The organism is Pseudogulbenkiania subflava DSM 22618, from assembly GCF_900177275.1.
GTDB lineage: Bacteria > Pseudomonadota > Gammaproteobacteria > Burkholderiales > Chromobacteriaceae > Pseudogulbenkiania > Pseudogulbenkiania subflava.
This window is the reverse complement of sequence record NZ_FXAG01000004.1, coordinates 1-114,519: the sequence shown is the minus strand read 5'-3', so window position 1 is coordinate 114,519 and position 114,519 is coordinate 1. Positions and strand designations below refer to the sequence as shown.

The 114,519-nt window shown below is 65.3% G+C and carries 95 protein-coding genes (1 of these 95 only partly in view); 51 read left to right on the top strand and 44 right to left on the bottom strand.

What is annotated here, in order from left to right; genetic code table 11:
* Nucleotides 1-514: the 3' portion of a recombination mediator RecR gene (gene recR / locus B9N72_RS05170; RefSeq protein ID WP_085275361.1), read on the top strand. Its footprint begins 86 nt before the window's first position; the window shows 514 of its 600 coding nt (coding positions 87-600); the start codon falls outside the window, past its left edge; the stop codon is at nt 512-514.
* Nucleotides 515-612: 98 nt separating this feature from the next.
* Here the strand turns inward: recR and B9N72_RS05165 are convergent, their stop codons facing one another.
* The 5 genes from B9N72_RS05165 to B9N72_RS05145 all read right to left on the bottom strand — a co-directional run bounded on the left by B9N72_RS05165 (nt 613) and on the right by B9N72_RS05145 (nt 5,827).
* Nucleotides 613-1,245 (bottom strand): MarC family protein, encoded by a 633-nt coding sequence (locus B9N72_RS05165; protein WP_085275360.1) that lies wholly within the window; start codon nt 1,243-1,245, stop codon nt 613-615.
* A gap of 156 nt (nt 1,246-1,401) precedes the next feature.
* Entirely contained in the window at nt 1,402-2,529 is a 1,128-nt protein-coding gene (dapE, locus tag B9N72_RS05160; RefSeq protein WP_085275359.1) for a succinyl-diaminopimelate desuccinylase, read from the bottom strand.
* Entirely contained in the window at nt 2,526-2,879 is a 354-nt protein-coding gene (locus tag B9N72_RS05155; protein WP_085275358.1) for an ArsC family reductase, read from the bottom strand. The genes dapE and B9N72_RS05155 overlap by 4 nt, the downstream gene beginning before the upstream one ends.
* 11 nt (nt 2,880-2,890) lie before the next feature.
* Complete coding sequence (locus B9N72_RS05150; RefSeq protein WP_085275357.1) at nt 2,891-4,045, bottom strand: PilT/PilU family type 4a pilus ATPase; 1,155 nt, start codon at nt 4,043-4,045, stop codon at nt 2,891-2,893.
* Between the two features lie 102 nt (nt 4,046-4,147).
* Nucleotides 4,148-5,827 (bottom strand): long-chain-fatty-acid--CoA ligase, encoded by a 1,680-nt coding sequence (locus B9N72_RS05145; RefSeq protein WP_085275356.1) that lies wholly within the window; start codon nt 5,825-5,827, stop codon nt 4,148-4,150.
* 284 nt (nt 5,828-6,111) lie between these two features.
* Here B9N72_RS05145 and rimP point away from each other — a divergent pair, with 284 nt between their 5' ends.
* The 7 genes from rimP (at nt 6,112) to pnp (ending at nt 15,039) form a co-directional block, all read left to right on the top strand.
* Nucleotides 6,112-6,537, top strand: coding sequence for a ribosome maturation factor RimP (gene rimP, locus B9N72_RS05140; RefSeq protein ID WP_085275355.1), 426 nt, complete (start codon nt 6,112-6,114; stop codon nt 6,535-6,537).
* 48 nt (nt 6,538-6,585) lie between these two features.
* Nucleotides 6,586-8,067 (top strand): transcription termination factor NusA, encoded by a 1,482-nt coding sequence (gene nusA / locus B9N72_RS05135; protein ID WP_085275354.1) that lies wholly within the window; start codon nt 6,586-6,588, stop codon nt 8,065-8,067.
* A 37-nt stretch (nt 8,068-8,104) separates the two neighbouring features.
* Entirely contained in the window at nt 8,105-10,969 is a 2,865-nt protein-coding gene (gene infB, locus B9N72_RS05130; RefSeq protein ID WP_085275353.1) for a translation initiation factor IF-2, read from the top strand.
* Between the two features lie 82 nt (nt 10,970-11,051).
* Nucleotides 11,052-11,450: a 30S ribosome-binding factor RbfA gene (gene rbfA / locus B9N72_RS05125; RefSeq protein ID WP_085275352.1), complete on the top strand. Its 399-nt coding sequence runs from the start codon at nt 11,052-11,054 to the stop codon at nt 11,448-11,450.
* On the top strand, nt 11,447-12,370 hold the full coding sequence (gene truB, locus B9N72_RS05120) for a tRNA pseudouridine(55) synthase TruB (protein WP_085275351.1): 924 nt from the start codon (nt 11,447-11,449) through the stop codon (nt 12,368-12,370). Before rbfA ends, truB begins: the two co-directional genes overlap by 4 nt.
* A 73-nt stretch (nt 12,371-12,443) precedes the next feature.
* Nucleotides 12,444-12,713, top strand: a complete 270-nt coding sequence (rpsO, locus tag B9N72_RS05115) for a 30S ribosomal protein S15 (RefSeq protein WP_008954494.1) — start codon at nt 12,444-12,446, stop codon at nt 12,711-12,713.
* Nucleotides 12,714-12,891: 178 nt separating this feature from the next.
* Nucleotides 12,892-15,039: a polyribonucleotide nucleotidyltransferase gene (pnp, locus tag B9N72_RS05110; RefSeq protein WP_085275350.1), complete on the top strand. Its 2,148-nt coding sequence runs from the start codon at nt 12,892-12,894 to the stop codon at nt 15,037-15,039.
* 81 nt (nt 15,040-15,120) lie between these two features.
* Here pnp and B9N72_RS05105 read toward each other — a convergent pair whose 3' ends face one another.
* Nucleotides 15,121-15,345, bottom strand: a complete 225-nt coding sequence (locus tag B9N72_RS05105; RefSeq protein ID WP_085275349.1) for a DUF2249 domain-containing protein — start codon at nt 15,343-15,345, stop codon at nt 15,121-15,123.
* A gap of 50 nt (nt 15,346-15,395) precedes the next feature.
* Nucleotides 15,396-16,649 carry an NnrS family protein gene (locus B9N72_RS05100; protein WP_085275532.1) on the bottom strand — a complete coding sequence of 418 codons (1,254 nt, stop codon included), beginning with the start codon at nt 16,647-16,649 and terminating at the stop codon, nt 15,396-15,398.
* Between the two features lie 90 nt (nt 16,650-16,739).
* Between B9N72_RS05100 and B9N72_RS05095 the strand changes: the two genes are divergently transcribed.
* From B9N72_RS05095 to B9N72_RS05035, 13 genes are all read left to right on the top strand, one after another.
* Entirely contained in the window at nt 16,740-17,420 is a 681-nt protein-coding gene (locus B9N72_RS05095; RefSeq protein ID WP_085275348.1) for a Crp/Fnr family transcriptional regulator, read from the top strand.
* Nucleotides 17,421-17,565: 145 nt separating this feature from the next.
* Complete coding sequence (locus tag B9N72_RS05090) at nt 17,566-18,780, top strand: aspartate aminotransferase family protein (RefSeq protein ID WP_200810876.1); 1,215 nt, start codon at nt 17,566-17,568, stop codon at nt 18,778-18,780.
* Nucleotides 18,781-18,907: 127 nt separating this feature from the next.
* Nucleotides 18,908-19,942, top strand: a complete 1,035-nt coding sequence (gene aruF / locus B9N72_RS05085; RefSeq protein WP_085275347.1) for an arginine/ornithine succinyltransferase subunit alpha — start codon at nt 18,908-18,910, stop codon at nt 19,940-19,942.
* A complete protein-coding gene (gene astA / locus B9N72_RS05080; protein WP_085275346.1) occupies nt 19,939-20,973 on the top strand; it encodes an arginine N-succinyltransferase in 1,035 nt (344 codons plus the stop codon). Before aruF ends, astA begins: the two co-directional genes overlap by 4 nt.
* Nucleotides 20,974-22,434 (top strand): succinylglutamate-semialdehyde dehydrogenase, encoded by a 1,461-nt coding sequence (astD, locus tag B9N72_RS05075; protein WP_085275345.1) that lies wholly within the window; start codon nt 20,974-20,976, stop codon nt 22,432-22,434.
* Nucleotides 22,431-23,780 carry an N-succinylarginine dihydrolase gene (astB, locus tag B9N72_RS05070; RefSeq protein WP_085275344.1) on the top strand — a complete coding sequence of 450 codons (1,350 nt, stop codon included), beginning with the start codon at nt 22,431-22,433 and terminating at the stop codon, nt 23,778-23,780. The genes astD and astB overlap by 4 nt, the downstream gene beginning before the upstream one ends.
* 491 nt (nt 23,781-24,271) lie before the next feature.
* Nucleotides 24,272-25,201, top strand: coding sequence for a branched-chain amino acid ABC transporter permease (locus tag B9N72_RS05065; RefSeq protein WP_085275343.1), 930 nt, complete (start codon nt 24,272-24,274; stop codon nt 25,199-25,201).
* A gap of 19 nt (nt 25,202-25,220) precedes the next feature.
* Nucleotides 25,221-26,306: an ABC transporter permease subunit gene (locus tag B9N72_RS05060; RefSeq protein ID WP_085275342.1), complete on the top strand. Its 1,086-nt coding sequence runs from the start codon at nt 25,221-25,223 to the stop codon at nt 26,304-26,306.
* 3 nt (nt 26,307-26,309) lie between these two features.
* Entirely contained in the window at nt 26,310-27,080 is a 771-nt protein-coding gene (locus B9N72_RS05055; RefSeq protein ID WP_085275341.1) for an ABC transporter ATP-binding protein, read from the top strand.
* Nucleotides 27,077-27,787 (top strand): ABC transporter ATP-binding protein, encoded by a 711-nt coding sequence (locus B9N72_RS05050; protein ID WP_085275340.1) that lies wholly within the window; start codon nt 27,077-27,079, stop codon nt 27,785-27,787. Before B9N72_RS05055 ends, B9N72_RS05050 begins: the two co-directional genes overlap by 4 nt.
* Before the next feature lie 12 nt (nt 27,788-27,799).
* Nucleotides 27,800-28,603 carry a YdcF family protein gene (locus tag B9N72_RS05045; protein WP_085275339.1) on the top strand — a complete coding sequence of 268 codons (804 nt, stop codon included), beginning with the start codon at nt 27,800-27,802 and terminating at the stop codon, nt 28,601-28,603.
* Nucleotides 28,604-28,727: 124 nt separating this feature from the next.
* Nucleotides 28,728-29,480 carry a competence/damage-inducible protein A gene (locus B9N72_RS05040; RefSeq protein ID WP_085275338.1) on the top strand — a complete coding sequence of 251 codons (753 nt, stop codon included), beginning with the start codon at nt 28,728-28,730 and terminating at the stop codon, nt 29,478-29,480.
* A 128-nt stretch (nt 29,481-29,608) separates the two neighbouring features.
* On the top strand, nt 29,609-30,394 hold the full coding sequence (locus B9N72_RS05035; protein WP_085275337.1) for an endonuclease: 786 nt from the start codon (nt 29,609-29,611) through the stop codon (nt 30,392-30,394).
* Between the two features lie 128 nt (nt 30,395-30,522).
* Here B9N72_RS05035 and mmsB read toward each other — a convergent pair whose 3' ends face one another.
* The 7 genes from mmsB to B9N72_RS05000 form a co-directional block, all read right to left on the bottom strand.
* On the bottom strand, nt 30,523-31,410 hold the full coding sequence (gene mmsB / locus B9N72_RS05030; RefSeq protein WP_085275336.1) for a 3-hydroxyisobutyrate dehydrogenase: 888 nt from the start codon (nt 31,408-31,410) through the stop codon (nt 30,523-30,525).
* Between the two features lie 244 nt (nt 31,411-31,654).
* The gene (locus tag B9N72_RS05025) at nt 31,655-32,779 is read right to left on the bottom strand and encodes an enoyl-CoA hydratase/isomerase family protein (RefSeq protein WP_085275335.1); all 1,125 of its coding nucleotides are present in this window, start codon (nt 32,777-32,779) and stop codon (nt 31,655-31,657) included.
* Nucleotides 32,780-32,934: 155 nt separating this feature from the next.
* A complete protein-coding gene (locus tag B9N72_RS05020) occupies nt 32,935-33,717 on the bottom strand; it encodes an enoyl-CoA hydratase (RefSeq protein ID WP_085275334.1) in 783 nt (260 codons plus the stop codon).
* A gap of 127 nt (nt 33,718-33,844) precedes the next feature.
* Nucleotides 33,845-35,005, bottom strand: coding sequence for an acyl-CoA dehydrogenase family protein (locus tag B9N72_RS05015; RefSeq protein WP_085275333.1), 1,161 nt, complete (start codon nt 35,003-35,005; stop codon nt 33,845-33,847).
* Nucleotides 35,006-35,101: 96 nt separating this feature from the next.
* Nucleotides 35,102-36,601 (bottom strand): CoA-acylating methylmalonate-semialdehyde dehydrogenase, encoded by a 1,500-nt coding sequence (locus B9N72_RS05010; RefSeq protein WP_085275332.1) that lies wholly within the window; start codon nt 36,599-36,601, stop codon nt 35,102-35,104.
* Nucleotides 36,602-36,963: 362 nt separating this feature from the next.
* The gene (locus B9N72_RS05005; RefSeq protein WP_085275331.1) at nt 36,964-37,812 is read right to left on the bottom strand and encodes a 3-hydroxybutyryl-CoA dehydrogenase; all 849 of its coding nucleotides are present in this window, start codon (nt 37,810-37,812) and stop codon (nt 36,964-36,966) included.
* 196 nt (nt 37,813-38,008) lie between these two features.
* On the bottom strand, nt 38,009-40,252 hold the full coding sequence (locus B9N72_RS05000; protein ID WP_085275330.1) for an HDOD domain-containing protein: 2,244 nt from the start codon (nt 40,250-40,252) through the stop codon (nt 38,009-38,011).
* 260 nt (nt 40,253-40,512) lie between these two features.
* Between B9N72_RS05000 and cysD the strand changes: the two genes are divergently transcribed.
* From cysD to pgaB, 3 genes are all read left to right on the top strand, one after another.
* Nucleotides 40,513-41,427 carry a sulfate adenylyltransferase subunit CysD gene (gene cysD / locus B9N72_RS04995; protein WP_008954518.1) on the top strand — a complete coding sequence of 305 codons (915 nt, stop codon included), beginning with the start codon at nt 40,513-40,515 and terminating at the stop codon, nt 41,425-41,427.
* Between the two features lie 236 nt (nt 41,428-41,663).
* The gene (cysN, locus tag B9N72_RS04990; protein ID WP_085275329.1) at nt 41,664-43,100 is read left to right on the top strand and encodes a sulfate adenylyltransferase subunit CysN; all 1,437 of its coding nucleotides are present in this window, start codon (nt 41,664-41,666) and stop codon (nt 43,098-43,100) included.
* A gap of 390 nt (nt 43,101-43,490) precedes the next feature.
* On the top strand, nt 43,491-45,344 hold the full coding sequence (pgaB, locus tag B9N72_RS04985; protein WP_234985882.1) for a poly-beta-1,6-N-acetyl-D-glucosamine N-deacetylase PgaB: 1,854 nt from the start codon (nt 43,491-43,493) through the stop codon (nt 45,342-45,344).
* A 215-nt stretch (nt 45,345-45,559) separates the two neighbouring features.
* On the opposite strand, the gene B9N72_RS04980 is transcribed toward pgaB, so the two are convergent.
* Both B9N72_RS04980 and B9N72_RS04975 read right to left on the bottom strand, forming a co-directional pair.
* The gene (locus B9N72_RS04980; RefSeq protein WP_085275327.1) at nt 45,560-46,405 is read right to left on the bottom strand and encodes a 23S rRNA (adenine(2030)-N(6))-methyltransferase RlmJ; all 846 of its coding nucleotides are present in this window, start codon (nt 46,403-46,405) and stop codon (nt 45,560-45,562) included.
* Nucleotides 46,406-46,559: 154 nt separating this feature from the next.
* The gene (locus B9N72_RS04975; protein ID WP_085275326.1) at nt 46,560-47,354 is read right to left on the bottom strand and encodes a tRNA pseudouridine(65) synthase TruC; all 795 of its coding nucleotides are present in this window, start codon (nt 47,352-47,354) and stop codon (nt 46,560-46,562) included.
* Between the two features lie 138 nt (nt 47,355-47,492).
* On the opposite strand from B9N72_RS04975, the gene B9N72_RS04970 reads away from it, so the two are divergent.
* The 5 genes from B9N72_RS04970 to B9N72_RS04950 all read left to right on the top strand — a co-directional run bounded on the left by B9N72_RS04970 (nt 47,493) and on the right by B9N72_RS04950 (nt 52,797).
* Nucleotides 47,493-48,698, top strand: coding sequence for a cation:proton antiporter (locus B9N72_RS04970; RefSeq protein WP_085275325.1), 1,206 nt, complete (start codon nt 47,493-47,495; stop codon nt 48,696-48,698).
* Nucleotides 48,695-49,810, top strand: a complete 1,116-nt coding sequence (locus B9N72_RS04965) for a YbdK family carboxylate-amine ligase (protein ID WP_085275324.1) — start codon at nt 48,695-48,697, stop codon at nt 49,808-49,810. The genes B9N72_RS04970 and B9N72_RS04965 overlap by 4 nt, the downstream gene beginning before the upstream one ends.
* 11 nt (nt 49,811-49,821) lie before the next feature.
* Nucleotides 49,822-50,610, top strand: coding sequence for a gamma-glutamyl-gamma-aminobutyrate hydrolase family protein (locus B9N72_RS04960; RefSeq protein ID WP_085275323.1), 789 nt, complete (start codon nt 49,822-49,824; stop codon nt 50,608-50,610).
* Between the two features lie 406 nt (nt 50,611-51,016).
* Complete coding sequence (locus tag B9N72_RS04955; protein WP_085275322.1) at nt 51,017-51,745, top strand: pseudouridine synthase; 729 nt, start codon at nt 51,017-51,019, stop codon at nt 51,743-51,745.
* A gap of 41 nt (nt 51,746-51,786) precedes the next feature.
* Complete coding sequence (locus B9N72_RS04950) at nt 51,787-52,797, top strand: hypothetical protein (RefSeq protein WP_085275321.1); 1,011 nt, start codon at nt 51,787-51,789, stop codon at nt 52,795-52,797.
* Nucleotides 52,798-52,808: 11 nt separating this feature from the next.
* Here B9N72_RS04950 and B9N72_RS04945 read toward each other — a convergent pair whose 3' ends face one another.
* Both B9N72_RS04945 and B9N72_RS04940 read right to left on the bottom strand, forming a co-directional pair.
* Nucleotides 52,809-53,207, bottom strand: a complete 399-nt coding sequence (locus B9N72_RS04945; protein ID WP_085275320.1) for a putative zinc-binding protein — start codon at nt 53,205-53,207, stop codon at nt 52,809-52,811.
* 76 nt (nt 53,208-53,283) lie between these two features.
* Entirely contained in the window at nt 53,284-54,708 is a 1,425-nt protein-coding gene (locus B9N72_RS04940) for an aminotransferase-like domain-containing protein (RefSeq protein ID WP_085275319.1), read from the bottom strand.
* 295 nt (nt 54,709-55,003) lie between these two features.
* Here B9N72_RS04940 and B9N72_RS04935 point away from each other — a divergent pair, with 295 nt between their 5' ends.
* The 5 genes from B9N72_RS04935 to B9N72_RS04915 are packed head-to-tail and all read left to right on the top strand — an operon-like array spanning nt 55,004 to nt 59,786.
* Nucleotides 55,004-56,668, top strand: a complete 1,665-nt coding sequence (locus B9N72_RS04935; protein ID WP_085275318.1) for a nitrite/sulfite reductase — start codon at nt 55,004-55,006, stop codon at nt 56,666-56,668.
* 1 nt (nt 56,669) lies between these two features.
* A complete protein-coding gene (locus B9N72_RS04930; RefSeq protein ID WP_085275317.1) occupies nt 56,670-57,230 on the top strand; it encodes a DUF934 domain-containing protein in 561 nt (186 codons plus the stop codon).
* Nucleotides 57,231-58,673 carry a cytochrome ubiquinol oxidase subunit I gene (locus tag B9N72_RS04925; RefSeq protein WP_085275316.1) on the top strand — a complete coding sequence of 481 codons (1,443 nt, stop codon included), beginning with the start codon at nt 57,231-57,233 and terminating at the stop codon, nt 58,671-58,673.
* Entirely contained in the window at nt 58,666-59,670 is a 1,005-nt protein-coding gene (gene cydB / locus B9N72_RS04920; RefSeq protein WP_085275315.1) for a cytochrome d ubiquinol oxidase subunit II, read from the top strand. Before B9N72_RS04925 ends, cydB begins: the two co-directional genes overlap by 8 nt.
* Nucleotides 59,670-59,786, top strand: a complete 117-nt coding sequence (locus tag B9N72_RS04915) for a DUF2474 family protein (RefSeq protein ID WP_085275314.1) — start codon at nt 59,670-59,672, stop codon at nt 59,784-59,786. The genes cydB and B9N72_RS04915 overlap by 1 nt, the downstream gene beginning before the upstream one ends.
* A 9-nt stretch (nt 59,787-59,795) precedes the next feature.
* Here the strand turns inward: B9N72_RS04915 and B9N72_RS04910 are convergent, their stop codons facing one another.
* On the bottom strand, nt 59,796-60,977 hold the full coding sequence (locus B9N72_RS04910) for an alkaline phosphatase family protein (protein WP_085275313.1): 1,182 nt from the start codon (nt 60,975-60,977) through the stop codon (nt 59,796-59,798).
* A gap of 360 nt (nt 60,978-61,337) precedes the next feature.
* Here B9N72_RS04910 and B9N72_RS04905 point away from each other — a divergent pair, with 360 nt between their 5' ends.
* Complete coding sequence (locus B9N72_RS04905; RefSeq protein WP_085275312.1) at nt 61,338-61,685, top strand: YkgJ family cysteine cluster protein; 348 nt, start codon at nt 61,338-61,340, stop codon at nt 61,683-61,685.
* 79 nt (nt 61,686-61,764) lie between these two features.
* A complete protein-coding gene (locus tag B9N72_RS04900) occupies nt 61,765-62,949 on the top strand; it encodes an acetyl-CoA C-acyltransferase (protein ID WP_085275311.1) in 1,185 nt (394 codons plus the stop codon).
* Between the two features lie 42 nt (nt 62,950-62,991).
* On the opposite strand, the gene B9N72_RS04895 is transcribed toward B9N72_RS04900, so the two are convergent.
* Together B9N72_RS04895 and dsbD are read right to left on the bottom strand one after the other, a co-directional pair.
* Nucleotides 62,992-64,074 carry an AI-2E family transporter gene (locus B9N72_RS04895; RefSeq protein WP_085275310.1) on the bottom strand — a complete coding sequence of 361 codons (1,083 nt, stop codon included), beginning with the start codon at nt 64,072-64,074 and terminating at the stop codon, nt 62,992-62,994.
* 338 nt (nt 64,075-64,412) lie between these two features.
* Nucleotides 64,413-66,203 (bottom strand): protein-disulfide reductase DsbD, encoded by a 1,791-nt coding sequence (gene dsbD, locus B9N72_RS04890; RefSeq protein WP_085275309.1) that lies wholly within the window; start codon nt 66,201-66,203, stop codon nt 64,413-64,415.
* Between the two features lie 157 nt (nt 66,204-66,360).
* Between dsbD and B9N72_RS04885 the strand changes: the two genes are divergently transcribed.
* Nucleotides 66,361-67,170: an alpha/beta fold hydrolase gene (locus B9N72_RS04885; RefSeq protein WP_085275308.1), complete on the top strand. Its 810-nt coding sequence runs from the start codon at nt 66,361-66,363 to the stop codon at nt 67,168-67,170.
* Between the two features lie 74 nt (nt 67,171-67,244).
* On the opposite strand, the gene folE2 is transcribed toward B9N72_RS04885, so the two are convergent.
* The 13 genes from folE2 to B9N72_RS04820 form a co-directional block, all read right to left on the bottom strand.
* On the bottom strand, nt 67,245-68,039 hold the full coding sequence (folE2, locus tag B9N72_RS04880; RefSeq protein ID WP_085275307.1) for a GTP cyclohydrolase FolE2: 795 nt from the start codon (nt 68,037-68,039) through the stop codon (nt 67,245-67,247).
* A gap of 88 nt (nt 68,040-68,127) precedes the next feature.
* On the bottom strand, nt 68,128-69,423 hold the full coding sequence (locus B9N72_RS04875) for an MgtC/SapB family protein (RefSeq protein WP_085275306.1): 1,296 nt from the start codon (nt 69,421-69,423) through the stop codon (nt 68,128-68,130).
* Nucleotides 69,424-69,441: 18 nt separating this feature from the next.
* On the bottom strand, nt 69,442-71,298 hold the full coding sequence (dxs, locus tag B9N72_RS04870) for a 1-deoxy-D-xylulose-5-phosphate synthase (RefSeq protein ID WP_085275305.1): 1,857 nt from the start codon (nt 71,296-71,298) through the stop codon (nt 69,442-69,444).
* Nucleotides 71,299-71,318: 20 nt separating this feature from the next.
* Entirely contained in the window at nt 71,319-72,215 is an 897-nt protein-coding gene (locus tag B9N72_RS04865) for a polyprenyl synthetase family protein (RefSeq protein WP_085275304.1), read from the bottom strand.
* Entirely contained in the window at nt 72,205-72,438 is a 234-nt protein-coding gene (locus tag B9N72_RS04860; RefSeq protein WP_014087782.1) for an exodeoxyribonuclease VII small subunit, read from the bottom strand. The genes B9N72_RS04865 and B9N72_RS04860 overlap by 11 nt, the downstream gene beginning before the upstream one ends.
* 125 nt (nt 72,439-72,563) lie before the next feature.
* Nucleotides 72,564-73,244 (bottom strand): TIGR02466 family protein, encoded by a 681-nt coding sequence (locus B9N72_RS04855; RefSeq protein WP_159453017.1) that lies wholly within the window; start codon nt 73,242-73,244, stop codon nt 72,564-72,566.
* A gap of 269 nt (nt 73,245-73,513) precedes the next feature.
* On the bottom strand, nt 73,514-75,991 hold the full coding sequence (locus B9N72_RS04850; RefSeq protein WP_085275302.1) for an efflux RND transporter periplasmic adaptor subunit: 2,478 nt from the start codon (nt 75,989-75,991) through the stop codon (nt 73,514-73,516).
* 220 nt (nt 75,992-76,211) lie between these two features.
* Nucleotides 76,212-76,394 (bottom strand): hypothetical protein, encoded by a 183-nt coding sequence (locus tag B9N72_RS04845; protein WP_085275301.1) that lies wholly within the window; start codon nt 76,392-76,394, stop codon nt 76,212-76,214.
* A 24-nt stretch (nt 76,395-76,418) separates the two neighbouring features.
* A complete protein-coding gene (locus B9N72_RS04840) occupies nt 76,419-76,601 on the bottom strand; it encodes a hypothetical protein (RefSeq protein WP_085275300.1) in 183 nt (60 codons plus the stop codon).
* A gap of 541 nt (nt 76,602-77,142) precedes the next feature.
* Entirely contained in the window at nt 77,143-77,793 is a 651-nt protein-coding gene (locus tag B9N72_RS04835) for a response regulator transcription factor (protein WP_159453016.1), read from the bottom strand.
* Nucleotides 77,794-78,346: 553 nt separating this feature from the next.
* Nucleotides 78,347-79,456 carry a WD40/YVTN/BNR-like repeat-containing protein gene (locus B9N72_RS04830; protein ID WP_085275298.1) on the bottom strand — a complete coding sequence of 370 codons (1,110 nt, stop codon included), beginning with the start codon at nt 79,454-79,456 and terminating at the stop codon, nt 78,347-78,349.
* Between the two features lie 15 nt (nt 79,457-79,471).
* Nucleotides 79,472-79,741 carry a MoaD/ThiS family protein gene (locus tag B9N72_RS04825; protein WP_085275297.1) on the bottom strand — a complete coding sequence of 90 codons (270 nt, stop codon included), beginning with the start codon at nt 79,739-79,741 and terminating at the stop codon, nt 79,472-79,474.
* An 85-nt stretch (nt 79,742-79,826) separates the two neighbouring features.
* Nucleotides 79,827-80,720, bottom strand: a complete 894-nt coding sequence (locus tag B9N72_RS04820) for a DMT family transporter (protein WP_085275296.1) — start codon at nt 80,718-80,720, stop codon at nt 79,827-79,829.
* A gap of 95 nt (nt 80,721-80,815) precedes the next feature.
* On the opposite strand from B9N72_RS04820, the gene B9N72_RS04815 reads away from it, so the two are divergent.
* The 3 genes from B9N72_RS04815 (at nt 80,816) to B9N72_RS04805 (ending at nt 86,857) form a co-directional block, all read left to right on the top strand.
* The gene (locus B9N72_RS04815) at nt 80,816-81,604 is read left to right on the top strand and encodes an AraC family transcriptional regulator (RefSeq protein WP_085275295.1); all 789 of its coding nucleotides are present in this window, start codon (nt 80,816-80,818) and stop codon (nt 81,602-81,604) included.
* A 192-nt stretch (nt 81,605-81,796) separates the two neighbouring features.
* Nucleotides 81,797-86,146 (top strand): DEAD/DEAH box helicase, encoded by a 4,350-nt coding sequence (locus B9N72_RS04810; protein WP_085275294.1) that lies wholly within the window; start codon nt 81,797-81,799, stop codon nt 86,144-86,146.
* 291 nt (nt 86,147-86,437) lie between these two features.
* On the top strand, nt 86,438-86,857 hold the full coding sequence (locus B9N72_RS04805; RefSeq protein WP_200810875.1) for an Hsp20/alpha crystallin family protein: 420 nt from the start codon (nt 86,438-86,440) through the stop codon (nt 86,855-86,857).
* Nucleotides 86,858-87,072: 215 nt separating this feature from the next.
* On the opposite strand, the gene B9N72_RS04800 is transcribed toward B9N72_RS04805, so the two are convergent.
* On the bottom strand, nt 87,073-87,774 hold the full coding sequence (locus B9N72_RS04800; protein ID WP_085275293.1) for a pirin family protein: 702 nt from the start codon (nt 87,772-87,774) through the stop codon (nt 87,073-87,075).
* A gap of 379 nt (nt 87,775-88,153) precedes the next feature.
* Between B9N72_RS04800 and B9N72_RS04795 the strand changes: the two genes are divergently transcribed.
* Together B9N72_RS04795 and B9N72_RS04790 are read left to right on the top strand one after the other, a co-directional pair.
* Nucleotides 88,154-88,582 carry a hypothetical protein gene (locus B9N72_RS04795; RefSeq protein WP_085275292.1) on the top strand — a complete coding sequence of 143 codons (429 nt, stop codon included), beginning with the start codon at nt 88,154-88,156 and terminating at the stop codon, nt 88,580-88,582.
* A gap of 550 nt (nt 88,583-89,132) precedes the next feature.
* Nucleotides 89,133-91,325, top strand: coding sequence for an FUSC family protein (locus B9N72_RS04790; protein WP_085275291.1), 2,193 nt, complete (start codon nt 89,133-89,135; stop codon nt 91,323-91,325).
* Nucleotides 91,326-91,371: 46 nt separating this feature from the next.
* Here B9N72_RS04790 and B9N72_RS04785 read toward each other — a convergent pair whose 3' ends face one another.
* A complete protein-coding gene (locus B9N72_RS04785) occupies nt 91,372-92,910 on the bottom strand; it encodes a CYTH and CHAD domain-containing protein (RefSeq protein WP_085275290.1) in 1,539 nt (512 codons plus the stop codon).
* A gap of 291 nt (nt 92,911-93,201) precedes the next feature.
* On the opposite strand from B9N72_RS04785, the gene B9N72_RS04780 reads away from it, so the two are divergent.
* Both B9N72_RS04780 and B9N72_RS04775 read left to right on the top strand, forming a co-directional pair.
* Nucleotides 93,202-94,017, top strand: a complete 816-nt coding sequence (locus tag B9N72_RS04780) for a polysaccharide deacetylase family protein (RefSeq protein WP_085275529.1) — start codon at nt 93,202-93,204, stop codon at nt 94,015-94,017.
* Complete coding sequence (locus B9N72_RS04775; RefSeq protein ID WP_143477754.1) at nt 94,014-96,392, top strand: exo-beta-N-acetylmuramidase NamZ domain-containing protein; 2,379 nt, start codon at nt 94,014-94,016, stop codon at nt 96,390-96,392. The genes B9N72_RS04780 and B9N72_RS04775 overlap by 4 nt, the downstream gene beginning before the upstream one ends.
* 253 nt (nt 96,393-96,645) lie before the next feature.
* Here the strand turns inward: B9N72_RS04775 and B9N72_RS04770 are convergent, their stop codons facing one another.
* From B9N72_RS04770 to B9N72_RS04755, 4 genes are all read right to left on the bottom strand, one after another.
* Nucleotides 96,646-97,776, bottom strand: coding sequence for an ABC transporter permease (locus tag B9N72_RS04770; RefSeq protein ID WP_085275289.1), 1,131 nt, complete (start codon nt 97,774-97,776; stop codon nt 96,646-96,648).
* An 8-nt stretch (nt 97,777-97,784) separates the two neighbouring features.
* Entirely contained in the window at nt 97,785-100,526 is a 2,742-nt protein-coding gene (gene rbbA / locus B9N72_RS04765; protein ID WP_085275288.1) for a ribosome-associated ATPase/putative transporter RbbA, read from the bottom strand.
* Nucleotides 100,523-101,683, bottom strand: coding sequence for an HlyD family secretion protein (locus tag B9N72_RS04760; RefSeq protein ID WP_085275287.1), 1,161 nt, complete (start codon nt 101,681-101,683; stop codon nt 100,523-100,525). Before B9N72_RS04760 ends, rbbA begins: the two co-directional genes overlap by 4 nt.
* Nucleotides 101,684-101,955: 272 nt before the next feature.
* Nucleotides 101,956-102,621 carry a GntR family transcriptional regulator gene (locus B9N72_RS04755; RefSeq protein ID WP_085275527.1) on the bottom strand — a complete coding sequence of 222 codons (666 nt, stop codon included), beginning with the start codon at nt 102,619-102,621 and terminating at the stop codon, nt 101,956-101,958.
* Nucleotides 102,622-102,806: 185 nt separating this feature from the next.
* On the opposite strand from B9N72_RS04755, the gene B9N72_RS04750 reads away from it, so the two are divergent.
* From B9N72_RS04750 to dctA, 4 genes are all read left to right on the top strand, one after another.
* Nucleotides 102,807-104,144 (top strand): glutamine synthetase family protein, encoded by a 1,338-nt coding sequence (locus B9N72_RS04750; RefSeq protein ID WP_085275286.1) that lies wholly within the window; start codon nt 102,807-102,809, stop codon nt 104,142-104,144.
* A gap of 221 nt (nt 104,145-104,365) precedes the next feature.
* Nucleotides 104,366-105,724 carry an aspartate aminotransferase family protein gene (locus tag B9N72_RS04745; RefSeq protein WP_085275285.1) on the top strand — a complete coding sequence of 453 codons (1,359 nt, stop codon included), beginning with the start codon at nt 104,366-104,368 and terminating at the stop codon, nt 105,722-105,724.
* Between the two features lie 320 nt (nt 105,725-106,044).
* A complete protein-coding gene (locus B9N72_RS04740; RefSeq protein ID WP_085275284.1) occupies nt 106,045-107,142 on the top strand; it encodes a 4-oxalomesaconate tautomerase in 1,098 nt (365 codons plus the stop codon).
* A 31-nt stretch (nt 107,143-107,173) separates the two neighbouring features.
* Nucleotides 107,174-108,514, top strand: coding sequence for a C4-dicarboxylate transporter DctA (gene dctA, locus B9N72_RS04735; RefSeq protein ID WP_085275283.1), 1,341 nt, complete (start codon nt 107,174-107,176; stop codon nt 108,512-108,514).
* Between the two features lie 75 nt (nt 108,515-108,589).
* On the opposite strand, the gene B9N72_RS04730 is transcribed toward dctA, so the two are convergent.
* The 4 genes from B9N72_RS04730 to B9N72_RS04715 form a co-directional block, all read right to left on the bottom strand.
* Complete coding sequence (locus B9N72_RS04730; RefSeq protein WP_085275282.1) at nt 108,590-109,483, bottom strand: transporter substrate-binding domain-containing protein; 894 nt, start codon at nt 109,481-109,483, stop codon at nt 108,590-108,592.
* A gap of 167 nt (nt 109,484-109,650) precedes the next feature.
* Nucleotides 109,651-110,022, bottom strand: a complete 372-nt coding sequence (locus tag B9N72_RS04725; RefSeq protein WP_085275281.1) for a YfeK family protein — start codon at nt 110,020-110,022, stop codon at nt 109,651-109,653.
* Complete coding sequence (locus B9N72_RS04720) at nt 110,019-111,614, bottom strand: phospholipase D family protein (RefSeq protein WP_085275280.1); 1,596 nt, start codon at nt 111,612-111,614, stop codon at nt 110,019-110,021. The genes B9N72_RS04725 and B9N72_RS04720 overlap by 4 nt, the downstream gene beginning before the upstream one ends.
* Before the next feature lie 372 nt (nt 111,615-111,986).
* Nucleotides 111,987-112,898, bottom strand: coding sequence for a LysR family transcriptional regulator (locus tag B9N72_RS04715; protein ID WP_085275526.1), 912 nt, complete (start codon nt 112,896-112,898; stop codon nt 111,987-111,989).
* Nucleotides 112,899-113,019: 121 nt separating this feature from the next.
* On the opposite strand from B9N72_RS04715, the gene B9N72_RS04710 reads away from it, so the two are divergent.
* The 3 genes from B9N72_RS04710 to B9N72_RS21385 form a co-directional block, all read left to right on the top strand.
* A complete protein-coding gene (locus tag B9N72_RS04710; RefSeq protein WP_085275279.1) occupies nt 113,020-114,012 on the top strand; it encodes a bile acid:sodium symporter family protein in 993 nt (330 codons plus the stop codon).
* Nucleotides 114,013-114,058: 46 nt separating this feature from the next.
* Nucleotides 114,059-114,166, top strand: coding sequence for a bifunctional ornithine acetyltransferase/N-acetylglutamate synthase (locus B9N72_RS21565; RefSeq protein WP_456107092.1), 108 nt, complete (start codon nt 114,059-114,061; stop codon nt 114,164-114,166).
* Nucleotides 114,167-114,208: 42 nt separating this feature from the next.
* A partial coding sequence (locus B9N72_RS21385; RefSeq protein WP_234985881.1) for a hypothetical protein occupies nt 114,209-114,519 on the top strand: 311 nt, incomplete at its 3' end.

Sequence of the window (114,519 nt, the reverse complement as noted above, 5' to 3'; positions counted from 1 at the left end):
GTTCCACTTGCTGCAGCGCGATCAGGCCGGGGCCGACCGCCTCGCGCGCTCGCTCGACCGGGCGCTGGCCAACCTGACCCACTGCGAGCGTTGCAACACCTTCAGCGAGACGCCCTTGTGCAATCTGTGCGCCAATCCGGCGCGCAACCAGCACCAGCTGTGCATCGTGGAAATGCCGGCCGACCTCCTGATGCTGGAGCAGGCACGTTGCTACGACGGCCTGTACTTCGTGCTGATGGGGAGGCTGTCGCCGATCGACGGCATCGGTCCCAAGGACGTCAACCTCGACAAGCTGATGGTGCGTGCCCTCGACGGCGTGGTGGAGGAGGTGATCATCGCCACCAACTTCACCGCCGAGGGCGAGGTGACGGCACACATGATCGCCGAGCTGCTGAAGGACCGGGGCCTGGCGGTCAGCCGCATCGCGCGCGGCATGCCAGTGGGCGGCGAGCTGGAGTACGTCGACCCGGGCACGCTGGCGCAGGCGCTGTACGAGCGGCGCCAGCTGGGGTAATCCGGGGGCGGTACGATGCCGCGCAAGGGACAAAAGGTTGGCCGAAGGCGCACTGCGCGTGCCTTCGGCCAACCTTTTTTGCCGTGATGCTCGGCAGGCTAGTGGCTCAGCTGCGGAAACAGCCGGTACAGCCCGTCCACGATGATCTCCACCGACACCGCCGCCAGGATCATGCCCATCACCCGGTTGACGATGTTGATGCCGGTCTGGCCCAGCCAGCGGCTGATCGGCGTGGCCATCGCCATCGCGGCGTAGCAGGACAGCGCGATCAACAGGCCGCTGACGATCAGGTAGCTGACCGACACCCAGCTATGCGCCGTGGTGCTGTAGATGATCACGGTGGAGATGGTGCCCGGCCCGGTCAGTAGCGGCATGGCCATCGGCACCACTGCGATATTGGTACGCAACTCCGCTTCCACGCGCTCTTCATCGCTGGTCTTGGTGGGGTTGGGCTTGGCGTTCATCAGCGCCAGCGCGATCATCATCACCAACAGGCCGCCGCCGACCTGGAACGAGCCGATGCTGATGCCGAGAAATTTCAGCAGGCTCTCGCCGATCAGTGCCGAGGTGATGATCACCACCGCCACCGAGGTGGACGAAATCTTGGCGATCTTGCGCCGTTCGATCTGGCTCGCGTTCGGCGTCAGGCTGATGAACAGCGGAATCGCGCCGAGCGGGTTGACCAGCACCAGCAGCGAAATGAATATCTTGGCGATTTCCAGTTCTTTCATGAGCCGGATGTCCTTGTTGTTGTTGTCGAAGTCAGTTGGTAAGAGGAAACGTTCCGCTGCGGTTCTTTTTCTAAAGATATCCCCGCTCCGCCCGGGCAAGAAAAATCGGCAGACACCAGGCCTGCCGACGCACCACTCAGGAGCCGGGGCAGGGGCTCACAGCAGCAGGTTTTTCAGCGCGGCTTCGTAGATGTCCGACAGGCGCTCGATGGCGTGCACCTCTACGCACTCGTTCAGCTTATGAATGGAAGCGTTGACCGGGCCGAATTCGGCCAGCTCGCGCGCGATGCGCTTGATGAAGCGCCCGTCCGAGGTGCCGCCCGTGGTCGACAGTTCGGCCTCCACTCCCATCACCTGCTTGATGGAGCGCTCCAGCGCCCGCGTCAGCGCCCCTTCCTCGGTCAGGAACGGGTTGCCGGACAAGGTCCAGTGCAGCTCGTAGGCCAGGCCGTGGGCGTCCAGAATCTGGTGCACGCGGTCCTTCAGCGTCTCGGCGGTGTGCTCGGTCGAGAAGCGGAAGTTGAACTTGACCTCGCAGGTGCCGGGGATGATGTTGGTGGCGCCGGTGCCGGCGTGGACATTCGACACCTGCCAGCTGGTCGGCGGGAAGTGGTGGTTGCCCTGGTCCCATTCCTCGGCCGCCAGTTCGGCCAGTGCCGGGGCGATCAGGTGCACCGGGTTCTTCGCCAGGTGCGGGTAGGCGATGTGGCCCTGGATGCCGTGCACGATCAGGTGACCCGACAGCGAGCCGCGCCGGCCGTTCTTGATGGTGTCGCCCAGCACGTGGTTGGACGTCGGCTCGCCGACGATGCAGTAGTCGATCAGCTCGCCGCGCGCTTCCAGCGCATCCACCACGCGTACCGTGCCGTCGATGGCGCTGCCTTCCTCGTCCGAGGTGATCAGCAGCGCGATCGAACCCGGGTGATCCGGATGCTGCGCCACGAAGCGCTCGATCGAGGTGATGAAGGCGGCCAGCGAGGCCTTCATGTCCGCCGCGCCGCGCCCGAACAGATAGCCGTTGCGGATGGTCGGCTCGAACGGGTGGCTGTCCCATTTGTCCAGCGGGCCGGTCGGCACCACGTCGGTGTGGCCGGCGAAGCACACCACCGGGCCGCTGGTGCCGCGCCGGGCCCAGAAGTTGTCGACGTCGCCGTGACGCATGCGCTCCACGGTGAACCCGACCGCCTCCAGGCGGGCGATCATGCGCTCCTGGCAACCGGCGTCGTTCGGGGTAACCGAATCGAGGCGGATCAGCTCTTCGGTCAGCATCAGGGTATTGGTCATCGGCCGAACGCCTTTCCGTAGAGGTCTTCCTTGAAGCCGAGTTCGACGGACTCTCCGCGTTCCAGCACCGGGCGCTTGATCAGCGACGGGTTGGCCTGGATCAGCGCGATGGCCGAGCCGACGTCGTCGGCCCGTGCCTTGTCGGCGTCGGACAGCTTGCGCCAGGTCGTGCCCTGGCGATTGATCACCTTGCCAAGGCCGACGGCCTCGATCCAGTGCTGCAGGCGTGCCTCGGCGATGCCCTGTTTCTTGAAGTCGTGGAACACGTAGTCGATCTGGTGCTCGGTCAGCCACTGGCGGGCTTTCTTGACCGTGTCGCAGTTGGGTATGCCGTAGAGGGTGGTGGTCATGTCGATGCGGGTTAAACGTCCAGGGTGAAGCCATCAAAGCTGGCGGAGGCATCCTTGCCGGCCGGTTTGGCCGCGGCCGGCTTGCCGGCGGGCTCTTCGCCAGGCTTGTCGTGACCGTGGTTGATCAGCCAGTACAGGTTGGTCGGCGAGTCGGCATTGCGCAACGCCTCGTCGAGCGTAATCTTGCCATCGCGGTACAGCCGGAACAAGGATTGCTCGAAGGTCTGGGCGCCTTCGCTCATGCTGTGCTCGATCGCCTCCTTGATGCTGGAGATTTCTCCGGTGCGGATCAGTTCGGCGATGTGCGAGGTGTTGAGCAGCAGCTCCACCGCCGGCGTCAGCGTCTTGTCGACCGTCGGCACCAGGCGCTGCGACACCACCGCCTTGAGCGAGACCGACAGGTCCATCAGCAGCGCGGTGCGGTTGTCGGGCGGGAAGAAGCTGATCACCCGGTTCAGCATGTGGTAGCTGTTGTTGGCGTGCAGCGTGGTGATGCAGAGGTGGCCCGACTGGGCGTAGTTGATGGCGTACATCAAGGTCTCGGCGTCGCGGATTTCGCCGATCATCAGCACCTCCGGCGCCTCGCGCATGGCGTTCTTCAGCGCGGTCTGATAGCTCTTGGTGTCGATCCCGATCTCGCGCTGGTTGACGATCGACTTGCGGTGCTCGAACAGGAATTCGATCGGATCCTCCACCGTCAGGATATGCCCGCTCTTGCTCTGGTTGCGGTGCTCCAGCAGCGCTGCCACGGTCGAACTCTTGCCGCTGCCGGTGGCGCCGACCACGATGATCAGGCCGCGCTTTTCCATGATCAGTGGCTTGAGCATCGCCGGCAGGTTGAGTTTCTCCAGCGACGGGATGGTCGGGGCGATGCGGCGGATCACCATTGCCGGCTGCCCTTTCTGGCGGAAGATGTTGACGCGGAAATTGCCCAGATCGTCGACCTGGCGCGCGAAGTTCATCTCGAACTCGCGCTCGTACTCGGCGATCTCCTCCTCGTCCATCAGGCTGTAGACCAGTGTCTTCACCTGTTCCGGGGTCAGCGCCTTGTCGTTGACCGGCAGCGTCACCCCTTCGATCTTGATCTGGGCCGGGGCGTGGGCGGTGAAGAAGATATCGCTGGCACTCTTGTCGGCCATCAACTTGAAAAACGGCAACAACAACATGATTCGGCTCCTGCTGGGCATGGCTTTTGTGCAAGTGTAGCCGTAAATGGCATAAAGAAACCCGCTTGAAGCGGGTTTCTTTGCCGCATGCCGGGCGCTTTTTCAAGGAGACTTGGCCAGCTCCTGGTCGCGCAGCGCGCGGCGCAGTATCTTGCCGACGTTGGTCTTGGGCAGCTCGTTGCGGAATTCGACGTGGCGCGGCACCTTGTAGCCGGTCAGGTTCTTGCGGCAATGCTCGATGATGTCCCGTTCGGTGAGTGTGGGGTCCTTGCGCGTCACGAACACCTTGACCACCTCGCCCGACTTCTCGTCCGGCACCCCGATGCACGCCACCTCCAGCACGCCGGGGTGCATCGCCACCACGTCCTCGATCTCGTTGGGGTAGACGTTGAAGCCGGACACCAGAATCATGTCCTTCTTGCGGTCCACCAGCTTGACGAATCCGCCCGGTGTCACCATCGCCATGTCCCCGGTGGCGAGGAACCCGTCGACGCCGATCACCTTGGCGGTCTCGTCCGGGCGCTGCCAGTAGCCTTTCATCACCTGCGGGCCGCGGATGAACAGTTCGCCGGCTTCGCCGACCGGCAACTCGCGCCCCTCGGCATCGCGAACCTGGATCTCGGTCGACGACACCGGCAGGCCGATGCTGCCGTTGTATTCCTTCAGGTTGAGCGGGTTGATGCAGGCGGCCGGCGAGGTTTCGGTCAGGCCGTAGGCTTCCACCAGCGTGACACCGGTGACCTGCTTCCACTTGTCCGCCACCGCCTTCTGCACTGCCATGCCGCCGCCCAGCGTCAGGCGCCAGGTCGAAAAATCGACGGTCTTGAAGTCGGGATGATTCAGCAGGGCGTTGAATAGGGTGTTGACCCCGGTGATGGCCGTCACCTTGTAGTTCTTCATCTCCTTGATGAAGCCGGCGATGTCGCGCGGATTGGTGATCAGCACGTTCAGCGCGCCCACCTCGGTGAACGTCATCAGGTTCGCGGTCAGCGAGAAGATGTGGTAGAGCGGCAGGGCGGTGACGATGACCTCCTGCCCCTCGTGAATGACCGGCCTGATCCAGGCTCCCGCCTGCAGCATGTTGGCGACGATGTTGCCGTGGCTCAGCATCGCCCCCTTGGCCACCCCGGTGGTGCCGCCGGTGTATTGCAGAAAGGCGATGTCATCGTGGTTGAGGTCGACCGGTTCCGGCGCCTGGCGGCGTCCTTCGGCCAGTGCCGCCGGAAAGCGGATATGGCCGGGCAGGTTCCACGCCGGCACCATCTTCTTGATCTTGCGAATGACGAAGTTGACGATGGCGGATTTCGGAAAGTCCAGCATGTCGCCGATCGACGCCACGATCACATGCTTGATCCGGGTGCGGGCGATGACCTCCTCGAGTACGCTGGCGAAGTTCTCCAGGATCACGATGGTCTCGGCGCCGGAGTCGTTGAGCTGGTGTTCCAGTTCGCGCGGCGTGTAGAGCGGGTTGACGTTGACCACGGTCAGCCCGGCGCGCAGGGTGCCGAACACGCCGATCGGATATTGCAGCAGGTTGGGCATCATCAGGGCGACACGGTCGCCTCGCTTGAGGCCGAGGCGATGCTGCAGGAACGAGGCGAACTCGGCGACGTGCTGGTTGAGGTCCCCGTAACTCAGCACCTTCCCCATATTGGCCATGGCGGGGCGGCTGCGAAACTTGGCGACAGACCGCTCGAACACCTCATCGATCGATCGGAAACTGTCGATATCGATGTCGTGCTCGACGCCGGGCTGGTAATTCTTGAGCCAGAGTTTTTCCATGCTGTGTTTCTCCATCGTGCTTGATTCGGGACGCCTCGCCTCAAGTCTTTTTGCCGAGCGTCTTTTGTTATTAGGTCAGCGGTCGCTGCTTGTCATAAACAAACGATCGTTTTATTTGCTCGCCAATGTACAGGAAGCCCGATCATATCGTAAAGACGCCCGTGCTCCATTCGCGGGTAGCCGGCGCAGGCTTGTCGCCGGGATTTCCTTTCGGGGAGAAATGTATTACAATCCCGACGGTTAGGGATGGGCGTTTCGCCCATTTTTTATTTGTGGAAAAAGCAATGGATGTACGTTTGCTGCTGGAGAACACGCTGCCGGGTCTGGGTTACGAGCTGGTGGACTTCGAATTGACCCCTGGGGGCGGTTTCAGGGTGTTTCTCGACAAACCCGGTGGAATCACCGTGGAAGACTGCGTGTTGGTGAGTAACCACCTGACGCGCCTCTTCATGGTCGAAAACATAGATTACGAGCGGCTGGAAGTGTCGTCTCCGGGGCTGGATCGTCCGCTCAAGAAAGAGTCGGACTTCGTACGCTTCTCCGGGCAGCGGGCCAAGATCAAGACCCGCATGCCCATTGAACAGCAAAAGAAATTTTCCGGTCGTCTGGCTGGCGTCGTGGATGGCGCAGTACAGCTGGAGTTCGAGGGCCGGACCGTGGCCATTCCGCTCGCCATCATCGACAAGGCCAGGCTTGATCCTGAGTTCTGATCTGGGCGGGGTCGACCCCACGGGAATGAAGAAAATTCGGAGGATTGCATGAGTCGCGAGATTTTGTTGCTGGTTGATGCCCTGGCGAGCGAGAAGAGCGTCAGCAAGGACGTGGTTTTTACGGCGCTGGAATTGGCGCTGGCGTCTGCTACCAAAAAGAAATTCAATCAGGATGACGTCGATATCCGTGTCGAGATCGATCGTCATACCGGGCAGTACCATACTTTCCGCCGCTGGACCGTGGTCGAAGACGACATGCTCGAATTCGACGACAAGGAAATCGAGCTGGCCGAAGCCCGCGAGCGTGATCCGTCCCTTGAGGTCGGCGCTGTCATCGAGGAACCGATGGAAGCGGTCGAATTCGGCCGTATCGGTGCCCAGGCCGCCAAGCAGGTGATCCTGCAGAAGATTCGCGACGCCGAGCGAGAGCAACTCCTGAGCGAGTTCCTGCAGCGCCGCGAACACCTAGTCAGCGGTACCGTCAAGCGTATCGAGCGCGGCAACGCCATCATCGAGTGCGGCAAGCTGGAAGCCGTGCTGCCGCGCGAGCAGATGATTCCGAAGGAAAACCTGCGCGTGGGTGACCGCGTCAAGGCCTACCTGATGCGCATCGACCGCCTCGGTCGCGGCCCACAGCTGGTGCTGTCGCGTACTTCCCGCGAGTTCCTGATCAAGCTGTTCGAGCTGGAAGTGCCGGAAATCGAAGAGGGCCTCCTGGAGATCAAGGAAGCCGCCCGCGACCCGGGCCTGCGCGCCAAGATCGCCGTCAAGGCCAACGATCCGCGCATCGATCCGCAGGGCACCTGCATCGGCATGCGCGGTTCGCGTGTGCAGTCGGTGACCCAGGAGCTGGCCGGCGAGCGCGTCGACATCGTGCTGTGGGCACCGGAACCGGCGCAGTTCGTGATCAACGCGCTGTCCCCGGCCGAAGTCAACCGCATCATGATCGATGAGGACAACCACGCCATGGACGTGGTGGTGGACGAGGAGCAGCTGGCGCTGGCGATCGGCCGCAGCGGCCAGAACGTGCGCCTGGCGGCCGAGCTGACCGGCTGGTACCTCAACATCATGACGGTGACCGAGGCCGAAGAAAAACATCTGGAAGAAGACGCCGCGCTGCGCGAAACCTTCATGAAGCACCTCGGTGTCGATGAAGCAACCGCGATGACGCTGGTGCAAGAGGGGTTCGCCACCCTTGAAGAAGTGGCGTATGTGCCAATCGCCGAAATGCTCGAGATCGAAGGCTTTGAAGAGGAGCAAGTCAATGAATTGCGCAGCCGCGCTCGTGACGCTCTCTTGACGCTGGCCATCGCTTCCGAGGAAAAGGTGGAAAGCGTATCCGACGATCTGAAGGGCATCGAAGGCCTGGAAGATGCCGACCTGGTGCGTAAGTTGGCTGAAAATGGCGTGACCACCCGCGACGAACTCGCCGACCTTGCCGTGGATGATCTCGTTGACATGACCGGTATGGAGGCTGAAGCCGCACGTGCAATCATCATGAAGGCGCGCGAACACTGGTTTGCCCAGTAAGGCTTCGGGAAGTTATTGACGGAATTTGGGAAGACGCATGGTATTGACGAATGTAAAACAGTTTGCCAGTGAGCTTGGCTTGACACCGGATCGCCTGCTGGAACAGCTGCGTGCCGCCGGTGTCGGCAAAAGCTCGCTGGATGACACCCTCTCCGAACGGGACAAATCCCAGCTCCTGGACTACCTGAAGCGTTCGCATGGTGCCCGTAACGAGACCCCGATCACGGTGACCCGCAAGCAGACCAGCGAGGTCCGTACCGCTGACGGTTCGACGGTAAGAGTGGAAACCCGCAAGAAGCGTGTGGTGCAGCGCCCGCTGGAGGCGCCGGTTGCGGCCGCCGTCGCCGTTGCCAAGCCGGAGGTTGCTCCGGTTGCCGCCGCTCCGGTTGAGCCCGCCAAGGTCGAGGTGAAGGTTGAGGCGAAGGCCGAGCCCGTGGTGGCGAAGGTCGACGTCAAGGAAGAACAGAAGCCCGAAGCGCCGAAGCCGGCGGTTGAGACCAAGGTGGAGCCGAAGGTCGACGCCAAGCCGCAAGAGCCGGCTGCTCCGGAAGTCAAGGCAGCCCCGGTGCGCCCGGCTCCGCTGTCCATCCTGTCTCCGGAAGAAATCGCCGCACGCGAAGCGGAAGAAAAGCGCCAGCTGGCGTTCCGCGCTCGTCAGGAAGCGCTGATGCGCGAGAAGATCGAGCGCGAAGAGCGCCGTCAGGCCGCCAAGCTGGCGGCGGAAAATCCGCCTCCGGCACCGAAGCCGGTCGAGGCCAAGCCGGCCGAAGCGCGCCCCGCCGCCGGGCGCTCCGTCGATGGCCGCCCGCAGGATGCGCGCGGTCCGCGCAGTGGGCAGCCCGGTGCCGGTCAGCGTCCTGGCTCGGCCGGGGTGCGTCCCGCCGCGGGTGGTCAGCGCCCGGCTCCGGCCGGTGGCCGTCCTGCTCAGGCTGGGGCCGGCGCTGCGGCACCGGCCGCGCCGGCGCCCGGTTCTGCTGCACCGAAGAAGGGCAAGAAGGGTGGCACCGAGCGCAGCTGGGACGACGGCAAGAAAGGCCGTGGCCTGCGCGTCAAGGGTGGCGATGCCGGCGGTGACTGGAAGAGCAAGCGTGGCGGCAAGTCGCGCGGCAACAGTCAGCACGCTTTCACCGCACCGACCGAGCCGATCGTGCATGAAGTGCTGGTGCCGGAAACCATTACCGTGGCCGATCTGGCACACCGCATGGCGGTCAAGGCCGTCGAAGTCATCAAGACCCTGATGAAGATGGGTATGATGGTGACCATCAACCAGGTGCTGGATCAGGAAACCGCACTGATCGTGGTCGGCGAGATGGGCCATATCGGCAAGGCAGCGCAGATGGACGACCCGGATGCCTTCCTCGAGAACGTCGAGGGTGGTGCCGAGGTGGAGCGCCTGCCGCGTCCGCCGGTGGTGACCGTAATGGGTCACGTCGACCACGGCAAAACCTCGCTGCTGGATTACATCCGCCGTGCCAAGGTCGCTGCGGGCGAAGCCGGCGGCATTACCCAGCACATCGGTGCCTACCACGTGGAAACCCCGCGCGGCGTGGTGACCTTCCTCGATACCCCGGGTCACGAGGCGTTTACCGCCATGCGTGCCCGTGGTGCAAAGGCCACCGATATCGTCATTCTGGTGGTGGCTGCCGACGACGGCGTGATGCCGCAGACCATCGAAGCCATCCACCATGCCAAGGCCGCGGGTGTGCCGATCGTGGTGGCGGTGAACAAGATCGACAAGCAGGGCGCCAACCCCGAACGTATCCGCCAGGAACTGGTGGCGCAGGAAGTGGTGCCGGAAGACTGGGGTGGCGACGCGATGTTCGTCGAAGTCTCGGCCAAGACCGGTCAGGGCATCGATGACCTGCTGGAAGGCTTGCTGCTGCAAGCCGAGGTGCTGGAACTGACCGCTCCGGTCGAGTCGCCGGCCAAGGGCGTGATCGTCGAAGCACGCCTCGACAAGGGTCGTGGCCCGGTAGCGACGCTGCTGGTGCAGTCCGGTACCCTGAAGAAGGGTGACGTGGTACTGGCCGGCACCGCCTTCGGCCGTGTACGCGCCATGATCGATGAGAACGGCAAGGCGATCGATGAAGCCGGTCCGTCGATTCCGGTGGAAATTCTCGGCTTGTCCGACGTGCCGGCCGCCGGCGAAGACGCCATGGTGCTGATCGACGAGAAGAAGGCGCGCGAAATCGCGCTGTTCCGTCAGGGCAAGTTCCGCGACGTGCGTCTGGCCAAGCAGCAGGCTGCCAAGCTGGAGAACATGTTTGCCCAGATGGCCGAAGGCGAGGTGCAGAACCTCTCCATCATCATCAAGGCCGACGTGCAGGGTTCCTACGAGGCGCTGTCGCAGAGCCTGCAGAAGCTGTCCACCGACGAAGTGCGTGTCAACATCTTGCACTCTGGCGTGGGTGGCATCTCGGAATCGGACATCAACCTGGCGATCGCTTCCAAGGCCATCGTGATCGGCTTCAACACCCGTTCCGATGCCGCGGCCCGCAAATTGGCCGAAAGCGAAGGTGTCGACATCCGTTACTACAGCATCATTTACGATGCGGTGGACGAGGTGAAGGCCGCTATGTCCGGCATGCTGTCGCCGGAGAAGAAGGAACAGATCACCGGTACCGTGGAAATCCGTCAGGTGATCCCGGTGTCCAAGGTCGGCAACATTGCCGGTTGTATGGTGACCGACGGCTTGGTGAAGCGCGGTTCCATGGTCCGTCTGATCCGCCACAACGTGGTGGTTCACACCGGCGAACTCGAATCGCTCAAGCGCTTCAAGGACGATGTGAAGGAAGTGAAGCAGGGCTACGAGTGTGGCCTGATGCTGAAGAACTTCAACGATATCCAGGAAGGCGACCAGCTGGAAGCGTTCGAAATCGTCGAAGTGGCGCGTACCCTCTAAGCGCGTTGTTCGGGCGAGCGTCCCTCTGGCTGCGGCCGGACGGCGCTCGCTTTTGTGTTTTCAGTGAATCAGGATCAACACCATGGCCAGAGCCAAAAAAGGTTTTTCCCGTGCGGATCGTATCTCCGAGCAGATCCAGCGCGAATTGGCTGAGCTCTTGCGCAAGGGTCTGAAAGACCCACGCGCCGGCTGGATTACCATTACCTCGGTAGAGGTGACGCGCGATTACTCGCACGCCAAGATCTACTACACCGTGATGGACGACAAGACCCGCGAGGTAACGCAGGAGGCGCTGGAGCACGCTGCCGGCTACCTGCGCAGCGAATTGGGCCGAGTTCTGCAGATCTTCACCACGCCGCAGCTGCATTTCGTCTACGACGAGTCGATCGAGCGCGGCATGCACATGACGCGCCTGATCAACCAAGTGTCCGAAGAGTACGCCGAGCCCAAGACCGAGCCGGAAGAGGGCGACGAGGCATGACGCAGATGCGGCGCAAGAAGCGCGCCGTGAGTGGTGTGCTGTTGCTGGACAAGCCTTACAACGTGACTAGCAATTCGGCCCTGCTCAAGGCCCGCTGGCTGTTCACGGCGGCCAAGGCGGGGCATACCGGTGTGCTCGACCCGCTGGCGACCGGCCTGTTGCCGGTATGCCTGGGCGAGGCCACCAAGTTTTCGTCCTATCTGCTCGATGCCGACAAGGGCTATCGCGCGACGATCCGCTTCGGCAAGGTGACCACCACCGGCGATCTCGAGGGCGAGGTGCTGCGCGAGCGCCCGGTGACCTTCGACGAAACCGCGCTGCGACGGGTATTGGCGCAGTTTGTCGGGCCGATCAGCCAGGTGCCGCCGATGTACTCGGCACTCAAGTTCCAGGGCAAGCCGCTGTACGAATACGCCCGTGCCGGGGTCGACATCGAACGTCAGGCGCGTGATGTCGTCATCCATGCGCTGGAACTGGTCAGCTTCGATGGCAGCGAGGCGGTGGTCGATGTGCTGTGCAGCAAAGGCACCTACGTACGTACCTTGGCCGAAGACATTGGCGAGGCGCTCGATTGTGGCGCGTTCCTCACCGGCTTGCGCCGTACCACCACCGGTGGTTTCACGCTGGAACAGTCGATCACCCTGGAGGCCCTGGAGGCCGTGCCGGAGACCGAGCGCGACGCCCTGCTGCTGCCGATGGACGTGCTGGTGGCGCATCTGCCCGAGATCGTCCTGGCGCCGGAACAGGCCGGTCGTTTTCGCCAGGGGCAGGCGGTGCGCATCGCGGAAAAATGTGAGACAATGCTGCGCTTCCGGGTTTACCTTACCGAAACGCGGGAATTTGTCGGGCTGGGGGAGGTCAGGGAACCTGGTGTTCTTTCTCCCCTCCGGCTCGTGGCTGCCTCGGCAGCCGAAGTGTGAAGTGTGGATGGGTTTCGGCTCGCTGCACTTGTCGGGCTTAATTGCCCTTACCTGAATTGTGGAGTTCATCAAAATGGCTATGACCGCCGCCCAAAAAGCAGAAATCGTTAAAAACTTCCAGCAGAAGGAAGGCGATACCGGTTCGTCGGAAGTGCAAGTTGCCCTGCTGACCGCCCGTATCAACGATCTGACCCCGCACTTCAAGGCCAACACCAAGGATCATCACAGCCGTCGCGGCCTGCTGAAACTGGTGAGCCGTCGTCGCCGTCTGCTTGACTACCTCAAGCGCACCGATGCCGACAGCTACCGTGCCCTGATCACCCGCCTGGGTCTGCGCAAGTAATCGGTTCAGGTTCGAAAAAGTCGCAGCCCGTCTGCGACTTTTTCGTTTCCCGGCCCACTAACTGAATGACACGACGGGAGGAGCCTCTAGACATGCCGGTTGCCGCAGCCAGTCGGTATTTCTAGGGGTTCCCGTTGTGAGTCCACTTGCCTCAAACCAATAGCAAAAGGGATGCCCTGTGTTCAACAAGATTAGCAAGACTTTCCAGTACGGTCGCCACACCGTGACCCTGGAGACCGGTGAAGTAGCCCGTCAGGCTTCCGGTGCCGTTCTCGTCACCATGGAAGACACCGTGGTATTGGTATCCGTGGTCGGCTCGAAAAACGTCAAGCCGGGCCAGGACTTCTTCCCGCTGACCGTCGACTACCTCGAGCGCACCTACGCCGCCGGCAAGATTCCGGGCGGCTTCTTCAAGCGTGAAGGCAAGCAGTCCGAGAAGGAAATCCTGACCAGCCGCCTGATCGACCGTCCGATCCGCCCGCTGTTTCCGGAAGGCTTCTACCACGACGTGCAGATCGTCGCCACGGTGATGTCGCTGAACCCGGAAATCGATTCCGACATCCCGGCGATGATCGGCGCTTCCGCTGCGCTGGCGATCTCCGGCCTGCCGTTCAATGGCCCGATCGGCGCCGCCCGCGTCGGCTACGCCAACGGCGACTACATCCTCAACCCGACCAAGACCGAACTGGAAACCTCCCAGCTCGACCTGGTTGTTGCCGGTACCCATCGTGCCGTGCTGATGGTCGAATCCGAAGCCAAGGAACTGCCGGAAGCCGTGATGCTGGGCGCCGTGGTGTTCGGCCACGACCAGATGCAGGCCGCGATCAAGGCCATCAACGAGCTGGCCGACGAAGTCAACCCGGTAATGTGGGACTGGTCCGCCCCGGCCCAGAACGACGAGTTGATCGCCAAGGTGCGTGAAGTGTCGGGCGAGAAAATCGCCAACGGCTTCCGCATCCGCCAGAAGCAGGCGCGTACGCAGGTGTTGGCCGAAGCCTGGACCGACGTCAAGGCAGCGCTGATCACCGAAGAAACCGACACGCTGACCGCCAACGAGATCAAGGGCATCTTCAAGAGCCTGGAAGCCGAGATCGTGCGCGGCCAGATTCTGGCCGGTGAGCCGCGTATCGACGGCCGCGACACCCGCACCGTGCGCCCGATCGCCATCCGTACCGGCGTGTTGCCGCGTACCCACGGCTCGGCGCTGTTTACCCGTGGTGAAACCCAGGCCATGGTGGTGACCACGCTGGGCACCCAGCGCGACGAGCAGATCATCGACGCGCTGGCCGGCGAGTACACCGACCGCTTCATGCTGCACTACAACTTCCCGCCGTACTCGACCGGCGAAGCCGGCCGCATGGGCCCGCCGAAGCGCCGCGAAATCGGCCACGGCCGTCTGGCCAAGCGCGCTCTGGCTCAGGTGCTGCCGTCCGCCGACGAGTTCGGCTACTCGATGCGCGTGGTGTCGGAAATCACCGAGTCCAACGGCTCCTCGTCGATGGCATCGGTGTGCGGCGGCTGCCTGTCGCTGCTGAACGCCGGCGTACCGCTGAAGGCGCACGTGGCGGGTATCGCCATGGGCCTGATCCTGGAAGGCAACCGCTTCGCCGTGCTGACCGACATCCTGGGTGACGAAGATCACCTGGGCGACATGGACTTCAAGGTGGCCGGTACCGCCGAAGGCGTAACCGCACTGCAGATGGACATCAAGATCCAGGGCATCACCAAGGAAATCATGCAGGTCGCGCTCGACCAGGCCAAGGAAGGCCGTCTGCACATCCTCGGCCTGATGAAGGAAGCCGTGGAAGGTCCGCAGCAGCTGTCCACCCACGCTCCGCGCCTGTTCGTGATGAAGATCAACCCGGACAAGATCCGCGAAGTGATCGGCAAGGGCGGCGAGACCATCCGCTCCATCACCAAGGATACCGGCACCGAGATCAACATCGAGGAAGACGGTACCATCACCATCGCCTCGGTGACCCAGGAGGGTGCCGATGCCGCCAAGAAGCGTATCGAGGAAATCACCGTCGAAGTCGAAGTGGGCAAGATCTACGAAGGCACCGTGGTGAAGATTCTCGACAACAACGTCGGCGCCATCGTGTCGATCCTGCCGGGCAAGGATGGTCTGGTACACATTTCGCAGATCGCCAACGAGCGTATCAAGAACGTGTCCGACTACCTGAAAGAAGGCCAGGTGGTGAAGGTCAAGGCGATCGAGATGGACGACCGCGGCCGTATCCGTCTGTCGATCAAGGCCCTGCTGGAAGACGAAGCCAAGACGGCGCGCGAAACCGCCGACTCCTTCGGCCTGAAGGCCGGCAGCTGAGTCTGAACGCTGTCAGTGAAAAGCCCGCGCATGCGCGGGCTTTTTTGTTGCCTTGGGTGTGAGGGCGGTGCCGTATCGCGCTCAGTCCTCCGCCGGGCGGCGCAGGAGCAGCATCACACCGCCTTCGCTACCGGTTTCGAAGCGGTACTCGAGTGCGGCATACTCGTCCAGCAGCGGAATCAGCGGGCCGGGAAAGTGCGGTAGGATGAAGGAGGCTTCGTCTCCTGCTTGAAGCTCATCGGCCGCATTGAGGATGATTTCGATCGGCCCGGGCGGGGCCATGTTTCTCAGGTCTTGGGCTGCCATGATGGTTCTCTTGGTCGGGTCGGTAGGTGTGCTACGGAGAAAATCGATACTTAGCCGGGCTTGCCGTCCTCGCGCCGCTTCAAGTAGGCCGGAATGAACAGCCTACCCCAGCATAGCAGCGTGAGCAGCCAGCCGCCGGCGGCGACCACATACAGCACGCTGGTCAGCCCGGCGGGGAGGAGGTCGGCGAGCACCCGCGCCAGCGCCATCCAGTGGGCGGCGAGGTAAAGCCGCCATACGCCAGGACTGGCTTCCAGCGGCCGTCCGGAGTGGCCAAGGCTGACCCGTGTCACGAAGGCGATCACCATGGTCAGGAAGAAGCCGGTGGTGATGGCGTGCAGCGGGGCGAGCCCCAGCAGGGGTTGGCCGAAGAGGGCGGCCCCTTCTTGCAGGACGTACAGGGTAAAGCCGATCGCCAGCCAGGCAAAGGCCAGGTGCAGCATGCCCAGCAAGCGCACCGACAGGCTGGCCCGCAACTGCCAGCGCCACGAGGTGTAGGCCAGCAGCAGGGCGAGCGGCAGGTCGGCGGGCAGGGTGGTGACGGCGGCGATGTGCAGCAGGCCATGACCGAAGGAGCCGGCCAGCAAGGCATAGAGCAGCCAGTTCGGCCGCCATACGGTATAGCCGGCAAGCACGCCCGAGGAAAAGAACGGTACCATGCGATGGCTGACGGTCAGGAAGACCGGCAGCAAAAAGCCCCATAGCGCCAGGTCACGCATCACCGCCCAGCCGAGGGTGTCGCCGCTGAGCAGCCAGTAGAGGGCGGCCATCAGCCCGGCGACGCCGACGATGAAGGCCAGTTCCACCGCGATGGCGTGGCGCCGGTCGGGTTGCGGACTGGCCAGGATGGTCTGGCCGAAGACCAGTACCAGCCCGGCAAAGCCCAGCGCGTAACTCAACAGGCCGGCCACGGCCAAGCCCGGGCCCAGCGCCAGGGCGGCGAGCCATAACACCAGGCCGGCCGCCATCAGTGCCGGAATAGTCAGGTAGCGCGCGCGCGACGGCGCGTCGACGTTGAGCCAGCGTGGGCCGGCGGTCAGGATGAAGCCGGTCATGAAGAACGGGAAAATGCCGTACAGCATCAGGAAGCCGTGCGCCAGTGTGGCGGGGATGGCTAACGGTAGGGCAAAGCCGGTCAGACGGTGGCTCATTTCCAGCGACCAGCCTGCCAGCAGCGTAATGGCGAATACCATGCCGGGCAGGAAGGCCACGCGGTGCGGAGCCTGCAAGAAGGCCGGCAGCGTGACGGCCGGCGATGGTTTTGGAGCAAGGCCGGGAGTGGGGGTGGGGGATAGCGGTCGCATCTTCATACAATTCCGGATGGGGTATTAGGGAGTATCGGGCGCACGCCGCCCGAGCTGAATGATCAGAGTCAAGAATCGAGGGAGAAAATCATGTCCGGGCCGTCAACGCACGCCTTTCTCAAGCACATTCCATTGTTCAGCGTTTGCCACGAGGACGAACTGGCGAGGTTGGCCGAAAGGGCCATCGAGCAGCGCTACGAAAAGGGGCAGATGCTGTTCCAGCGCGGCGACCCGTGCCAGGGCATGTATGTGCTGGTGTACGGTCGTATCAAGATCGCCATCGTCGCGCGGCAGGGAACCGAGAAAGTGATCGAAATCATTCATCCTTCGCAGAGCTTCGGCGAAGCCGTGATGTTTCTCGAGCAGCCCTACCCGGTGATGGCGCAGGCGGTGGAAGATTCGCTGGTGCTGTTCATTCCGGCCGAAACCCTGTTCACCGCCCTGGATGACGACAGCCGCCTGGCACGGCGCATGCTCGCGGGCTTGTCGATGCGGCTGCGTACGCTGCTCAAGGATGTCGAGACCTACACGCTGGAGTCGGCGGTGGAGCGCGTGGTGGGCTACCTGCTCAACAGTCTGGAGGGCAGCGACGACAACGTGGTCAACCTGCCGGTCAACAAACAGACGCTGGCCTCACGCCTCAACCTGACCCCGGAAACGTTCTCCCGGGTTCTGCAAAAACTCTCCGAGCAGGCGGGTATCGTGGTGGAAGGTCGGGAAATCCGCGTTCCAGACCGTAATAAGCTATCCGAAATGCGCAATCTGGCCTGATTTGCGCTGAATTCACGTACTTTCGGGCTCCGATGTTTTTGTAATCGCATGTCGCAAACCGGATATGGGGGTGTTTGCGGATTCGATTAGAATCAATCGGACAATTACCCCAAAGTACCCGTTACTGCACGAAGGAACTATCAAGATGAGCAATGCTGTTACCCGCGCCACCTTCGACCAGGTCATGGTCCCCAACTACTCTCCCGTCGAGTTCATTCCGGTGAAAGGGCTGGGTTCCCGTGTATGGGATCAGCAGGGCAATGAGTACATCGATTTCGCCGGCGGCATCGCCGTCAATTCGCTCGGTCACTGCCATCCGGAGCTGGTAGCCGCGCTGACCGAGCAGGGCAACAAGCTCTGGCACCTGTCCAATGTCTTCACCAACGAACCGGCGCTGCAACTGGCAACCCGTCTGACCGAGCTGACCTTTGCCGAGCGTGTGTTCCTGTGCAACTCCGGTGCCGAAGCCAACGAAGCGGCCTTCAAACTGGCCCGCAAGTACGCCACCGATCACTTCGGTGCCGACAAGTACGAAATCATTTCCTGCAAGAACTCGTTCCATGGCCGTACGGTGTTCACCGTCAACGTCGGCGGCCAGCCGAAGTACAGCGAGGGTTTCGGTCCCAATCCGGCCGGCATCACCCACGTCGAGTACAACAGCATCGAGGCACTGAAAGAGGCGATCTCGGACAAGACCTGCGCCGTGGTGATTGAGCCGGTGCAGGGTGAAGGCGGCGTGCTGCCGGCCGACAAGGCCTACCTGGAAGCGGCCCGCGAGCTGTGCAACCAGCACAACGCGCTGCTGATCTTCGACGAAGTGCAGACCGGCGTCGGCCGTTGCGGCACGCTGTATGCCTACCAGTCTTACGGTGTGACTCCGGACATCCTGTCCTCGGCCAAGGGCCTGGGCGGCGGCTTCCCGGTGGGCGCCATCCTGACCACCTCCGCTATCGCCAAGAGCCTGGGCGTCGGCACCCATGGCACTACCTATGGCGGCAACCCGCTGGCGTCCGCCGTGGCCGGCAAGGTGATCGAAATTGTCAGCCGTCCGGAAGTGCTGGAGGGGGTGCGCGCCAAGCATGATCGTTTCGTGACCGGCCTGAACGCTATCAACGCCAAGTACCACGTGTTCAAGACCGTGCGCGGCATGGGCTTGTTGATCGGCTGCGTGCTGGCCGACGAGTACGCCGGCCGTGCCAAGGACTTCCTCAAGGCCGCCGAGAAAGAACGCTTGATGGTATTGGTCGCAGGGCTGAACGTGGTGCGCCTGGCGCCGTCCCTGGTGGTCGAGGACAAGGATATCGACGAGGGTCTCGCTCGCCTCGATGCCGCCATCGCCAGCCTGGTTAGCGCCCGCTAAACCCGCTCCCTTCTCTTAACAATTGACGTTTTTCACCCGCGACCTGCCCGGCTGGGCAGGTCGTAGGGGACGGCTGCGCCTGAAAAACGTCGCGACAATGATTTGACATGCTTGGGAGGGCTTGCCCATGTTAGTCGTCCGTCCAGTCCGGACCTCCGATCTGCCTGCAATCGAACGTATGGCAGTGGCCAGCGGCATCGGCGTGACCAGTTTGCCCAATGACCGGGACAAGCTGTTCGAGCGTATCCAGCAATCGGCCAGCGCTTTCGAGCACGAGGCGGTGCCGGATACCGGCCGCGAATTCTATATGTTCGTGCTGGAAGAGCACGGCGAGGTGGTGGGGACCGCCTCGATCAGCGCTTCCGCCGGTTTCGATGAACCTTTCTACAGCTATCGCAGCGAGACCTTTGTGCACGCCTCGCGCCCGCTCAAGGTCAACAACCGCATCCATGTGCTGAATATCTGCCACGACCTGACCGGGATGGTGCAGTTGTGCGGCTTCTACGCCGACCCGGCCTACCTTGACCTTGGCAGCGAGCTGCTGTCGCGTGCCCGCCTGCTGTTCATCGCCGGGCAGCGCGAGCGCTTCGGCAAGCGCATTCTCGCCGAGATGCAGGGCATCCATGACGAGCAGGGGCAGTCGCCGTTCTGGAACGCCATCGGCCGGCGCTTCTTCAATATGGATTTCATCCAGGTGGAGCAGGCCTTCGTCTCGCACAGCAAGACCTTCATCGCCGAACTGATGCCGGCCTACCCGATCTATGTGCCCTTACTGCCGGACGAGGCGCAGAACGCCATCGGCCAGGTCCACCCGGATTTCGAGCGGCCGTTCATGCTGCTGACCAGCGAGGGCTTCGAGGCCGACAACTATCTCGACATCTTTGACGGCGGCGCGGTGCTGACCGCCGACGTCGACCGGCTGTGGACCGTCGAATGCAGTAGCACCTACCCGGTTGAAGTGTTGGCCAGCCTGCCGCCGTCCGCCACGACCATGCTGCTCAGCAATGGCTGTACCGACCGCTTTGCCGCGGTGGCGGCCAACGTGGCATTGGTCAACGGGGTGGCGCTGATGACTCAGGATGTCGCCCAGGCGCTGTCGCTATCGAACGGCCAACCGGTGCGCGTGGTGCCGCTGCACGAGGCCAAGGAGAAACAATCATGATGGTGATCCGTCCCATTACCCGCGATGACCTGCCTGGGCTGATGAAATTGGCGGCCAGTGCCGGCGTGGGTCTGACCTCGCTGCCGATCAACGAGGAACGTCTGGCCAAGCGCATCCTGCGCTCGGTGCGCTCGTTCAGCGGTGAGGCCGAGTTGGCCGAACAAGGCTACGTGTTCGTGCTGGAAGACAGCAGCAATGGCACCGTCGCCGGCATCTGCGCCCTGGAGGCGGCGGTTGGCCTGCACGAGCCTTGGTACAACTACCGTGTCGGCACCATCGTGCACGCCTCGGAAGAGTTGAACGTCTATTCGCGCCACGACACTCTGTTCCTGTCCAACGACCATACCGGCTATTCGGAACTGTGCACGCTGTTCCTGCACCCGGATTACCGCGTCAACCGCAACGGTGGGCTGCTGTCGAAAAGCCGCTTCCTGTTTTTGGCGCAGTTCGCCGACCTGTTCGGCAAGATGGTGGTGGCCGAAATGCGCGGGGTCTCCGATAGCGATGGCAAGTCACCGTTCTGGGAGGCGCTGGGCCGGCACTTCTTCTCCATGGAGTTCGCCGAAGCCGACTATCTGACCGGTGTCGGGCAGAAGGCTTTCGTCGCCGAGCTGATGCCCAAGCACCCGGTGTACATCGATTTCCTGCCGCCCGAAGCCCGGGCCGTGATCGGGAAGACCCACGAGAACACCCGACCGGCGGTCGCCATGCTGGAGTCCGAGGGCTTCCGTTACGAGGGGTACGTCGACATCTTCGACGCCGGCCCGACGGTGCAGGCCTATACCAGCGAAATTCGCGCCGTGAAGCAGAGCGTCATGGCCAGCGTCCGCATCGTGACCGCTCCGGTCGAGGGCGAGCGCAAGAACCTGCTGGTGTCGAATACCCAATTTGAAGGCTTCCGCGTGATCCTGGCGGAAACCACCATCGTCGATAACGAGATTCTGCTGACGCCCGAAGAGGCGCACGCCCTGCAAGTGGGCGAAGGTGACCCGGTACGTTGTGTCACGCTCTCGCCCAAGGAGACTATCTAAATGACAACGCTGTGTATCAATGGAACCTGGCTGGCCGGTGACGGCGAGCCGTTGAAAAAAACCAACCCGGCCACGGCCGAGGTGATCTGGGAAGGCAAGGGTGCTTCGGCTGCCCAGGTCGCCGCCGCCGTCGTCGCCGCCCGCGCTGCCTTCAAGGGGTGGTCGCGGACTTCTTTTGACGAGCGGGTGGCCATTGCCCGTCGTTTTGGCGAGCTTCTGGCTGCCAACAAGAATGCCTTGGCCGAGGTGATCGCCAAGGAAACCGGCAAGCCGATGTGGGAAGCGCTGACCGAAGTGACCACCATGGTCAACAAGGTCGACATCTCGATCAAATCGTACAACGAGCGCACCGGCGAGCGCGCCGCAGCCATGGGCGATGCCCAGGCGGTATTGCGCCACAAGCCGCACGGCGTGGTGGCGGTGTTCGGTCCGTACAACTTCCCGGGTCACCTGCCCAACGGCCATATCGTGCCGGCGCTCTTGGCCGGCAACACCGTGATCTTCAAGCCGTCCGAGCTGACGCCGTGGACCGCCGAGGAAACGGTCAAGCTGTGGTTGCAGGCTGGTCTGCCGGCAGGCGTGATCAACCTGACGCAGGGCGCCAAGGAAACCGGCATCGCCTTGGCCAACCATGCCGGCATCGACGGCCTGTTCTTCACCGGCAGCTCGGCCACCGGCAACCTGCTGCACAAGACCTTCGGCGGCCAGCCGGAGAAGATACTGGCGCTGGAGATGGGCGGCAACAACCCGCTGATCGTCGGCAAGGTGGCCGAGGTCGATGCCGCCGTGCACCATGTGATCCAGTCCGCCTTCGTGTCGGCGGGCCAGCGCTGCACCTGTGCCCGCCGTCTGCTGGTGCCGGCAGGGGAGTGGGGTGATGCTTTCGTTGGACGTTTGGTCGAGGTCGCGGCCAAGCTCAAGGTGGGGCTCTACAACGAAGAGCCGGCTCCGTTCATGGGTTCGGTGATTTCCAACACCGCGGCCGACGCGCTGCTGAAGGCGCAGACCACGCTGCGTGAGAACGGTGGCAAGGTGCTGCTGGAAATGCGTCGCCTGTCCGAGACCGGCGCCATTCTGTCACCGGGCATCATCGACACCACCGCGGCGCAGCGTCCGGACGACGAGTTCTTCGGCCCGCTGCTACAGGTGATCCGCTACACCTCGTTCGACGAGGCCATTGAGATCGCCAACGACACCCGCTTCGGCCTAGCCGGCGGCGTACTGTCGGACGACCGTGCCGAATACGAGCGCTATCTGCAGGAAAGCCGTGCCGGCGTGGTGAACTGGAACAAGCCGCTGACCGGCGCCTCCAGCGCCGCACCGTTCGGCGGCATCGGCGCCTCGGGCAACCATCGCCCGAGCGCCTACTACGCGGCCGATTACTGCGCCTGGCCGGTCGCTTCGCTGGAGTGCGACAGCTTGACCGTTCCGACTCAACTTTCTCCGGGGATCGTACTGTGAGCAACGCTTTTGAAGTGAACTTCGACGGCCTGGTTGGCCCGACGCACAACTACAGCGGCCTGTCCTACGGCAACGTCGCTTCCACCGGCAACCAGAACGCCGTGTCCAACCCGAAGCTGGCCGCCAAGCAGGGGCTGGCCAAGATGAAGGCGCTGCACGACCTGGGCTTCAAGCAGGGCGTGCTGGCCCCGCACGAGCGCCCGGATGTGGCCAGCCTGCGCCGTCTCGGCTTTAGCGGCAGCGACGCCCAGGTAGTCGAGCGCGCCGCCAAGGAAGCGCCGGCCATCCTAGCGGCTGCCTCGTCGGCCTCCTGCATGTGGACCGCCAACGCGGCCACCGTCAGCCCGTCCGGCGACACCGCCGACGGCCGCGTGCACTTTACCCCGGCCAACCTGAACAACAAGTTCCATCGTTCGATCGAGCACCCGACCACGCGCCGCATCCTGCAGGCGATGTTTGCCGACCGCGAGCGCTTCATGGTGCACGAGGCGCTGCCGGCGCAGATGCACTTCGGTGACGAAGGTGCGGCCAACCATACCCGCTTCTGCCACGAGTACGATGGTGCCGGCGTGGAGTTCTTCGTGTTCGGCGCCGCGGCTTTCGACAGCCGCTACCCTGCGCCGGCCCGCTTCCCGGCCCGTCAGACGCTGGAAGCCTGCCAGGCGGTAGCCCGGCTGCACGGCCTGAAGGAGGGGGGCGTGGTCTACGCCCAGCAGGACCCGGACACCATCGATGCCGGCGTGTTCCACAATGACGTGATCTCGGTCGGTAACCGCAACGTGCTGTTCCACCACGAGAAGTCCTTCCTGCATCAGGCCGAGGTGCTGGCCGAGCTGGACCGCAAGCTGGCGGCGGCAGGCGGCAATTTCATCGCCATCGAGGTGCCGCAGGCCGAAGTGTCGGTGGAGGAGGCGGTGAAGAGCTACCTCTTCAATAGCCAGCTGCTGTCCAAACCGGGCGGCGGCATGATCATTGTGGTGCCGGAAGAGTGCCGCAATATCGAACGGGTCTGGGCCTACCTGGAGAAGCTCAAGGCCTCGGGCGGCCCGATCAACGAGGTGCGCGTGTTCGATCTCAAGCAGAGCATGCAGAACGGTGGCGGGCCTGCCTGCCTGCGTCTGCGCGTGGCCTTGTCCGAGCCGGAAATCGCCGCGGTCAACCCGCGCGTGATGATGTCCGAGCAGTTGTTCGGCTCGCTGAACACCTGGGTGGACAAGCATTATCGCGATCGCCTGTCCCCGGAAGACCTCGGTGACCCGCAACTGTTGCTGGAATGCCGCACCGCGCTCGATGAATTGACCCAAATCATGGGACTTGGCGCGGTGTACCCCTTCCAGCTGGTTTGAGTCCGGTTCTGGTGCAAAAAAGGCAGCCCGGTGCGGGTTGCCTTTTGTATTTTGTATACAACAAAAATTGCTGTTGCTCGACGCGAGTAGCAACGAGAAGATCTTGTTTTTACGGCGTTTTCTTGTTGGCCCATCGGGGATCGTGACGGAAAATCGCTATTTGATCGAAAATTTGCAGGAAAATCGTCGGTTCAATCCGGGGCGTGCGATGTTTTGTTCTGGTGCAGTGCAGCGCGTTTCACTTGTGTTTCGGATTTGTTTAAAAAAAACCATAAAAAACAAAGGCTTGCATTGTGTCTTTGGGCCGATTCTTTAGGGGTTTTTGGGGCTATTGTTAAGATTGACAGTCGATTGTAGACACACGCATAATCCGCCGAAGTTTCCGGATAGTGACAGCAAAAGTCATCAACCGGACACTAGATAGGCGATAACGAGAAGAGGGCTACCCCCGTCGTGTCGCCGGGTCTTCACATCAAAGGAGAATTCCCACCGTGGACATTTTTTTGCAACAAATACTCAATGGCCTCGTGCTGGGTAGCATCTACGCGCTGATCGCGCTGGGCTACACCATGGTGTACGGGATCATGGGGCTGATTAACTTCGCCCATGGCGAAGTGGTGATGATGGGGGCTATGGTCACCATCACCGTCGTGACCTCGCTGATGGGGGCCGGAGTCAACCTGCCTGGGCCGATACTGGTACTGATCGGCCTCGTTATCGCCATCCCGGCCTGCGCGCTGCTCGGCTACACCATCGAACGCGTCGCCTACCGTCCGCTGCGCAACGCACCGCGCTTGGCGCCGCTGATCACCGCGATCGGCCTATCGATCGTGCTGCAGCAGGTGGCCATCCTGATCTGGGGCCGTAACTACATCCCGTTCCCGTCGATCCTGAGCCATGACACCGTCGAGATCTTTGGCGCCAGCATCACCGTGCTGCAGGTCATGATCATCGTGCTGTGCCTGGTGATCATGGCCGGCCTGTTGATCATGGTCGAGAAGACCAAGCTCGGCCGCGCCATGCGCGCCACCAGCCAGAACCCGGGCGTGGCCTCGCTGATGGGAGTCAACGTCAACACCATCATCTCCTCCACCTTCATGCTGGGCTCGGCGCTGGGCGCCATCGCCGGCGTCATGGTCGCCACCAACTACGACCAGGCCCACTACTACATGGGCTTCCTGATCGGCCTGAAGGCGTTCACCGCGGCGGTACTGGGCGGCATCGGCAACCTCGGCGGTGCAGTGGCGGGCGGCATCCTGCTCGGCATCATCGAGAGCTTGGGCGCTGGCTACATCGGCACCCTGACCGGCGGCTTCCTCGGCAGCCACTACCAGGACATCTTCGCCTTCATGGTGCTGATCCTGGTGCTGATCTTCCGTCCGTCCGGCCTGCTGGGCGAAAAAATGGCCGACCGTGCCTGATCGAAGAGGAGAAACAAACATGACCATGGCACTAGAAATGAACAAGCTCGACACCAACAAGAAGGTCGGCCTGTTCCTGGTATCGGCCATCGTGCTCGCGGTGCTGCCGTTCGTCGTCGGCGGCCTGCTGGGCAACTCGTGGCTGCGCATCATCGACTTCGCGCTGCTGTACGTGATGCTGGCACTGGGCCTGAACATCGTGGTCGGCTTCGCCGGCCTGCTGGACCTGGGCTTCATCGCCTTCTACGCCGTCGGTGCCTACACCTTCGCGCTGCTGGGCTCGCCGCACTTCGGCATCCACCTGCCGTTCTACATCACCATCCCCCTTGGGGCGCTGGTGGCGGCGTTCTTCGGCATCCTGCTGGGCACCCCGGTGCTGCGCCTGAAGGGCGACTACCTGGCGATCGTGACGCTGGGCTTCGGTGAGATCGTGCGTATCTTCATGAACAACCTGAACGCGCCGATCAACATCACCAACGGCCCGCAGGGCATCAACCTGATCGACCCGGTCAAGGTGGGCGGGCTGTCGTTCGGCAAGTCGCTGGAGATCGCCGGCCACAGCTTCAACAGCGTCTACCTCTACTACTACTTCTTCCTGGCGCTGACCGTGCTGGTGGTGATCATGGCCTGGCGCCTGCAGCACTCGCGCATCGGCCGTGCTTGGGTGGCGATGCGTGAAGACTCGATCGCCGCCGCCGCGATGGGTCTCAACATCCGCAACATCAAGCTCTTGGCGTTCTCGCTGGGCGCGCTGTCGGGTGGTGTCGCCGGTGGTCTGTTCGCCTCGTTCCAGGGCTTCATCTCGCCGGAATCGTTCGGTCTGCTGGAATCGGTGATGATCCTGGCGATGATCGTGCTGGGCGGCATGGGCCACATCCCGGGCGTGATCCTCGGCGCGGTGGTGCTGACCGTGGCGCCAGAAGTACTGCGCGACGTGATCGGCCCGCTGCAGATGCACACCTTTGGTCGCATGCTGATCGACCCGGAAAACGCCCGCATGCTGATCTTCGGCCTGGCGCTGGTGGTGATGATGTTGCTGCGTCCGGAAGGCATGTGGCCGTCCAAGCGCCGCAAGGCCGAGTTTGACGACGCGAAGAAAGGTTAAGCCATGGCACACGCTCTGCTGAAAATCGAAGGCATCAACAAGCGCTTTGGCGGCCTGCATGCCCTGAATAATGTCGGTCTGACCATCAACAAGGGTGAGATCTACGGCCTGATCGGCCCGAACGGCGCCGGCAAGACCACGCTGTTCAACGTGCTGACCGGTCTCTACCAGCCGGACGAAGGCACCTTCACCTTCGACGGCCAGGACCTGTTCCGCGCCAAACCGCACGTGGTGGTGGGTACCGGCATCGCCCGGACCTTCCAGAACATCCGCCTGTTCGGCGAGATGACCGCGCTGGAAAACGTCATGGTGGGCCGTCACATCCGCTCCAAGGCCAACGCCCTGGGCGCGATCCTGCGCGACCGCAAGACCATGGCGGAAGAGAAGGCGATCGAAGCCAAGGCGTGGGAGCTGTTGGCCTACGTCGGCATCACCGACGTCGCTCAGGAGCGCGCCCGCAACCTGTCGTACGGCCACCAGCGCCGCCTCGAGATCGCCCGTGCGCTGGCCACCGAGCCCAAGCTGCTGGCGCTCGACGAACCGGCCGCCGGCATGAACCCGAGCGAAACCGAAGACCTCAAGGTGCTGATGGAAAAGATCCGCAAGGACGGCGTGACCGTGCTGCTGATCGAGCACGACGTGAAGCTGATGATGGGCCTGTGCGACCGCATCGCCGTACTCGACTACGGCAAGAAGATCGCCGAAGGCGTGCCGGAAGTGGTGCGCAAGGACCCGAAAGTGATTGAAGCCTACCTGGGAGCGGCCCACGCATGAGTCTCTTGGACGTGAAGAACCTGCAGGTGTCGTACGGCGGCATCCATGCGGTGAAGGGGATCGACCTGCACATCGAGCAGGGCGAACTGGTGACGCTGATCGGTGCCAACGGCGCCGGCAAGACCTCGACGCTGCGCACGCTGGTGGGGATGGAGAAGAAGTCCGGCGGCAGCATCGTCTACGACGGCAAGGAAACCGCCGGGATTCCGGCGCACAACTTCGTGCGCCACGGCCTGGCCATGGTGCCGGAGGGCCGCGGCATCTTCGCCAAGCTGACGGTGGAAGAGAATCTGCTGATGGGCGCGTTCTACCGCGACGACAAGGCGGCGATCCAGAACGAGCTGGAACACGTCTACGAGCTGTTCCCGCGCCTGAAGGAACGCTTCAAGCAACTGGCCGGCACGCTGTCGGGCGGCGAGCAGCAGATGGTGGCGATGGGGCGGGCGATCTTGTCCAAGCCCAAGCTGTTGCTGCTGGACGAACCGTCGATGGGTCTGGCGCCGATCATCGTGCAGAAGATCTTCGAGATCATCCAGATGATCTCGGCGCAGGGCGTGACGATGCTGCTGGTGGAGCAGAACGCCAAGCTGGCGCTGGAGATCAGCCAGCGCGGTTATGTGATGGAAAGCGGCCGCATCACCATGAGCGGCCCGGCGCGTGAGCTGCTGGACGACGAGCGGGTGCGCAACGCCTATCTGGGCGGCTGATCCGAGCTGACAATGAATGCGACTCTTGGCCCCGGCGTGCTGGTTCACCAGCTCCTCGGGGCTTTTTTATTGCCCCCGCTCAACGTCATCCTGCTCGTTCTGCTGGGGCTGTGGCTGAGGCGGCGCCATCCGGGGGCGGGGAGTGTGGTCGTTGCACTCGCGCTGGGCTTGTCGTATGCCTTGGCGACCCCGCAGATGGCGATGTGGCTGAACCGTTCGCTCGAGCGTTACCCGCTGGTGGCGCTGTCCCAGGTGCGGGAGACCGGTGCCATCGTGGTATTGGGGGGAGGCAAGAAACCGGCGCCGGAATACGGTCGTAACGAGCCATCGGCCGATACCCTGATGCGGCTGCGTTATGCCGCCTACCTGGCGCGGCACAGTGGCCGTCCCGTGCTGGTCAGCGGCGGTGCGCCGCTGGGGGGCGAGGCGGAGGCGCCGGTGATGGCCCGCACCTTGGCGAGCGATTACGGCTTGCACCCGCGCTGGGTCGAGCAGGGCTCGGATACCACGTTTGACAACGCGCGCCTGTCGGCGCAGCTACTCAAGGCCGACGGCGTGCGTTCCATCACGCTGGTGAGCCAGGGCTGGCACCTGGCACGGGCCGTGCCGCTGTTTGAAGAGCAGGGCCTGAAGGTGCTGCCGGCACCGACCGGGCTCGTGCGCTACGATGGCGGTGGCGTGATGTGGTACCTGCCTTCCGGGCGGGCGATGCAGGAGACGCATGCCGCGCTGCGCGAATGGGTGGGGCGGCTGTATTATGCCGTACGTGAACGGGGGACCGGGGTGCTCCGTTCGGTCTCGCATCTCAAATCCTGATTGCGCCGGCGAACGGCGTTGCCGCTAGTGCCGAAGCCCCGTCGTGCCGGTGGGCGGCGTGCCTCGCAGGGGCGGATGGGGTGCGCAGCAGATTTATTCACAAGCACTCTGACAGGAGCCAGTCATGCAGGTAGCAGCCATCATCATCGGCGACGAATTGTTGTCCGGAAAGCGCCAGGACAAGCATTTGCAGGCGCTGATCCGCATCCTGGCCGCACGCGGCATGCGCCTTGCGGCGGCCGAGTACCTCGGGGACGATCCGCGTCGGATCGAGGCGGCGTTGAAGCGCGCTTTCGCCAGTGGCGACCTGGTGTTCAGCTTCGGCGGCATTGGCGCCACCCCGGATGACCATACCCGTGGCTGTGCTGCCCGTGCACTGGGTGTCGAGCTGGTGGTGCACCCGGAGGCGCGCGCCATTATCGAGGAGCGTTTCGGCGAGGAGGCCTATCCGCACCGTATCAATATGGGGGCATTCCCGCTCGGCGCGCGCCTAATCCCGAATCCGGTCAACCGTATCGCGGGGTTCTCGGTGCATGACGTGCATTTCGTGCCGGGTTTCCCGGCCATGGCGTGGCCGATGATCGAGTGGGTGCTCGATACGCACTACCCGCACCTGCGGAACGATGTGCCGGATGTCGAGCGTAGCGTGATCGCCATCAATGCCCGCGAGGGCGACCTGATCGGGCTGATGGAGGCGCTCAGTGCGCGCTACCCGACGCTGAAGCTGTCCAGCTTGCCCAACTTCGGCAACGAGGCCATTCCTCAGATGCACATCGAGTTCGGCTTCAGCGGCCAGCCGGCGCTGGTCGACATCGCTTTGTCGGAACTGGAGAAGGAATTGGTCAAGCGCGGCTACGAGGTGCGTAGCACAGCATGATTTGCAAGTATTTGTTTTGAAATAAACCATCTATTTGGCATTATTTTAAATTGTTTATATTTGTTTCCTGCGCTTGAGTTGTCCTGAGCGGGCGGGCTAGGGTGGCGGTTTTTTGCCTGCCACCCGCCATGAAACGCTTGCTGCTATTGCTGTTGCCCCTGCTGCTGAGTGCCTGCCTCGGCCATGACCGTCCCTCCCCCGTCGCCAGCGACGTTTCCACCTACACTCCGCCCACCGCCGAAGCGGTCACGTTGGTATCCGGCAAGCGCAGCGTGGGTCACCGCGACTTCAACAACGCCAAGAGAGTGTTGCCGGAGGTCTTTGCCGGCATGGAGGAAGACTTCTACTGCGGCTGCAAGTACAGCGGCAAGGACGTCGATTTCGCTTCCTGCGGGTATCAGCCGCGCAAGAATGCCGCGCGTGCCAGCCGCATCGAGTGGGAGCACGTGGTGCCGGCGTGGGTACTGGGGCATCAGCGGCAATGCTGGCAGCAGGGTGGGCGCAAGAACTGCGTGGCCACCGACGCGGTATTCCGCATGGCCGAGGGCGATCTGAACAACCTGGTGCCAGCAGTAGGCGAGGTCAACGGTGATCGCGGCAACCTGTCTTACGGCGCCTGGACGCGCAATCCGACCCCGATGTACGGCCAGTGCCGGACCATCGTCGACTTCAAGAACCGGCGTGTGCAGCCGCGCGAAGAGGTGCGCGGACGCGCCGCACGCATCACCCTTTACATGCATGACCAGTACGGCCTGCGCATGAGCAGCCAGGATCGCCAACTGATGTGCGCCTGGGCCAAGACCTATCCGGTGGACGAATGGGAGCGCCAGCGCGAAGCGCGCATCGTGGCGTTGCAGGGCAGCGGCAATCCTTACGTGAGCGACCCGCAGCAGTTGGCCAAGCGCTGCGGCTGAGCGCTTGCGAGGTACGATCTGACTGGAGACCGGGCAGGGCGTGACTCTCGCGTGCAGGAGCGGCAATCCGGCCGCCTCCCCGGATGAGGGCAGAGACGGGGGCCGAAAGTGGCCGGATGGCCTGCCGCTCAGCTGCGGTAGAAGCGCTTGAGGATGCTGGAGAAATCGAGCTTGCCGTGGCCGTCGGCGACGTGCTCCTCGTACAGGTTGCGCGCCAGGGCGCCGAGCGGGTTGGCGGCGTGGCAGGCCAGCGCCGCCTGCTCGGCCAGGCCCAGGTCCTTCAGCATCAGTTCCGCCATGAAGCCGCCGCTGTAGCCGCGGCTGGCCGGTGCGTTTTCCATCACCCCAGGCCAGGGGTTGTACAGTTCCAGCGCCCAGTTGCGGCCGGAGCTCTTGGCCATGATCTCGGACAGCACCTTGGGGTCGAGCCCGCTCTTGACCCCCAGCGCCAGTGCCTCGGCGGTGCCGGCCATCAGGATGCCGAGCATCATGTTGTTGCAGATCTTGGCGCTCTGGCCGGCGCCGTGGCCACCGGCGAGAAACACGTTCTTGCCCATCGCCTCGAACAGCGGGCGGGCCTGTTCCAGGTCGGCTGCTTCGCCGCCGACGATGAAGGTCAGGGTGCCGGCGGCGGCGCCGGCGGTGCCGCCCGATACCGGCGCGTCGAGCATGCGCAGTCCGGCGGCGAGCGCGGCCTCGGCTACCTTGATGGCGCTGGCGGCGGCGATGGTGCTGCAGTCGATCACCAGCGTGCCTTGGGGCAGTTGGGCGAGCAGGCCGTTTTCGCCCAGGTACAGGCCCTCGACGTGGTGGCTGGCGGGCAGCATCGACAGCACGATGTCGGCGCCGGCGACGCAATCGGCGGCGCTGGTGGCGACTGCGGCGCCGGCTTCGGCCAACCTTTGCATGGCCTCGGTGGAGAGGTCGAAGACCTTGATGGAAAAGCCCTTGCGGAGGAGGTTGAGGGCCATCGGCCCGCCCATGTTGCCGAGGCCGATGAAAGCGGTATGAGTCATGGCTGTCTCCTGAGGTGCCCATTTCATTTGAGTGTAGGCAGGCTGCGTGCAAATTTTTCGCTGGGCACATTCCGGCGTGCCAAACTCCAGATTGGCTCAGCGAGAGATTGGCACGCAGTCATTCGCTCTGCGATACGGAATCCTCATGTACTGCGTGACCATTCCGGATTCTGCGCGCTGGTGGCCCTCACTCTGCTTTGGCTCGTTCGCCTACTGAAACGGGCTCTCCACTTGAGTTGGCAACTCAGCCCAGCGCCGCCAGCGGGTGTTCGCCATCACTCCACGGCGCGGTGAAGTGGCTGTCGACCCAGGCCTGGTCTACTTCGGCCAACGTCTTGCGGCTCCACTGCGGCTGGCGGTCCTTGTCCACCAGCAGCGCGCGCACGCCTTCGCGGAAGTCCGGCTTGCTGCAGAAATTGACCGACAGGATCAGCTCCATGCGCAGCGCCTCGGCCAGCGACAGGTGCTTGGCGCGGCGGTAGATTTCCCAGGTGACCGCGGCCGAACTCGGACTGCCGTGGGCGAAGCTGTGCGCCGCCGCCTGCAGCCAGGGGTCGTCGAAATGGCCGTCGGTCAGCGCCTGCGCCACGGCGGCCAGGCTGCCGCGGTTCATCAGACGGTGGATGGCCACCAGTTGGCGCTCGACGTTGGACATCGGCAAGGAGGCATGGGTGGCGCATTCCATGTCGTTAAGCCGGGCTGTGACGGCCGCGTGGTTGGCCGAAGCGGTATCGGACCAGGCGGTGTCGGTCAGACGTGCCAGCAACTCGGAATAGCCATCCAGCGCGACGACGTGGTCGGCCAGGTTGACGATCAGCGCGTCGTGGGCGTTGAGCGGCGCACCGGTCAGACCGAGGAACAGCCCGAGCTTGGCCGGCATGCGCTGCAGGAACCAGCTGCCGGCCACGTCCGGGTACAGGCCGATGGTGATTTCCGGCATGGCGATGCGCGTGGCCGGGGTGGCGACGCGGTGGCTGGCGCCGACCATCAGGCCGAGCCCTCCGCCCATGACGATGCCGTGGCCCCAGACGATGACCGGTTTGGGGTAGGTGTGCAGGCGGTGGTCGAGGGTGTATTCCTCCCGGAAGAACGTCACCACTTCGGGAATCGGACCGTCGCCGCGGTGGACCAGGATGGCGTCGCGCACCGCGCGCACGTCGCCGCCGGCGCAGAACGCCCGTTCGCCGGCCCCGCGCAACAGCACGCAGGCGATGGCGTCGTCGGCGGCCCAGCGCTGCAACTGTGCGTCGAGCAGGCGGATCATGCCCAGCGTCAGCGCGTTGAGCGATTTCTCGGCGTTGAGCGTGGCCACGCCGATACGCCGGCCGTTGCTGCTGGTCAGTTCTTCAAACAGGACTTCGTCGTTCATGGTGGTGTTCCTTTCGGCCAACTAGTCAGAACCGGTTTACGGTCTTGCGGCGCGTTCCCGACCGGGGTTCAGGTGCGTTGCGTGCGAATCTTTCGCGGGTCTCCGCGGAAGATCGGCACGCAACGAGACGCTCGCGACGGACCGTGAGCCGGTTCTCAGGCATTTTTCCACTGCGGCGGACGCTTTTCCAGGAAGGCGCCGACGCCTTCCTTCTGATCTTCGGTGTCGAACAGCTTGATGAAGCGTTCGCGCTCGTGGATCAGGTTGTACGACGGCGGCTCGACGCGGGCGCGCTGCACCAGCGTCTTGCACGCTGCCACCGAGGAAGGCGACTGGCGTGCCACCTTCTCCGCCAGCGCCAGCGCGGCGGCGCGCGCCTGGCCCTTGCCGACCACTTCTTCTACCAGCCCGATGCGCAGCGCCGTGGCGGCGTCCACGCGCTCGCCACACAGGATCATGCGCTTGGCCCAGCCTTCGCCCACCAGCCAGGGCAACAGCTGGGTGCCGCCGGCGCAGGGCAGCAGACCGACGGCGGCTTCCGGCAACGCCATCTGAGCTTGTTCCTCGGCGATACGGATGTCGCAGGCCAGGGCGCATTCCAGCCCGCCGCCCATGGCGTAGCCGTTGATGGCGGCAATACTGACGCCACGGAACGCCGAAAGCGCCTCGAAGGCCTCGCCGAACAGCATGGTCATTTCGGTGGCGACGGTCTTGTTGCCGTCGGCGAACAGCGTCAGGTCGGCGCCGGCCGAGAAGAATTTTTCGCCATCGCCGGTGATCACCAGAGCGTAGATGTCGCGCTCGGCGTTGAGGTCGGCCACCAGTGCCTTGAGGGCGGAGAGGCTCTCCCGGTTCCAGGTGTTGGCGGGCGGATTGGCGATGGTGACCAGCGCGGTGTGGCCGTGTTTTTCGACGTTGAGATGGGCGTAGCTTGGCAAAATGTTCTCCTGGTTGTGTGGCCTGTTCTGGCCGTTGCTGAGCGGGGAGGAGGGACGGAGCCTATCGCCCTGATTGGACGCGATGTGCCGTGTTTCAACCCTCCCGACCCCTTGTTCGACCTGGCGTTCAGCGCAGTGTGTCGAGTGCGCCGTCCTTGAGCAGATGGCGCGCCACGATCATGCGCATCACTTCGTTGGTGCCTTCCAGGATCTGGTGCACGCGCAGGTCGCGTACGTGGCGCTCAAGCGGGAAGTCCTTCAGGTAGCCGTAGCCACCGAACAGTTGCAGCGCCTGGTTGGCGACGTTGAAGCTCAGATCGGTGGCCAGGCGCTTGGCCATGGCGCAGTAGGCGGTGGCGTCGGGACTGCCGCTGTCGAGCTTCCACGCCGCCAGGCGCACCATCTGGCGGGCCGCGATGAGCTCGGTCAGCATGTCGGCGAGGCGGAACTGCACGGTCTGGAAGTCCGCCAGCGCGTGGCCGAATTGCTGGCGCTCCTGCACATAGCGCTGCGCGGCATTGAGCGCGGCCTGGGCGGTGCCGACGGCACAGGTGGCGATATTGATGCGCCCGCCATCCAGCCCTTTCATGGCGAAGGTGAAGCCCTGGCCTTCCTCTCCCAGCAGGTTCTCGGCCGGAATCTCGACGTTGTCGAAGGTGACGGCGCGCGTGGGCTGGCTGTTCCAGCCCATCTTCTTTTCCTTCTTGCCGTACTGGATTCCGGGCGCATCTGCCGGCACCACGAAGGCCGATACGCCTTTCGGGCCAGGACCGCCGGTGCGCGCCATCACCACCAGCACCTCGGTGCTGCCGGCGCCGGAGATGAACATCTTGGAGCCGTTGAGAATGTAGACGTCGCCCTTCTTCTCGGCGTGGGTTTTCAGCGAGGCGGCATCGGAGCCGGCGCCTGGTTCGGTCAGGCAGTAGCTGCCAAGCTTGGCGCCCGATACCATCTGCGGCACCCAGTATTCGGCCACGTCGGGTTTGGCGAAGCTGGCGATCATCCAGCTCACCATGTTGTGGATGGTGAGGTAGGCGGCAGTGGAGGTGCAGCCGGCGGCGAGTTCTTCGAACACGATGGCGGCATCGAGGCGGCTGAGGCCGAGCCCGCCGTAGGCTTCCGGCGTGTACAGGCTGAGAAAGCCCATCTCGCCGGCGCGGCGGATCACCTCGAGCGGAAATTCCTCGCGCTCGTCCCATTCCGCGGCATGTGGCGCCAGTTCGTGCGTGGCGAAGGCCCGCGCGGCGTCCTGGAAGGCGATCTGTTGTTCAGTCAGGGCAAAGTCCATGTTGTCAGCCAATCTTGTCAGCCCCGTCGGGTGGACGGGAGGATGTCGATATGCGGCGCGTCCGGGGTGGATGGGCGTGCCGCGCCTGATGATGCGTCAGTGCAGTGCAATGGTGGTGTTGACCTTGCCGCTCGAGGCGGCGTCGTCGAACCAGCGGCTGGTGACGGTCTTGGTCTGGGTGTAGAACAGGATCACCTGCTTGCCGTATGGCCCCAGGTCGCCGAGTTTGGAGCCGCGCGAACCGGTGAACGAGAACAAGGGCACCGGTACCGGGATCGGCACGTTGATGCCGACCTGGCCGACGTCGATCTCCTCCTGGAACTTGCGTGCCGCCGCGCCGCTCTGGGTGAAGATGGCGGTGCCGTTGCCGTGCGGGTTGGCGTTGATCAGGGCGATGGCGTCGTCGAGCGAATCGGCCGCCACCAGGCACAGTACCGGGCCGAAGATTTCCTGGTCGTAGATCGCCATGCCGGGCTCGACGCCGGAGAAGATGGTCGGGCCGATGAAGTTGCCCTGCTCATGGCCGGGCACCTGCACGCTGCGGCCGTCCAGCTCCAGTTTGGCGCCTTGCGCGATGCCCTTGGCGATCAGCCCTTCGACGCGCGTGCGTGCCGCACTGGAGATCAACGGCCCCAGGTCCGGGTTGGCCTGGCCGGGGCCGACGCGCAAGGCCTTGGCTTTGACTACCAGATCTGGAATCCACTGCTGCGCCTCGCCCACCAGCACCGCCACCGAGATCGCCATGCAACGCTGGCCGGCGGCGCCGAAACCGGCACCGACCAGCTGGTTGAGCGCCTGTTCCTTGTTGGCGTCCGGCAGCACGATGGCGTGGTTCTTGGCGCCCATCATGCACTGCACGCGCTTGCCGGCCTGGCTCGCGCGCTGGTAGACGTGGGTGCCGACCGGAGTGGAACCGACGAAGGACAAGGCCTTGATGTCGGGGTGGTCGCAGATGGCATTGACCACGTCCGCGCTGCCGTGCACCACGTTCAGCACGCCGGGCGGGATGCCGGCTTCGATCGCCAGTTCCACCAGCCTCATCGTCACCATCGGGTCTTGCTCGGACGGCTTGAGCACGAAGGTGTTGCCGCAGGCGATGGCCATCGGGAACATCCACAGCGGGATCATGGCCGGGAAGTTGAACGGCGTGATGCCGGCGCACACCCCGAGCGGCTGCTGCACGGTGTAGGTGTCGACGCCGCTGGCCACGTTCTCGGCGTGCTCGCCCAGCTGCAGGTTGCCGATGTTGGCGGCATGTTCGACCACCTCCAGGCCGCGGAACACGTCGCCCTCGGCATCGGCCAGAGTCTTGCCCTGCTCGGCGGTGAGGATGGCCGCCAGTTCCTTCATGTGTTCCCGGATCAGTTGCTGGTATTTGAGGAAGAGGCGGGCGCGCGCGCCGATTGGCGTCTTCTTCCAGCTTTTGAAGGCTTCCTTGGCCGCCGCCACGGCGGCGTCGACTTCCTCCGGCGTCGCCAGCGGCACCCGTGCCAGTACCTCTTGCGTGGCGGGGTTGACGACGTCGCGCCACTCGCTCGTCGTCGACTCGACGAACTTGCCGTTGATCAGCAACTTGATGGTGGGAAGGGTAGACATGGTGTCGTCTCCTGATGTTGTCACCGCCACGGTGGATGATGAGCTGGCCGCAGGTTTTTCTTTAATCGTAGTCGCCGGGTGGCAGAGCTTTCCCATGATCTGCCCGTTGGTGCGACCGGCTGGGGCATGGATGCCTGTCTCCCTCGGGAGTCGGCGTCGGCTCTGCCGAGGTAGAGTGATAGGCAGGGTATCCTGCGGTTTTCATCACCGTTACGTAAAAGTAAGTTCCTCTATTAAACTAAGCAAGCGCTTGGTTTTTTTCAAGGGTTTGCGAGTCCGCCTAGGAGAGGAAAAAACGGTTGTTGTGCTTCCGTCACATCCGGTTGGCGGGCGTGACGGAGCTCAGGAGTAATGCGTTGATATTAATAGGTGTAGAAGCCGTGTCCGCTCTTGCGCCCGAGCCGGCCGGCCGCCACCAGCTGCGCCAGGAGCGGGCAGGCGCGGTACTTGCTGTCACGGAATTCGTCGTGAAGGATGTCCATGATCGCGAGGCAGGTGTCCAGGCCGATCAGGTCGGCCAGCGCCAGCGGGCCGATCGGGTGGTTCATGCCGAGTTTCATCACGGTGTCGATGTCCTCGGCGCTGGCCAGGTTCTCGTACAGCGCGAACGCCGCCTCGTTGATCATCGGCATCAGCACGCGGTTGGACACGAAACCGGGGCCGTCCTTCACCGTCACCGGGGTCTTGCCGATTTCCACGGCCAGCGTGTGCACCGTCTGGTGAGTGGCATCGTCGGTCTGCAGCGCGCGGATGATCTCCACCAGCGGCATCAGCGGCACCGGGTTCATGAAGTGCATGCCGATCACCCGCTCCGGACACTCCACCCAGGCGGCGATGCGGGTCAGCGAGATCGACGAGGTGTTGGAAGCCAGGATGGCGTCGGCGGGCAGGGTGCGCGCCAGCTCGCGGAAGATCTTTTCCTTGATCGCGGGGTTCTCGGTGGCGGCCTCCACCACCAGCTGGCACTCGGTCAGGGCGGTCAGCGTCTCGGCGGTGGTGATGTTGGAGAGGGTGAGCTCGACGTCGGCGGGGCTCAGCAGCGCCTTCTTCTCCAACTTGGCGAGGCTCGCCCGGATGGTGGCGAGGCCTTTTTCCAGCGCCGCGGCCGAGGTGTCGACCAGAGTGACCTGAAAACCGTGGCGGGCGAAGGTCTGGGCGATGCCGTTGCCCATGGTGCCGGCGCCGATAACGCCGATGCGGGTGATTGCCATGATGTCTCCTTGAGTACTGTTTTCGTGAACATAAAGTAACGTTTACGTAAACGTCAATATGCGCCGCCGCAAAACGTCCGAGTACTTCCCACTTCGCTGGGTCAATTATAGTCCGGTATACCAAGAAACCCGGCGCACCCCCATCGGCAAGGCAGGCCGGAGAAGGGGGGGCGGCGGGGCGTTCATGCCGCCAGGCTCAGCCGGCGGACTGCTTCTGGCGGATCGCCAGCAGGGCCTGATTGCGCAGCGCCTTCAGCAGGTTCAGCGTTTCCGCGTCGGGTTTCAGGCTATGGGCATGCCGGCGCTCGCCGTACAGAAAACCGATCGGCTTGTTTTCTAGCACCAGCGGCAGGATCAGGAACGTCTCTGCCGGCGTGGCGCGGCGCAGCCAGTTCGGGATGCGGCTGGCGATATTCGGAGCGTTGACGTCCTCGATCAGGATGTCGGCGTTGTGCTCCAGCGCCACGCAGAACACGTTGGCAGCCTCCTGCAGGCTGAAGCGGAATGCGGGAATCATCGCACCGATCCGCTCGCCAAAACCGAAGCGCGCCACCATCTGTCCCAGCCGCGGGTCGCGCGTGCACAGCAGCACGTGCTCGAACGGGGTGGCGCGAAACAGCGTTTCCAGCACGGTCTGCAGCAACTCGTTCAGGTTGAAGGGACCGAGCAGGGCGTGGGTAAGCTCCTGCATGCCGGCACTCAAGCGGCGCGCGCTGCTGTCGTCGCAGGGCTCTGGCACGGCTGCCAGATCCAGCATCAGGTCGAGCTCCAGCTCCTGTGGCCGGGCCGCCTGGATGGCTTGGGCGAGCGGCGGAGGGCGGGCGCCCGGACGCGCCGAGCCGGCGAGCAGCGCTGAGCCGCGCAGCCGCGCCAGGAAGCTGTCGGGACGGGCGCTGACCCCGATCGGCTCGACGTGCTCGTCGAACGCCCGCAGCGCGGCACGCACGTGCGCGATTGCCTGCTCGGCGCTCAGCGGCAACACGCGCTGATAGCGTTCCAGCAGCGTCTCCAGCGGCTGGCGCGGGGCGCTGCCGGGGTCTTGTGTCAGTTGCGTCAGCTCGGCGGCCAGGTTGGCCAGGATGCACAGCCGCGCCGCAGCGTTGGCCGGCGGGCGGATCGGCCCGGCCGGCAGCAGCTCCATGCTCTGCACGATACGCGCCGGGAAGCTCCAGTGCTCGGCCACACTCATGCCCAGCGCGGCGAAGTCCAGCCCCAGCGTATGGATGGTGGCCTGGGTCAGGCTCAGGCCGTTCTCGACCTTGAGGTCGATCAGCCGGCTTTCCTCGCGGAAATAGAAGCGGCACAGGAGTTCGCCCAAGTGGTGGAACATGCCGCAGATCAGCGCTTCCTCGCTGTCCCCGGCAACACCCTGTTGTGCCAGTTCGCGCGTCAGCAGGCCGCAGAAGAAGGTGCGCAGCGCGGTGTCCTTCAAGGTGGCCGCGTGCGCCTTGTTGTGCATGTGTTCGAACAGCAGCAGTGTGATCGCCAGGTTGCGGATGGTATCGAAACCGAGGATGACGATGGCGCGCGACACCGTGCTGACTGCGCCGCCGAAGTGGCTGTAATGCACCGAGTTCACCACCCGCAGCAGCTTGTTGGTCAGCGAGAAGTCCTGCAGGATGATTTCCGCCAGTTCTTGCACCCGGCCGGTGTGGTCCTCGCTCACCTGGTTGATGGCCTGGATCGCCTGCGACAGGGCGGGAAAGTCGGCCGAATAGCGCATGCGCTCCAGCAGGCTGTCCCAGGCGGTCGGGCTGGCGCTGCCCTTGATGAAGCGGTGCTGAGTGGTAAGCCAGGCCTGCAGCGCGGCCAGCAGCGACGCGGCATCGGCAAAACCCTGGCCCGGCGCCGTGTCGAGCGCGCTCACCATGATGGCGTCCAGTTCGTCGTCGATCAGCGGGTTCAATTGCCGCAGCGGCGTGGTGCCGGGGGGCTGCCCGGTCAGCAACTGGTGCAGGATGCCGGCCAGCGCGGCGAGGTCGCGCTGGCGCATGCGGGGCAGGGCATTCGCCGGCGGCGCCGGCAACAGCCCGAGCCCGAGCAGATGCGGCGTGCGCTCGTCGTCGAGCAGAATGTGGTCCAGGCTCAGCCAGCCGTGCGCCACGCCCTGGGCGTGGGCGTACATCAGCGCGCCCAGCAGGTCGCAGCACAGTCCCACCGCCTCTTTGGCCGGGAGCACTCCCGAGAGCGCCAGCAGGCTGGCCAGCGGATGCCAGGCCGGCAGGTCGTAATGCCAAAGGCAGAGCCCGTCGCGCAGCTCCGGCTGGCTGGGTGGAACGATGCCGGGGTGTTTCAGCTGGGCGGCGGGAAAGGCGGCGACGGTCAGTTTCTGCGGCAACGACAGGGTCTGTCGCAGGGTGCCGCCGGGGGCGGCAACCGGCATGTCGGCCGGCGGCTGGGTGGCGTCGTGGCTCAGGATCGGTGCGGCGTGTGTTGTCATTCTTTTTCTCCCCCGCTGACTATATAAGCAATCTCCCGACTCGGGACAACTTTTCCGCGCTGGGGTGGTGGAGCCGCCACCGGAGGGTGTCGCTATATGTCCGGTTAGCCAGTTTTTTGTTTCCAATAGCGCATATTGATATATCCATTCGGTTTTGCCTGGCTAGGGGGCTTCCGGTAGATTGGCGTCAAATGGCAGGCGGGTGTGCCGCCTGCAGGCAGGAACAGAACTGGCCACGTGCCAATAGCGGGCGGAGCAAGATGACTATCAGTGAAGCAAGACTGACTCACCTCAAACAACTGGAAGCGGAGTCGATCCATATCATTCGCGAAGTGGCGGCGGAATTCGAGAACCCGGTGATGCTGTATTCCATCGGCAAGGACTCGGCGGTGATGCTGCACCTCGCGCTCAAGGCCTTCTACCCGGGCAAGCCGCCGTTCCCCCTGCTGCACGTCGACACCACCTGGAAGTTCCGCGACATGATCGCGTTCCGCGACCGCATGGCGGCCAAGGTCGGCATGGAACTCCTGGTGCACACCAACGAAGAAGGCCGGGCGGCCAACATCAACCCGTTCGACCACGGCAGCGCCAAGTACACCGACGTGATGAAGACCGACGCCCTCAAGCAGGCGCTGAACAAGTACCAGTTCGACGCCGCCTTCGGCGGGGCGCGCCGCGACGAGGAAAAGTCGCGCGCCAAGGAGCGTGTCTATTCCTTCCGCGACAAGAACCATCGCTGGGACCCGAAAAACCAGCGTCCGGAACTCTGGAACATCTACAACAGCAAGATCAACAAGGGCGAGAGCATCCGTGTGTTCCCGCTGTCCAACTGGACCGAGCTCGACATCTGGCAGTACATCTACCTCGAAAACATCGAGATCGTGCCGCTGTATTTCGCCAAGCCGCGCCCGGTGGTCAACCGTGACGGCATGCTGGTGATGGTCGACGACGAGCGCCTGCCGCTCAAGGAGGGCGAGGTGCCGGAAATGCGCAGTGTGCGCTTCCGCACCCTGGGCTGTTACCCGCTCACCGGTGCGGTCGAGTCGGAAGCCGCCACGCTGCCGGAGATCATCCAGGAAATGCTGCTCACCACCACCTCCGAGCGGCAGGGACGCCTGATCGACCACGACCAGGCCGGCTCGATGGAGAAGAAGAAGATGGAAGGCTACTTCTAAGAGCTTGTGGAAAATCCTGCTGCGCAGGGCGATCTCACGCTGCGATGCTCGCTGTACCACTTGTACAGCTACGCTTCTCACCTTGACCTCGACCTGTGGCGATGACCGCAGGGAATCCCTGTGGGACGAATTTTTTCACAAGCTCTGGTCCGGATCTAAACGATCTCGTTGAGAATACCGCGTGCCGACGTGAACGCCCTTGGCCTCACGTTGGCCGAAGATGACGGAATACCACCATGTCTCACCAATCCGAACTGATCGCCAGCGATATCCTGGCCTATCTGAAACAGCACGAAAACAAGGATCTGCTGCGTTTCATCACCTGCGGCAACGTCGACGACGGCAAGTCCACGCTGATCGGCCGGCTGCTGCACGATTCCAAGCTGATCTTCGAAGACCAACTGGCCGCGATCCAGAAGGACAGCAAGAAGTACAACACCACCGACGAGGACATCGATCTGGCCTTGCTGGTGGACGGCCTGCAGGCCGAGCGCGAGCAGGGCATCACCATCGACGTGGCCTACCGCTATTTCTCCACCGAGAAGCGCAAGTTCATCATCGCCGACTGCCCGGGGCACGAGCAGTACACCCGCAACATGGCCACCGGCGCCTCCACCTCGGACCTGGCGGTGATCCTGATCGACGCCCGCCGCGGCGTGCAGACGCAGACCCGCCGTCACAGCTACATCGTGAGCCAGCTCGGCATCCGCCACGTCATCGTGGCGATCAACAAGATGGACCTGGTCGACTTCAGCCAGGAGGTGTTCGACAAGATCCGCGACGAGTACCTCGCCTTCGCCGAACACCTGGCGATTCCGGACATCCGCTTCGTGCCGATCTCGGCGCTGCGCGGCGACAACGTGGTGAAGCCGAGCGAACGCGCACCGTGGTACGACGGCGCCACCTTCATGCAGCTGTTGGAGTCGGTCGAGCTGTCGCACGACGCCGCGCTCGACGCCTTCCGCCTGCCGGTGCAGTACGTCAACCGCCCGCACCTGGACTTCCGCGGCTTCTGCGGCACCGTCGCCTCCGGCCGTGTGCATCCGGGCGACCAGATCGTCGTGTTGCCGTCGGGCAAGACCAGCAAGGTCAAGGCCATCGTCACCGCCGACGGTGATCTGGCCAGTGCCCACGTCGGTCAGGCCATCACCCTGACGCTGGAGGACGAGATCGACTGCTCGCGCGGCGACATGATCGTGCGTAGTGGTGAGGTGGAACCTCCGGTCTCGGCGGCGTTCGACGCCCACATCGTGTGGATGAACGAGGTGCCGTTGCAGGTGGGCAAGGAGTACGCCTTCAAGCTGGCCGGCAAGAACGTGTTCGGCCGTGTCGAGCACATCCTGCACCGCGTCGACGTCAACACCATGGAGCAGTTTGCCGCCGACGAGCTCAAGCTCAACGAGTTCGGCCTGTGCCGCGTCGTCGTCAATGCACCGGTGGTGTTCGACGCCTACCGCCAGTGCCGTGGCAGCGGCAGCCTGATCGTGATCGATCGCCTGTCCAACGCCACTGCCGGCGCCGGCATGATCACCGGCGCAGCGCAGAGCGACAGCAGCGCGCAGGATGCCAACGAACTGGCCCGCCTGCGAGCCTTCGAGCTGGAGTTCAATGCGCTGGTGCGCAAGCACTTCCCGCACTGGGAAGCCAAGGATATCAGCCAGCTGCTAAAGTAAGCTCGGCCAAAGCCCGTTCGTTCAATGCCAGTCAGTCGACCTGACTGGCATTTTGTTTTGCCGGGGCGCCGCAAGGAAATAGGGCGTCGGTTGGGCTTGCGTCTGGCGTGCCCCGGTTTGCCACGGTGGCGGTGCAGCAGTTTGGGTGGGTTGTACGAAATATGCTATTGTGCTGAATTTCGCGGCGATGGCAGCAGGAACGGCGCTGACCGAAGGCCCTGGCGAGGCTTCTTCCTCATCAAATTACAATTAGTAACAAACAGATACCGGTTTCGCTACGAGTTGTGACGTCTTCTTTGTTATGATGTAACAAATCGTAATGTCAGTGGGTCGACTCCACTGGCCAACGTCCAATTCCTGCCTCACCCGCTAGTTGCAACTACCTACCCGATGACAATGAATCGCATCCTGTCCCTTGCCATGGGCTTGCTTATCGCCCTGACATCCACCCTGACCCTGGCGGCGTCCCAGCTGCAGATACTGGGCTATCACGAAATCACCGATAAAGAACAGGCGCTGATTCCCCAGTACGCCATCAGTCCGGCCACCTTTCTGGCCCAGATGCAGTGGTTCAAGAGCAACGGTTATCACTTCGTCAGCGTCGACGACGTGCTGGCGGATCGAGCCGGCAAGAAGCCCTTGCCGCCCAAGGCCGTGTTGCTGTCGTTCGACGATGGCTACGAAGATGTCTACAGCCAGGTCTTCCCGATCTTGAAGCAGTTTAACGCGCCGGCCCAGATCGCCCTGGTCGGCAGCTGGCTGGAGCCACAGGACGGCATGGTGGATTTCGCCGGCCAGGCGGTGCCGCGCAGCCGCTTCCTGTCGCAAAGCCAGATCAGGGAGATGGTGAAAAGCGGGCTGGTGGAAGTCGCCAGTCACACCTACGGTCTGCACGAAGGCGTGGTGGCCAATCCCCAGGGCAACACCCAGCCGGCCGCCACCACGCGCATTTTCCAGGATGGCCGCTATGAAACCGAGAAGGAATACCGCGCCCGGGTGATGGCCGACCTGCGCCACAACAATGCCTTCCTGCGCCGCTACACCGGCCAGTCCCCGCGCATCATGGTGTGGCCGTACGGCAGCTATAACCAGTCGCTGGTCGAGATTGCCGCCAAGCTGGGGCTGGTGGTCGACCTGACGCTGGACGATGGTCCCAATACCGGCCGCACCGCGCTGACCGGGCTGCGCCGCATCCTGCTGGAAAGCGATACCAGTCTTAGCGATCTGGCCACCGATCTGGCCTTGCGTGCCGGGCCTCATGAGATCATCACGCTGCCCGGCAAAATCATGCATGTCGCGATTGACGATATCTACGATCCGGACCCGGATCGCCAGAATCAGAACCTCGGCAATCTGCTCGAGCGCATCGTCGCCAGCGGGGCCAATACCGTTTACCTGAAGGCATTCGCCGATCATGACGGTAACGGCACCGCCGATGCCGTGTACTTCCCCTCGCGTCGCCTGCCGATGCGGGCCGACCTGCTCAACCGCGTGGCCTGGCAGATCAAGACCCGTACCTCGGTGCAGGCGGTGTACGCCTGGGGGCCGCTGTTGGTCAGCGCGGCCGCCTCGGGCTCGGTCGAACGGCCGGCCGCCGTCACGGCGCGTCTGTCGCCGTTCAGCGCGCGTGGGCGCCAACTGCTGCGCCAGCTCTATGAAGAGATGGCGTTGGCCGGGCCGATCGACGGTTTGCTGTTCAGCGAGGAACCGGCGTCTGGCGACACGGCCAGCGGTCGTCAAGAACCGGGCATGACCGGGCAGTGGGACCGCTTTGCCCTGGAACTGGCCGCCATCGTGCGGCGCGAGCACCCCGACCTCAAGACGGCGCGAACCCTTTACCGCGCCCCGGTACTGAGCGTCCAGGGGGCGAACCAGTACGCCCAGTCGTTCAGGCAGATGCTGTCCAATTACGATTTCACCGTCGCCGCCGTGGCGCCCGCCGAGGATGGCTGTGTGCCGGAGCGTGCCCTGCACGAGGTGCTGCGTCTGGCGGCCAACCATCCGGGCGGCCTGACCAAGACCGTGTTCGATCTGGCGGCGCCGGGGTGCGACCGCTTTGCGACGCTGCCGGGCGAACCGATGGCCAAGACCGTGAGCCAGCTCTATAGCCGGGGCGTGCAGCACATCGCCTTCCATCCCGAGCCGCTGGCGGGCGACCAGCAGGCCACGGCGGCGCTGGCGCAGGTGTTCGCCATCAAGGGCAACATGATCGGTGCCAAGCCCCGCGACACCGTGCCGCGCTGAATCGTGCGGTGCTCGTGCACGGCGCCGACAGACAAAAAGCCCACGAAAGTGGGCTTTTTGTCGTGCAGCAGCGGGAAGGTTGGCCGAAGCCCCGGGGTGTGGGGAAAACTCGTCACGAGCTGGCCAGGGTCAGCGCGAGCAGCGCAGTGCTATCCGTGCTGCCGCGAGTGACGCCGCGTTGCGATCGGCGTGCCGGGCTGAATTTCCGCCCGCGCTCAGTTCTCGTGCTGCTCCAGCGTGAAGCCGGCCCCCTTGTCGAGCCCCAGCACCTCGACCAGGTACGGCATCACCTGCTGCAGCGTGGCGTGCAGCGTCCAGGGCGGGTTGAGGATGAACATGCCGCTGCCATGCATGCCGAAGCCATCCTTGGAGGGGCTTTGCACCGACAACGTGACGTTGAGCCAGCTCTTCACCGGCAGCTTCTTCAGCTGTTGCGGCAGCTCCTTCGCTTCCTGGCGTTGCAGGCAGGGATACCACACCGCGTAGGTGCCGGTGGCGAAACGCTTCAGGCCTTCCTTAAGCGCGGTCACCACGTGCTGGTAGTCACGCTTGTCCTCGTACGGCGGATCGATCAGCACCAGGGCGCGGCGTGGCGGCGGCGGCAGGATCGCCTTGATGCCGTCGAAGCCGTTGGCGGCCTGCACCTGCACCCGGCGCCCGGCGTCGGCGAAGTTGTTCTGCAGGATCTGGCTGTCGGTGGGGTGCAGTTCGAACAGCCGCAGCTTGTCGCCGGCCGGCATCACTTCGCTGGCCACCAGGGGCGAGCCGGGGTAGAGCCTCAGGCGGCCGTCCGGATTGAGGCGGCGCACCACGTCGACATAGCCGGCGAGCGGCTCGGGCAGGTCGTCGCGCTGCCACAGCCGCGCGATGCCGCTTTCGAATTCGGCGTTCTTGGTGGCGTAGCCTTCTTCCAGCGAGTAGCAGCCGGCGCCGGCGTGGGTGTCGACGTACCAGTAGGGCTTGTCCTTCTGCCCGAGGTAGCGCAGCAGTTCGACTTCGACAAAGTGCTTGAGCACGTCGGCGTGGTTGCCGGCGTGAAAGGCGTGACGGTAACTCAGCATGAATCGGTCTTTCTTCGGTCAGGCGCAGATTGTAGCCGATGGCCCGGCGAGCCGCCTTGGAACCTGCGCATAACCTGTCACGAGCAGCCGTGGGATGGGGGAAGCGAAGCGGGAACCCGTCCTCAGATGCGTTGCCGCGGCAACGGCGCCCCGCTCAGGGAAGCCCGGCGGTGCCGGGAGCCGGTGCGCAAGGCGTGCACGCGGCGTCGCTGGCCAGCCAGCGTGCCGGTAGCGCCTCGCCCCAGCCCAGGGCACGCACCACGCCGGCAAAATCGTCGGCCAGCGGTGCGGTCAGGATCACGCTTTCGCCGCTGACCGGGTGGGCAAAGCGCATTTCCACGCAGGCCAGCAGCAGGCGCTGGCAGCCGAACAGCTCGCCGAACAGCCGGTTGTGCCGGCCCTTGCCGTAGGTAGCGTCGCCGATGATGGGATGGGCGATGTGCTTGAGGTGACGGCGCAGCTGGTGGCGCCGCCCGGTTTCCGGCGTCAGCTCGACCAGCGCATAGCGGCTGTGCGGGTACTTGTCGACGGCGTAGGGCAGCTCCACCGTGGCCAACCGGCGAAACCGCGTCAGCGCCGCCTGCGGCGCGGTGTCGACCTTCTCGCCCACCCATTCCAGATCGTCCGGGCGGCGCGTCAGCGCGTGCTCGATCTCGCCCTGTTCGTCCGGCCAGCCTCGCACCACCGCCAGGTAGCGCTTGTCGACCTGCTGGCGCTCGAACTGCCAGCTCATCTCGCGCCCCATGTCGCGGTCGAGCGCAAACAGCAGCACGCCCGAGGTGCCCTTGTCGAGACGGTGCACCGGGTAGACGCGCTGACCGATCTGGTCGCGCAACAGCTGGATGGCGAAGCGGGTTTCGTGTTTGTCGAGCACTGTGCGGTGCACCAGCAGGCCGGACGGTTTATGGATGGCGATCAGGCGTTCGTCGCGGTAGAGAATCGGCAGCATGGGGCGGGCCAGAGGCGAAAGAGCCGGCATTATGCGCGCCGACGTCGTGCCGTGGAAGGCCGTTGCCGGCTGCCCCGGCGTTATGCGGCGACAAAGTGTTCTATGGTGGTAATACGTGAAATGACGTTGGAGAACGCCATGGCCCTGGGCGCAGTGCAGAGTTTCCTGCCTTCCTGGCCTCTGCCGGTCGGTGGTGTGTTCTGGATCGCGGTGACGCTGGTGGTGACCGGCCTGGCCGGCGAGTGGTGTTACCGGCACCTCGGTTTTCCGCGCATCGTGGCGTATTCCGCTACCGGCATGGCGATCCGCCTGGCCGGAGTGGAGCCTCTGGTCGGCGTGGCCGACTCCGGCTTGCGCGTGGTGCTGGACCTGGCCTTGGCGCTGCTGCTGTTCGAGCTGGGGGCCCGCGTCGACGTGCGCTGGTTGCGGCGCAATCCCTGGCTCTTGGCCAGCAGCGTGGCCGAGGCGGGCTTGAGCTTCGTCGTGGTGTACTTCCTGCTGGCTCGCTTCGGGGTCTCGCCGCCGGTGGCGCTGAGTGTGGCCGCCATCGCGATGGCCGCGTCGCCGGCCATCGTCAGCCGGGTGGTCAGCGAGTTCCAGTCGGTGGGGCAGGTCACCGAACGCCTGCTGCTCATGACCACGCTCAACAGCATCTACGCCATCCTGCTGGTCAAGCTGCTCACCGGCTGGATGCACAGTGCGGCCGGCAACCCGCTGCTGGCGGTCAGCGTACCGCTGTACGTGCTGACTGGCTCGCTGCTGGTGGCGCTGTTGCTGGCCGGCGGCGTCGAGCAGCTGTCGCGGCGGCTGGACGTGCAGAGCGAGGCGGCCACCGTGCTGCTGTTCGGCCTGATCCTGCTTGCCACCGCCTTGTTGCAGATGCTGAACCTCTCCACCTTGCTGGCACCGCTGCTGGCCGGAGTGGTATTCCGCAGCCGGCGCCTGCGGCCGTGGGTCTGCCCCGATCATTTCAGCGCCGCCGGCAGCCTGCTGGTGGTGGTGCTGTTCGTGGTGAGTGGCATGATGCTATCGCCAGGACAGTTGCTGAGCGGTGCCGTCATGGCGGTGCTCCTGTTGTCGGGTCGCTTCGTGGCCAAGCTGGTCGGGGTGCTGGCGTTTGCCCGGCTGAGCGGGCTCAGCCTGCGCCAGGGCGTAACGCTGTCGCTGGCGCTGACGCCGCTGTCGATCGTCGCCTTCGTGCTGGCGACGGATCTTGGGTTCTCCTTCCCCACACTGCGCCAGGAGCTGAACTCGGTCTTGCTCGGTGCCGTGGTGCTGATGGAGCTGGCCGGGCCGCTGCTGGTGAAGTGGGCGCTGGAGCGCAGTGCGGAGATCAAATCATGAGCCTGGAACGTTTTGCCCCGTCTCGCCCTCTGACCATGGGAGTGGAACTGGAACTTCAGGTGGTCAACCGTCACGACTACGACCTCGCCCCCAGCGTGGAAGACCTGCTGCGCCTGATGAAAGGGATCGATATCCCGGGCGAGGTCAAACCGGAAATCACCGACTGCATGATCGAGCTGTCCACCGGCATCTGCAACAGCTACCAGGAGCTGATCGATCAGCTCGAGCTGATCCGCAGCGAGTTGCTGCGCGCGGCCGACAAGCTCAACCTCGGCCTGTGCGGTGGCGGCACCCATCCGTTCCAGCAGTGGACCCAGCGCCAGATTTTCGAAACGCCGCGGTTTCGGCATTTGAGCGATTTGTACGGCTATTTGTCCAAGCAGTTCACCGTGTTCGGCCAACATGTGCACATCGGCTGCCCCGGCCCCGATGAGGCGCTGTGCATGCTGCACGCCTTGTCGCGCTACATTCCGCATTTCATCGCGCTGTCGGCCTCCTCGCCGTACGTGCAGGGAGTGGATACCGGTTTCGATTCGGCCCGCATCAATTCGGTGACGGCCTTTCCGCTCTCGGGCCGGGCACCGTTCCTGCTCTGCTGGGACGATTTTACGCACTACTTCGAGCACATGACGCGGACCGGTGTGGTCGAAAGCATGAAAGACTTCTATTGGGATATCCGGCCCAAACCGGAATACGGCACCATCGAGGTGCGCGTAATGGATACGCCGTTGAGCCTGGAGAAGGCTGCCCGCATCGCCGCCTACATTCAGGCCATCGTGCGCCGCCAGCTGGTGGAAAAACCCGACCGGCCGCTCGAGGACGATTACCTGGTGTACAGCTTCAACCGTTTCCAGGCCTGCCGTTTCGGCTTAGACGGCGTGTTTGTCGATCCGCGTACGCTGGAGCACCGCACCATCCGCGACGACATCCTGCTGACGCTCGATCTGCTGGAACCGCACGCCATCGAGCTGGGGGGAGACGGTGCCTGCCATGAGTTACGCCTCGATGCCCTGAATCGCGGCAACGATGCCGGCTGGATACGCGCGCTGCAGCGCCAGGAAAACCTGCTGCCTGAGGTGGTGCGACAGCAGTGCCTGCGTTGGAGCCAGTAAAGCAGACACCTATGGAAAAGAGACCCCTCAAGATAGGGTTATCGGCGCGGCTGATGCATACCCCGCCCAAGGAGCTGGGGTTCCGCAACAAAACGCTCCAGTACATCGAGCAGTCCATCGCGCACTGGGTGATGGCACACGGCGCGCTGGCCTTCATGGTGCCGACCCTCGAGACGGGCGGGGAAGTGCAGCGCTCCAGTCTGTCGATCAAGAGCGTGGTGCACGAACTCGACGCCCTGATGCTGCAGGGCGGAGCCGATGTCTGCCCGCTGAGCTACGGTGAGGAGGCCTTGCGGCCGGAGTGGTCGGGTGACCGCATCCGCGACCTCTACGAAATCGAGCTGTTCTGGGAGTTCGTGTTCCAGCGCAAGCCGGTGCTGGGCATCTGTCGCGGAGCCCAGCTGATCAACGTCGCTATGGGCGGGACGCTGTATCAGGACATCCTGACCCAGCGTCCGGACGCCCATCCGCATGTCGATGCCGACCTCTACGACAAGTATTTCCACCGCATCGAAATCCTGCCGGAGTCTCACCTGGCGCAACTGTATCCCGAGTACGCCGCTGCCCATGTCAACAGCATTCACCACCAGGCGGTGAAGGACCTCGGGAACGACCTGGCGATCGAGGCGGTGTCGGCGCAGGACCGCATCGTCGAAGCCATCCGCTGGAAGGGAGAGGGGTTTGTCGCCGGCTTTCAGTGGCACCCCGAGTTTCACGGCAGCAATCGCAATTTGCTCGATAGCGCGCCGGCGTTGCTGGATTTCCTGTTTGCCGCCGAACAGCAGCGGGACAGCCGTTGATGCATTTTGTCTTTTATTTGTTATTTGAGTTTCAATTGGAATGGTAAGAATTTTTACGAATATCGCGATGACGAATCCGCCGCTATAGTGACGACCTATCAAGCACTGAATGTGAACCGGCGCTTCCGCCCCTCCGCGGATCCGGTTCGGGCGCTGGACGCTTTTTGGGGAGTTTCGGCTGTCTTGACGTCGCGCCTTCTCCGATTTCAGGTTTGCTTCGATATTGGTAATTGGTCCCTTGTCCGGGTCCGCCAGCGGCGGGCCCGGTTTTTTTTTGCCACCCTGAGCGGACCGACGACGCCCTGCCGCGCGCATGCCGTCATGGCCTCCGCCCGCCTTATCTCCTACAATACGGGCCAGATCAACCGGGCGGCCATGCAGCCGCTTTTTTCTTTCAGGATGTGCCATGGAACCCGTACGCCTTTCTAAACGTCTCGCCGAGCTTGGTATCTGTTCGCGCCGCGAAGCCGACAGCTACATCGAGCAGGGCTGGGTGAAAGTGGACGGCCAGGTGGCGGTGCTCGGCTTCAAGGTGCTGCCGCATCAACACATCGAACTCGACCCGCGCGCGAAGAAGGCGCAGTCGGAGCGCGTCACCATCCTGCTCAACAAACCGGTGGGTTATGTTTCAGGCCAGGCGGAAAAGGGCTACAAGCCCGCCGCCATGCTGGCGGTGCCGGCCAATCACTGGGAGGGCGACAAGAGTGGCATCCGCTTCAGCCCCAATCACCTCAAGGGGTTGGCGCCCGCCGGCCGGCTCGATATCGATTCGGTCGGCCTCCTGGTGCTGACCCAGGACGGCGTGGTGGCCAAACGGCTGATCGGCGAGAATTCCACCGTGGAAAAGGAGTACCTGGTACGCGTCACCGGCGAGCTGAGTCCCGAAGGCCTGAAACTGCTCAACCATGGCCTGTCGCTCGACGGCCAGCCGCTGCGCCCGGCCAAGGTCAGCTGGCAGAACGAAGACCAGCTGCGTTTCATCCTGCGCGAAGGCAAGAAGCGCCAGATCCGTCGCATGTGCGAGCTCGTCGGCCTGTACGTGGTGGGGCTGAAGCGGGTGCGTATCGGCAACGTCATGCTGGGTGATCTGCCGACCGGACAATGGCGTTACCTGCGTGAAGACGAGCGGTTCTGATGCGCCATCCAAACCCGCCCACTTTTACTTGGTAATTCCGCATGCTGAAGCGACTGCTCGACCTGTTATTGAGCCCCCGTCACGGTTCAGCCAAGCCGCGGCGGCAGCTGCAGGCCGAGCTGGAGCGGGTGGTCGAGATGGTCGAGCCGCGCCTGCGCCTGGTCACCGGCTATCCGCGCGTGTTGCTGCGGGGCATGGCACGCACGCTGGATTTTGCCGAGCAGCTGACGCAGGACCTGCCGGAGGTGCTGGAACTGTCCTGGCGCGGCTTCACCAGCGACCGCCGCCTGGGGATGTTCTTTTCCTCGCCCGCCAGTCTGCTCGATCTGCTGCATACCAGTTCCGAACTGGACGCCTTCTTCGCCCGGCCCGGCAACGGCGATGTGGCTTTCTGCCTGCTCATCATGCAGCGCAGCGACAACCAGCGCTTGGGCATGGTCAGCCAGAACGGTGAAGTGGTCGCCGAGGTGCCGCAACTGGTGGTCAGCTTCGACAACCACCGCCTGACCCTGCCCAGCGCCACGCTCGACGAATTTGTCCCGCGCTTGGCCGAACGGGGGGTAGAGCGCCTCACCGGGGTGATCGCCCGTCGCTTGCGCGACAAGGAGGCACAGCGGGTCGAGCTGGAAAGCGAGCTGTTGCGCGTCGAGCTGAAGCTGAAGACCCTGCGCGCTCCCGGCCAGCTCGTGGTGGATGCCATGGCGGACCAGGGGCCGGCCTTGCCCGATTCGCCGCTGGCGCTGCAAAGCCGTTTCGAGGCGGCGCGTACCGACTTGGCGGCACGCAAGGCCGAGCTTACCCTGGACGGCAAGCTGCGCGAAGTGCGGCAGATACTGGAGCATCCGTCCGATTATTTCAGCAGCCGCAGCGTCACGCTCAACCTCGACCGCATGGGAGTGTTGCAGCCGGATGACGAGTCGGGCAATGGCCACCCGATCTGCTTCGAAGAGGTGCTCCTGGGAGAGACGCCACCGGTGCGCCGTGTAGTGGTGCCCGCCAGGGTCACCCGGCAAGCGATCCGCGAGCTGGAAGAAAATTTCGGCACAGGCTGAACCCGGGCGGTTCAGCCTTTGTTTTCGTCGCCCCGGGGCTGGTCGGCAAGGGCTTCCGACTCGGTCTGTATCCGCGGCCACAGTCGTTCGGCCTCGGCAGCGTCGTAATCGTGATGCTTGCGCTTGACCACGCCGAATTCCGATAGCACCACGTGCCGGTCGGCACTGACCCCGGCGTTGGCGAGACAGGCCTTGACGCAGGCTAGCGGACAGCCGTCCAGTGCCAGCACCGGCCGGCCGGAGCGGGCCAGCCGTACCAGCGCCGGCACGCCGCCTCCGACTCCCGAGATGCAGGACATCTCGGCCAAGCCTTCGCGGGTCAGCTTCAGGGCAAAATCGTTGGCCATCTGGGCGGCGCTGGAACAGCCGGAGCAGGCGTAGACCAAGGGCAGGGGAGTCTTCGCTTTCATTGGTCCACCATACTCCCGCTCTTTGTAAGCCACCATCCTCCGGTGGTTTTAGCCGTGCTAGTCCATCTTGCCTACTTCATGCCTTGGACTGCATCAACGTGCGTACCAGCCTTCCCAGCATCGCCATGCCGTGCTCATATGCCTCACCCCACGGCGCGCCGTAGTTGAGGCGGATGCAGTGCCGGTATTGCCGGCTTGGCGAGAAGATCGGCCCCGGCGCGATGCTGATGCCGAGTTCGGCCGCCTGTCGGTGCAGCGCCAGAGTATCGAAGCCTTCGGGAAACTCCACCCACAGGAAATAGCCGCCACTGGGGCGGGAGACGCGTACCTCGGCTGGAAAGTGGCGTGCCAGCGCGTCGTTCAGACTCAGCAGTTGCCCCTCCAGGGCATGGCGCAGCTTGCGCAGATGCTTGTCGTAGCCACCGCCGTGCAGGTAATCGGCGATGGCTACCTGGGCCGGCACGCTGGCCGACAGCGTAGTCATCAGCTTCAGCCGCTCAATCTCCTTGCCGAAGCGCCCCGGCGCAACCCAGCCGATGCGGTAGCCCGGTGCCAGCGTCTTGGAAAACGAGCTACAGTGCATCACCAGCCCCTTGCGGTCGAAGGCCTTGGCGGGCAGCGGGTGGCGTTGGCCGAAGTAGAGCTCGCCGTAGACATCGTCCTCGATCAGTGGGATGTCGTGTTTCTCCAGCAGTTCGACCAGTTCTTTCTTCTTCCCCTCGTCCATGGTGGCGCCCATCGGGTTCTGGAACGTGGTCATGAACCAGCAGGCCTTGACCGGGTGGCGTTGGAGTGCGGTGGCCAGCGCTGCCAAGTCGACGCCCTCCTTGGGATGTACCGGGATCTCGATCGCCTTCATGTTCAGTCGCTCTAGCGCCTGCGAGGCAGCGTAGAAGCCCGGCGATTCGATGGCGATCAGGTCCCCCGGCCGCGCGACGGCAGCAAGGCACAGGTTGAGCGCCTCCAGCGCGCCATTGGTGACGATGATGTGCTCGGGCGGCTGCGGCATGCCCATACCGAGATAGCGCAGGGCGATCTGTTGGCGCAGGGCGGTGTTGCCGGGCGGCAGGCTGGCCACGGTGTCCCACGGGTCGATGAAGCGGGCGGTCGAGGCCAGCGATTTGGCCAGCCGCGGTAGCGGGAACAGCAGCGGCGAGGGAAAGGCCGAGCCCAGCGGCAGCATGTCGCGGTCTTGCACCGCACCCAGCACGGAGAACACCAGTTCGCTGATGTCGACCGCCGCCGAGATGCGCGGTGCCGGAGCGCTCGCCGGTTCGGCCGGGTGGGCGAGGCCGCTGCCGGCGACGTAATAGCCGGAGCGCTCGCGTGCCCGCACCAGTCCGCGCTCCTCCAGCCGGTAGTAAGCCTGGAAGGCGGTGGCCGGGCTGACGCCGTATTGGGCGATCACCTTGCGGATCGACGGCAGGCGGGTGCCGGGCGCGAGCCGGCCGCTGCGAATGTCCGCCGCCAGCAGTTCGGCCACTTCCTCATAGCGTTTCATGCTTGCACCTCTGCGGTCGTGTGAGCCTGTTTCAGTAGGCGAGCGAGCCAAGGCAGGTTGAGTGCCGCCAGCGCACAGGAACCGGAATGGACACGGAGTACATGAGGACTCCGTATCGCTGAGAGAATTGAAAATTCGCATGCCGTACTGCTAGCGCTCAAGATGCAAAAGCGTAGCCGACTAATGGAATAGGCGCTTCATCTGATACGCAAAAATATCATTTTTCTGATTCTGTTACCGCTTTGTCTGTCGGCGCAGACTGTAAGGCATCCACTGTCTTGCCATGGGAAACCCTATGTACCGATACGACCAATATGATCTGGAACTGCTGGAGCAGCGCACCGCGCAGTTCCGCGACCAGGTGGCGCGGCGTCTGTCCGGCGCCTTGTCGGAGGAGGAGTTCCTGCCTTTGCGGCTGCAGAACGGGCTCTATCTCCAGCGCCACGCCTACATGCTGCGCGTCGCCATCCCCTACGGCACGCTGTCCGCCAACCAGTTGCGGGTGCTGGCGGAGATCGCCGAGCGCTGGGACCGGGGCTACGGCCATTTCACCACGCGCCAGAACGTCCAGTTCAACTGGATCCATCTGGAAGACGCGCCGGACATCATGGACCGGCTGGCCGAAGCGGAAATGCACGCCATCCAGACCTCGGGCAACGTGGTGCGCAACATCACCACCGAGCAGTTCGCCGGCGTCGCTGCCGACGAGGTGATGGACCCGCGCCCGCTAGCGGAAATCCTGCGGCAGTGGTCGACGATGAACCCCGAGTTCGCCTTCCTGCCGCGCAAGTTCAAGATCGCGATTTCCTCGTCGGCCACCGACCGTGCCGCGGTCAAGGCGCACGACGTAGGGCTTTATCTGTACCGAGGAGAGCAGGGTGAGGCTTTGCTGAAAGTGCTGGTCGGCGGTGGCCTGGGGCGTACGCCGATGCTGGGCACGGTGATTCGCGAGGCACTACCGTGGCGCCATCTGACGACCTACGTCGAGGCGGTGCTGCGTGTCTACAACCGCCATGGCCGGCGCGACAACAAGTACAAGGCGCGCATCAAGATACTGGTGCAGGCCTTGGGTGCCGACGCCTTCTCCACCGAAGTCGAGCGTGAATGGGAGCAGATCAAGGACAGCCCGGCGACGATTACCAAGGCCGAGTACCTGCGAGTCGCTGCGCATTTTGCCCAGCCGCCGTACGCCGATGCCGAGGGCGACGCCGCCATCGTCGCGGCGCAGCGCCAAGCGAGCCCGGCCTTCGCGCGCTGGTGCCGCCGCAACGTGCACGCTCACCAGGTGGCGGGTTATGCCTGCGTGACGCTGTCGACCAAGCCGGGCATGGCAGCGCCGCCGGGCGACGTCACCAGCGCCCAGATGCGCGCCGTGGCCGATTGGGCGGAGCAGTACGGTTTCGGCGAGATCCGGGTCAGCCACGAGCAGAACCTGATCCTGCCGGACGTGCGTCAGCGCGATCTCTACGCTCTGTGGCAGGAGGCCGAGGCCGCCGGGCTCGCCACCGCCAATATCGGCCTCTTGACCGACGTCATCGCCTGTCCCGGCGGCGATTACTGCTCGCTCGCCAACGCCCGTTCCATCCCGGTGGCGCAGGCGATCCAGGCGCGCTTTCAGAATCTGGACTTTCTGCATGATCTGGGCGAGCTGTCGCTCAACATCTCCGGCTGCGTCAATGCCTGCGGGCACCACCATCTCGGCAATATTGGTGTGCTCGGTGTCGATAAGAATGGGGAGGAGTGGTACCAGGTCACGCTCGGCGGCAACCAGGGGCTGGAGGCGGCCATCGGCAAGGTGATCGGCCGTGCCTTCCGCGCCGAGGAGATGCCCGACGTGATCGACAAGATCGTCGCCACCTTCTGCACGCACCGTGCCGGCGACGAATCGTTCAGCGAAACCTACACCCGCATCGGGCTCGCGCCGTTCAAGGAACGGGTCTACGCGCAGGAAGGAGTGTGAGATGAAACACATTATTCGTGTCCTGCCCGCCGGCGCCGATATCGTCGTGGACGAGTGGCTGCTGCTGCACGATAGCGAGACGGCACTGTCGCGACTCGCCGAGCACGCCATGCAACGAGTCATTCTGCCGCTGCCGCTCTGGCGCACGCTACGTGATGGCACCGAGTCGTTCGACCCATCGTCCACTGGCGTCTGGATCGCCAGCGATGACGAGTACGAGGACGTGGCCTGCGAACTGCTAGACCTGCCGCTGATCGCGGTCGATTTCCCGTCGTTCCGCGACGGCCGTGGCTACAGCGTGGCCTATTTGCTGCGCACCCGCTACGGCTTTCGCGGCGAGCTGCGGGCGATCGGCGACGTGCTGCGCGACCAGCTGTTCTACATGCGCCGCTGCGGCTTCGACAGCTTCGAAGTGCGTGCCGACAAGGATATCCGGGATGCGCTCAAGGGGCTGGCTGCCTACACTATTCGTTATCAAGGCTCTGTCGACGATCCGGTGCCGCTGTTCCGCAAACGTGCCGAGGCCGCACCGTCCCTGCCAGACGAGCACTGGGAGCCCTAAATGCCTGTGTTATCTGCACTCGAGCTGGCTCGCATCCAGTTTGCCTTTACCGTCTCGTTCCATATCGTATTCCCGGCCCTGAGCATCGGGCTCGCCAGCTTCATCGCGGTGCTGGAGGGGCTGTGGCTGAAGACCGGCCGGCAGGTCTACCTCGACCTGTGCCGCTTCTGGTCACGCGTGTTCGCTGTCGGCTTCGGCATGGGGGTGGTGTCGGGCGTGGTGATGAGCTACCAGTTCGGAACCAACTGGAGCGCCTTCTCCAACTTCGCCGGCAGCGTGACCGGGCCGCTGCTGACCTACGAGGTGCTGACCGCGTTTTTCCTGGAAGCAGGCTTTCTCGGCATCATGCTGTTCGGCTGGGACAAGGTAGGGCGCCGCGGGCACTTTGCCGCCACGGTGATGGTGGCGGTGGGCACGCTGATCTCCACGTTCTGGATTCTGGCTTCCAACAGCTGGATGCAGACCCCGGCCGGCTATGCCATCGTCGACAACCGCATAGTGCCGACCGACTGGTTCGCGGTGATCTTCAATCCCTCGTTCCCGTACCGGCTGCTGCATATGTCGCTGTCGGCCTTCATCGCCACCTCGCTGCTGGTGGCTGGCACGGCGGGCTGGCATTTGCTGAAGGGGCGGCGCGACCAGGCGATCAAGACCTCGTTCTCGATGGCGCTCGGCATGCTGCTGGTGTTGGCACCGCTACAGGCCGTGATCGGCGACGCGCACGGATTGAACACGCTGAAGCACCAACCGGCCAAGATCGCCGCGATGGAAGGCCTGTGGGAGACGGAGAAGGGCGGCACCTCGCTCAACCTGTTCGGCATTCCCGACATGGAGGCCGAACAGACACGCTACGCCGTGTCGATTCCTCACCTGGGCAGCCTGATCCTGACCCACAGCTGGGACGGTGAGATCCAGGGGCTCAAGAGCTTCGCGCCGGAGGACCGGCCCAACTCGCTGGTGGTGTTCTGGAGCTTCCGCGTCATGGTGGGGCTCGGGGTGTTGATGATCCTGCTGGCGGCTGTCTCGCTGGCTCTGAGAAAGGGCGGGCGGCTGTATGAGACGAGCTGGTTCCAGCGCTGTACTGTGCTGATGAGCCCGACCGGCTTCATCGCTCTCCTGGCCGGCTGGGTGACCACCGAGGCCGGGCGCCAGCCGTGGGTGGTGTACGGCCTGTTGCGTACGGCTGACGCGGCGTCTCCGGTCAGCCGGCAGCAGGTCGGCGTCTCGTTGATGATCTTCGTGGTGGTGTATTTCCTGGTGTTCGGCACCGGCATCTACTACTTGCTCAAGCTGCTGCACAAAGGCCCGGGGGCCGACGAGCATACCCCGGCGGGCGAGCGCGAGCCGATCGGCGCCACCGTCACCTATTCCGGGCGGCGTCCGCTATCCGGCGCCGACGACCGCATCGAATCCGAGCAACAAGGAGGGGCCGATCATGCTTGATCTGTCGTTGATCTGGGCGGGCATCATCGCTCTGGGGGTGTTCATCTACGTGATGCTGGACGGCTTCGATCTGGGCATCGGCATCCTGTTTCCGTTCTTCCCGGACGAAGCCGAGCGGGACGTGATGATGAACACCGTGGCGCCGGTCTGGGACGGCAACGAAACCTGGCTGGTGTTGGGTGGGGCGGGGCTGTTCGCCGCCTTTCCTGTCGTCTATTCGGCAGTGCTGTCGGCCTTGTACCTGCCGCTGATCCTGATGCTGGTTGGCTTGATCTTTCGCGGTGTGGCCTTCGAGATTCGTGCCAAGGCCACACGCACGCGCCATTGGTGGGATCTGGCCTTCATCGCCGGCTCGGGTAGCGCCACCTTCTTCCAGGGCGTGGCGCTGGGTGCCTACATCCAGGGCATCCCGGTGCTGAACCGCGAGTTCGCCGGCGGCGGCTTCGACTGGCTCTCCCCGTTCAGCCTGTTCACCGGCCTCGGGCTCTTGGTGACCTACGCCGTGCTGGGTTGCGGCTGGCTGATCATCAAGACCGAGGGCGAGCTGCAGCGCAAGATGTTCGCGCTGATGCGCCCGCTCACCGCCTTGCTGCTGTTGATGATCGCGCTCGTCAGCTTGTGGACGCCGCTGGTCGACCCGGCCATCGCGCGGCGCTGGTTCAGCCTGCCCAACCTGTTCTACCTGCTGCCGGTGCCCGTGGCGGTGGCGCTGTGCGTGCGGGGGATCTTCCGAGCCGTTAGCCGGCGTCAGGAGAAGGCGCCGTATTTCCTGGCGCTGGCCATCGCCGCGCTGGGCTATGTGGGTTTTCTGATCAGTATCTGGCCGCATCTGGTACCGCCCTCGGTCACGATCTGGCAGGCCGCCGCGCCGCGTAGCAGTCAAGCCTTCGCGCTGGTCGGTGCGCTCATCATCATCCCGATCATTTTGGTATACACGGCGCTGGGTTACTGGGTGTTCCGCGGCAAGGTGCGGGCGGGTGACGGGGGCTATCACTGATGAGCGCCCCGGCCATGAAGCGGCTGCTGTGGTTCGTCGGTCTGTGGCTGGCCGGCGTCGCTGCCCTGGCGGTGGTGGCGCTGGTGTTGCGGGGCATCATGTGTTGGGTGGCCTAACAGGCTGGCTCAGCGCCCGTCGAACACGATCAGCGGCACCGTCATTTCCGCCGCGCTGACGCCGGCATGCACGCCGGGCAGGTAGTAGGGCTTTTCGCCGGGGGCGAGGTCGCGCAGGGTCCAGTCGTCCTTCATGATAAGCACCGCTTCGCCGATGCGTTGCGCCAGTTCCGCATGCTGCGGGCCGGGGCCGAAGACGCCTTGCTCCAGCAGCACCCCGCTTTCCAGGCACCAGGCGGCGTGGCCGAGCAGGCGCCGGGCGTTGGCGAGAAAGGCCTCGCAGCGGCCGGGCCGCACGTGGCAGAACGTCACGCGCCGCTCGCCGGACAAGGGGGCGCGCAGGTCTTCCAGCAGTTCGGGATAGTCTTCCAGATCGATCTGCCGCTCCAGCGGCGCATCGATGAAGCCGTGATCGGCAGTGACTAGCACGGTGACATCCTGGCCGCGCAGTGATTCGGTGAATTGCCGGAATGCCTGATCGATTTGGGCGAACAGCTGCCGCACCGGCTCGGCTCGCGTGCCGTGGGCGTGCATCGCGCTGTCGAGCTGCGGCAGGTAGCCGTAGACAAAGCTCGGGCCGTTGTCGGCCTGCATGATCTGTTGCAACTGGCCAAACAAGTCCTCGATGCCACGATAGGCTAGGCGCCGGGCCTGCCCCGAGTGCTGGCGGCTGTAGGGCGAGTCGCTGATGTAGGCCGGGTGCAGCACCGTGGCCGGGCGGTCGAAGCGGTCGAACAGAGCGGGTGTTTCGAACAGGGTCTCGGCTACGGTGGCGGCATCGCTGGTGTCGTCTTCCGGCCAGCGCACCGTCAGCGGCAGGGCTGCAACAATGCGCTCCGGGTTTTTCTGGTAAACGTGCCAGCCCGTCAGCCCATGCCGTACCGGTGGTTCGCCGGTCATCAGCGTGGTGATGGCGGCGGCCGTGGTGGATGGGAAGACCGAGGTCAGCGTGCCGTGCTGGTACCGGCGCAGGGTGCTCTCCGGCCCGAGTGCCTGCAGCTGCTGTTCTCCCAGCCCGTCGATCACCAGCAGCACCACGTGGCGGCGTGCCGCCAGCCCGGTCAGCGCCGGGTGTCGCAGCGGAAGGTGGCCGGTGGGGCCGCCGAGGGCTTCGGCCAACGTGGCGGTGAGATTGAGCAGGCTGCGGCCGTGGTAGTCGGGCCAGCTGGCGCCAAGGCAATGCTGTTGCATGGTGTAGTCTCGCCGTGAGTGCGGGTGGATAAGCCTGTTGCGCGTTCCCATACTGGTCTCGCGCCGTTGTCGGTGCGTCGCCATGCTTCTACCGCCGGCCTGGATTCACCGCAGGAACGCCATTCGCCCATGCCGAGAGTTGCCGCGGGAAGGGCATGAAGGCATTATCCGCCAGAAAACCGAACCATATTCCACTTTGCCTTGGAAGCGATAACGTTGCCGGCTGCGTTACATGGACTGCGTGCGAATCGTTGGTTCGCTCGGCGGGCCATTGCCGTGCTGTCTGCGGCCCAGCGTACTGGCCTTCGCGTTCTCATTGCCACTGCTTTTTGGAACTAGCCTGCATCTGGAGTTTCTCTCGTGACGGACCGTCTACACAATGCCTGTCTTTCCTGTGGCGCCTGCTGCGCTGCCTTCCGCGTCACTTTCCACCGTTCCGAGCTCGACTGCGAGCCGGGCGGGCGCGTGCCGGAGCGGTTGGCCGACGAGGAAACCGCCTCCCTGGTGCGGTTGCGCGGCACCGATTACGCCCGGCCGCGCTGCATCGCGCTGGTCGGCAAGATCGGCGAGGAAGTGCGCTGCGGTATCTACGAACACCGGCCGTCACCCTGTCGCGAATTCGCCATGCGTGCCGGTATTGGCGTGTTCGAAGAGGCCTGCAACCGGGCGCGCGCCCAGCATGGCCTGCCGCCGCTGCCTTTGGGGTGAGGCCGGTGCAGGGTGATTGATTTTACGTTGACGTTAACGTAATGTAATCGAATCAACGTTCCCTTTATCGAGGTGCAGCATGCAAAACCAGTCTATCGTGATCGTCGGAATGGCCAGGACCCCGATGGGAGGGCTGCAGGGCAGCCTGTCGCCGCTGACGGCGAGCGAACTCGGTGCGGTGGCGATGGCGGCGGCGGTCGAGCGCGCCGGCATCGATGCGGCCAGCGTCGACGAAGTGATCATGGGCTGCGTGCTGCCCGCCGGACAGGGCCAGGCGCCGGCCAGACAGGCCAGTCTCAAGGCCGGGCTGCCGCTGGCGACCGGCTGCACCACCCTCAACAAGATGTGCGGTTCGGGCATGAAGGCGGTGATGCTGGCACACGACCTGTTGCTGGCCGGCTCGGCCAAGGTGATGGTGGCCGGTGGCATGGAAAGCATGTCCAACGCGCCTTACCTGATCCCGAAGGCGCGTGGCGGTCTGCGTCTCGGGCATGGCGAACTCAAGGATCACATGTTCCTCGACGGCCTGGAAGACGCCTACGACAAGGGCAAGCTGATGGGGGTATTCGCCGAGCTTTGTGCCGAGCGCTTCGGTTTCAGCCGGGCAGCCCAAGACGAGTTTGCGCTGAGCTCGCTGGCGCGCGCGGTGGCGGCGATCGAAAGCGGGGCCTTCGCCGGCGAGATCGCCGCCGTCAAGTTGCCTGGCAGGTCGGGTGAGACGGTGGTCGATACCGATGAGCAGCCGCTCAAGGCGCGCCCGGACAAGATTCCTTCCCTGAAACCCGCCTTCAAGCCGGATGGCACCGTTACGGCAGCCAACGCCAGTTCGATTTCCGATGGCGCCGCGGCACTGGTGCTGATGAGTGAGGACGAGGCCCGGGCGCGCGGGCTCACGCCGCTCGCCCGCATCGTCGGCCACAGCACCTTTGCCCAGGAGCCGTCCTGGTTCACCACGGCACCGGTCGGTGCCATGCGCCAGCTGTTTGCCAAGATCGGTTGGCAGCCTGGTGACGTTGACCTGTTTGAAATCAACGAAGCCTTCGCCGTGGTCACCATGGCCGCGATGCAGGAACTGGGCTTGCCGCACGACAAGGTCAACGTCAACGGCGGCGCCTGCGCGCTGGGACACCCGATCGGCGCTTCCGGAGCGCGCATCCTGGTTACGCTGATCGCTGCGTTGCAGCGGCGCGGCGGCAAGAAGGGTGTGGCCAGCCTGTGTATCGGCGGCGGCGAGGCTACCGCGCTGGCGCTTGAGCTGGTATGAGGTGAGCGATGGCAGGCCGGACAGTGTTCCGGCCTGTCGTTTTCAGGGGCGTTCCGGCTTGGTTTCGGCCTCTTCGTCGTTGTTGAGCCAGAACTGGAACAGCGAGAAACCGATCGCCAGCAGGGTGGGGCCGATGAACAGGCCGATGATGCCCCAGGCCAGGAGGCCGCCGATGACACCGAGGAAGATCAGTGACAGCGGCAGCTTGGCGCCTTGGCTGATCAGCAGGGGCTTGAGTACGTTGTCGATGGTGTTGACCAGCAGGAAGCCCCACAGCAGCAGGAACACGCCCATGCCGGTGGCACCGGTATAGAACACCCAGCCGGCTGCCGGCAGCCAGACCAGCAGGGTCGGCAGTTGGGCCACGGCGATCACGAAGCACAGGAAGCCGAGCGCCAGCGCGCCGGGCACGCCGGCAATCAGCAGCCCGATCACGCACAGGATGGTCTGGACCAGCGCGGTGCCGACCACGCCGGTGGTGACGCCGCGGATCGTGCGGGCCACCACTTGGGGCAGCTCGCTGGCCGAGGCGCCGCCCAGCTTGTTGATGACGCGCTCGGCGATGCGCCACAGGGCCTCGCCGTTGGCAAGCAGCAGGCCGGCGACGATGATGGCCATGACGATTTCCAGCAGGCTCACCCCCAGCATTGCGCCACGACCCAACAGCCACAGGGCGCCCTGGTTGATCCACGGCTTGAGCCGGGCGAGCAGGCCGGGCAGGTCGGTTTGCGCCGTGACCCAGTACTGGGTGAGCGCCTCGCCCATCAGCGGAATCTTGCTCAGCCAGGCGGGAGGGGGCGGCAAGGTGAAGTTGGCCAGGCCGTGGGCGATGCCGTTCAGGTGGGGCAGGGTATCCGTCAGCGTCAGCACCATCAGCCCCAGGGGAACGGCCAGCGCCAGGCCAAGCAGGAGGACCACCAGCAAGGCTGCGAGCTTGCCGCGCCCGCGCAGGCATTGGGTCAGGCGCTGGTACAGCGGCCAGGCGGAAATGGCGATGATCACCGCCCAGGTCAGTGCCCCGAGAAAGGGCAGGATGACCTGCAGGCAGGCCCAGACCAGGAGCGCAACGATGGCGACTCGTAGCACGGCCATGACGCCGATTCCGGCAAAACCCTTGTCCAGCATGAATGAACCCCGTCGGGTAAGAAACAAGCCGTCATTCTAGCCGGGAGGATCAGGCTTGTCCGGCGGGCACGGCAGCCGGTGCGGCTTAAGAGCCTGTTCAAAGTCTTTTTCCGACTGCGCTAGATGCTAGGCGGACGGTGCAGGCCTTAGTCATTCTAAGGTCAAGCCGTCCAACACCGCAGCTGGCCGTTTGCCGGGCCAGCCCTTCGGGGCCGGGTACTGCCGGCGCATCGCGTTGTCGTTCGTCCCTGGCAGTGAATGACACTGCGGCGGGACTCTCTTCTAGCGCTGCATCCGGCAGTACTCGGCCGCAGCCGCAAAAAGACTTTGAACAGGCTCTAAGGCACCAGTTTTTGCAGCCGCTGCAGGAAGGGTTCGGCTTCCATGAAGCCAATGATGCGATCGGCCTCGCGGCTCTGAGCGTTGAACAGGATGATGCCGGGCGGGCCGAACAGCCCGAAGCGCTTGAGCAGGGCCTGGTGCTCAGGGCTGTTGGCGGTGACATCGGCACGGACCAGTACGAACTGACTCAGCTTGTCGGCGACGCGGGCGTTGCCGAAGGTGGATTCGTCCATTTCCTTGCAGGAGACGCACCAGTCGGCGTAGAAGTCGAGCAGCAATGGTTTGCCGCCGGCGCTGGCCAGCTTGGCATCGAGTTCGGCCACGTTGCCGATGCGCTGGAACGCCGGGGTGATGCTGCGAGCCTGGGCGTTGCTGCCGCTCAGCCATTTCAGCGGGTAACGCGGGTTGGTCTCGCCCCCCAGTACGCCGATCAGCTGGGCGGCGCCGATCAGGAACAGCGCGAGGCCGATGGCCTTGCCGATCTTGGCCACCGGGTGGGCGTTGCCGGGCAGGTTCTCGAAGGTTTTGAGGAAGACGGCCGAACCGATGCCCAGCGCCGCCCACAGCAGCATGACTAGGGGGCCGGACAGGAACGGGGTGGCAAGCCAGATCGCCAGGCCCAGCATGACCACGCCGAAGACGCCCTTGACGCCGCGCATCCAGGCCCCGGCCCGGGGCAGGATATGGCCGCCGTAGGTGCCGATCAGGATCAGCGGCAGGCCGAGGCCGAGCGCCATGGCGTACAGTGCCGCGCCGCCCAGCACGGCGTCGCCGGTGGTGCCGATATAGCCCAGCGCCAAGGCCAGCGGGGGCGCTACGCAGGGGCCGATGATCAGCGCGGAGAGCGTGCCCATGCCGAAGACGGTAGCGACCTTGCCGCCGCTGAGACGGTTGGAGGTTTCGCTCAAACGCGTCTGCCAGCTGCTGGGCAGCTGGATCGAGAATACGTCGAACATCGATAGCGCGAAGATCACCAGCAGGGCGCTGGCGGTGAGTACCACGGCCGGCTGCTGCAGCCACACCGTGAGCAGCGACCCGGTCAGGCCGGCTACCACGCCGACGGCGGTATAGGTCAAGGCGAGGCCCTGCACGTAGGTCAGCGACAACTGGAAGCCGCGGCGGCGGGTGAGGGTGTTGCCCTGGCCGGCGATCAGCGAGGACACGATGGGCAGCAGCGGGTACATGCAGGCGGTGAACGCCATGCCGAGGCCGGCCAGGAAAAAGGTGCCCAGGGTCGTCAGCCAGCCCTGACCAGCGAGCCGGATGGTATCGCTCTGGCCGGTGGTGGTGCCCGTTACCGCCGTACTGGTTAGCCAGGAGGGCAGGGTCGAGGCGGTCTGGCCTCCCACGGCGAGGGTCTGGGTCAAGGGCGGGTAGCAGACGCCGACGTCGGCGCAGCCCTGGGCGGTGACTTTGAGCTTGAGCCCGTCGGTGGCTGCCGTCGTGAGCGGCACGGTGATGGCGATTTGCTTGTGGTAGACGTTCTGTTTGCCGAAGAATGGATCGTTTTTCACGTCGGCGGTAGGGAAGACGGGCTCGCCGATCTGCCCGGCGGGGTCCGAGACGATGTGAGTACGGTCGCGGTAGAGGTAGTAGCCGTCGGCGATATCGAAAATCACCCGCAGTTCGTTGCCGTTTTGTTCAAGTCGGGCGGGAAAGGCTTTTTCCGGCGGCAGCAGGTCTTCCTGCGCCACGGCCAGGGCGAGCGTCGCGGTGCACAACAAGGCCAGCAGCAGGGTCAGGCGCTGCCAGAGGGAAAGCGAAGCAGATCGGGTCACGGTCAACATAACGGCATCGTTCTAGGGGCTAGCTGAAGGACCACGGCACGCGGCCCAGGTTCCGCGACGGACGTTTGGGGAACCCACGTCGCCGGGAAAGCGGAGCCGTATGATAGCGCAGCCATCACTGAAATTATCTGACACGAATCAGGGGCAAGGCAAAAACATGAGTGAGATTATTCATTTCGCCCACGCCAACAGCTTTCCGGCGAGCGTGTATCGCAAATTTCTCGCTACCTTGGCCGAACATTACCAGATCGGCTATCTCGACGCAGTGGGGCACGATCCCGCTTATCCGGTGACCGACGGCTGGCCGTATCTGGTGGACGAGTGCATTCGCCACATCGAACAGTATGGCCGGCCGGTGATCGGGGTCGGCCATTCCCTGGGCGGGGTGCTGCTGCTGTATGCCGCCCTGCGCCGGCCGGAGCTGTTCCGCGCGCTGGTGATCCTGGATTCGCCGCTGTTCGGCCCCTTGCGTTCGCGTACCGTCTGGCTCGCCAAGCGCCTGGGGTTCATCCAGAAGATCACGCCGGGCGGCAACCCGCTGCGCCGGCGTGACAGCTGGCCCAGCGTGCAGCGGGTGCGCGAGTATTTTGCCCACAAACCGGTGTTCGCCCGTTTCGATCCGGATTGTTTGGCCGATTACGCCGAATACGGCACCGTGCCCAACGCGCAGGGCGGACGCCGCCTCAAGTTCCGCCCCTTGGTCGAATACCAGGTATTCGAAGGCTTGCCGCATGATTTGCCACGCTACCGCGGTCGTCTCACGGTGCCGGCGCTATTGGTGGTGGGGCAGCAGTCGGGTTTGCTGAAACCGGCCGACCTGGCTTTTGCCCGGCGTCATTTTGGCATGCAGATCACGCAACAGGCCGGCTCGCACCTGTTCCCGCTGGAACATCCGGTGGAAACCGCCCAGCGCATCATGGAGCGGCTGCCGGCGCTGCTGTCGCCGCGCGCAGCGGCCGGCCCCTAGCCATACCGTCCGTGCGTGGCGCACAAACAAAAGCGGCACCCCCCGGGATGCCGCCTGGCTTGCTACGGTAGCGCTCAGCCCTGGCGCTTGTCGCGCTCGATCAGTGCGTAGGCCGAGTGGTTGTGGATGGATTCGAAGTTTTCCGATTCCACCACGTAGGCGTGGATGCGCTCGTCGCGGTCCATCGCGGCGGCAACGTCGCGCACCATGTCCTCGACGAATTTCGGGTTTTCATAGGCGCGCTCGGTGACGAATTTTTCGTCGGGGCGCTTGAGCAGCCCGTACAGTTCGCACGAGGCCTGGTCTTCGGCGATGTCGATCAGCTCTTCGATCCAGACGTGCTCGTGGGTGCTGGCGGTCAGCGTGACGTGCGAGCGCTGGTTGTGCGCGCCGTACTGCGAGATTTTCTTCGAGCACGGGCACAGGCTGGTCACCGGGACCACCACTTTCATGGTGAAGTGGTACTCGCCGTCGCGCAATTCGCCAACGTAGGTGACTTCGTAGTCGAGCAGGCTCTGCACGCCGGAGACCGGAGCGGTCTTGTTGACGAAGTAGGGGAAGGTCATCTCGACGTAGCCGGACACGGCCTCGAGGCGTTGCACCATCTCGCGCACGATGCTCTCGAACGAGGAGACCGAGATTTCGCGCTCGTGCTGGTTGAGAATCTCGACGAAGCGCGACATGTGCGTGCCCTTGAAATGGGCCGGCAGGTGCACGTACATGTTGAACAGGCCGACGGTGTGCTGCACGCCGTTGTCGCGCTCGGCCACCTTGATGGGGTGGCGGATGGATTTGATACCCACCTTGTTGATGGGAATGTTGCGGCTGTCGTGCGAGCTTTGCACGTCAGGAATGGCGGTTTGGTTCATTGCGTTATTGTGTAACACACGAGATGGGTACTTGGCGAGTATAACGCCAGAGCAATAGTTGAGTAAAGAAGTCGGAATTGGCCGATCGTCAAGCGACTCCGGTGCCGAGCAGGAGGAGCCCGCCCAGCATGCCTGCCCCGGAGAGGATGAAGGTGGGCAGGCAGCGCCAGGCCAGGGTGCGTCCGCCCAGGCTCGCGATCAGCCCGAATTTGAACAGGTTGTTGGCAAACACGGCAAGCACCACGCTGATGATCACCTGGCGAATGTCCAGGCGGTGCTCGCCGAACAGGTTGAGCACGGTGAGGGTGATGGGATCGACGTCGTTGACGCCGGAAATCAGCGCCACGGCGTAAATGCCGCGGCTGCCGTAGAGGTCGTGCAGCCAGGCCGAGCACAGCACCACCACGGCGAACATCAGGGCAAAGCCCAGCGCCAGCTTGAGCTCGGTGGGGTTGGATAGCGTCAGTTCCGGATGGCCGGCCTGGCTCTGGTCGTGGCGAAAGCGCAGGAGGGCAGTGATCAGCCCCAGCCCCAGCGCCGGCAGCATCACCATTGCCATGGCGCCCAGCGCCGCCGGCACCAGGATGGCGGCGAGCACGATGAGCCGCAGGAACAGCACGATGTTGGCGAGCAGGATCACAGAGGTGGCGAAACTCAGCGATCCCGGGTTGCTGCGTGCCTCGCGGGCGTAGACCAGGCTGGTGGCGGTGGACGACACCATGCCGCCAAGCAGGCCGAGCCAGGGGCCGCTGGCGCGCTCGCCCAGCAGCCGCACCGCCAGGTAGCCGGTCAGGCTGACGCCGACGATCAGCACCACCATGAGCCAGATCTTGTGCGGGTTGAGCGCAAGATAGGGGCCCATGGCGCGGTTGGGCAGGATGGGCAGGATGATGAAGGTGAGGGTGGCGAACTGCAGCAGCGACAGCAGGTCGCGCCGCTCCAGCTTGCGGGCGATGCCGGTGAGCTCGGGTTTGAGGTAGAGCAGTGCCGTGGCGAGAATGGCGGTGGCGATGGCCAGCTCGCTCTGGTTGTACCACACCAGGGCGCCCAGGCCGTAGGCCAGCATCAGGCTGACCAGGGTGGTGGTGCGCGGTTCCTGTACCTCGGCTTCCTGGTGTCCCTCGGGCAGAAAGCCCAGCGCGATCACCCCGGCGAGCCCGACGGCGATCAGCACCGGGGTGGCGGTCATCTGCCCCAGCATGGTGAGCATCGTGCCCAGCATGGCGGCGAGCGGGAAGGTGCGGATGCCGGCCAGCGGGCGCTGCTTGCGTTCGCGCTCCACCCCCAGCAGCAGGCCGATGGCGAGGCTGGTGACGAAGCGCGGCAGCACTGCGAACGGCGTGCCTTCCAGGTTCAGCCATGCCTCCACGCCGATGCCGCTCATGCCGGCTCCTTAGTCGGTTTATCGCGATGCCAGACGGGCTGCGATGCTCGCTTCGATGCCTTTGGCGTCGAGGCCGCAGTCGGCCAGCAGCAGGGCAGGGTCTCCATGTTCAACATAGTCGTCGGGCAGGCCCAACTGCAAGACCGGGGCGGTGATGCCCAAGGCCTCGATGGCTTCGACGCAGGCCGAGCCGGCGCCGCCCATGACTACGTTTTCTTCCACGGTGACGATCAGCTCGTGGCTTTCGGCCAGGCTCTTGATCAGTTCGGTGTCGAGCGGCTTGACGAAGCGCATGTCGGCCACGGTGGCGTCGAAGGCTTCCGCAGCCTGCAAGGCCGGCGTCACCATGCTGCCGAAGGCGAGGATGGCGACACGGCCCTGGCCCTGGCGGCGGACGTGGCCGCGGCCGATCGGCAGCGCGCTCATCTCGTGCTGGATGTGGGCGCCGGGGCCGGTGCCGCGCGGGTAACGCACGGCGGTCGGGGTGTCGAGCGTGAACGCGGTGTACAGCATCTGGCGGCATTCGTTCTCGTCGGACGGCGCCATCACCGTCATGTTGGGAATGCAGCGCAGGTAGGAGATGTCGAAGGCGCCGGCGTGGGTCGGGCCGTCGGCGCCGACCAGGCCGGCGCGGTCGATGGCGAACACCACCGGCAGGTTCTGCAGTGCCACGTCGTGGATCAGCTGGTCGTAGCCACGCTGCAGGAAGGTGGAGTAGATCGCCACCACCGGCTTCATGCCGTCGCAGGCCAGCCCCGCCGCGAAGGTGACGGCGTGCTGTTCGGCGATGGCGACGTCGAAGTAGCGGTCCGGATGCTCTTTCTCGAAGCGCACCAGGCCGGAGCCTTCGCGCATCGCCGGGGTGATGCCGACCAGGCGCGTGTCGTGCTTGGCCATGTCGCAGATCCAGTCGCCGAAGATCTGGGTGTAGCTCGGCTTGCCGCTGCCCGATTTGCCGCCGGACAGGCCGTTGGCGGGGTCGAACTTGGAGACGCCGTGATACGCCACCGGGTCGTTTTCGGCCAACTTGTAGCCCTGCCCCTTCTTGGTGACGATGTGCAGGAACTGCGGGCCTTTCAGGCTCTTGATGTTCTTCAGCGTGTCGACCAGCACGTGGAGGTCGTGGCCGTCGATCGGGCCGATGTAGTTGAAGCCGAATTCCTCGAACAGGGTGCCCGGGGTGAACATGCCCTTGACGTGTTCTTCGACCTTGCTGGCGATCTCGCGCAGCGGCGGGGCGATGCCCAGCACCTTGCTCGAGCCCTGCTTCATCGCGGCGTAGAAGCGGCCGGACATCAGCTTGGCGAGGTAGTTGTTGAGCGCGCCGACGTTGGGCGAGATCGACATGTCGTTGTCGTTGAGGATCACCAGCAGGTCGAGGTCCATCGCCCCGGCGTTGTTGAGCGCCTCGAAGGCCTGGCCGGCGGTCATGGCGCCGTCGCCGATGATGGCCACGCTCTTGCGCTCGATGCCCTGTGCCTTGGCCGCCGCCGCCATGCCCAGCGCGGCGCTGATCGAGGTGGAGGAGTGGCCGACGCCGAAGGTGTCGTATTCGGATTCCTCGCGCTTGGGGAAGCCCGCCAGGCCGCCTTTCTGGCGCATGGTGTGCATCTGGTGGCGGCGCCCGGTGAGAATCTTGTGCGGGTAGGTCTGATGACCCACGTCCCACACCAGGCGGTCGTGCGGGGTGTCGAAGACGTAGTGGAGCGCGATGGTCAGTTCGATGCTGCCGAGGTTGGAAGCGAAGTGACCGCCGGTCTTGCTCACCGACTCCACCAGGAACTGGCGCAGTTCGCCTGCCAGCTGCGGCAGTTCGTGGCGCGCCAGGCGCTTCAAGTCGGCCGGATAGTTGATCGTGTCGAGCAGCGGGTACATGTGTGCGTGTGTGTGCTGTTTTAGAAGGAGCGGGCGACGATGTAGTCGGCCAGGTCCTTGAGTCGTTGGGCCGCGGGGCCGAATCCATCCAGGGCGGCGAAGGCTTCGTCGCGCAGTTCGCGGGCGAAGGCGCGCGCTTCGGCCAGGCCCATCAGGCTGACGTAGGTCGGCTTGTCGTTGGCGGCGTCCTTGCCGGCGGTCTTGCCGAGGGTGGCGGTGTCGGCATCGACGTCGAGCACGTCGTCGACCACCTGGAAGGCGAGCCCGATGCGCTTGGCGAAGTGGTCGAGCCGTTCGGTTTCCTCGGCCGACAGCGGGGTGCCGGCCAGCGCGCCCAGCAGCACCGCGGCGCGGATCAGCGCGCCGGTCTTGAGGCAGTGCATGTATTCCAGCTCGGGCAGCGACAGGGTCTGGCCGACACTGGCCAGATCGATGGCCTGGCCGCCGGCCATGCCGCCGTGGCCCGAGGCGCGCGCCAGGGTGCGCACCATCTCCAGCTGGGCGGCGGGGGCGACGCCGTCCAGCGGCGTGGCCAGCACGTCGAAGGCCAGGGTCTGCAGCGCGTCGCCGACCAGCAGCGCGGTGGCGTCGTCGAAGGCGACGTGACAGGTGGGCTTGCCGCGGCGCAGCACGTCGTCGTCCATGCATGGCATGTCGTCGTGCACCAGCGAGTAGGCGTGGATCATTTCCACCGCGGCGCCGATGCGCGCCAGGTGCTCGGGGTTGGCCGAAACCAGTTCGCCGGCGGCGTGCACCAGTAGCGGGCGCACGCGCTTGCCGCCGTCCAGCGTGCTGTAGCGCATCGCTTCGTGCAGGCGTTGCGGGGCGGATTCGGGGTTGGGCAGGAGGCGCGCGAGCGCGTCTTCCATGGTTTGCTGGATGCCGGTCATCCAGCCGATGAAGTCGTCATTGGCCATTCGGCAGATCCAGCGTTTTGAGTTCGTTGTTTTCGAGGATTTTCAGCTGCTGCTCGGCGTCGGCCAGCTTGCCCTGGCAGAACTTGATCAGCTCGACGCCCTGCTTGTACGAGGTCAGGGCTGTCTCCAGCGGCATGTCGCCGCTTTCCATCGCCTGGATGATGTCCTCCAGCTGGGCCAGCGAGGCTTCGAAACTGGCCGGGGCTTTGGTGGATTTGGCCATGGCGGTCCTTCCATGTTCTTGGAGTAAGACCGCTATTTTACGGGGTTTGCCCCTCGCCTGTCAGCGCGGGGGAGGTGAATTGTTGACGTGGCCGCCACCTGCGAGCCGCCGACTTGTCGCCGCGCTCAGGGGTTGGTCACGTTGAAGGCGATCGAGATACGCTCGCCCGCCCCCTCGAACGGCTCGACGCGGTGCTCGAGCCAGGCCGGGAACAGCAGCAGCTGGCCGGTGGCCGGCGTGAACGGCAGGCCGAGGCCGTTGCCGACCCATGGCAGGTCGATGCCGGGGGTTTCGTACATCGCCACGGCCGGGCCGCGCGGGTCGCGGAACACGATTTCGCCGCCCTGGATCGGCTGGGGAACGCGCACGTAGTAGACGGCCGAGAGAAAACTGCCCGGATGGCAGTGCAGCACGTTGAAGTCGCCCGCCCGGTTGACGTTGACCCAGCCTTCCAGGCGGAAGCGGTCCTGCTTCTTGCGCCCAGCCGGGCGGAAGTGGTTGAGGAAGGCCTGCACGTGCTGTTCCATGTAGCCGCGGAATGCCTCGACCACGGGTTCGTCCAGCCGGAACAGGTCGTCCGCGTAGTGCCAGCCCCTGGTGTTGGTGCGGTGGCCGGCGTTGCGCTCGTCCTGCATCAGGTGGTGGGCGAGTTCTTCCAGCGGCCCGTTGAGGTTGCGCGGTCCGTCTTCGCAGCAGTAGACCCAGGTCGAGAACAGCGGCATCACGCCGACCTTGATCTGCCGGGCAGGGGCATCGGCCGGGCGTTCTTCCGTGTCGGCGGGAGGGGAGACGGTGGCGGTGTTCATGTGGGGCTCCTGATGTTTATTACGGCTTGGTCGCCTAGAGTCCATCCCAGTAGGTGAGCGAGCCAAGGCAGGTTGAGTGCCGCCAGCGCACAGGAACCGGAATGTACATGGAGTACATGAGGATTCCGCATCGCTGAGCGAATTACTGTGTGCCAATCCATCGCTGAGCCAATCGAAGATTGGCGCGCAGGGATTGGCTCAGCGATAAATTGGCACGCAGGGCACATGAGCCCCGATCAGGGATGCGCAGCAAGATCGGGAACAGGTTCTTACCACCATGACCAGAATTCGACCCGCAGCGTGCTGATCAGATCGTGCCCCAGCACCGCGATCAGCGGCCGGTCGTCGGCCTCGATCTTGGCGACGCCCGTCATGTCGGACTTGAGCTGGCCCTCTGCGTTGTCGATCACCGTCCGGACGCGCACGACTTTCGAGCCGGAGGGGCGGTCGGATACCGCAGTGGCCGGCGAGATACCGGTCACCGTGCCTTCGAAGGTCTCGCCGGCAAAGGCGCGGGCCTTGAGCTGCACCGGTTGGCCGACCCGGACGTCGGCGATGTCCAGCTCGGGTACGGCGATCTCGGCGGTCACCTTGTGCAGGTCGTGGACCTTGGCGATGAAGCCACCCTTGGCGACGTGCTGTCCCACCATTTCCTCCAGTCGCGGCGTGGTGATCACCCCGGCATGGGGGGCACGGATGTCGGCTCGCAGGATCTGGTCGCGCAGGTTGGCGCGGCGCGCCTCAAGGCTGGCGACCTCTGCCGCGCCGGCTTCGATCTCTTCGGGGCGGCTGCCGGCCTGCAGGCGTTGCAGCTCGCGCTCCGCTTCCAGGCGGTTGGCGGTGGCCAGCGCCATGTCCTTACGGCGCTCCTCCTGGTTTTGGGAGCGTACGTATTGCAGCGTGGCCTGGGCTTCTTCCAGTGCCTTGCGCCGGATCACGACATCGGATTCGGCTTCCTTGAGCTCCAGCGGCGAGATGGCGCCACTGCCCTCCAGCGGCTTCATCTGCACGAATTTCTCTTCGGCGAATTTCAGTTGTTCGGCCGCTTTACTGGTGCCGGCCTGAGCCGAGGCCAGGCGTGCCGCATGCAGTTGCACCTCTTCGGCATAGAGCCGCTTCGTCTCGAGTTCACGCGTGCCGGCGGTGGCAAGCCGTTGTCGCAGCAGTGCGATGTCTTCGCTACGGGCGCCGAGGCGCAGCATTTTCAGTCGGGCCTGCCGCTCCTGGATGGTCGCGTCGAGCTGGTCGAGTGCGGACTGGCGGTCGCGGTTGGACAGGCGGGCGATCAGCGCGCCTTTCTCGACCCGGTCGCCCTCCTTGACGTAGATCGCCTCGATGACGCCGTCCACGTCGGGGCGGATGTCGGCGTTCTGGGCCGGCAGCACGGTGAAGCTGCCCGAAACCTTCATCGGCACCGGCAGCACGGTGATCAGCGCCAGGATGGCGGGCACCGCGATGCGGAGTCGCCGCTTTGACGAGTCGGAACCGGCGAGCCCCGAGCGCAGGCGCTCGGGCAGTAGGTGCAGCGACTCTTTGAGTGGATGTCGGAAGATCATGATGAGCAGTCCCATGAAGATCAGAAAGCCCAGTCCCCGGAAACGCTCGACGAGGGACTGGCCGAGCCAGGCGAAGACGTAGCCCAGGAGCAGCACGGAATAGATGCCGGCGAACACGCCGTAGGCGATGAAGATGCGTTTCTCGCGCGCCGTCGGGGTGTCGGCAAAGGCCGGGGCGCCCCACAGCCGGCGCCACACCCCGCCCAGGTAGCGGAAGGCGCGCAAACGCAGGTTGTGGATTTCGACCAGGTCGGCCAGGAAGTAATACGCGTCGAGCTTGATCAGCGGGTTCAGGTTGAGCAGGGTGCGGGCCACGGTGGTGATCATTACCACCAGCGCGGTGAAATGAATGCCGCTGTCGGGGTCGGTCACGCGCCAGACAAGAGTGGCGATCGCCCACAGCAGCATGTCCAGGTACGGCCCGGCGGCGGCCACCCAGAGCCGCTGCGATTTCTTGGCGAACAGCCAGGCATCGTTGACGTTGCAATACACCGCGGGCTGCAAATAGATCAGCATGAACCCCATCTCGCGCACTTGGCCGCCGAAGTGCTTGCAGGTCAGGCCGTGGGCGTATTCGTGGCCGGCCATCGTCGCCAGCAGGGTGAGCCAGGCGTAGGCGAGGGCGTGGAAGTGGTAGAGCTGGGAAAATTCCTCGTGGATGTCCGCGACGTTGCCGACGGTGATGGCCGACGCCAGCAGCCCCAGCAGTGCGCTGCAGACGACGAAGCCGCGCGTGAAGCAGAAGCCGAGCCTGGGCAGCAGCCACGTCAGCGACCGGTCCGGGTCGATGGCCTTGAGCCGCAGGTAGAGCGGGTTGCCGCGGACCCGCCCGCGTGGCGCAGCGAGGGGGCTATCGGATGACGTTTCTTCCCGTTCAAGCAGGCCGATGTGGTGCGCTTGGTTCAGGAATTTTTCCAGCACCTCGGCCGGTAGGGGGCTGCCGAACCGGCTTTCGGCGCGGCGGCAGATTTCCTCGGGGGAGGTGGCGCCGTCGAGCTGGCTGGCGATGAAGTATTCCGACTCGCCAAAGCGGAAGAAGCGTCCGCCCTCCGGCGTGCCGATCACATAGATGGTTCCCTCGCGCGTGTTCTGCTCGCTGATGCGCAAGTCGCGACGCAGGCGCGGGTAGGTGTCGCAAGGATCGTGCGGATGCTCGCTGAACGATTTGCGTAGTGGGGTCGCCGTATCCATGGTCACTCAACCTGGCGAAAAAAACCGCTTTCGCCGCCTCTGTTGCCGGTGAACGCAGCGGTTTCCGGAAGTCGACAGACGGCCTCACGACACCTGCTCGGGCCGCCTGCTCCACCCAGGTGCACCTGGTCGTCGTGGAGGGAGGCCGGCAGGCTCATGAGGCCGTACCGTTCCTTACATGCAGTTGAAACAGCTACTTACCCTGCGGATGCGTCGTCAATTACGGATTGTGAGCGCCGCCGCCCTGGTTACCCGGTTGGCCTTCGTAACCCAACAGGCCGTTCCCTTGGTTCCCTGGCTGGCCTTCATAGCCGAGTTGGCCGACTGCCGTTGGCGCGATCCGCTCTTCAAGCTCTTCGATTTTCAGGTCGAGCTTGTCAACCATTTGGTCCGATTGGCTCATAGTGAACACTCCTTCGGTGCGTCATCAATGACCGCCCTGGTTGCCAGGGTGGCCCTCGTAGCCCAGCAGGCCGGTGTTGCCGCCTGCCTGGTTTCCCGGATGGCCTTCGTACCCCAGCAGGCCCGGAGGCATGCTGGATGCGATGCGCTCTTCCAGTTCTTCGATTTCCAGGTCGAGTTTGTCGACTGTCAGATCCGCTATGGTCATCACTAAAGCTTCTTTCCGTTCAGAAATGGGTTGCAGCCGCGTCCTTTCGCACCTTTCAGATGCTGGGACGCTCTCGCTGCAGCCCCCGTCGGTGGGTTTGCGTGCGTACCTATCGGCCTAACCTCGCATTCCTCTCGGTATGCGTTGCCTCCCTGGTTGGCTTTGCCGGCAGGAAATCCTGGAACCTGTTCACGATCTTGCTGCGTGGCCCGAGTCGGGGCTGGGATGCGCTGGTGCGCGGGGAGGAGTGGGGTGCTGGGTCCCCAAGCCCGTCGATTGCGATCCGCCGAAGGCAGATCGCGACGAGGTTCCTGAAAACACAAAACCGATACACACCCCTCCTTTGGCTTCAACTGCACATCCGCTGTTGCTACCTCAGCAAGGGTCTATGTATCGGGCCTTCTTCTCGTACTTGAAGCTTAGGCGGCGGAGTTGCCGGGCGCAGGAGGGGGGGGGGCCCGTTTTGCCGGGGACAGTTGTACCGAATATGGGGGTGGGGGGCTGGGGCAAACGTCCCTATTGTGGTGGTTAAGGGGGCGGATCAGCCCGGAGGCTGCCCGAGTCCGCATTGGCTGGCATAGGCGAACAGGTCGAGGCGGTTCGCCACGTCCAGCTTGCTGTAGATCCGAGACAGGCGGTTGCGCAGCGTGTGCTCGCTGATGTAGAGCAGGCCCGCCAGCTCGCGGCAGCGGGCCCCGGGATGGTTGACCACGGCGGCGATGATGTCGCGCTCCCGTGGCGTCAGCGTCGCCTGCCGCTGGGTTTCCGGGTCGGGCGGGCTGTTGCCAGCCAATCCCTCGATCAGGTTGCCGGTGGTGATGCGGTCGAGCCAGAACTCGCCTTGATGCACCCTTTCGATGGCCTTGACGATGGCTTCCACCGGCTCTTCCTTGCGCAGGATGCCGTGGGCGCCGTTGAGCACGGCACGCTCCAGCACCTGCTTGTCGCTGACCCCGCTGAGGATGAGCACCTGCCCGTGCGCGTTGTGCAGCAGGTCGGGAATGAGGTCGACGTTGCTCTCGCCGCCCAGTTCCAGGTGCAGCAGGGTCACGTCGGGGTGGTACTTTTCGGTCAGGCTCAACAGCTCTGCATTGCTGATGGCCTTGGCGATGACCTTCATGCGCGGCATCTCGGCGTTGATCAGTTTTTCGAGGCCCCACAGGATGAGCTGGCGGTCGTTGGCCAGCAGCACGCGGATGGTGTGGATGGGGGGGCGCCTGAAAATTGTGCCGTTGCGGAGGGGGGCGGCACCGCTCGGCGGCTCGTCGCCCAGGGCACCGGGCTGCTCACCGGCCAGCCGGAAAGACCACCGTGCCGGCTCGGAGAGGGTAGGGGCAGGGCGAGGCGGGATGGCGCCGGAAGAGTGGGCCGGGGGGCGCTGGCGGGCAGGGTAAGCCGCCCTGGAGGCGGCGGCAACGTGAAAGCCTCCCACCGGCCGATTGCCACGGTGGGAGGCGGGTAAACGCATGAGGGAGTTTCGCACGGCATGTCTCATGCCACGACCATTCTTGTTACTTGTTGCGGCGATGATTGAGTATAGCTGTCGGGGGAGACGCAACAAAAATCATGCTGGCCGGGCCGATACAATCGGCGTGCAGCAAGCCGGTGGGCGCTTGTGGCGGGCGCACGGTTCGTGCCGACCCGCATCGGCAGCCGCGAGACGGGGTCATCCGCCGGGACCGGGCGGGCAGGGGGGGCACACAAGCGCTTCTGTGGGCGGCAAGGCCATGGGCGCGGCCACACGCTCAGCCGAAACGCACGCAATAGATCGGCGGCAAGTGCGCCGACAGACACTGCCAGTGTTCCCCGCCGTCTTCGGTCAGCCACAGCCCGCCGGTGGTGGAGCCCATGGCCAGGCGCAGGCCCGTGGCGTCCACCGCCAGTCCGTGGCGGTAGACCAGGTCATAGGCCGGGGGCGACGGCAGGCCGTCGTCCAGGGGCTCGAAGCTGGCGCCGCCGTCCTGGGTGCGGGTGACGACGAAGCGGGCGTCCACCGGAACACGGCACACGTCCTTGACGGCTGGGACGAACCAAGCGGTATCGGGCTCCAGCGGATGGACGGCGACGGCGAAGCCGAAGCTGGAGGGCTGGGCGAAGAGCCGTTGCCACTGCGCGCCGCCGTCGCTGGAGCGGAAGATGCCATTGTGATGCTGTACCCACAGCGTCTCGGGGGTGCCTGCGCATTGCACCATGCGGTGCGGGTCCTGGATGTTGGGGTCTTCGCGCCGTTCGGGCGGCATGTAGTCGGCCTCCATGCCGGCGCTGGTGCAGTCCCAGCTGGCGCCGTCGTCATGGCTCTGCCACACGCCGCCGCAGGACACAGCGAGGGTGAGGTGGCGGCTGTCGCGCGGATCGACACAGATGGAATGGATGCCGGGGGCGTCGTAGCCGCCGCCGAACCATTCCGTGCGCTCCGGGCGGTCCCACAGCGGGCGGTTCAGCGTCCAGCTGTCGCCGCCGTCGTCGGAGCGGAACAGGCCGCCCGGGATGGTGCCGGCCCACAGTACGCCCGGCTGGTCGGAGCCGCCGGGTTCCAGCGCCCAGATCTGCTGCAGCGACCAGGGCGCGGCGGGCGGATGGTCCGGCAAGGGCTCGGGCAGCGGGTCGGGCTGCGGCGGGTACACCGGCACCGCGCATGGCTCCCATTCCGCGGCGCCGGCGCGGCGCCGCCACAGCTTGACGCCGAAATGGCCGAGGTTGAGGGCGGCGTACAGCGTATCGTCGCGCGGGTCGACCAGCGCCATGCTGACCGGTTCGCCGAGGAAATGGGTTTCGGCCGTCTGCCACCGACCATCACGGTGGTGGTGCAGGATGAACAGCCCTTTGCGCGTGGCAACGAGGAGTTGGTCGTTCATGGGGGGAGTCCTGTATCAGCCGCCGGAGAGCGCCTGCACCACGTAGATGCGGCTGCCGGGGGCAACGTGGTCGCCCAGGCGCTGGCGGTCGCGGATGGCGTGGCCGTCGACGAAGATGGCCATGTGGCGGCGCAACTGTCCCTGGTCGTCGAGGAGGTAGCCGCGCAGTTCCGGCTGGAGTGCAAACACAGCCTCCAGCGCCGCTCCGACGGTCGGCGCGACGACCTCCCGTTCCGGGCAGACGATGTGACGCTGGATGGCGGCGGCGAAGGTGATGTGGGGCATGACAAAACGCCGTGGCGACGGACATCTTCACAGTGTAGGCCATGGTGCCGGGCTTGCCGGTCGGGGCGCCCCGCCGCGCCCGGTCTTACCCCGCCTGCAGCCGCCAGCGCTTCAACACGCTGCCGAAGCCGCCCTGGGTCAGGCTCACCCCGAGCAGGATCAGCCCGCCGCCCAGCCAGTGGTGGGCGTGGATGGTTTCGCCCAGCAGGGTGCTGGCGATCAGGGCGGTGAACAGCGGCAGCAGGTTCATGAAGATGGCGGTGCGTTCGCTGCCCAGCCGTTCGATGCCGCGCATCCAGAAGTAGGCCGCCAGCACCGATGAGGCGATGCCGGCGAACAGCACCAGCCCCACGCCTTGCCGCGGGATGGCCAGGCTGTCGGCGGTGAGCGCCAGCGGAGCCAGCATCGCCACCGCCAGCAGCACCTGCACGTACAGGTTGAACCATGGTCCGAACGGCGGCGCCCAGCGCTTGAGCAGGATGCCGTACAGTGCATAGGCCGTCGATCCGACCAGGATCAGCGCGTCGCCGCGATTGACGCCGGCGGCGAGCAGGCTGGCCGGGTCGCCCCGGCCCAGCAGGTAGAGCACGCCCGCCAGCGACAGGGCCACGCCCAGCACCGCCGCCGGGCCGACACGTTGGCCGAACACCAGGCCGTTCAGCAGCAGGCCCAGGAGCGGGATCAGCGCGCAGATCACACCCATATTGGTGGCGCTGGTGCTGTGCGCGGCGTAATAGGCCAGGCACTGGTACAGCACCATGCCGAGCACGGCCAGCACGGCAAAGCGCGGCAGATGGGGGAGCAGGGCGCGACGCTGGCGCCACAGCGGAGAGAGGCAGAACGGGCTCAGCACCAGCGCGGCCACCAGCCAGCGGTAGAAGGAGATGGCGGCGGGGTCGAACAGCGTGGCGGCGGCCTTGGACACCACGGTATTGGCGGCCCAGATCAGCACCGCCAGCAAGGGGAACAGCACTGGCATGACCGGCTCCTCGGATGGAATGCCGCCAGTGTAGCGCTGTCGTTTTCTCTGCTTATAATGCAAACCGGACAAAACGATGAGGCAAAGCCGACAATATGGACCTGCCTTATAGGGACGCCGACCTGCAGCTGCCGCCACCGGCGCCGCTCCACTTCCGCTATGACCAGTTCGAACCTCATACCGACTTTGGGCTGCACCGGCACCCTTGGGGACAGCTCAATCGCATCAGCCTGGGGCTGATCGAGTTGGAGGTGGATGGTAGCAAGCTGACTGCGCCGGCCGACTACCTGGTGTGGGTGCCGGCCGACCTGCCGCACGCGGCCTACGTGCGCCTGGCGATGGCGTACACCTCGGTCTACGTCGACGACGCGCTGGCGGCGCGCCTGCCGGCCGGACCGTGCCTGATACAACAGACCCCGGTGGTGCGGGCCTTGCTGGAGGATTTCTGCCAGCGCCGCGTGACGGCCATGGCGGGCGACTGGGACGTGCGCCAGGCGGAGCTTTTGGTGGAGCACCTGGTGCGGGCGGGGGCCGAGGACAGCTATCTGCCGGAGAGTGCCGACCGCCAACTGGCGCCGATCCTGCACGCCATCCGTCTCGATCCGGCCGACGCCACCACGCTGGCGCAGTGGGCCGAGCAGGTGCACAGCACCGAACGCACCTTGGCGCGGCGCTTTCAGCGCGAGCTGGGCATGAGCTTCGTGCAGTGGCGCAACCGCGTGCGTCTGCTGCAGGCGCTGGCGTGGCTGAAGGAGGGCTGGCCGGTGCAGGAGATCGCCGCGCGCCTGAGCTACGGCACCGCCTCGGCGTTCATCGCGATGTTCCGCAAGCAGATCGGCTTCTCGCCGGAGCGCTACCGGCGTCAGTTGCGCGGCGAGGCATAGCGGATCGGCGCGGGCGGGCTCGGCTATCGCGGGCCCTCCCAAGGGAGGCGGTGCAAAGCGCATCCCGGCCGTGAGGCCTGCGCACCGAGGCCATATCCTGCCGCCAGTGCCTTCTCAGGAAAAGGGGCGCACCCCATCCTCCTTGCCGGCTGCACTACCATGAAAGCGTCCCCCTTTGCCGTGATGTGACGCGTGAATCCGCTTCCCTTCTTTCATCCGGCGGTGGCGCAGTGGTTCGTCGACACTTTCGCCACGCCTACCGCCGCCCAGGCGCAGGCCTGGCCGGTGATCCAGTCCGGCCGCCACGTGCTGATCGCCGCGCCGACCGGCTCCGGCAAGACGCTGGCCGCGTTTCTCGCCGCCATCGACACGCTGGTGTGCGAGGGGCTGGATGGAGGGCTGCCGGACGAGACGCAGGTGGTCTACGTCTCGCCGCTCAAGGCGCTGTCGAACGATATCCAGAAGAACCTGGAAACGCCGCTGGCCGGCATCGGCGACGTGTTGCGACAGCAGGGCCTGCCCGAGGTGGAAATCCGCACCCTGGTACGCACCGGCGACACGCCGCAGGCGGAGCGCGAGAAGATGCGCCGCCGCCCGCCGCACATCGTGGTCACCACCCCGGAGTCGCTGTACGTGCTGCTCGGTTCCGAGTCGGGCCGCAGGATGCTCACGACCACGCGCACCGTGATCGTCGACGAGATTCACGCGCTGGCGCCGAACAAGCGCGGCTCGCACCTGGCGCTGTCGCTGGAGCGGCTGGCGGCGCTGACCGGGGATACGCTGGTGCGGGTCGGCCTGTCGGCCACGCAGAAGCCGATCGACGAGGTGGCGCGCTTCCTGGTCGGGGCCGCAGCGGAGGGCGGCTCCGCGCCGGACTGCACTCTCATCGATACCGGTCATGTGCGGCGGCGCGACCTGGCGCTGGAGGTGCCGCTCTCGCCGCTCGAGGCGGTGATGTCGGGCGAGGTGTGGCAGCAGGTGTACGACCGGCTCGCCACGCTGATCGATGAGCATCGCACCACGCTGGTGTTCGTCAACACGCGCAGGTTGGCCGAACGCGTCACGCGCCATCTGTCGGAGCGCCTGGGCGAGACGCTGGTGGCGGCGCATCACGGCAGCCTGGCGCGCGAGGCGCGGCTGGACGCCGAGCAGCGCCTCAAGCGCGGGGAACTGCGCGCGCTGGTCGCCACCGCTTCGCTGGAACTCGGCATCGACATCGGCGACGTCGACCTGGCGTGCCAGCTCGGCTCGCCGCGCTCGATCTCGGCGTTTCTGCAGCGCGTCGGCCGCTCCGGCCACGCCGTGACCGGCACCCCGAAGGGCCGGCTGTTCCCGCTGTCGCGCGACGATCTGGTGGAGTGCGCGGCGCTGCTCGACAGCGTGCGGTGCGGCGAGCTCGACCATCTCATCATCCCGCCGCAGCCGCTCGACGTGCTGGCGCAGCAGATCGTCGCCGAAGTTGCCGCGCAGGACTGGGACGAGGACGCGCTGTACCAGCGCCTGCGCCGCGCCTGGCCGTACCGCGCCCTGACACCGGAGGATTACGGCGCGGTACTCGCCATGTTGGCCGAAGGCTACAGCACCCGGCGCGGCCGCCACGGCGCGCTGATCCACCACGACGCGATCAACCGCGTGCTGCGCGGCCGGCGTAATGCGCGGCTCACCGCGCTGACCAGCGGCGGCACCATCCCGGACACGGCCGACTACCAGGTGCTGCTGGAGCCGGAGAACCACATCGTCGGCACCGTGAACGAGGACTTCGCGGTGGAGAGCGCGGCCGGCGACGTGTTCCAGCTCGGCAACAACTCCTACCGCATCCTGCGCATCGAGCGCGGCACGGTGCGGGTGGAAGACGCGCACGGCCAGCCGCCGTCGATTCCGTTCTGGTTCGGCGAGGCGCCGGGGCGCAGCGACGAGCTGTCGCAAGCGGTGGCGCGGCTGCGCGCCGAGGCCGCCGACCGCTTGCGGCTCGACCCGCAAGGCGACACTGCGCTGCGCTGGCTGGCCGACGACATGGGCGTCGGCGCGCCGGCCGCGCGCCAGCTGGTCGATTACCTGGCGGCGGCGCACGCCGCGCTGGGCTGCCTGCCGACACTGGACACCCTGGTGTTCGAACGCTTTTTCGACGCGGTGGGCGGCATGCAGCTGGTGATCCACTCGCCGTACGGCAGCCGCGTCAACCGCGCCTGGGGACTCGCCCTGCGCAAGCGTTTCTGCCGCAAGTTCAACTTCGAGCTGCAGGCCGCCGCCACCGAGGACAACATCGTGCTGTCGCTCACCACTGCGCACAGCTTCGATCTGGCCGAGGTGGCGCGCTATCTGCACTCGGCCAGCGCGCGCCTGGTACTGATCCAGGCGCTGCTCGACGCGCCGATGTTCATCACGCGCTGGCGCTGGGTCGCCTGCATCGCGCTGGCGCTGCCGCGTTTTCGTGGCGGCAAGAAGGTGCCGCCGCAGCTGATGCGCATGAACGCCGAAGACCTGATCACGGCGATCTTCCCGGACCAGCTCGCCTGCGCCGAGAACCTGGTGGGCGAGCGCGAAATCCCCGACCACCCGCTGGTGCGCCAGACCCTGGCCGACTGCCTCACCGACGCCATGGACGTGGCCGGCTTCGAGCGCCTGTTGGCCGGCCTGGAGTCGGGCGCCATCCGCGTCGCGGCGCGCGACCTGACCGAGCCCTCGCCGTTGGCGCTCGAAGTGCTCACCGCCAAGCCCTATGCCTTCCTCGACGACGCGCCGCTGGAAGAGCGCCGCACCCAGGCGGTGATGAGCCGGCGCTGGCTCGACCCCGAGACCGCTGCCGACCTCGGCCGGCTCGACCCCGCCGCCATCGCCCGGGTGCGCGAGGAAGCCTGGCCGGACCCCGCCAACGCCGATGAGCTGCACGACGCGCTGGTGTGGCTGAGCTTCGTCACCGAAGCGGAAGTGGCGGCGCAGCCGGGCTGGGGCGAATGGCTGATGGCACTGGCGCAACAGCGGCGCGTGGCGCGCGTGCAGCGCAACGGCGCGGCGCTGTGGATCGCCGCCGAGCGCTTGAGCCCCTTCCGGGCGCTGTGGCCCGGACTCAAGCCGCAACCGGCCATCAGCGCTCCGCCGGGCGAGGCGCCGCAGGACTGGACGCCGGATACCGCCCTGGTCGAGATCGTGCGCGGCCGGCTCGAAGGGCTGGGGCCTGTCACCTTATCGGCCTGCTCCGCTGCGCTGGGCATGGCGCCGGGTGACATCGCGATCGCCCTTGCCGCGCTAGAGGGTGAAGGCTTCGCGCTGCGTGGCCGTTTCAGCGACGACGCGGCCGAAGACGAATGGTGCGAGCGCCGGCTGCTGGCGCGCATCCACCGCTACACCGTCAAGCAACTGCGTGCCGAGATCGAGCCGGTGGCCGCGCGCGACTTCCTGCGCTTCCTGTTCGACTGGCAGCACGTGGCCGCGGACTCGCGCATGGAAGGGCCGGACGCGGTGGCGGCGGTGGCCGCCCAGCTGGAAGGCTACGAGGCGCCGGCCGGCGCCTGGGAGACCGAGCTGCTGCCGGCGCGCATCCCGGCCTACGAGCCGGCCTGGCTGGACGACCTGTGCCTGGCCGGGCGCCTGTCGTGGGCGCGCCTGACGCCGCGCAGCGTGCAGCCAGACAAGGCCGGCAAGGCCGGCAAGGGCAAGGGGGTGACGCCGGTGCGCACCACGCCGATCACGCTGTTCGCCCGTCGCAACGCCCAGCTGTGGACGCAGCTCGCCGCCACCCCGGATGCTCCGCCGCTCAGTGTGCGCGCCCAGGCGGTGGCCGACTGCATCCGTCAGCACGGCGCCTCGTTCTTCGACGAGTTGCTCGACAGCACGCATTTATTGGGTGTGCAGGTGGAAGAGGCGCTGGCCGAGCTGGTGGCGGTCGGGCTGGTGAATTCCGACAGCTTCGGCGGCCTGCGCGCCTTGCTGGTGCCGTCCGAGCGGCGGCGCCCCAGCGGCGGCAGCACGCGCCGGCGCCACCATCGCACCGTGATGTTCGGCATGGAGGACGCCGGACGCTGGGCGCTGGCACGGCGCGGCGCAGCTTCGGCCAACCTTGACGAGGCGCTCGAGCATGTCGCGCGCACCCTGCTGCGCCGCTACGGCGTGGTGTTCTGGCGCGTGCTGGAGCGCGAGGCCGACTGGCTGCCGCCGTGGCGCGACCTCTTGCGCGTCTACCGCCGGCTCGAGGCGCGCGGCGACATCCGCGGCGGGCGCTTCGTCGCCGGTTTCTCCGGCGAGCAGTTCGCGCTGCCCGAGGCGGTGGGGCTGCTGCGCGAGGTGCGGCGCAAGCCGCCCACGGGCGAGTGGCTGTCGCTGTCCGGTGCCGACCCGCTCAACCTGGTCGGCATCCTGACCCCGGGGGCGAAGCTACCCGCGCTCACCGGCAACCGCGTGCTGTACCGCGACGGCCTGCCGGTCGCCGTGTTCGCCGCCGGCGAGGTGCGTTACCTCGAAACCCTGGACGCCCAGGAACAATGGAGCGCCCACAACGCGCTGCTGCGGCGCCACGTCCCTCCGATGCTGGCGGATTTTTCCTGAGGACCTGTTCACGATCTTGCTGCGCGTCCCTGATCAGAGCTCATGTGCACTGCGTGCGAATCTATCGCTGAGCCAATCTCCGCGTGCAAATCTTTAGATTTGCCCAGCGATAGATTGGCACGCAGCGATTCGCTCAGCGATCGGAAATCCTCATGTACTACTTGTACATTCCGGTTTCTGTGCTGCTTTTCATCCCGCTGAGGGCCGCTCGCGACAGATCGTGAACAGGTTCTGACACGGGAGCCGGCTTGAAAGCGGCGCTTGGAACGCCATTTAACCCCCATGGGAGGCATGAGCACCATGAGATCACGCGACCTGATGTCCTGGATGTGGGGCGACGCCCTGTCCCTGCTGGAGCAGGCCGAGCGGCTGCATTGCCAGTTCTTTCGCAGCACCCCGGCGCGCGCGCCCTGCCTCGAGCCGCCGGTCGACGTGGTGGAGAGCGAGGACGCCATGATCGTCTACGTCGCCCTGCCGGGCGTGCCGGCGGCGGCCATCGTCGTGGCGTTCGAGCCGGGCGGGGTCACGGTGGCGGCGGAGCGGCGCTTCCCCGCCTCCCGCGCTGCCCATATCCACCGCATCGAAATTCCCTATGGACGCTTCGAGCGCCACATCCCGCTGCCCCTGCACATCCTCGAGCCGGCCCCGCCGGAACTGACGGATGGTTGCCTGGTATTGACCTTCAGAAAAGTAAGGGAGGCTCCACGATGAAGCACTGGCCCAAGCAGCAGCACATGCGTACCGACGAGGCCCCGGGGGCGTCCGCCGGCCCCCATCCGCCGGCCGCGGCGCCACTTGCCGCCGGCCGCGGCGCCACTTGCCGCCGGCAGCAAGCGTCTGCCGGACGATGCGATGATCCTCATCCCGCTGCGCAGCGCGGCGCGGCACCCCCGGCTTGGCGGGTGCGCGCTCCACATGCCCGGTTCTTACGGCACCATGTCGAAGAACAGCACCTCGGCCGCTTCGCCCTCGCTCAGCAGCAAGCGCGAATCGCCCTGCACCTTGACGCCATCGCCGGCGTGCAAGGGATAGCCGTCCAGCTTCACGCTGCCGCGCGCCACATGGATATAGCCCAGGCGCGGCGCCGTCTGAACCCACTCGACCTGCTCGTCGCCGTCGATCAGGGCGCTGTAGATCGCCACGTCCTGGCGAATGCTCAGCGAGCCGTCGCGGCCATCCGGCGACACCAGCAGACGCAGCTTGCCACGCTTTTCCTCCACCTCGAAACGGCGCTGCTGGTAGCTCGGACGCAGACCGTTCTGCTCCGGCATCACCCAGATCTGCAGGAAGTGCACCGGATCCTGATGCGAATGGTTGAATTCGCTATGGGCGATACCGGTGCCGGCGCTCATCAGCTGCACGTCGCCCGGCACGATCACCGAGCCGGTGCCCAGGGTGTCCTTGTGCTCCAGCGCGCCTTCCAGCACGTAGGAGATGATCTCCATGTCGCGGTGGCCGTGGGTGGGAAAGCCGCCCCCGCCGGCCACGGTGTCGTCGTTGATGACCCGCAGCGGTCCCCAGCCCATGTGGTTGGGGTCGAAATAGCTGGCAAAGGAGAAGGTGTGGTAGCTATTCAGCCAGCCGTGATCGGCATGTCCCCGTTCGTTCGCTTTCCTGACGTTCAGCATGATCGGCTCCTGTTGGTGGGGCGGTATCGGCCCCGATTCATCATGGTGGTCAGTATGAACGTTATTTTTTCGATTGAATAACGCAAAAAATACGGTTATTTGATCTATTTTTTAGATGTGTTGCGCCGTGCCAGCGCGGTGGCACGGCGCTGGACCTCGCAGGGCGTCGCGCTCGTGAGCGCGACTTCGTTGCCGAAACCGTCCTTGATGGCGCCGATTTGTGCGTGTCTTGCCAGGCGGCGACGCCAGTGCGCGGGAACGTTATGCGCCGATCACAATCTATGCAAGTAGCGATGCCGTCAGGCAAGTCTTAGACTGGGATGGATTGGAGATATCCGTCACCCGGCATTTTGCACCCCTGCTCAAGGAAAGGACTTCGATGAAAAAGCTCTTGCTAGCCTCGCTATTCGCCGTGGCAACCACCTCGGCGCTGGCTGCCGATGTCGGGGTATCGATCAGTATCGGCGATCCTAACTTTTACGGGCAGATCGATATCGGCAACTTCCCGCGGCCTGCCGTCATCTATGCGGAACCCGTCATCATCCGGCGCTCGGCCGTGGTGTATGACCCGATCTATCTGCGCGTTCCGCCCGGCCACGCCAGGCATTGGCGCCAGCACTGCGCCGAATACCGCGCTTGCGGCCGGCCGGTGTATTTCGTTCGGGACGAGTGGTACAACGACGTCTACGCGCCACGCTACCGCCGGCACGAGTATGACCGTCGCGATGGCCGCCGCGACGAGCGCCGTTACCACGGTAACGAGCACGGCAACGGCCATGGCAAGGGGAAATGGCAAGAGGAGCGCTGACCCCGCCGAAAACACCCGCTCGCTCGCAGCGGGTGTTCTTTAACACCCCACCCGCTTTGCCCACGACCACCTCGCGATACGACGTCTCTGCGGCCGCCATCCCGGCACCGCATCCGGACCGTATCGTCAGGTGGCGTCGCCCATGCCCGCCGCCGCCCGTGGGTCACCTCGGGTGTGAACCTGTTCACGATCTTGCTGCGCGCCCCTGATCGGGGCTCATGTGCACTGCGTGCCAATCTATCGCTGGGCAAATCAAAGATTTGCACGCAGAGATTGGCTCAGCGATCGGAAATCCTCATGTATTACTTGTACATTCCGGTTCCTGCGCTGCTCTTCACCCCGCTGAGGGCCGCTCGCGACAGATCGTGAACAGGTTCTGAGGGCGCGGCGGCGATCTTGCGGCCTGCTCCTGACCCGTTGCTGTGCGTGATCCAATCAGGGTATAACCCAACGAACCAAGAACAACCCGGACGAGGGTGTCGCTGCCGCTGCCCGGACGGCTGTCCTCCGCCGCCGTACCCGGCGCCAGGGTGGCCGATTGACATTGACCATGCAGATTCCTCCATCATTTTGGCGTCGCCACCAGGTCATCCTGCGCGTTGCATTCAGCTATTACGTGGCCAACGGCTTGTCGGCGGCGCTGGGCCTGTTGCTGATATCGGGCGTGGTGCATCTGACGCTGGGCGCGTTTGCCGCCTCCGCCGCGTCCGTCGGCGTCATCGTCTGCATTCCGCCCGACCAGGCTGGGCCCAAGCGCGGGAAATTCTTCCATCTGCTGCCGGCCGCGCTGATCGGCGTGCCGCTGTTCTTCGGCGTGCAAGTGCTGCATACCTCGCCGATTTACCTGGGGCTGCTGCTGGCGCCGGCCAGCTTCATCGCCTTTCTCGCCGCGGCATGGGGCAAGCGCGGTCTGCCGATTTCGATTTCAGCCATGTTCGCGATGGTGTTTTCGATGGCGGTGCCGGCCCATAGCCACAGCGTGACGGCGCTCGGCAGCACCCTGTATTTCGCCCTGGGCGCCGGAGCGTACCTGGTGTACGCCACGCTCGCCCACGCCTTGCTCAATCCGCTCTACCGCGTGCAGATGCTGGCCGAGACCTTGCTGGCGCTGGGCACGCTGATGCGCACCCAGGCGCAGCAGTTCGCCCCGGCGGGCCGCGGCGAGGAGGGCGGACGCATGCCCTTGATCGGCCGCCTGCTGCGGGAGGAGGCGGCGCTGGCCGACCAGCTGCAAGCGGCGCGCGACATCCTGCTCGAATCGCCGCGCACCGCGCGCCGGCAGCAGTTGGCGGGCATGCTGATGCAGCTGCTGGAAATGCGCGACCACCTGCTCGCCTGCGAACTCGATCTTGATACGCTGAAGACGCATCCCGGCCACGCCCTGGTGCTGGACGAGCTGCGCGAGGTGCTCAACGCCCTGGCCGACGAAATCGAGGCGCTGGCCGATGCCATGCTCTACCGGCGGCGGCCGGCGTTGTTTGCCAGCCATCGCCCCCGGCTGGCGGCCCTGCATTGGGCGGAGGAGGAGGCGTTGCCGGGTACCGTTGCCACGCCGTCGCCGGCGGTGCTGGCGCGCGGCCTGGCCAACCGCATCGGCAATATGAACGACGAAACCTTGCGCCTGATCGCACTGGCGCGCGGCGAGGCCGAGCCCGACCTCGACGTGGTGCGTGCCGCCTGGCGGATGTTCGTGAGCCCGACCGCCTGGTCATGGCGGCCGTTCACCGCCTTGTGGCGTTGGGATGCGCCGCCGCTGCGCCACGCCATCCGCGCCGCGCTCGCCATCGGCAGCGCCTATGCCTTGTCGCTGGCACTGCCGTGGGGGACGCACGACTACTGGATTTTGCTCACCATCGTGGTGGTGCTGCGCGGCAGCTTCGCCCAGACCCTGGAGCGGCGCGACAGCCGTGTGGCGGGAACCCTGCTGGGGTGCCTGCTGGCCGGGGTCTTGCTGGCGACGCATGCGCCCCCGTTGCTGCTGCTGGTGGTGGTGACGCTGGCGCAGGCGGTGGCGCACGCCTTCTCCATCAAGCGCTATCTCATCGCCGCCGTGGCCGCCACCGTGATGGGCCTGGTGCAGGCGCACCTGCTCAATGCCGGTGGCAGTCCGGCGTTTGCCATGGTCGAGCGCATTGCCGACACGCTGCTGGGGGTCGCTATCGCGTGGTCGTTCAGCTACGTGCTGCCCTCGTGGGAGCGCACCCAGATTCCCAAGCTGGTGGCGCGGACCATGGCGGCCCAGGCGCGCCACGCCCGCGTGGCGCTGGGGCTGGGGCAATTCCAGTCGGTGGACAACGAGCCGGAACTGGAATGGCGGCTGGCCCGGCGCGAGGCCTACGACAGCCTCTCCGCCCTGGTTCAGGCCACCCAGCGCTCGCTCGCCGAACCGCGTGCGGTGCGCCCGGCGCTGGAACCGCTGGGCCGCTTGCTGGCGCACAGCTACCAGTTGCTGGCCCAGCTTTCCGCGGTCAAGAGCATGTTGCTGATGCGGCGCGAGCGCCTCAACCTGGAGCAGGTCTGCCCGTCCTTGCAACAAGCTGCCGCCAGCATCGGCGATGCCCTGGCGGGCAGCCAGGCCATCACCGCCATTCCGGAAGCGCTGCTTCAGGAGCCGTCGGCCTTGCCCGACCCGTTTGTGCATGACCTCAGCCTGTGGCTGCTGCGCCGGCTGGACCTGGCCGTGTGCATCTCGCTGCAATTGCGCGACGACGCCCGCCACGCGCTGCGTCAGCCTCCTGCGTAGCGCCTGCCGGTAGCGAGTTCAGACCGTCCGCTGGGGCAAGGCCGTGTCAGCGCCGCCGCTTGGCGGCGTCGGGGCGGCGCCAGAAGGCGGGGGTGTTTTGCAGCCGTTTCAGCACGCCGGGCAGCTGCCGTTCGGATTGGTGGGCGCCGTGAGCGAGCCAGCCTGCCACCAGTCCGCCGGCATGTTGAAGTGCGGCATCCTTGGCCAAGGTCTGCCCCAGCAGGGCCTGTGCCGCCACGCTGTCGTTCATTTCGCCGAGGATTTGCTGCAGGGCCTGCAGCCGCGCCAGGTAGCGCGCCACGCGCTTGGGCGGGTAGAGCGGGGAGAAAAACTCGGCGGCGTAACGCAGTTTCTTGGCGCGTTTGCGCAGCTCGTGGCGCTGTTCCAGGCTCAGCGAGGCCCAGTCGCGGGCCAGGCGGGCAAACGGCCGCCAGCGTTGCTGCAAGGCGCGGCGGGCGAAGTCGCGCAGCGGCACCGTCTTGCCCTTGGGGCGGGGCGCCGGCTGATTCAGCCAGGCCAGGAGGCGCAGCTGCACGCTGTCGTGGCGGGGCGAGATCACGGCGGCATGCGCTTCGCGGCGGCACCGTTCGCGTTGACCATGGAGCGCGGTCTTGAGGGGGGTGAAATCGGCATCCGGCGCCAAGGCGGCTTCGATGCCGGGCAGCGTTTCGCCTAGGAACACGTCCAGATCCCGTACCCGGCCCAACAGGGTGGCCAGCCACTGGACGTCCGTCATGATGCCCTGCCACTCGTCGCCGGTGGTGAGCGGGGCAAAGGCCTTCCGGGCGGAACGCAGCCGGCGCAACGCCACGCGCGCCTGATGGACGCATTCCATGTCGTCGTGATCGAGCAGGCCCGGCACGTTGGCCTGTAGGTGGCGCAGGGTTTCCTGCACGATCATCTTGAGGGCGCGATGCGGCGTCTGTTTGCCACGCAAGGGCGGCAGCCGCGCCTTCGACGCGGCCGGCAACGCGGCGTTGCGGCACAAGGCATAGCCACGCTCGGCCTTGCTTTGCGGGTCGGGGATCAAGGGCAGGGTGCTGGCCATCTGCCGCGCCAGATCGAACACGGCCTGGACGTGGCCCTGTTTCAGCTCGATCTCGACCTCGTTGAGTTTGACGCTTTGTCCCTGAGCACGGATCGTGCCTTGGTCCAGGCACACCTCCAGGATGTTTCCCCTGGGGTCGCGCACGATCCAGCGTGTCCGTTTGATGTCGGTGCTGAACAGCGGTGCCAGCACGCTGGCGACGTCCTCCTGGGTCAATAACTGCCGAGTCTTGCGGTCTGTAATCCGTTCCAGCTCGAGCGCTTCCCCGCTCACCTCCGCTTCCAGTTCCTGACGCTGATGCAGCCCGGCGCCTGCCTGTTCACCCAGCTTCACCGTCTGCAGCCAGTGGTCGCCGACCCGGCGCAGCCGAAGCCCGATATCCCGCTGTGCCAGCGCCAGGGTGGGGGTGTCGTAGTAGATGCTGAGCAACTGTTCGGTGACCGGGGCGGCAGCGGCGGCATGCTGTGCCATCCAGCGCCGGAACGCGGCATTCCGGTTGGGAGGGAGCCGAAGCTTGAGTTCGGTTTCTAGCACCATCGGCAACGGCTTTCTCGTGAATCGGGGCGGGGGCATTCTGAATCTTAGGCGAGACCGGCGTGCCGTGACGGTCAGAACGTCGGGGAAGCGAGGGGCCGGGCCGCTGCCCGTTAGGCGCTGGCCCGCCACGCCGGGGCGGGGCGGTGGTGTCTGTACTTCCGGACGGCGAAGCGTTATAGCTGAAATGCCGTCCCGGCCAAGGGGGCAGGGGCATGGCGGGGTGTGGGTGGTGCGGCGGTCGACACCCGCCCCGTCGCACGCCGAGGCGAGCCAACAATGTGGATGGTTTTCATGACACAGCGACTACGGCGCCTTGCCTGGCGGTGCGGCGTGCTGGCCGCGCTGGCCGGCCCGGCCATGGCGAGCCCGGCGCAATGGCGTGTGCCGATTCTGGTCTACCACCGTTTCGCGGCCACCGTGACCGACAGCATGACCGTGCGCACCGCCACCTTCGAGGATCATCTGCGCGTGCTGCGCAGCCAGGGTTATACGGTGATTCCGCTGCGTGACCTGCTGAACTACCTGAACGGCCGCCGCGCCGGCTTGCCGGCCAAGGCGGTGGTGATGACCGCCGATGACGGCCATCGTTCGGTGTATCAGGTGATGTATCCGCTGGTGCAGCGCTACCGGGTGCCGGTGACGCTGATCATCTATCCAAGCGCCATTTCCAACGCCCGCTACGCGCTGACCTGGGACGAGTTGCGCCGCATGCAACAAAGCGGCGGGGTCGATGTCCAGTCGCACAGCTATTGGCATCCGAATTTCGTGCAGGAGCGGCGCCGCCTCAGCCCCGAGGCGTATCGCCAACTGGTGCGGCAGCAGCTGCTGCGGCCGAGGCAAGTGATAGCAAAGCAGCTGGGGAACACGGTGGACCTGCTGGCCTGGCCGTTCGGCCTCTACGACGCCGAATTGATGAAAGAGGCGCAGGCCGCCGGCTACCAGGCGGCGTTCTCGCTCGAGGCGCGCCCGGTCACCCGAGGCGATTCCTTGTGGGCCTTGCCCCGCCTGCTGATGGTCGATGCCTACGACGCCAGGACCTTCGCGGCGCTGTTGAAAAAGAACAGCCAGCCCGCGCCGTCAGCGGCTCCCGCCGGGGTGTCGCCATGATGCCGCGCCTGTTCCTGCTGTTGGGGCTGATGCTCTGCCTGGGCGCCGAGCCGGTACTCGGGCTGGCGGGGGTCGTGGTGGATGCCGTCACCCATGCGCCGCCGTCGTGGGCGCCATTGGAGGCGGCGGTGCGTGCCCAGATTCTGGCCGGGCGCATGCCGGGGGCGGTGGTCGTGGTGGGCGATGCCGACGGAGTGCGCTACCGCCAGGCCTTCGGCTCGCGCGGGCCGGCAGGCGAGCGCATGACGGAAGACAGTATTTTCGACCTGGCCTCGCTGACCAAGGCCGTCGCCACCACCACCGCGGTGCTGCAGCTGGTAGAGCGGAACTGGCTGGCGCTGGATGCCCCGGCCGCACACTACTGGCCGGCGTTTGGCTCGCACGGCAAGGACACCATCACGCTGCGGCAGTTGCTGGCGCACACCTCGGGTCTGCCGGTGGGGCTGGACCTGAGCGGCCGGGATGTGGATCGGGAGGAGATGCTGCGCCGTATCGTGGCGACCCGGCGGGTGGCCGAGCCGGGCAGCAAGGTGCTCTACAGCGACATCAATTTCGAGGTGCTGGGCGTGTTGGTGGAGCGCGTCAGCGGCCAGCCGCTGGACGTTTACTGCCAGCGCCATATCTTCCAGCCGCTCGGCATGCGCGACACCGGGTTTCTGCCGGCGGCGGAGCGCTGGCCCCGCATTGCGCCGACCCGGCCGGCTTTGGCCAACCTTGCGCGCGGACGGGTGCACGATCCGGCGGCGCAGCACATGGGCGGGGTGTCCGGGCACGCCGGCCTGTTTGCCAGCGCCGACGACCTGGCGCGCTTCGCCCGCGCGCTGCTCAACGATGGCCGCCTGGGCTGGCAGCGCATCCTGCGGCCGCAGAGCGTGGCGCTGCTGTTCCAGCCGCAGTCGCCCACCGAGGCGCCGCACTGGCGCGGCATCGGCTGGGCGCTGGAGGCGCCGCTGGTGGCCAACCGCGATGCCCTGGCTCCGGTCGGCATGATCGGCCACACCGGTTTCACCGGCACCGGGCTGTGGATCGACCGCGTCACGCAACGCTTCCTGATCGTTCTGAGCAACCGGGTTTACCAGGAGGGCAGCGGCGACGCCCAACCGCTGCGGCACCAGTTGCTGGCGCTGCTGGCCAGCCTCGAGCCACCCAGGCCGCCCACCGCCATCGCCGCCGACCCGGTGCTGGCCGCCGCCGCCGCGCTGCCGCCGCCGGTCCTTCCCGCCGACGAGCGCCCCAGGGTGGAAACCGGCATCGACGTGCTGGAGGGGCAGTCGTTCGCGCCGCTGGCGGGCTTGCGCGTCGGTCTGATCACCAACCTGAGCGGGGTGGACGGGCGGGGTTGGCGCACCATCGACCGCCTGCGTTGGGCGCCGGGGGTGACGCTGGCGGCGGTCTTCAGCCCGGAGCACGGCGTTTACGGCGACCAGGAAGGGCAGGTGGTGTCGCAGACCGAGCCGTTCTCCGGCCTGCCCTTGTACAGCCTGTACGGTGCGACACGGCGCCCCACACCCGCCATGCTGGCGGGGCTCGACGCGCTGGTGTTCGATATCCAGGATGCCGGGGTGCGCTTCTACACCTTCGCCAGCACCCTGGGCTACGCCATGGAGGCGGCCGCGGCGCAGGGGCTGCGCGTTTTTGTGCTGGACCGGCCCAACCCGCTGGGGGCCGAACAGGTCGACGGCCCGCTGCTCGACGACGATCTGACCTCGTTCACCGGCTATTTTCCGCTGCCGCTCCAGCACGGCATGACCCTGGGCGAGCTGGCGCGCCTGTTCAACGGCGAAAAACGGCTGGGGACCGAGCTCACGGTGGTCGCCATGCAGGGCTACCGCCGCGCCATGCGCTTCGAGGAGACCCGGCTGTCGTGGTTGCCGCCGTCGCCCAACCTGCGCACCCTGAGCCAGGTGCGGCTCTACCCCGGGGTGGCGCTGCTGGAGGGGGCCAACGTCAGCGTCGGGCGCGGCACCGAGCGGCCCTTCGAATGGCTGGGCGCACCGTGGATCGACGGCCCGGGGTTGGCCGAAGAACTGAACGCCCGCGCCATCCCCGGGGTGCGTTTCGAACCGGCCGAATTCGTCCCGGACGACAGCCTCTACCGCGGCGAGCGCTGCCAGGGCGTGCGCCTGATCGTTACCGACCGCCAGGCGCTGCGCGCGCCGCTGCTGGGGATCGAGCTGATCGCGGCGCTGCAGCGGCGCTACCCGCAGCGCTTTGCGCTGGCCCAGACGCTGGGCATGGTCGGTTCGCGCCAGGTGCTGGCAGCGCTGCAACGGGGTGAGGACCCGCGCCACATCGAGGCTGACTGGCAGCCCGCGCTGCAGCGCTTTCGCGCGTTGCGCGAGCGCTATCTGCTGTACGACACGGCGGCGCCATGACGCGGCGGCAGGGTGCGCTCAGAACCTGTTCACGATCTTGCTGCGTGTCCCTGATCGGGGCTCATGGGCACCGCGTGCGAATCTATCGTTGAGCCAATCTCCGCGTGCAAATCTTTAGATTTGCCCAGCGATAGATTGGCACGCAGCGATTCGCTCAGCGATCGGAAATCCTCATGTACTACTTGTCCACTCCGGTTTCTGCGCTGCTCTTCACCCCGCTGAGGGCCGCTCGCGACAGATCGTGAACAGGATCTCAGCGCTGCGTCTGGGTGACGGCCCGGCGAAAGCGCGACAGCGCGCCGACGAAGAACACCACCCCGATCGCGGCGATCGCCAGCAGGTCGGGCCACACCACGTCCAGCCCGGCGCCCCGGTACAGGATGGCCTGCGCCAGCTTGACGAAATAGGTGGTCGGCGCGCCCAGCATGATGTCCTGCACCGGCAGCGGCATGCTCTCGCGCGGGGTGGCGCCGCCCGAGAGCAGCTGCAGCGGGATGATGGTGAGGATGATGAGCAGGCCCAGCTGCGGCATCGAGCGTGCCAGCGTGCCGAGGAAGATGCCGATCGAGGCTGCCGAGAACAGGTACAGCGCGGCACCGGCCAGAAACAGCGGCACCGAGCCGGCGATGGGTACCCGCAACACCTGCTGCACCACCACCGTCAGCGCGAACGTGACGCCGATCAGTACCGCCAGCCCGTTGGCCCAGACCTTGGCCGCCATGATCTCGAACGGGGTCAGCGGCATCACCAGCAGATGCTCGAGCGTGCCGTGTTCGCGCTCGCGGAGGAAGGCGGCGCCGACCAGGATGATGGTGAGCATGGTGACGTTGTTGATCGCTTCCATCACGCCGCCGAACCAGACCCCGGTGAGGTTGGGGTTGAAGCGGGCGCGCGTGGTGAGGCGGATGGCGGGCACGCTCTGCCGATTGGGCGCCAGGTACGCCGCGATTTCGCCGGCGGCGATGTTGGTGATGTAGCTGGAACCGATGAAGGCCTGGCTGACGATGGTGGCGTCGACGTTGAGCTGCAGTTCCGGGTGGCGGCCGGCGTTCAGGTCGCGCTGGAAATCGGGCGGGATGATCAGCACGAAGGAATAGCGCCCCTGGTCCATGACGGGGTCGATCTCGGCCTCGCTGATCAGGGCCGGTTTCTTGAAATAGGGCGGGTAGAGGGCGTCGACGATGCGTTGCGACAGCGGCGAGCGGTCGCCATCCACCACCGCCACCGGGGCGTTGTGCAGCTCCTGCGAGACCCCGGTGGCGGCCTCGTAGATCGCCCCCGAGAACGACCAGACGATGAGCAGCAGCAGCACCTTGTCGGAGAGCAGGCTGCGCAGTTCCTTGACCCCCAGGCGGTAGATGTTGGCGAGCGTGCGCAGCGACATGGCGGGCCCTATTTCTCCTGCTTGCGCAACAGCAGCAGGCTGAGGGTGGTGAGCGCCGGCGGGAACAGCGCCAGCGCGAGGAACTGGCTCGCCAGGTCGGCAAAGCCCAGCGACTTGGTGAAGACGCCGCGGCTGATGGTGAGGAAATAGCTGGCCGGGAAGCACTGGCCGATCCAGTAGCTGGCCCCCTCCAGCGCGCCCACCGGGGTGGTGAAGCCGGAGAACTGCACCGTCGGCAGCATGGTGAGGATGGCGGTGCCGAACAGCGCGGCGATCTGGGTGCGGGTGAAGGTCGAGGTGAGCAGGCCGAGCCCGGTGGTGGCGCTGACGAACAGCAGGGCGCCGCAGCTCAAGGCGAGAAAGCTGCCCTTGAGCGGCACGTCGAAGGCGAACACCGCCTCCAGCACCAGTCCGAAGAAACTGCCCATCGCCAGGGCGATGTAGGGCAGCTGCTTGCCCAGCAGGAATTCCAGGCGCGACAGGGGCGTGACGTAGAGGTTGGTGATGGAGCCCAGCTCCTTCTCGCGCACCACGCCCAGCGCCATCAGGATGGAGGGAATCAGCACCAGCAGCAGCGGCATCACCGCCGGCACCATGGCGTACAGGCTCTGGTAGCCCTGGTTGTAGCGGTAACGCACCTGGATGCCGGCAGCCGCGGTCTCGGCGGCGCCGCTGCCCTGCTGCGCCAGGTCGCGCAGGTACTGCGTGTGCATGCCTTCCACGTAGCCGCGGATGGTTTCGCCGCGGAAGGGCATGGCGCCGTCGACCCAGGCGGCGATCTCCGGGGCGCGGCCGCTGCGCAGGTCCTTGCCGAAGCCGGGCGGGATTTCGAGCGCCAGCGACAGCTCGCCGGAGCGCATGCGCCGCTCGAGGCCGGCGGCGTCGAGCACGGCGGGGCGCTCGACGAAGTAGCGCGAGCCGGCGATGTTCTGCACGTAGTCGCGGCTCTCCGGCGTCTGGTCCTGGTCCAGCACGCCGAAGCGCAGTCCCTCCACGTCCATCGAGATGCCGTAGCCCAGGACGAACATCAGCAACAGCGAACCGAGCAGGGAGAACGTCAGCCGGATCGGGTCGCGGCGCAGCTCCAGCGTCTCGCGCAGGGCGACGCCCAGCATGCGCCTGAGCGAGAAGGCGCCATGGGACGGGGAGGACGCCACCGGGTTTGCTTGCACCGCCTCGTCCGCCGGCGCCGGCAGGCTGGCCTCCACGCTCTGGCGGGTGGCCTCTTCGAGGTAGGCGATGAAGGCCTCTTCCAGCGTGGCGCTGCCCCTGGCGGCGCACAGGGCGGCCGGGGTGTCGCTCGCCAGCACCCGCCCGGCGTGCATCAGCGAGACCCGGTCGCAACGTTCGGCCTCGTTCATGAAGTGGGTCGAGATGAAAATCGTCACGCCGCGCTCGCGCGCGAGTTCGATCAGCAATTGCCAGAATTCGTCGCGCGCGACCGGGTCCACCCCGGAGGTCGGCTCGTCCAGGATCAGCAGCGCGGGCTCGTGCACCACCGCCACGGCCAGCGACAGGCGCTGGCGGATGCCCAGCGGCAGCGCGCCGGCGCGCTCGGCGAGGTAGGGGGTGAGGCCGAAGCGCCGGCAGAGGGCGTCGAGGCGCGACGGAATCTCGCGGGCGGCGAGCTGGAACAGGCGGGCGTGCAGTTCCAGGTTCTGCTGCACGGTGAGCTCGCTGTACAGCGAGAACGACTGCGACATGTAGCCGACCTGGGTGCGCGTATCCAGGTCGCGGGCATCCAGCGGCTTGCCGAACAGCCGCGCCTCCCCGGCGCTGGGTGGCAACAGGCCGGTCAGCATCTTCATGGTGGTGGTCTTGCCGCAGCCGTTGGAGCCGAGGAAGCCGAATATCTCGCCGCGCCGGATGCGGAAGCTGACGTCGTCGACGGCGGTGAAATCGCCGAAGCGCTGCGTGAGCCTTTCCGCCTCGATGGCGTAGCCGGTGTCCTGCGGCGGCCGCGGCGGGATGACCAGGCTGCGGTGGGCGCGGCGTTGCTCCTCCGGCAGCAGCGCGATGAAGGCTTCCTCCAGCGTGTCGCAACCGGTCCGGGCTTTCAGCTCGTCCGGTCGTCCGCTGCCCAGCACCCGCCCGGCGTCCATCGCCGCCAGCCAGTCGAACTGTTCCGCTTCGTCCATGTAGGCGGTGGCGATCAGCACGCTCATACCGGGACGGCGGCGGCGGATGTGGTCGATGAGGTGCCAGAACTGGCGCCGCGACAGCGGATCGACCCCGGTGGTCGGCTCGTCCAGGATCAGCAGGCTGGGGTCGTGGATCAGCGCGCAGCACAGTCCGAGCTTCTGCTTCATGCCGCCGGAGAGCTTGGCCGCCGGGCGGTCGCGGAATTCGGCCAGCCCGGTGCTGTGCAGCAGCTCGGCGATGCGTGCCTCCCGCTCCGCGCGCGCCTGGCCGAACAGGCGGCCGAAGTAGTCGACGTTTTCGAATACCGACAGGGTGGGGTAGAGGTTCTTGCCCAGCCCCTGCGGCATGTAGGCGATGCGCGGCTGCACCCGGCTGCGCTGGCGCGCGCGCGTCATGTCGGCGGCGTCCAGCACCGCGACCGTGCCGCCCTGGACGCGGCGCGCGCCGGCCAGGATCGCCAGCAGGGTCGATTTGCCGACGCCGTCCGGGCCGATCAGCCCCGCCATGCAGTCGGCGGGAATCGCCAGTGAGACGTCCTCCAGGGCCAGCGTCCTGCCGTAGCGGTGGGTCAGCCCGGCCACCCGGGCGACGCTGGACGGTGCGCTCATTTGGGCAGCTTGACCTGCAGGCGTTCCGGCCATTGCGCCTCGGGCGAGAGCGGCACGTAGGCTACGCCCGGCAGGCCGGTCTTGACCCGCTCCATGAAGCGCTGCAGCAAGGCCGGGGCGATGCGCACCTTGACGCGGAACATCAACTTCTCGCGCTCGGTGCGGGTTTCCACCTCGCGCGGGGTGAACTGCGAGCGCGGCGCGACGAACGACACCTTGGCGGGGATGACGTACTGCGGCGCGGCGTCCAGCACGATGCGGGCGTCGCTGCCCACCGTGACGCGGCCGGCCTGTTCGGTCGGCAGGAAGATGGTCATGTAGACGTCGGTCAGGTCGAGCACGGTCAGCACCTTGCCGCCCGCCGCCAGCACCGCGCCGGGTTCCACCAGACGGTAGAGCACGCGCCCGGCGATGGGGGTGCGCAGGGTGTTCTCGTCAAGGTTGACTTGCATCTGCTCGACCCGCGCCTGGGCAACGGCCACCGCCTGCTGCGCGGAGGTGACCCGCGCCCGCGCCGCGGCGATGCCTGCCTCGGCCTCGGTTTGCTGAGCCTGGGTGGCGGCGATGGCGGCTTCGGCCTCGGTGGCGCCGGCGCGGGCCGACTGCACCGCGGCTTCGGCGGTCTGCAGCGAGGCGTGGTCTTGGTCGAGTTTCTGACTGGAGACGAAGCCCTTGGCCGCCAGCTCGACCGAGCGCGCCAGGGTCTGGCGCGACAGCGCCAGCTCGCTGTCGCGCTGACTGACGGTGGCCTGTGCGCGCCGCGCTGCTTCCTGCGACTGCCGCACCTGGGCCTGAATCCGTCGTGCTCCCTGCTCGGCCTGGCGCACCTGCGCCTCGGTCTGGCGCGCGTCCTCCCGTGCCTGCTGCACCAGGGCCTGTGCCTGCCGCAGCTGGGCCTGCAGTTCCTGGGTGTCCATGCGCGCCAGCACCTGGTTGGCGCTGACCAGATCCCCTTCCTTGACCATCACCTCGGTCAGGTGCCCGGGAATCTTGGTGGCGATGTCCACTTCGGTGGCCTCGATGCGGCCGTTGCCCGAGGCCAGGTCGGCCGGCAGCGTGTTGTTGTGCAGCCTCAGCCAGCCATAGCCGGCGGCGAGCGCGGCAGCCAGCAAGGCGAGTGCGATGAAGAGCCCGTTCCTGTTGCCGTACTTTGCCACTCGTGAGCACTCCTGTTGGGCCTGTTATCCGGTTGCCGCCAGGCGCGGTCGTGGCGTCTCGGCGGCGGCCGCGATGATGCGCTTGGCGGTGTTTTCCATTGTGGCGCTACGCGGCCGGCATGGGGTTGATGCAGCGCAATACCGGGCGAAAACAGATGGCACCATGATGGTGTAGGTATAGGTGAGCGCGATGTGGGGCGGACAGGGCGGTCGTGCCGGCTCGAGTTGCTGCCAGGGGAGGGCGCGGGGCAAACCGGCGGCGCGGGCGGGCGTCACCCGGCGGGCGCATCCGCCGTGCACAGCTGGCGCAGGTAGCGGCCGGCGCTGCGCAGATCCTCCGCGATGGCCGCGCGCACGCCTTCGGCGTCGCCCGCCAGCAGCGCCGCGACCAGGGCGCGGTGCGCATCGTTCATGGTCTTCCACACCGCCAGGTCCTGGTGCAGCTGGTTGGAGATCGGACCGACGTAAAGCCACACCGTCTCGATCAGCGACAGCAGCAGCGGCGAGCCGGCGGCGCGGTACAGCAGCCGATGGAAGCATTCGTTGGCGTCGAGGTAGGCCTTGACGTCGTCGGCGGCGATCGCCGCGTCCATGGCCCGGCACAGCGCGACCAGTTCCTGGCGCTGGTCTTCGGCCAACCTTTGCGCCCCCAGCGACGCCGCCTCGCCTTCCAGCAGGATGCGGTTGTGCAGGATGTCGTCGAATTGCGCCACCGTCAGGCGCGGCACCATGGCGCCGCAGTTGGGGACGTTCTGCAGCGCCTTTTCCGCCGCCAGGCGCTGCAGCGCGGCGCGCACCGGCATCGGGCTGACCCCCAGTTCGTCGGCGAGCGGCTTGATCTTCAGCCGCTCGCCCGGCAGCCAGCGCCCCAGCATCAGCCAATGGCGCAGCGTGTCGTAGGTTTCGTCCTGCAGGGTGGAGGCGTGGCGGGTCTTCATGTCGGTGGGCAAAAGGCGGAATCGCGCCAGCATACCAGAGCGGCCGATGGTGCGATCGTGAATTTGATCAAATGTTGACTTTGATATTTGATCAAATCTACGATGAACGGCAGCAACGGCATTCTGCCGGGGTTTTCTGTTTACCAGGACGGGAACCAAAGGACGCGTACCAGAGGAGAACGACCATGAACGAACAACTGGCCAGCTTCATCCGCGAGCACACCATCCACGAGGTGGAGTGCGTGATCCCGGACATGACCGGCGTGGCACGCGGCAAGATCGTGCCCAAGGCCCTGTTTCTGGCCGAGGACAGCATGAAAATGTCGAAGGCGGTGCTCACCATCACCGTCAACGGCGAATTCGCCGAATTCGAGCGCTTTGTCGGCGCCAACGACCCGGACATGGTGTGCCGGCCCGATCCGGCCACCATCCGCCTGGTGCCGTGGGCGATCGAACCGGTGGCGGTGGTGATCCACGACTGCGAGGATTTCGACGGCCGCCCGGTCGGCATCTCGCCGCGCGCGGTGCTGCGCCGTGTGCTGGCGCTGTACGAACAGCGCGGCTGGTGCCCGGTGGTGGCGCCGGAGATGGAGTTCTACCTGATCCGCCAGAACACCAACCCGCACGAGCCGCTGCGGCCGCCGTCGGGCCGCGCCGGCCGTTCCGAAGTGGGGCGCCAGTCGTTTTCCATCGACGCGGTCAACGATTTCGACCCGTTCTTCCAGGAATTGTCGTCGTTCTGCCAGGCGGCCAGGCTCAACGTCGAGACGCTGATCCACGAAGTGGGCGCCTGCCAGATGGAGATCAACTTCAGCCACGGCGACGCCCTGGAACTGGCCGACCAGGTGTTCCTGTTCAAGCGCGCGGTGCGCGAAACCGCCTATCGCCACAACATCTTCGCCACCTTCATGGCCAAGCCGATGGAGGGCGAGCCGGGCAGCGCCATGCACATCCACCAGAGCATCGTGGACCGGGAAAGCGGCGACAACCTCTTCTCCAACCCGGACGGCAGCGCCAGCGCGCTGTTCTTCCAGCACATCGGCGGCATGCAGCACTACCTGCCGCAGGCGATGCCGATGTTCGCCCCCTACGTCAACAGCTACCGCCGCCTGAGCCGCCACACCGCGGCGCCGATCAACGTGCGCTGGGGCTACGACAACCGCACCTGCGGCATCCGCATCCCGCCGTCCGGCCCGGCCGCGCGCCGGCTGGAAAACCGCCTGCCGGGGGTGGACGTCAATCCCTATCTGGCGATGGCGGCGACGCTGGCCTGCGGCTACCTCGGCATGGTGAAGCGGCTGGAGCCGTCGGCGCCGATGAGCGACAGCGCCTACGACATGGACTACGAGCTGCCGCGCAGCCTGGAAGACGCGGTGGCACGGATGCAGGACTGTCCGGAGCTGGCCGAAATCCTGGGCGAGGAATTCGTGCAGGCGTTCTGCGCGGTGAAGGAAAAGGAATTCGAAACCTTCAACCGCGCCATCACCGCCTGGGAAAGAGAGCACCTGCAGCTGCACGTGTAAGAACCTGGTCAGGATCGGCTGCGTGGCGGCGATACGGCGAGCGTTCGATGCAGGGATGCGCGTTGATTCCATGTCAATTCCGCGCCCCTCCGTTTTCGCCTTGTCTCGCTCTAGCTCGCTAGATCGTAAACAGCTTCTCCACGCCGCATGGAATGAATTCACGGCTTGCGGCCAATCCTGGCCGCTGCCGGCACAAAACAAGCAAGACTAAGGAGACACCCATGACCACCCGCCACGGCATCGACTGGGACAAGGCGCAGGCGCTGTACGCCGCCGAGCGCGACGCCTTCATCGCCCGCATGCCGCGTTCGCGCGAGCTGTCGGCCGCCGCCGCCGGCCATCTGCTGTTCGGCGTGCCGCTGCACTGGATGGACGACTGGTCCACGCCGTTTTCGCTCTATGTGGCGGCGGCGCAGGGTGCGCGCTTTCAGGACGTGGACGGTCACGACTACGTCGACTTCTGCCTCGGCGACACCGGCGCCATGTTCGGCCACAGCCCCAGGCCGGTGGCCGCGGCCATCGCCCGCCAGGCCGAGCGCGGCTACACCGCCATGCTGCCGAGCGAGGACGGCGTGTGGGTGGCCGAGGAGCTGGAGCGCCGCTTCGGCCTGCCGTACTGGCAGTTCGCGCTGTCGGCGTCCGACGCCAACCGCTTCGCCATCCGCTGGGCGCGCGCCGTCACCGGCCGCAGCAAGGTACTGATCTTCAACGGCTGCTATCACGGCACGGTGGACGACGTGTTCGTCGACCTGGTGGACGGCCGGCCGCAAACGCGCGACAGCCTGCTGGGGCAGGTGTACGACATCACCCGGCACACGCGCAGCGTGGAGTTCAACGATCTGGCGGCGCTGGAAGCCGCGCTGCAGGACGGTCAGGTGGCCTGCCTGCTGGCCGAGCCGGCCATGACCAACATCGGCATGGTGCTGCCGCAGCCGGGCTTCTGGCCGGCGGCGCAGGCCCTGTGCCGGCGCTACGGCACGCTGCTGCTGATCGACGAAACCCATACCATCAGCAGCGGCCCCGGCGGCTATAGCCGCGCCCACGGCCTGCAGCCGGACCTGTTGGTGGTCGGCAAGCCGGTGGCGGGCGGCGTGCCGTGCGCGGTGTACGGCTTCAGCGCCGAGCTGGCCCGGCAGGCCGAGGCCGCCAAGCGCAAGGCGCCGCCCGGCCACAGCGGCATTGGCACCACGCTCACCGCCAACCTGCTGGCGATGGCGGCGATGCGCGCCAACCTCGCCGAGGTGATGACCGACGACGCCTACCGCTACATGTTCGGCCTGGCCGAAAGGTTGGCCGAAGGGCTGCGCCGCGTCATCGACGAGCAGCGGCTGCCGTGGTGCGTGACCCGCATCGGCGCGCGCACCGAGTTCCAGTTCACCGCCACGCCGCCGCAGAACGGCAGCGAGGCGGAGCGGATTCTCGACAGCGAACTGGAGCACATCGTGCACCTGTTCCTGCTCAACCGCGGCCTGCTGATCACGCCGTTCCACAACATGATCCTGGTGTGCCCGGACACCACGCCAGCCGATGTCGACCGGCTGGTGGCGGCGTTCGCGGCGTTTGTCGCGGCGGTCAAATAAGGCCCAAGGTTGGCCGAAGCCGGGCTGAGCGGCGGGGAGGGGGCGTCCCCGCTCCCCGGCCGCAGCGCCCCAGCCCGGCGGGCCTGAGCGGGGCGTTGCCCTTGCTCGCGGTGCCGCCTGCGGGCCGCTGCGCCAAGCCGCCAATTTCTTTCATATTTCGTCAAATGCAGAATTTCTCGGCGAAAAATCCGGTCCGATTGCTCGTCGATGGCGAATAAATGACCAAAATGCAATAATTCAATAAATAAATGCATTTAACTTTCTATCGGCTTTTCACCACAATCCAGTCACTGATTCAACGCCTGTGGTGGAGCCGATCCATGTTGACCCCCATTCCCTGCCTCCTGATGCGCGGAGGCACTTCCAAAGGCCCGTTCTTCCTGGCCGACGACCTGCCGGCCGACCCGGAGACGCGCAACGCCGTGCTGCTGTCGGTGATGGGCTCGCCCGACCTGCGCCAGATCGACGGCATCGGCGGCGGCGACTCGCTGACCAGCAAGGTGGCCATCGTCAGCCGCTCGCAGCGCCCCGGCATCGACGTCGATTACCTGTTTGCCCAGGTTTCGGTCAGCCAGCGCGCGGTCGATACCAACCCCAACTGCGGCAACATGCTGTCCGGCGTCGGCCCGTTCGCCATCGAGCAGGGGCTGGTGCCGGCGATCGATCCGGTGACGCCGGTACGCATCTTCAACGTCAACACCGGCAAGGTGATCGAGGCGCTGGTGCCGACGCCGAGCGGTGAAGTGACCTACGAAGGCGAAGTGCACATCGACGGCGTGCCCGGTGCCGCCGCCGGCATCGTGCTCAACTTCCTCGACGCCGCCGGCGCCAAGACCGGCAAGCTGCTGCCCACCGGGCAGGCGCTCGACATCGTGGACGGCATCGCGGTGTCCTGCGTCGACTTCTCCACCCCCATCGTGCTGGTGGCGGCCGCCGACCTGGGCATCAGCGGCCACGAAAGCAAGGCCGAGCTCGATGCCAACGCTGCTCTGCTGGCCCGGCTCGAAGCCGTGCGCCAGGCCGCCGCGCGCCGCATGGGGCTGGGCGATGTCAGCGCCAGCGTGTTGCCGAAGATCGCCGTGCTGGCCGCCCCGGCCAAGGACGGCAGCATCAGCTCGCGCTATTTCACCCCCTGGGCCTGTCATGCCGCCCACGCCGTGACCGGCGCCCTGTGCGTGGCTGCCGCCTGCCTGATTCCCGGCTCGGTGGCGTCGCGCCTGGTACGGCGCCGGGCCGATCAACCCGGCCGCATCGCCATCGAACACCCCTCCGGCCAGCTGGAAACGCAGGTCGAACTGCCCGCCGCCGCGGACGGAGAGCCCCCCGTCATCCGTCGTGTCGGCATCGTCAGAACCGCCCGGCCGCTGTTCAGCGGCCAGGTGCTGATTCCCGGAACGGTCTGGAAAAAAGCCGGCTGAACCGACAAGAAAGAGAGTGAGGAGACACATCATGCAAGCCAAGATTTTCAAATCCCTATACCTGCAGGTGATCATTGCCGTCGTGATCGGCATCGCCTTCGGTCACTTCTTCCCGAGCCAGGGCGCCGCGCTCAAACCGCTGGGCGACGCCTTCGTCAAGCTGGTGAAGATGATGATCTCGCCGGTGGTGTTCTGCACCATCGCCATCGGCATCGCCTCGCTGGGCGACAAGAGTCAGCTCGGGCGTATCCTGGGCAAGACGCTCGGCCTGTTCCTGATGCTGACGCTGCTGGCGCTGGGCTTCGGCCTGGCGGCGGTGAACGTGATCCGCCCGGGGGCGGGGATGAACATCGACCCCAGTCAGCTCGATACCAGCGGCATTGCCAAGTACACCCATAGCGCCAAGGAGCTGAACGTCGTCGACTTCTTCATGCACATGATCCCGGACTCGTTCGTCGGCGCCTTCACCCAGGGCGAGGTGCTGCCGGTGCTGCTGCTGGCGGTGCTGACCGGGTTTGCCCTGTCGGCCTCCAGCGGCAAGGGCGGCGACAAACTGCTGGCCTGGCTGGAGGACATGTCGCAAATCCTGTTCCGCGTGTTCAACTTCGTGATGAAAGTGGCCCCGATCGGCGCCTTCGGCGCCATGGCCTTCACCGTCGGCAAATACGGCGTGCACTCGCTGGCCTCGCTGGGCCAGCTGATCCTGACCTTCTACGTGGCCTGCATCGGTTTCGTCGTCGTGGTGCTGGGTGGCCTGTGCCGCTTGAGCGGGTTCAGCCTGTGGCGCACGCTCCAGTACTTCCGCGAAGAGCTGCTGGTGGTGCTGGGAACCTCCTCCACCGAGCCGGTGCTGCCGCGCGTGCTGCAGAAGCTGGAGAAACTGGGCTGCAGCAAGGGCGTGGCGGGTTTCGTCCTGCCCACCGGCTACTCCTTCAACCTGGCCGGCACCGCGATCTACCTGTCGCTCGCCAGCCTGTTCATCGCCCAGGCCTGCAATATCGATCTTTCCTGGCAGCAGACGGCGATCATGCTCGGCATCATGCTGCTGTCCTCCAAGGGCGCGGCCGGCGTCACCGGCAGCGGCTTCGTGGCACTGGCCGCCACCCTGGTTGTGGTGCATGACATCCCCCTGGCCGGTATCGCGCTGCTCCTGGGCATCGATCGCTTCATGTCCGAAGCCCGCGCGCTGACCAGCATCATCAGCAACATCGTGTGCTCGCTGGTGGTCGCGCTGTGGGAGAAGGCCTGCAACCGGGAACAACTGCAGGCGGAGCTGCGCGAGCCAACCCCGTTGGTGGAAGCGGTGGCGGAGGAGGCCGAGCCGGAACTGGAGGGGTTCACGGTGGCGGAAGGGCTGTCGTTGAAGTCCTGAGCGGGACGATGCCCGCGGGCCGGTTCTTGGGAGCCGGCCTTTTCATTGCCGCTGTGCCCGTCGCCGAGGTGGTTTCTACTGAGCCGGCTTGTCGCTGAGCGCGCTAAGGTTGGCCTTCAGCTGTGCGCCCATCGGCATGTTCAGGTTCATGCCTTTGGGGGGAATCGGAGACTCGAACCACTTGTTGTAGAGCCGCGTGAATTCGCCCGATTTCATCAGGCGGGCGAGGGTGCCGTCCACCAGCTTCTTGAACTCGGGATCGTCCTTGCGCAGCATGCAGCCGTACGGTTCCACCTGCAGCGCGTCCCCCACCACCTCGAACGAATCCGGGTTCTTGGCATTCGCTTTCAGACCAAACAGCAAGATATCGTCGAGCGCCAGCGCCACCGCCTGATCGCTTTCCACCAGCTGCAAGGCGTCGCCGTAGTCCTTGCCCAGGACGAACTGCATGTCGAGGTGGTTGTCGGCGTTGTACTGGCGGATGACCTTCTCGTTGGTGCTGCCCGCCGTCGAGGCCACTGTCTTCTTGGCCAGGTCGGCGTAGCTCGTGATATGGGCGGTCTTCTTCGCCAGCAGGCGCGTGCCGGCATAGAAGTGGCTGATGGCAAACGCCACGTCCTTGCCGCGCGCCGCGTTGTTGGTGGTCGAGCCACACTCCAGGTCGTAGGTGCCGTCCACCAGCAGGAGAATGCGGTTCTGCGAGGTGACCGGAATGGTGGCCACTTCGAGGTTCGGCTTTTTCAGCTTCTTGCGCACATCATCGACGATGGCGTTGGTCAGATCCACGGAAAACCCCACGGCTTTGTCCGTACCGGGAAAATAACTGAAAGGCACGGCGGCTTCACGGTAAGACACGGTGATCTTGTTGCTCGCGGCAACCTTTTCCAGCGTGGACGCCGCGACAGCCGGCAGAGTGCAAGCCAGGCCGGCGGAGATCAAAGCAGTCGTCATGAGTTTCTTGGTCTTCATGTTTTTCCTTTCTGTTGGATGGACTGCTCCAATGGAGGCACGCTCCTCCTTCTCTGGATGGCTGCAACGGTTCCAAATCCGATGCAGTCCAGATCACTATAGAGGGGGGCGTGGCGGCAATACCTGCTGCGGGACAGCTTTGTTTGACGCAGCGCAAGTGTTTCGTTTCAGTGATAAGTCCGAAGCCGCGCCAGCTCTTCGTGCAGCCATTGTCGGCTTGTCACGGTCGCCCCACCGTTGCACCGCACCTGGTACGGCTGGCCGCTCAGGCTGCTTGCCGTGGCGGCCCGTTCGATAAAGTCCTCGGTGGTCGTGATCCGGTTTCGCGCCACCAAATAGCGGTATTTGTCGCGTATATGCGCCTGCGCCGTTTTGGCGTCGTGCCAAGAGCCATTGCGATAAAACTGGCAGCCGGAGCCTTCGATATAGCCGAGCAGAAAACTCACTTCCATTTGCACTGCGGCGGGGGGCTCCGCACGCGCCGCGGGCTGCCATAGCAGCCCCAGCATCAATACCGCCCCGGCGTATCTCGGCTTCATAGTTCCTTGTCCAGTGGCAGCAGAGAAAGCGTATGGGCCTTGATTCTTTCCCTGGCGCTGCGGGCCGGCTCTTCGTCGTACTCAACGGCCTTGCCGTCTTCCTCGGTACGCCACACCAGAGCGGGAGCCTTCCCCGTTTTGTTGGGCCGCAGTGCCAGCCGGTAGGAGTTGACGGGCTGCACCATGGCGTCGAAACGCAGGGCAATCTGCCGGGCGAGGGCGGGGCTGTCGATGATCAGGCCTATCTCGGTATTGAGATGCATCGAGCGCTGATCGAAATTCATCGAGCCGATGAACACCTTCCGGCGGTCAAACACAAACAGTTTGGCGTGCAGCGAATAATTGCCGAAACGGGACATCGCCGCGCTCTGGCCGCTGCCTTTGGCGTTGCCCAGCAACGATCGCACCTCATAAAGCTCCACGCCCTGCTCGAGCAGGGCCACCCGGTAATGCATATAGCCGGAATGAGCCAGCAATACGCTGGTCGATTCGAGTGAGTTGGTGAGAATCCGCACTCGGACGTTGCGCTGGCGTAGCTGTTGGAACAGGCGCATGCCTTCGTTCCCAGGGATCAGGTAGGGCGTCACCATCAGTAATTCGGATTGCACCGCGAGCGTGGTATTGGCCACCGGGCGCTGCATCAGTTGCCCCACCATCGCGCCCTTCACCACCTTGCGTTTGTCGGGGCTGTCGTAGACCAGTTGCGCCGGCGCCCAGGTCAGCGGCAAGCGGCCGGAGACCATCCCCGCAAAGGGCTCGCCGGTGGCTACCCGCCTGACGTAGTCGACGCCATCTGCCCTCAACTCCTGATGCTGTTCGTTCAAGGCATCGCGATGCTCATTCAATTCGGCAGGCGAGGGTTTCTTGCCGGCCAGCGCCTCAACCGGGATCGCCAGGGGGCTGTTCCAGTACTCATCGAAAGATCCCGAGAGCTGCGGGACGATGGGCCCGGCGGCAAAGACATCCTCGTCGGCGAACTGGGACTGGGGGTTGATCTGAAAGTATTGATCGCCGATGTTGCGCCCGCCAATCAGCGCCACGGCGTTGTCCACGACCAGCAGTTTATTGTGCATCCGGTAGTCGAGGCGGGAGGCGTTGAACATGAACTCGATGGATCGGAACAGCTTCGAATGGCCGCGATACGAGAACGGGTTGAAGAGACGAATCTCGACCGAAAGATGGGCTTCCAGACGGGTAATCTGCTCGTCCCCGGCCTCCGTTTCGGCATCGTCGATCAGCACGCGTACGCGTACCCCGCGATCGGCCGCGCGCAGCACCGCTCCGGTAAGCAGCCGGCCCGTTTCATCCCCACGGAAAATGAAGTACTGAAGGTCGAGAGAGCGTTCGGCGGCGTTGATCATCTGCATGCGGGTCAGAAAGCCGTCGGCGCCGACCGGGATGATGCGAAAACCGGAGCGGCCCTCATGTTCCCGCGCCGCTTGGCCAAACAGCCGGCCAAGCCGGGTCTCCTCGGGGTGAGCCAACGCCGAGGAAGGGGTTTTGGCAACATCCGACCCCGGTGGCAGCGAGCGGCAGCCACCGAGTAGGGCGACCATCAGTACGACCAGCACAAGCTGGAGCCGGTGGATCATCACACTACTCCCCGCCGCTCCGGGGGCAGGGCAAACCTGTCGGGTACCCGATCACGCCTTCGTCATCGCGATGGTCGGAAGACGGACCGTGGCGGCACCTCACCGGCGGGGCGGCCATTGATGTAGAGGACTCCGGATTCAAGCGGTAGATGCAAGCGCAGGGTGAAATCGTTCGGCAAGTGTTTTGTAGTGTAGTGTTTTCCTCGGCGGCTCATGCCTCTTCCTCGCCACCGTATCGAGCAGGGCTGGCGGTGACCACCACGCCGCTGTACCGCAGAGTGAACAGGCTGCCGAGTGTCTTTTGGATCAGTCCAGATAGGGCTCCATCCCTCCAGGCGGGCTGCATCCGCAAGGAGGGCGGAGTCAGCCATCTCACGGCCAGGCGCGGCTGGCGGCAAACTCGGCGGCCACCTCGCTGATCAGCGTCCACACCGTTTCGGCCAACGGCGACAGCGAGCGATTCTTGCGACGCACCAGCATCAGCGAGCGCTCGACGGCGGGGGTGAGCGGCCGCACCACCAGATCGCTGGCTTCCGGCAAGGGCAGCGCCAGGATCGGCAGCACGCTGATGCCGATGCCGGCCTCGATCATGCGGTACACGGTGGTGGAATGCCCGAGTTCCTGCGCCACCTCCATGCTCACCTGCTGCTGGGCGAAGGCCTTGTCGATGAGCGGCCGGCTGCCCGAGGCGTAGTCGAGCAGCACCAGTGGCTCGCCGGCGAGTTCGCTCCAGGCAACCGACTCGTTTCCGGCGAAGCGGTGATCGCCCCGGCAGACCAGGCAGAACGGCTCCTGCAGGATGGTTTCGCAATACAGGTCGTCGGCACCGAGCGGGTCGATGATCACACCAAAATCGACTTCCCCGCTGCGCACGCTGGCGAGCACCAGTTGCTGCACCTGGTCGCGTAGCGTCAGCGAGAGCTTGGGATGGCGCTCGGAGCTGCGGGCGATGCACGAGGGCATGAGGTTGGCCGAAATGGTCGGGCTGGCCGCCACCCGCACCCGCCCCTGGCGGGTTTCGCCCAGCTGGCGGGTCTCGGCGAGGCAGCCTTCCAGTTCGTCGAGCAGCCGCTCCAGCGTGCCGGCCAGGCTTTGCCCCGCCTCGGTCAGTGCCACGTCGCGGGTGGTGCGGTCGAGCAGCTTCAGGCCCAGCTCGCCCTCCAGTTCGCGCAGCGCGTGGCTGACCGCCGGCTGCGACAGGCCGATCGCGTCACCGGCACGACTGAAACTACGGTGCCGGGCAACGGCAAGGAAGGTGCGCAGCTGGCGTAGCGAGATGTTCATGCAGAAATTGAATGAATTGATCAGATAAATCCATTTGAATTCTATATCGGCTGGCAGCAAAAATAACGCCAATGAATAGAGGGCAGCATCTGCTCTCGCAAGCGATCATCAGGAGCACCCCGTGGCACGACCCCGTTTCCTCCCCGACAACTTCACGCTGGCGCTGGTCATCACCGTGCTGCTGGCCACTTTCCTGCCCTGCGAAGGCCAAACGGCCGTGGTGTTCGGCAAGGTGACCTATGCCGCGATTGCGCTGCTGTTCTTCCTGCATGGCGCGAAGCTGTCGCGCGAAGCGGTGATCGCCGGGGCAACGCACTGGCGGCTGCACCTGCTGGTGTTCGCGTGCACCTTCATCCTGTTCCCGGTGATGGGCTTTGCGCTCAAACCCATTCTGTCCCCCCTGGTGACGCCGGACCTCTACCTGGGCGTGCTGTTCCTGTGCGCGCTGCCTGCCACGGTGCAGTCCTCCATCGCCTTCACCTCGATGGCGCGCGGTAATGTGCCGGCAGCAGTGTGCAGCGCATCGGCGTCGAGCCTGATCGGCATCGTCCTGACTCCGCTCCTCGTCAGCGTGCTGGTGGTTTCGCACAGCGGTGGCTCCACCTCCTGGCACTCGATCATCGACATCATGGTGCAACTGTTGTTGCCCTTCCTGGCCGGTCAGGTGGCACGGCGCTGGATCGGTGGCTGGGTGGAACGCCACAAGGCGCTGCTGCGTTTCGTCGATCAGGGGTCGATCCTGCTGGTGGTGTATACGGCGTTCAGCGAGGCCGTCATCCAGGGGTTGTGGCACAACACGCCGGTGAAGGCGCTGGCCGGGCTGCTGGTGGTCAACGGGGTATTGCTGGCGCTGGCGCTGTTCGCGACACGCACCGCGGCGCGCAAGCTTGGTTTCAACAAGGAAGACGAGATCACCATCGTGTTCTGCGGCTCGAAGAAGAGTCTGGCAAGCGGGGTGCCGATGGCCAACGTGCTGTTCGCCGGCCACGCCGTGGGTGCAATCGTGCTGCCCCTGATGCTGTTCCATCAGGTCCAGCTGATGGTGTGCGCGGTGCTGGCGCAGCGCTACCGGCATCGCCCGGAGGCACCGGCGGTAGCCAAGCAGACCATTTGAACTTCGCGTCCTAAATAACTGGTTTTCTCCACCTGCCGGATCGCGGCTGATTTCTTGCGGAATCCCCTCAACGCAAGGCCAGGCCAGCGCCACCGTCTGGACCTGCGACTTCTCCTACGACTACGTGCGCATCAACGCCGACTACCGTAGCTGAACGCGAACCAAGGTTGGCCGAAGCCTGGCCAACCCGCCAGAAATGGCATTCACCCTGAAAAAGCCGGCGAAATTGCCGGCTTTTTGCATTTTCGGCGCGGAGCCGCTGGGCCGGAAGCGACGTAGCGGGCGGGGGAGCGGGGTGGGTTGCCAAAAATGTCCATCGGGTAAGTTGTTTTTATTCAGACGCTTGCATGCTGATTTTTGCCGGGCGGCGCATTTTTTGCGGTTTTTCTGCAAAAAGGCGTTGACGGGGGTGGGGGTCGGGGCGTATAGTTCGCCTCCTCAGCTGACGACGCAAACGAAACAAGCCAGTCAGCACCGCTCTTTAACAGACAGAATAACCGATAGGTG

Bases quoted from the DNA above. Each gene is read 5' to 3' on its own strand.
- B9N72_RS05165 (WP_085275360.1), bottom strand. From the start codon at position 1,245: ATGAAAGAACTGGAAATCGCCAAGATATTCATTTCGCTGCTGGTGCTG.
- dapE (WP_085275359.1), bottom strand. From the start codon at position 2,529: ATGACCAATACCCTGATGCTGACCGAAGAGCTGATCCGCCTCGATTCG.
- B9N72_RS05155 (WP_085275358.1), bottom strand. From the start codon at position 2,879: ATGACCACCACCCTCTACGGCATACCCAACTGCGACACGGTCAAGAAA.
- B9N72_RS05150 (WP_085275357.1), bottom strand. From the start codon at position 4,045: ATGTTGTTGTTGCCGTTTTTCAAGTTGATGGCCGACAAGAGTGCCAGC.
- B9N72_RS05145 (WP_085275356.1), bottom strand. From the start codon at position 5,827: ATGGAAAAACTCTGGCTCAAGAATTACCAGCCCGGCGTCGAGCACGAC.
- rimP (WP_085275355.1), top strand. From the start codon at position 6,112: ATGGATGTACGTTTGCTGCTGGAGAACACGCTGCCGGGTCTGGGTTAC.
- nusA (WP_085275354.1), top strand. From the start codon at position 6,586: ATGAGTCGCGAGATTTTGTTGCTGGTTGATGCCCTGGCGAGCGAGAAG.
- infB (WP_085275353.1), top strand. From the start codon at position 8,105: ATGGTATTGACGAATGTAAAACAGTTTGCCAGTGAGCTTGGCTTGACA.
- rbfA (WP_085275352.1), top strand. From the start codon at position 11,052: ATGGCCAGAGCCAAAAAAGGTTTTTCCCGTGCGGATCGTATCTCCGAG.
- truB (WP_085275351.1), top strand. From the start codon at position 11,447: ATGACGCAGATGCGGCGCAAGAAGCGCGCCGTGAGTGGTGTGCTGTTG.
- rpsO (WP_008954494.1), top strand. From the start codon at position 12,444: ATGGCTATGACCGCCGCCCAAAAAGCAGAAATCGTTAAAAACTTCCAG.
- B9N72_RS05105 (WP_085275349.1), bottom strand. From the start codon at position 15,345: ATGGCAGCCCAAGACCTGAGAAACATGGCCCCGCCCGGGCCGATCGAA.
- B9N72_RS05100 (WP_085275532.1), bottom strand. From the start codon at position 16,649: ATGCGACCGCTATCCCCCACCCCCACTCCCGGCCTTGCTCCAAAACCA.
- B9N72_RS05095 (WP_085275348.1), top strand. From the start codon at position 16,740: ATGTCCGGGCCGTCAACGCACGCCTTTCTCAAGCACATTCCATTGTTC.
- B9N72_RS05090 (WP_200810876.1), top strand. From the start codon at position 17,566: ATGAGCAATGCTGTTACCCGCGCCACCTTCGACCAGGTCATGGTCCCC.
- aruF (WP_085275347.1), top strand. From the start codon at position 18,908: ATGTTAGTCGTCCGTCCAGTCCGGACCTCCGATCTGCCTGCAATCGAA.
- astA (WP_085275346.1), top strand. From the start codon at position 19,939: ATGATGGTGATCCGTCCCATTACCCGCGATGACCTGCCTGGGCTGATG.
- astD (WP_085275345.1), top strand. From the start codon at position 20,974: ATGACAACGCTGTGTATCAATGGAACCTGGCTGGCCGGTGACGGCGAG.
- B9N72_RS05060 (WP_085275342.1), top strand. From the start codon at position 25,221: ATGACCATGGCACTAGAAATGAACAAGCTCGACACCAACAAGAAGGTC.
- B9N72_RS05055 (WP_085275341.1), top strand. From the start codon at position 26,310: ATGGCACACGCTCTGCTGAAAATCGAAGGCATCAACAAGCGCTTTGGC.
- B9N72_RS05050 (WP_085275340.1), top strand. From the start codon at position 27,077: ATGAGTCTCTTGGACGTGAAGAACCTGCAGGTGTCGTACGGCGGCATC.
- B9N72_RS05045 (WP_085275339.1), top strand. From the start codon at position 27,800: ATGAATGCGACTCTTGGCCCCGGCGTGCTGGTTCACCAGCTCCTCGGG.
- B9N72_RS05040 (WP_085275338.1), top strand. From the start codon at position 28,728: ATGCAGGTAGCAGCCATCATCATCGGCGACGAATTGTTGTCCGGAAAG.
- B9N72_RS05035 (WP_085275337.1), top strand. From the start codon at position 29,609: ATGAAACGCTTGCTGCTATTGCTGTTGCCCCTGCTGCTGAGTGCCTGC.
- mmsB (WP_085275336.1), bottom strand. From the start codon at position 31,410: ATGACTCATACCGCTTTCATCGGCCTCGGCAACATGGGCGGGCCGATG.
- B9N72_RS05025 (WP_085275335.1), bottom strand. From the start codon at position 32,779: ATGAACGACGAAGTCCTGTTTGAAGAACTGACCAGCAGCAACGGCCGG.
- B9N72_RS05015 (WP_085275333.1), bottom strand. From the start codon at position 35,005: ATGGACTTTGCCCTGACTGAACAACAGATCGCCTTCCAGGACGCCGCG.
- B9N72_RS05010 (WP_085275332.1), bottom strand. From the start codon at position 36,601: ATGTCTACCCTTCCCACCATCAAGTTGCTGATCAACGGCAAGTTCGTC.
- B9N72_RS05005 (WP_085275331.1), bottom strand. From the start codon at position 37,812: ATGGCAATCACCCGCATCGGCGTTATCGGCGCCGGCACCATGGGCAAC.
- B9N72_RS05000 (WP_085275330.1), bottom strand. From the start codon at position 40,252: ATGACAACACACGCCGCACCGATCCTGAGCCACGACGCCACCCAGCCG.
- cysD (WP_008954518.1), top strand. From the start codon at position 40,513: ATGACTATCAGTGAAGCAAGACTGACTCACCTCAAACAACTGGAAGCG.
- cysN (WP_085275329.1), top strand. From the start codon at position 41,664: ATGTCTCACCAATCCGAACTGATCGCCAGCGATATCCTGGCCTATCTG.
- pgaB (WP_234985882.1), top strand. From the start codon at position 43,491: ATGACAATGAATCGCATCCTGTCCCTTGCCATGGGCTTGCTTATCGCC.
- B9N72_RS04980 (WP_085275327.1), bottom strand. From the start codon at position 46,405: ATGCTGAGTTACCGTCACGCCTTTCACGCCGGCAACCACGCCGACGTG.
- B9N72_RS04975 (WP_085275326.1), bottom strand. From the start codon at position 47,354: ATGCTGCCGATTCTCTACCGCGACGAACGCCTGATCGCCATCCATAAA.
- B9N72_RS04970 (WP_085275325.1), top strand. From the start codon at position 47,493: ATGGCCCTGGGCGCAGTGCAGAGTTTCCTGCCTTCCTGGCCTCTGCCG.
- B9N72_RS04965 (WP_085275324.1), top strand. From the start codon at position 48,695: ATGAGCCTGGAACGTTTTGCCCCGTCTCGCCCTCTGACCATGGGAGTG.
- B9N72_RS04960 (WP_085275323.1), top strand. From the start codon at position 49,822: ATGGAAAAGAGACCCCTCAAGATAGGGTTATCGGCGCGGCTGATGCAT.
- B9N72_RS04955 (WP_085275322.1), top strand. From the start codon at position 51,017: ATGGAACCCGTACGCCTTTCTAAACGTCTCGCCGAGCTTGGTATCTGT.
- B9N72_RS04950 (WP_085275321.1), top strand. From the start codon at position 51,787: ATGCTGAAGCGACTGCTCGACCTGTTATTGAGCCCCCGTCACGGTTCA.
- B9N72_RS04945 (WP_085275320.1), bottom strand. From the start codon at position 53,207: ATGAAAGCGAAGACTCCCCTGCCCTTGGTCTACGCCTGCTCCGGCTGT.
- B9N72_RS04940 (WP_085275319.1), bottom strand. From the start codon at position 54,708: ATGAAACGCTATGAGGAAGTGGCCGAACTGCTGGCGGCGGACATTCGC.
- B9N72_RS04935 (WP_085275318.1), top strand. From the start codon at position 55,004: ATGTACCGATACGACCAATATGATCTGGAACTGCTGGAGCAGCGCACC.
- B9N72_RS04930 (WP_085275317.1), top strand. From the start codon at position 56,670: ATGAAACACATTATTCGTGTCCTGCCCGCCGGCGCCGATATCGTCGTG.
- B9N72_RS04925 (WP_085275316.1), top strand. From the start codon at position 57,231: ATGCCTGTGTTATCTGCACTCGAGCTGGCTCGCATCCAGTTTGCCTTT.
- cydB (WP_085275315.1), top strand. From the start codon at position 58,666: ATGCTTGATCTGTCGTTGATCTGGGCGGGCATCATCGCTCTGGGGGTG.
- B9N72_RS04915 (WP_085275314.1), top strand. From the start codon at position 59,670: ATGAGCGCCCCGGCCATGAAGCGGCTGCTGTGGTTCGTCGGTCTGTGG.
- B9N72_RS04910 (WP_085275313.1), bottom strand. From the start codon at position 60,977: ATGCAACAGCATTGCCTTGGCGCCAGCTGGCCCGACTACCACGGCCGC.
- B9N72_RS04900 (WP_085275311.1), top strand. From the start codon at position 61,765: ATGCAAAACCAGTCTATCGTGATCGTCGGAATGGCCAGGACCCCGATG.
- B9N72_RS04895 (WP_085275310.1), bottom strand. From the start codon at position 64,074: ATGCTGGACAAGGGTTTTGCCGGAATCGGCGTCATGGCCGTGCTACGA.
- dsbD (WP_085275309.1), bottom strand. From the start codon at position 66,203: ATGTTGACCGTGACCCGATCTGCTTCGCTTTCCCTCTGGCAGCGCCTG.
- B9N72_RS04885 (WP_085275308.1), top strand. From the start codon at position 66,361: ATGAGTGAGATTATTCATTTCGCCCACGCCAACAGCTTTCCGGCGAGC.
- folE2 (WP_085275307.1), bottom strand. From the start codon at position 68,039: ATGAACCAAACCGCCATTCCTGACGTGCAAAGCTCGCACGACAGCCGC.
- B9N72_RS04875 (WP_085275306.1), bottom strand. From the start codon at position 69,423: ATGAGCGGCATCGGCGTGGAGGCATGGCTGAACCTGGAAGGCACGCCG.
- dxs (WP_085275305.1), bottom strand. From the start codon at position 71,298: ATGTACCCGCTGCTCGACACGATCAACTATCCGGCCGACTTGAAGCGC.
- B9N72_RS04865 (WP_085275304.1), bottom strand. From the start codon at position 72,215: ATGGCCAATGACGACTTCATCGGCTGGATGACCGGCATCCAGCAAACC.
- B9N72_RS04860 (WP_014087782.1), bottom strand. From the start codon at position 72,438: ATGGCCAAATCCACCAAAGCCCCGGCCAGTTTCGAAGCCTCGCTGGCC.
- B9N72_RS04855 (WP_159453017.1), bottom strand. From the start codon at position 73,244: ATGAACACCGCCACCGTCTCCCCTCCCGCCGACACGGAAGAACGCCCG.
- B9N72_RS04850 (WP_085275302.1), bottom strand. From the start codon at position 75,991: ATGGATACGGCGACCCCACTACGCAAATCGTTCAGCGAGCATCCGCAC.
- B9N72_RS04845 (WP_085275301.1), bottom strand. From the start codon at position 76,394: ATGAGCCAATCGGACCAAATGGTTGACAAGCTCGACCTGAAAATCGAA.
- B9N72_RS04840 (WP_085275300.1), bottom strand. From the start codon at position 76,601: ATGACCATAGCGGATCTGACAGTCGACAAACTCGACCTGGAAATCGAA.
- B9N72_RS04830 (WP_085275298.1), bottom strand. From the start codon at position 79,456: ATGAACGACCAACTCCTCGTTGCCACGCGCAAAGGGCTGTTCATCCTG.
- B9N72_RS04825 (WP_085275297.1), bottom strand. From the start codon at position 79,741: ATGCCCCACATCACCTTCGCCGCCGCCATCCAGCGTCACATCGTCTGC.
- B9N72_RS04820 (WP_085275296.1), bottom strand. From the start codon at position 80,720: ATGCCAGTGCTGTTCCCCTTGCTGGCGGTGCTGATCTGGGCCGCCAAT.
- B9N72_RS04815 (WP_085275295.1), top strand. From the start codon at position 80,816: ATGGACCTGCCTTATAGGGACGCCGACCTGCAGCTGCCGCCACCGGCG.
- B9N72_RS04805 (WP_200810875.1), top strand. From the start codon at position 86,438: ATGAGCACCATGAGATCACGCGACCTGATGTCCTGGATGTGGGGCGAC.
- B9N72_RS04800 (WP_085275293.1), bottom strand. From the start codon at position 87,774: ATGCTGAACGTCAGGAAAGCGAACGAACGGGGACATGCCGATCACGGC.
- B9N72_RS04795 (WP_085275292.1), top strand. From the start codon at position 88,154: ATGAAAAAGCTCTTGCTAGCCTCGCTATTCGCCGTGGCAACCACCTCG.
- B9N72_RS04790 (WP_085275291.1), top strand. From the start codon at position 89,133: ATGCAGATTCCTCCATCATTTTGGCGTCGCCACCAGGTCATCCTGCGC.
- B9N72_RS04785 (WP_085275290.1), bottom strand. From the start codon at position 92,910: ATGGTGCTAGAAACCGAACTCAAGCTTCGGCTCCCTCCCAACCGGAAT.
- B9N72_RS04780 (WP_085275529.1), top strand. From the start codon at position 93,202: ATGACACAGCGACTACGGCGCCTTGCCTGGCGGTGCGGCGTGCTGGCC.
- B9N72_RS04775 (WP_143477754.1), top strand. From the start codon at position 94,014: ATGATGCCGCGCCTGTTCCTGCTGTTGGGGCTGATGCTCTGCCTGGGC.
- B9N72_RS04770 (WP_085275289.1), bottom strand. From the start codon at position 97,776: ATGTCGCTGCGCACGCTCGCCAACATCTACCGCCTGGGGGTCAAGGAA.
- rbbA (WP_085275288.1), bottom strand. From the start codon at position 100,526: ATGAGCGCACCGTCCAGCGTCGCCCGGGTGGCCGGGCTGACCCACCGC.
- B9N72_RS04755 (WP_085275527.1), bottom strand. From the start codon at position 102,621: ATGAAGACCCGCCACGCCTCCACCCTGCAGGACGAAACCTACGACACG.
- B9N72_RS04750 (WP_085275286.1), top strand. From the start codon at position 102,807: ATGAACGAACAACTGGCCAGCTTCATCCGCGAGCACACCATCCACGAG.
- B9N72_RS04745 (WP_085275285.1), top strand. From the start codon at position 104,366: ATGACCACCCGCCACGGCATCGACTGGGACAAGGCGCAGGCGCTGTAC.
- B9N72_RS04740 (WP_085275284.1), top strand. From the start codon at position 106,045: ATGTTGACCCCCATTCCCTGCCTCCTGATGCGCGGAGGCACTTCCAAA.
- dctA (WP_085275283.1), top strand. From the start codon at position 107,174: ATGCAAGCCAAGATTTTCAAATCCCTATACCTGCAGGTGATCATTGCC.
- B9N72_RS04730 (WP_085275282.1), bottom strand. From the start codon at position 109,483: ATGAAGACCAAGAAACTCATGACGACTGCTTTGATCTCCGCCGGCCTG.
- B9N72_RS04725 (WP_085275281.1), bottom strand. From the start codon at position 110,022: ATGAAGCCGAGATACGCCGGGGCGGTATTGATGCTGGGGCTGCTATGG.
- B9N72_RS04720 (WP_085275280.1), bottom strand. From the start codon at position 111,614: ATGATCCACCGGCTCCAGCTTGTGCTGGTCGTACTGATGGTCGCCCTA.
- B9N72_RS04715 (WP_085275526.1), bottom strand. From the start codon at position 112,898: ATGAACATCTCGCTACGCCAGCTGCGCACCTTCCTTGCCGTTGCCCGG.